Source organism: Bacillus massiliigorillae (genome assembly GCF_000380245.2).
GTDB classification, from domain to species: Bacteria; Bacillota; Bacilli; order Bacillales; family DSM-1321; genus Bacillus_AD; species Bacillus_AD massiliigorillae.
This window is the reverse complement of the sequence record NZ_HG428741.1, coordinates 2,643,363-2,758,705: the sequence shown is the minus strand read 5'-3', so window position 1 is coordinate 2,758,705 and position 115,343 is coordinate 2,643,363. Positions and strand designations below refer to the sequence as shown.

The following is a 115,343-nucleotide window of genomic DNA, read 5'->3' as shown; positions in this document are numbered from 1 at the left end:
GTAACTGTATTAAATAAATTGAATAGTAGAAGTTATTTTACTAAAAATGTACAACAAAATATTGAAGCGATTATGGAAACACCAATGGAGAGTGAGGGAAATCAAAAGGCATATAACCATGTTGGAATGAAGGGTGGATCATTTGCCAGCGTATTGAATATGGCAATCTATGTAGAAGATAAAGAAAACAATAAGACAGAGCTAGCTGTTTTCTTTAATGGATTGGAATCAAAAGAATTTAATAAGCTAAGTAAACATATGAATGATTTTTTTGTAAAAGTAGTGAATGAGCCTGAATTTCGTGACAGAGTAGAGGCGTTGAAAGAATAAGTAAAGGTTCTAAATGATAAAAAGGTCGAATGAAATGTAATGTGATATTACTTTTCATTCGACCTTTTTGAAGTTATAAGAAAGGTAAATTACACCCAGCCAAAAGCTCTAACAATTGTAGCTACTAAGAAGGTTACGCCAAGTGCGATACTTGTAGGAATGATGAAGGACATGAACGTCCATTTTGCACTCTTCGTTTCCTTCCAAATATTTAGCAATGTTGTTCCGCAAGGATAATGCAATAGTGAGAATAACATCATGTTAAGAGCAGTTAACCAAGTCCAATTGTTTTCAAGTAGAATGCCTTTAAGCTTTGACATTTCTTCGACCTCTGTTAATGATCCTGTTGATAAATAAGCCATCAATAGTACGGGTATAACGATTTCATTAGCAGGTAAACCGATAATAAATGCAGCTAATATATATCCATCTAAACCTAATAGTTTTCCAAATGGATCTAGAAATTGTACGAAGTGCATTAATATACTCGTATCACCAACGTTGATATTAGCAAGTATCCAAGTTAGTACAGCGGCTGGTGCTGCAACGAAAACTGCTCTTTTTAATACAAGTAATGTTTTATCAATGCTTGCACGTAAAATGGTATCGAAGTATTTTGGACGACGGTATGGAGGTAATTCCAATGTATAGTGAGTAGGTACCCCTTTTAAAGCTGTTTTTGAAAGAATCCACGAAACAGTTAAAGTAACAGCAACCCCTATTAATACAAATCCAATTAAAATCCCAGATGTAACAAATGTAGCTGTAATGCCTGTAAAGCTTGCAGCCATAAATAAAGAAGCTAATAAAATTAATGTCGGCCAGCGTCCGTTACAAGGAATAAAGTTATTTGTTAATATGGCTAACATTCGCTCGCGAGGAGATTCAATGATACGAGTACTCATAATCGCGGCAGCATTACATCCAAATCCCATTGCCATTGTTAGTGATTGTTTACCATGTGCACCGGCTCCTTTAAATAAGCGGTCCATATTAAACGCAACACGTGGTAAGTATCCGTAGTTTTCTAATAGTGCAAACATCGGGAAGAAGATGGCCATTGGTGGAAGCATAACACTAACGACCCAACCGGTTCCACGGAATAGACCAAGAACTAATACGCCGTGAAGCCACTCAGGTGCATTGATCATAGTAAAAAACTGTGTTAAATAACCTTCTATCCAATTAAAGAAATCTGCAAGCATAGAAGATGGAACATTTGCTCCTGCAATTGTAAGCCACAAAATGGTACCAAGCATAATAAACATGATTGGAAAGCCCCAAAGCTTCGAAGTTAGTACTTTATCGATTTTTTCAGTTTTAAAATCTCGTTCACTTGTGGCACTAATGGCAGCACGTGAAATACGGTGAGATTGCTTATATATACTGCCGACAATATTTTCTCGAATATTGTCGGGTGCCATTTTGTTAGCTTGTTCAGCTAACTGTCTTATATTATCTAATTTTCTCATAATATGACTCTCTCTTTCACGTGGAGATGATTATTCTCCTTCTCAACAAGTTTATCTGTAAGAGATTGTAAGAGTTTAGTATCTCCATCTAATAAGCGTAAGGCAATCCAACGCGTTGGATATTGATCTCCAAATAAATCTTTAATGCTCGGTTCAAGTTCTTTAATTTTTGTTTCAACCTCTTCTGAATAGGGAACAACAAGAGGGCGAACAGAAATTTTTCCTAAAACCATTTGTTGAATGGTACTTAATAAAGAATCTATTCCGATTTTATTTCTTGCTGACATCGTTACAACTGGAATACCAAGCTGGGTAGATAATATCTTCGCATTAACAGTTATCCCTTTCTTAGTCGCTTCATCAATTAAATTAACGCACAGTATAACGGATGAAGTCATTTCTAATACTTGAAGAGCTAAATTAAGATTACGCTCCAGACTCGTTGCATCTACTACAACTAGTGTAACGTCTGGCTTTTCAAAAATAATAAAATCTCGTGCAACTTCTTCATCTGTTGAATTGGAATACAGTGAATACGTACCGGGTAAATCAATAATTTCATACGTATCGGATTCATACGTGAATAATCCAATTGCCTGCTCAACAGTCTTTCCAGGCCAGTTCCCTGTATGTTGATTCATGCCTGTAAGGGCATTAAATAATGTACTTTTTCCGGTATTAGGATTGCCAGCTAAAGCAATTCTGTACTTGTTATTACTCATCTTGCATCACCTTTTCACCCAAAATATGTGAAGATTCGTCTTTACGTAGCGCTATGGTGGTACCACTTACACGAAACGCAGTTGGATCACCAAGAGGGCTTGCTTGAATCATTTCTATAATAAAACCTGGTACAAAACCTAAATCTAATAATCTTCTACGCATTGGACCGTCTATTTGTAATGTAGTTATCATCATTTTCTCGCCAGGAGATAATTCAGATAGTGAAATAGTAGTAGACAAATTTGGACATCTCCTTCATTTTTTCGTGCCTATAAAAATGTTTCCTGAGGGCAACTTTAAGATTATTATATAGCATTTTTTAAAAAATGTAACTATTATATAAAAATTTTAATTATTTCATGCACTTTAGAGGAAATAGAAGGCACGTATATTTTTCTAGAATTGTATTTAAAGTAATGTTTTTCCAATTTGTATGCAGTGTAAAGTTGAAATAGATGCTTGTATTTAATATATTTAAACACTTTGACCCTTTATCGCGCCGCAAAACTAATGTAATAACATAGTTAACACAGAAAAAGATTTCCATTTTTTGTGAAGGTGAATCCCATTTTTTATCGAAATATATATACTGTGAAGCTATATTTGTAAAAGAAAGGAGAAAGATGGATGTAAGGAAGTGACGACAGCATCAGTTTATATTCAAAAAGACATAGATTTAATTACTCAAATAATCCTGTATACATCGAATATAAATGGGTCACTGCGAATAATTCTGTAATAGGGCTTGTGTAATAAAAGCCTAATAGTAAATAAGGATAAGGGGGACAAAAATGTGAAAAAAACTAGGTGGTCAGTGATTTCAATCTTTTTAGTACTACTGTTAGTCATGACAGGTTGTAGTACAACAACTGGCTCAGACAAACCAAAAGAGAAAGAAAAAGAGGGCCAAGTAGCGAAAGGTCCAAAAGTATTAAACTTAAACAATTCAACTGAACCAGGGTCCTTGCATCCAGCTATTGCACAAGGAACACATGATTCATGGGTTTTAGAGCATATTTTTGAAGGGCTAACGAGAAAAAATCCTGAGGGAGAAATTGTTCCTGGAGTAGCAGAAAAATGGGATATTAGTCCAGATGGTAAGACGTATACATTTACAATTAAAGATGGTATGAAATGGTCAAATGGAGATCCACTTACAGCACATGATTTTGAATATGCATGGAAATATGCGTTAAGCCCTGAAGCGGCTGGAACATATGCTTATCAATTCTACTACATTGTTGGTGCAAAAGAGTATAATGAGAAAAAAGGAACAGCCGATCAAGTTGGTATTAAAGCATTAGATGATAAAACATTAGAAGTTAAATTAACAGCCCCTACAGCATTCTTCCTGGATTTAACCACATTCTACACATACTACCCAATTAATCAAAAAGTACAAGAAGCCAATCCAAAATGGGCAAATGAAGCTAGTAGCTTCGTTTCAAATGGTGCCTTTAAATTAACAGAATGGAAGCATAAAGAAAGCATTAAAATCGAAAAAAATGAAAACTATCATGAAGCGGATAAAATTAAGTTGGATGTTGTGAATTTTGCTATGCTTGATGATGCCAATACTGTTTGGCAAATGTATCAAAATAACGAAGTTGATCTTGTTTACCCACTTCCAACTGATGTTCAAGGTCAACTATTAAAGAGCGGGGATAAGGAATTTCAAAATGGACCGCAATTGGCAGTGTATTATTATAACTTCAACAATAAAAAGAAACCGTTTAATAATGTGAAAGTACGTAAAGCGTTGGCAATGGCAATCGATCGTAAAGTAATTACTGAAAATGTGGTGCAAGGTGGTCAACCACCAGCCTATGGAATTATTCCTCCTGGTATTCCTGATGTGGAAGGAGATTTCCAAGATAATAGTGGTAATTTATTTAAAGAAGATATAGATGAAGCGAAGAAATTATTGCAAGAAGGATTGAAAGAAGAGGGAATGGATAAAATGCCTTCATTCTCGATTTTATTTAATACAGATGAGGGACATAAAAAGGTAGCAGAAGCAGTGCAAGAAATGTGGCGTAAAAATTTAGGTGTTGACGTAACACTTGAAAGTGTAGAGTTCCAAGTGAAGCTGGATCGTGAAAAGGCTGGCGATTTCACCGTTTCTCGTGCTGGTTGGGTTGGAGATTATGTAGATCCAATGACATTCTCGGATCTTTGGTTAACAGGTGGAGCGTATAATGATGCGAAATGGTCAAATTTGGAATATGACAAGCTGATAAATTCCGCAAAAGTGAATAATGATAATAAACAAAGAAGTGAACAATTGCATAAAGCCGAGCAAATTATGATAGAAGAAATGCCGGTTATGCCAATTTACTTCTATACAAGACCATTCGTAGTGAAAGAGAAAGTAACGGGTGTGTATTTACCGATTAATAGATTCCCTCAGTTTATGTATGCTGATATTAAGTGATTTCTTGAAAAGAAAATAAGGAAAATGTGAGGTATGCTTATTCGTTGAGCATACCCCATTTTCTAGGTGAGATAGGTAGTGTAAATAGTATGGGTTAGGCAATCCCCCACTATAAGTTCATGACTTATTTAATAGTAAAGATAAGTGAATGGGGTGCTGAATAATGTTGAAATTTGTGTTGCATCGATTCATGTGGGCTATCATTACACTTTGGGCAACTGTCACCATTACATTTATTATCATGCATAATATTCCGGGAGACCCTTTTGCTCGTGAAGGAACAATGCCAGCAGCAGTATATGAGAATTTACGAAGCTATTACAACTTAGATAAACCAGAAATTGTACAATACTTTTTATATTTAAAACAGCTACTTCAATTTGATTTCGGACCATCATTGAAGTCCCAAACGATAACTGTAAATGACTATATCGAAAACGGTGTTCCTATCTCTTTTCATTTAGGAGCGCAATCTATGCTTATTGCCATTTTCTTTGGATTAATATTAGGAGTTATTGCAGCTCTTAATCGTAATCATTGGCCTGATTATTTTTCCATGATTGTTGCGATTATTGGTATTTCTGTACCAAGCTTTATTTTAGCAACATTATTTATTAATTTCATAGCAGTTGAATGGAAGCTGTTGCCTGTTGCTACGTGGGCGACTTGGAAGCACACTATACTTCCTTCAATGGCACTTGCAATGATGCCACTAGCATATATAGCCAGACTAATGCGTACAAGTATGATTGAAGTGATGAATCAAGACTATATATTAACTGCAAAAGCTAAAGGTTTAAAACGGAGTGCAGTTGTCATTAAGCATGCGGTACGAAATGCTTTATTACCAGTTGTGAGTGTATTAGGAATATTAACAGCTAATTTAGTAACAGGAAGCTTTATTGTAGAGAGTATTTTCGGCATACCTGGAATGGGCGACATGTTTGTAAAAGGGATTTTTAATAGGGATTATCCTGTTATTTTAGGTTGTACAGTTTTTTATAGCGCAGTTCTTATTCTATTTATTTTTCTCGTCGATATTGCATATACCTTGATTGATCCAAGAATCAAAGTGACGGGAGGTAAGAGTAAGTAATGACAAATAAAATAGAATTTCACGAAGATCTCTTTTTGCCAGCAGAAGATAATAAAGTAGAAGTAGAAAAAATTGCTCGTCCTTCTCTTTCCTATTGGCGTGATGTTTGGAGACGATTGCGAGCGAATAAGTTAGCGATGCTAGGGTTATTCCTCATTATTGTTCTCATCATTATGGCTATTGTAGGTCCTCACCTCAATAACTACACGTATTATGAGCAAGATTATACGAAAAAGAATCTGCGGCCAAATGCTGAGCACTGGTTTGGAACAGATTCAGCAGGAAGAGATTTATTTACGAGAGCATGGTACGGTGCTCGTGTTTCATTGTTTATCGGAATTATGGCTGCGCTAATTGATTTAATGATAGGTGTTATTTATGGTGGATTAGCTGGATTAAAAGGTGGGCGTGTCGATAACATTATGATGCGAATTGCAGAAGTACTTTATTCAATTCCATATTTGTTAATGGTCATTCTCATAATGGTTGTTCTAAAACCAGGTATTTTACCAATTATCATTGCTTTAACAATAACAGGCTGGGTACAAATGTCACGGCTAGTACGAGGACAAGTGTTACAACTAAAAGAATTTGAGTTTGTTCATGCAGCAGAGGCAGCCGGAGCGAAAACGAGCTGGACGTTGCGTAAGCATTTAATTCCAAATTCTATGGGACCTATTATTGTAAACATGACATTAACAGTTCCAACAGCTATATTTGCTGAAGCGACATTAAGTTTTCTTGGGCTTGGCATTCAGCCACCACACGCGAGCTGGGGGTCATTGGCGAGCGACGCACTAGGAAGTATTTTAATAGGGAATTTCTATCAATTAGGAATTCCAGCACTATTAATCTCATTAACAATGTTTGCTTTCAATGTACTTGGTGACGGATTACAAGATGCATTAGATCCTAAATTACGTGATTAGTAGAGGGGGGACAACAAATGGATACTTTACTAGAGGTGAAGGATTTACGAATTGACTTCCGCACGTATGGAGGAGAGGTGCATGCTGTTCGTAGTGTTAACTTCGAAGTTCGGGCGGGAGAAACATTGGGAATAGTGGGTGAGTCTGGTTGTGGTAAAAGTGTAACAGCGAAAGCAATTATGAAGCTTTTAGCAACGCCGCCTGCAACGTATAGAAGTGGTTCAATTCGTTTTCTTGGGAAAGACCTTGTGCAAATGAAAGAGAGAGAAATGGAGAAAATCCGTGGTAATGATGTCTCTATGATTTTTCAAGACCCCATGACTTCATTGAATCCAACGTCTCGTGTTGGCTTTCAAATTATTGAATCGCTACTTAAGCATCAGCGCTTATCTCGTAACGAAGCACATCAAAAAGCGTTAGAGATGTTAAAACTAGTTGGTATTCCTCAACCAGAGAAAAGGATGAATCAATATCCACATGAATTTTCTGGAGGGATGCGTCAGCGAGCGATGATTGCAATGGCACTTGTTTGTAATCCGAAATTAATTATTGCAGATGAACCAACGACAGCTCTAGATGTTACGATTCAAGCACAAATTTTAGAATTAATGAAAGATATTCAAAGTAAATCAAACACGGCTATTATTCTTATTACCCACGATCTTGGGGTGGTTGCAGAGATGTGTGATCGTGTTGTTGTTATGTATGCTGGTAAGGTTGTGGAGACAGGGTCAGTTGTTGATATTTTTCAAAAGCCGAAACATCCATATACGAAAGGTTTATTGAAATCAGTACCACGATTTGATATGGATCGTAATGTAGCATTGTCACCGATTATTGGGTCACCACCAGATTTATTTTCCCCTCCAAAAGGTTGTTCTTTCTATGCACGTTGTGATTATGCAATGAAAATATGTAAAGAGTATGATCCAGAGCTAGAAAAGGTAGGGAATAATCAGACGTCAGCTTGTTGGTTAAATCATCCGATGGCTAATGCTCGCAATAATAAAACACCACAAAATATATAGAGGAGGTATTTCCATGGGTTTGACTACAAATCAAATCTTGCAGAATCAAAGTTCGACTAAAGATACTCCTCTTTTACAGGTGAAGGATTTACGTAAGTATTTTTCAGTCGGTAAACAACAATTAAAAGCTGTAGATGGTTTGAATTTTGATATATATAAAGGGGAAACAGTTGGCTTAGTAGGTGAATCGGGTTGTGGTAAATCAACAGCTGGCCGTACTATCATTCGATTATATGAGCCAACAGAGGGAGAAGTTCTGTTTGAAGGAAAGAATATTTATAAACATACTCCTCGTGAAATGTCTGAGTTGCGAAAAAATATTCAACTCATTTTTCAAGATCCTTATGCTTCTTTGAATCCACGTATGACAATTGAGGAAGTCGTTTCTGAACCTTTGGTAATTCATGGTGTGGTGAAGGGAGTTGCAAAGCGAAAACGTGTGGAGGAGCTAGTGGAGCTAGTAGGCTTAAGTACAGATCATCTCAACCGCTTTCCGCATGAATTTAGTGGAGGACAACGTCAACGGGTTGGGATAGCACGTGCATTAGCATTAAACCCGAAATTTATTGTATGTGATGAACCAATTTCAGCGTTAGATGTGTCTATTCAAGCGCAGGTAGTGAATTTATTGAAATCTTTACAAAAAGAAATGGGATTAACGTATTTGTTTGTCGCACATGATTTGTCGATGGTTAAGTATATTTCTAATCGCATTCTTGTGATGTATTTAGGAAAAATGATGGAGTTAGCTGATAGTGAAACATTATGTAATCAGCCCCTACATCCATATACGCAAGCGTTGTTATCGGCTGTTCCGATTCCAGACCCTACACTGAAAAGAGAACGTATCATTTTAAAAGGTGATGTGCCAAGTCCAATTAATCCACCAAGTGGTTGTGTGTTTCGTACACGCTGTCCTAAGGCGATGGATATATGTGCATCCGTTGTTCCAGAGTGGGTTGAACAAAAGTCAGGACACTTTGTAGCATGTCATTTATATTAGCTTAAAAATAGTGCACTTCATGTTACGTACTAATGCTGGGGTGCACTTTTCATTTGGTGAAAATTATATGTAAAATTAAGGCATGTTCTGATTGAATTGTCATAAAATAACTTAATGTCACAACACTATTACAATGTTACAATAGTAATGAAAATTTTGAAAAGGAGTGGCGAAATGAATCAGTTTCAAATGAATCTAGAAAAGTATGCTGAGCTGGCTGTTAAGGTTGGGGTAAATATCCAAAAAGGGCAAACGCTTGTTATTAATACAATGCTTGATGGGGCGGAGCTAGTAAGGGTTATTACGAAGAAAGCGTATGATGCGGGTGCTCATAATGTAATTGTAAACTTTAGCGATGATACAATTAATCGACTGAAGTTTGAGTATGCTGATGATGAAGTGTTTAAAGTATATCCTAAACACCGTGCAAACGAACAAAACGAACTAGCTGAACAAGGCGCTGCTTACCTTTCTGTTATTTCATCTTCACCAGATTTACTTAAGGGTATCAATCCAGAGCGTATTGCTAATAATCAAAAAACTTCAGGACAAGCACTTAGTAAATTTCGTTCTTACATACAAAGCGATAAGATTGCATGGAGTATTGTAGCTGTACCATCTCAAGCTTGGGCAAACATGGTATTCCCTGATGCACCAGAAGAAGAGCGAGTAGCATTACTATGGGATGCAATCTTTAAAGCAACACGAATTGATCAAGAAGATCCAGTTGCTGCTTGGCAACAACATAATGAAAATCTGCATACAAAAGTGGATTATTTAAATCAAAAGCATTATAAAAAACTACATTACAAAGCACCAGGTACTGATTTAACAATTGAGCTTCCAGAGAAGCATGTATGGTGTGGAGCAGGTAGTGTTAGTGAAGCAGGTATTGACTTTATGGCTAACATGCCAACAGAAGAAGTGTTTTCAATGCCGTTGAAAACAGGTGTTAATGGTGTTGTTTCAAGTACAAAACCATTGAGCTATGGTGGAAATATTATTGATAAGTTTACGATTACTTTTGAAAATGGTCGAATTATAGATGCAAAAGCTGAAGTAGGCGAAGAAATATTGAAGCATTTAATTGAAACAGATGAAGGATCGCATTATTTAGGAGAAGTCGCGTTAGTACCACATCATTCTCCAATTTCTGAATCAAATATTCTATACTATAATACTTTATTCGATGAAAACGCATCTAATCATTTAGCAATTGGTAGCGCTTATGCATTCAATTTAGAGGGTGGAAAAACAATGTCTCGCGAAGAATTAAATGATAATGGTGCTAACGAAAGTATTACACATGTGGATTTCATGATTGGTTCAGATCAAATGGATATCGATGGAATCACAAGTGAAGGAGTTGCAGAACCAATCTTCCGTAATGGAAATTGGGCATTTTAACCTTAATTTATCTTGTTTTGTGTGAATTGGATGACAATTTATGACTCGTGAAGTAAAATGAGTAAAGAAATCCAAACTTCATACTATTTCTTAATAAGTGCCTAAACATATAGGGTAATAGGGAAACTGGTGAGAATCCAGTACAGCCCCCGCTACTGTAAGCATTAAGATAATCATGCAAAGATAGCCACTGATTAATTTCGGGAAGGTTGCATGGTCAGGATGCGAAGTCAGGAAACCTGCTTTTTAAGAATTTTATTGTTTTTTCGAAGAGATATTGTATGATTCTGTGAGTAACATCTTTAGAAAAAACTAGACCAACTTATATTTCGGAGGGAAATATAGGTCAAGAAATATCATGATTATGTTGATGCCTTGGCCTTTATGGTCAAGGTATTTTTGTTTTTTCTTAAAAATAGGGAGGATGTAGAAATGGGTAATCAAGAGCAAACATCAGGTAAGATTTTGGTTTACACGGGAAATGGAAAAGGGAAGACTACAGCGGCATTTGGATTAGCTGCACGAGCGTTAGGTAGAGATAAGAAGGTTGTTATTTTACAATTTATTAAATCTCCAGAACGTACATATGGTGAACAAATTTCATTAGAAAAATTAGGCGCAGAAGTAGCTCAATTAGGTATCGGATTTACATGGCTGAAAACACCTGAGGAGCATCGTGTATCTTTGAAAAAAGCTTGGGCAACAGCGAAAGAAAAGCTTCTAAGTGGTGACTACGATGTTGTGATTTTCGATGAGCTGAACAATGCGTTAAGTATTGATTCATTCCCAATTGATGATGTACTACCTTTAGCAGATGTAGTAGATACTTTGAAGAAGAAGCCTGTTGCTACTCATGTTGTGATTACAGGTCGAGATGCGAAGCCAGAGATTAAAGAACTTGCTGATTTGGTTTCCATCATTGAAGAAGAAAAGCATTACTACCAAGATGGTGTAGATGCTATTTATGGTATTGAATATTAATTCGTAAGTGTAACTATTTAATAGTTTTTACTTAATAAAACAAGCAGATAAGATGGAGGAACAATCATGGTTAAAAGATTTACCAAAAGTATTAGTTTATTAGCGTTATTATTGTTATTAACGTTTAGCGCACTAACAGGTTGTGGCACATCAGATGAGCCGAAGAAAGAAGAGACGAAAACAGAACAAGGAGATGCGAAACAAGGAGCATTTCCAGTAACGATTAAAGATAGCACAGGTAAAGATATAACGATTGAAAAGAAACCTGAAAAAATTGTTTCGTTATTACCAAGTATTACAGAAAATCTATTTGCACTAGGTTTAGATAAAGAAATTGTTGGTGTATCTGATTACGATAATTATCCAGAAGCAGCTACAAAGAAAGAAAAAGTTGGTTCACAAGATATGAATCTTGAGAAAATTTTAGCGCTTAAGCCGGACGTAGCATTCCTACAAGAATATCATGTACAAAACCATGCTAATGCGGTTAAGCAATTAGAAGATGCAGGTATTACAGTTGTTGTACCTGATGGAACACAAGCATCTTTTGAAGACGCATATGATGTTATGCAGCTACTTGCTAAAGCAACAGGTAAGGAAAAAGAAGCGGATAAAATCATTGCTGATATGAAAGAAAAAGTAGCAGCAATTAAAGAACAAGCGAAAAACGTAAAAGAAAAGAAAAAGGTTTATGTAGAAGTTTCACCTGCACCTGATATTTTTACAACAGGAAAAAATACATTCATGAATGAAATGATTGAAATGATTGGTGCTGAAAACGTGGCAGCGAACCTAGATGGATGGGTAAAATTAAGCGAAGAAGAAGCAGTTAAATTTAACCCAGATGTGATTATTACAACATATGGTTATTATGTTGATAAACCGGCTGAGCAAGTGTTAAATCGTAAAGGTTGGGCAGAAGTAAACGCTGTGAAGAATAAACAAGTGTTTGATGTGGACAGCGATTCAACAACTAGACCAGGTCCTCGTTTAGTAGACGGAGTTGAAGAACTTGCAAAAACTATTTACCCAGATGTTTTCAAATAAAAAAATTATTTGGTTAACAGTATTCACGCTTTTATTCGTTGTAGGGTCAATGATAGCGGGTGTATTTGTTGGGGCGGTTTCTATAACCGTCCCTGACATTTTTAAAATCATTGCAGGTAAGATACTTGGAATGTCTTTTTATGATGGTGAGAAAACAACCGAATTAATAATTTGGGAAATTCGTTTTTCTAGGGTTGTTTTAGCATTTCTAGTTGGTGCCTCATTATCTCTTGCTGGTGCAGCATTTCAAGGATTGTTACGCAATACACTTGCGGATCCATATACGATTGGTGTGTCGTCTGGAGCTACTCTTGGTGCGGTATTAGTATTATTTTTTCAAATTCCAGCTACGTTTATTGCGGGGTATACACAACCGATTATTGCTATTTTATTTGGATTAGGAACACTTATTATCGTTCTTATTATCACGAACTTTGCTTCAGGTAAACTTTCCAATGAAACCATCATTCTTGCTGGGATTATTTTATCGTCATTCATGGGTGCAATTGTATCTTTATTAATTGCATTAACACCACGAGAGGATATCAGCAATATTCTTTATTGGACAATGGGCAGTGTCGCAATGAGAGGTTGGGGGCATGTACAATTAATTTTACCGTTTTTTATCATTGGGGCAGCTATCATACTGATTCACTATCGTGAACTTAATAATATGGCATTAGGTGAGCAATCTGCACAATTCTCAGGCATGGATGTGAAAAGTAAGAAGAAACTAATCTTAATCGGTGCTTCTATATTAACAGGTGCGGCGGTTGCGGTATCAGGTGCGATTGGATTTGTTGGTCTTGTGATTCCACATTTAGTCCGTTTGCTAACAGGTGCAAACCATCGTTATGTATTGCCCTTTTCTTTACTGATTGGAGGGGCTTACTTAGTGTTGGCTGATTTACTCGCAAGAACAATCATAGCACCAACAGAGTTACCTATTGGTGTTGTAACAGCGCTTATCGGAACGCCGATATTTACTATTTTACTTGTTAAGCAACGATTTAAGAAAAGGAATGCTTAAACTAAGTGGAGGCTTTTAGAAATGATTACTGTAAAGAATGTTACAGGTGGATATAATGCTTCAACTGCGATTGTTCATAATCTTTCTTTTTCTGTTAAGAAAGGTCATTTTTTTGCGTTATTAGGACCGAATGGAAGTGGGAAAACAACCATTATACGATTGATTATGGGGGCACTATCGTTGCATAGTGGTGACATTATAATAGATGGTCGTGACGTGAGGGAATATAAACCGAGAGAATTAGCACAAAAAGTAGCGGTAATGACGCAAGAAAATGAAATAGGATTAGATTTTACAGTGCAGGAGATTGTGAGTCTTGGACGTTATCCGTATCAGAAATCCATTTTCTTTAAAGAAAATACAGCTAAAGACCATGAGATTGTTGAACAAGTAATGAAACAAACTCAAGTGTGGTCATTTAAAGACAGGCCTTATAATGCGTTAAGTGGTGGTGAGAAGCAGCGTGTCTTATTGGCGAAGGCGTTGGCTCAAGAGCCGGATTTATTGCTACTAGATGAACCGACGAATCACTTAGATGTGCGGCATACAATGGAACTACTGGACTTATTAAAAAAGCTTCAGTTGCAAACGAATTTAACCATTATTGCCATTCTTCATGATTTGAATTTAACTTCTTTATATGCAGATGGAATTGGTCTATTATGCGGTGGTGAATTATATGGTACGTATAATGGGTTGTTAGAAGAAAATGCGAAGGACTTCAGTGAAGTATATGAGGTAGATATGCAATTCCATTCACATCCTGATGTAGCGAAGAACCAAATCTTCGTTTCTCCGTCTTTTTTATTTGAATCAAAGGAAGAGGTTTTAACAAATTTTCTATCAGTGAAGGAAGCAGAACATCATATGGAGTTGCTGTTTGCTAAACCTTTAAGAACCATTTCTGTTGGAACAAATGGCAAAGGAATCACATGGGAAGATGGCTTTTATATTGCAAAAAACAAAGAGAGCGGGCCGACTAAACAAAGTATGCATTTCTTTGGGGATGCGGTCGTTTTTGCTTATAATTCTGAAAAGAATTGTTGTGAAAAATGGGTTGATTCAAAACAAATAAATAACGCCTGGTCTGCTTTATTAATTCTTACAACATATAAACACTCCTACCAGCTTGGTGTCATTACAGCCACTTACTTTGATGATAAGGAGCTAATGAATGTTGCTATGCAATTAACAGCGATAAAAACAGAATTGCAACTTAAAGCAGAAGCTCATTCTTATAGTCATGAACCACTGTCGCTCTTAACTGTAAGTTCATATGGTCAAGCAGAGTCTCAAAGAAAGAATGATGTCCAAAGTGCGACAAAGGAAATTATCCAACTGCTTCAACATGCTTGGAAGAGCCTTTATTATGATAGTGACAATCAAAAACAAAACGAAGTATATCGAATAATGAAGTAAAAGGTGTCAAGATTAATTGACACCTTTTGTTTGTAACTGCTGCAGCGTCTGTACATGATGATTGTTGCTTTCTAGTACTTCATCAATAAGCTTCTTATTCTCTTCGCTAATATCTCCTTTAATATTCTTTCCAGCTATGTGTACGGCATAATGTTGTTCTGCTTTAATCGCTTCCTCAATAATGTTTGCATTAGTTTTTGGGCTTGTAAATGAGCTGATAAAGTCAATCATAGAGCCCATGATACCTTCATCTGTTACGGGTGTTCCGTTTAAGTTTTGAATTCGTTCAGCAATTCGCATTGCGCTGAATTTATGCTCCTGCTGTATCTTTTGTAATACTTTCTTACTGTCGAGATCTTGGCAGTGTTTAATATAATGCTCATATGCATGAATTCCCATATATAAACCTTTGAGAAAATCATTTAATTCTTTAATATCATCATTTTTCATTTAGTTCACCTCAATAGTAGTTTCTCTGATTGAACATGGTCTATACTTGAAAATTGTCAGATGATAGAAGGTATTAGCATGGATTTCCATGACAAATTTTGTTACAATGTATTGGAATTGCTCGGGAATAATAAATTTATTAAGTTTTCGTAGCTTTGTGCCACACGAATAATAGACAAAGAAAAAGGGGAAAAGGAAATAATGACTAAATTTGTAAGAACATTAGTGATGGTTGTTTTCGTTGGTTTAGTTTCATTTGGTATAACCAAAGAAACAGAAGCTGTGCAGAATAATTATGTTCAGGCTATTCGAACAACTGCCGTTTATGATGTTGTTGACGGAAAGGAACTGCAAATAGGCACTATTAATGCCAAGCAACAATTTGTGTTAAGTCGTTCTGATGCTAATCGTTTTTATATAAAATACGGCAATAATAATGCTTACTTTGATAAGAGAAATGGACAAGTTGGGAAGAAGACGACAAATTTTGTGCAGGCAAATGTAATGGCTGCGACAAATGATGTAGTTGTTACAAAAGCAAAGACGCCAGTATATGATCGAACAGTTGGTTCAAAGCAAGTGCTAGCAGTAATAAATATCAATATACGTTATCCGGTTATTGGAAAGGTAAAAGACTGGTATCAAGTAAATGTAGGTAATCGAATAGGGTATATAAGTGCGCAAGCGGTAACAGAAGATAAGGGTATACCTGTCCTAATGTACCATCATATGTTGCCTAATCCAGAACTTACACCTTTTAGTAAGAACTCAATGGTTATTAAAGTTTCCACATTCCAAGAACAAATGAAATATTTAAAAGCGAATGGATGGAGAACGATAACACTTCAAGAGTTGGATCGTTACTTATATAATGAACAGAATTTAACAGGTAGGGTAGTAGCCATTACGTTTGATGATGGTAATACCTCAACTGTTAAATATGCATATCCTATTTTGAAAGCAAATAATCAAAAAGCAACTCAATTTATCATTGGAGACCGAGTGAGAGCGCAAGCAAAACCGTGGGATGAAATGACTTTTTCATATGTAGGATATAAAGAAATGAGAGAATCAAAAGATGTTTATGATTTTCAATCGCATACATTCGGACTTCATTTACGAGATCCTATTACATCTCAACCATACTTAATTAAGAAAAACTATGATGAGATTTTAAATGATACATTAAGAGGTAAGGAGCATATTGGAGCGTTTGATGGTAATCCAAATAGAATCCAATATTTGGCATATCCTTGGGGGCAATTTGATCAAGAAGCAGTGAGTGCTATAAGTGAAGCAGGTATTCGCATGGCATTTACAACTAATACTGGGAATGTAAAATTAGGTGATGATCGTTATGAATTAAATCGCCAAGGTATTGCTCCAAGTCATAGTATGACTGATTTTATAAATAAACTTAATGGTACATACAAGGGACGGAATATAGTGGAGTAAGAATGAAAGCAAAAAACCAGCATGCTTAGAGGGATGCTGGTTTTTTGCTCTTATTTAATTTTATAAACCATTCAGGGTAATCAGTAACGATTCCATCTGGATTGATAGCTAATGCTTTCTTCATTTGCTGTTCATTGCGTATTGTCCAAATAAAACAATGGGCATTTTGATTATGAATAGTATTGAGAAGTTGTGAGCTACTATTTGTAATCCTTGGATTGATGTATGAAGCATAGGAAGCATGATCTTCTACCTGTTTCTTAGTAATCCCGTTCATTTGTTGTTTAATTAATACACCGACTGGTATATTTGGCAGCAATTGATGAAATACTTTGATGAACTCACTATTAAAGCTTTGAATAATAATGTGTTCATGAGGTTTTTTTCGTAAAAAATCTACTAATAGCATAGCTACTTTGTCAATATCAAAAATATGCTTTACTTCTATAAGCATCTGCACTTTACTATTATATTGCTCGAACATTTCCGTGAATGCTGGTATTCTCTCACCTGCAAAAGAAGGATGCTTCCATGAACCTGCATCTAATTGTTTTAATTCCTCTATTGTAAACTCTCTTACTAGACCTTTCCCATTTGTAGTGCGGTCTACAGTCTCATCGTGTATGACAGCGAATTGATTATCTTTCGTTAGTTGTATATCAAATTCAAGCATATCGGCTTGTAAATCCAGCGCAGCTTGAAAGGCGCTATGGGTATTCTCAGGATAGCTTCCCGCTGCACCTCTATGGGCAATAATCAACGGTTTTTTTTGATCAATAGTTGTATTGCTACGTTTGCCTTTTTGAAGCATGTAGAAACAACATATAAGAATGGAGACTATAACTAAAATACATAAGATGATGAGCATGCTTTTTCCTCCGATACATATTTATTAATACCCGCTACTTTTTCCTTACTTTTATATATAACAAATGTGAAGGGAGGTGAAAAGCATGGCGATTGAAACATTGGTTTCAAAACAATTACGCTTAACTTTTCAAACAGGGATTGATGGAGAAGGAAAACCAATTCTTGCGAGAAAAACGTTTTCCAACATCGATCCAACTGCTACGGCAGAACAACTTCTTGTATCTGCAAAAGCAATTGCTAGTCTTCAGATTCATCCTACCTATGCTATTGAACAACAAGAGTTACAAAGTATAGAAGAATAAAAAGAGATAGAAAGAGAGGAAAGGAGGAAGTAAGATGAGTAAAACATTAGAGATGGTTTTCACAATGGATAATAGCAAGTCTACGACTATATCTATCGATCAGCCGAAGGAGCCAGTTGATATTGATACTGTGAAAGCAGTGATGGATACATTAATTGCACAAGCCATTTTTTCGTCTTCTGCCAGTAAATTTGTTGCTAAGAAAGCAGTACGTGTTGTGGATCGAACTATCCAAGAGTATAGCATTTAAGTAAGTAGCATAATCAGTGGTGATAAATGTTGTTTATTACCACTGATTAATATTGAAAGGAGGAAGTGAAAGTGGAAAATATGATTCCTTTCATTAGTGATGTTGGCTTTCCAATTGTTGTAACACTTTATTTATTGTACCGAATTGAAACAAAATTAAATGTGCTAATTGAAACAATCCAAAGCCTCCCTCAACGAATGAAAGAGGAAAGTACATTTCAAATTTAAGGTGAATAAAATGATAGCTGACTCTTTTTTGGTTACACTAAATGTGTAATCATAGACATGAGTCAGCTTTTTTGGCATGACAAAAGACGCTACTATAGAGTAGCGTCTAAATAAACGTAAGTGAAAGTTTAAATTAAAGTTTTACTACGTTCTTAGCTTGTGGTCCACGGCTGCCATCTTCGATTTCGAACTCTACTTCTTGACCTTCATCAAGAGTTTTGTAGCCTTCGCCTTGGATTGCAGAAAAGTGAACGAATACATCGTTTCCGCCTGGTACTTCGATGAAGCCAAAACCTTTTTCGCCATTAAACCATTTTACTTTACCTGTTACTGTCATACGATAAATCCTCCTAAAAGTTAAACAAAAATTAACATGCTACTTTATTACTTCCCAGTTGAGATAATAAAATTCACACATTATCAAACAACAAACGTTTCCCTTTTGGCGCTTGATAATACGCAAATTTTTAATCCTACTGATAAGATATATTATACATGAATATATCTTAAATAACAAGTTCAATAGTGAAAAATATCAGAAACTTAAAAAGATAGCTAATCCTTCACCAATCCCATTAGTGAAGGATATGAAACCGATTTTATACCGATAGAATTTTCTCGTAACAATCGACAATATTTTCCTTTACTTTACCTTTGTCATAGAAAGAATATCCTACTCGTTCCCAGAAGTTTTTCGCTATTATATTTTTTTCTAAAATCGCTAGACGTAGCTTAGGGGTACTATCGGTCTTAATAACCTCTTCAAAGGCAGTATATGCCATTAATCCGTAGCCAAAACCGTGATAGTCATTATGAATCATAAATAAACCAATCCAAGTTGTTTGATCTTTGGGATTTATTAGCAAGTAATCAATCACACCAATATATGTATCATCAGCCTTTATGAAAACGCTTGTACTTCTATCATTTTGAAGCTCCTCTTTCACTTGTTCATCTGAGCGATTAGGGCTGCCATTTTCTAATATATTGTAATCATGATTCGAATTTAGTATTTCTTTAGCAATATATAATGTTTCTTCTGTAATTGGCTCAAAAGTAATCATTCTGTTTGCTCCTGTTCAGTATATATTTCGACTTTTATTGTACCTGATTATATAGGCAAAAGTAATTAAATTTCGATGGAAATCAAATCTACTATGAGTTATTTTGCTTATAAAAGTTAATATTCTTAATTCTATTTGCTAGCTATATTTTATATTGATATAATTTTTATATTCCAAATTCATGAAAAATGAGTAGCTAAAAATAGGAGACTAAATATGATATCAACAATCATTTTATGTAAGCGACCTAATTTTGAGAAATCACCGACACCAGCAAATTTTTTATGTAGTGCTATTGTGATATTTAAAGAAGAATTACCGATTACACATGGTTATTGTGAAATTTTTAAAAATAATGAAGATATCTATATTCATTCAAAAGGTTGGAGTATACCCCAAGAAAGCCTTATTAGAACGATTCAAATGTATGTCAGAAATAAACTAAATGATATTGAAGCAGGAAATATCAGCACTGCAGATAAGGCTCGTACGAAAGCGGAGCGTTATCTTATAAAGCAAGGAAGATCTTTTGCAACTGATTTAGATATGGACAATTTACCAAAAGAAATACAAGAATGTGTGGAGGATTATCCTCCAGAAATGAAGGCGGAAATACTAAGTCTTGACCAAGAGATACAAAATATTACAGACCGAGTTAATGCGGCTTGGAAGAAATAAATGGCCAAATAAAACATATACGAAGCATATTAAAAGCGTAAAGAGGCGTCCTGAAAGTGATTGAAAAGCACTTTGGGACGCCTCTTTTTTAAAAGGAGAAGAATATATAAAATTTTGTTTGGCCTCTAAGCCTACTGCCACATGGCTCCTATTTGATTAGAAGTAAAAACAAGTAGTAAATTCTAAATCAAAATGGATAGGTGACGTTTTTTCTTATTGTCTAGCTCCAGCACATACGGAGCTAAGAAGGGTGCTTACGATTTTCTTATCCAATCAGCATGCCTGCAATTGCCGCACTTAAGCATGAAGCGAGAGCACCTGCAATGACGGATTTGACTCCCATTTTTGCAATATCTGTTCTTCTGCTAGGTGCTAATTTTCCCAATCCACCTAAAAGAATTCCCAATGACGAAACATTGGCAAATCCACATAATGCGAAGCTAATAACCGCCACGGTTTTTGGAGATAAATTTGGAATTTCTGGCGCAAAGGCAGAATAGGCTACAAATTCATTTAAAATTAATTTCTGTCCAATAAAGTTCCCCGCAACAAGTGCTTCATTCCAAGGAACACCAATGATAAAGGAAAGCGGAGCGAATATATATCCTAAAATTAGTTCTAAAGAAAGTTGATCAAAACCGAATATGCCTCCAATTAAACTTAATATTCCGTTAAGTAAAGCAATTAAAGCAATGAAAGCAAGAAGCATAGCGCCAATATTTAAAGCTAGTTGTAATCCAACCGAAGCACCGTTAGCTGCAGCATCTATTACGTTAGCTGATTCATCATCTTTATGCATTTGAAAATCTTCGTTTTCATTACTTTCCTCCGTTTCAGGATAGATAATTTTTGCTAATACTAATCCCGCTGGTGCAGACATTAAACTTGCCGCTAATAGGTATTCAAGAGGTACACCAAGAAGTGAATATCCTATTAGAACGCTACCAGCAACGGAAGCTAGTCCACAAACCATAACGGCAAATAGCTCCGACATAGTCATTCCTGGTAAATATGGTTTAACAACTAATGGTGCTTCTGTTTGTCCAACGAAAATGTTGGCTGTTGCTGAGAAAGTTTCGGCTTTTCTCGTCCCCAATAGTTTTGCTAGACCGCCACCAATGTATTTAATAATAAATTGCATAATACCTAAGTAATATAACACTGAAATCAAACTGGAGAAGAAAATTACAACTGTCAACACATTGAATGCAAAGACAAAGGAAATATTTGATTCAGGAGTGTATATTCCTCCAAATAAGAATGATATTCCTTCGTTTGCATAAGTAATAATAGCATTAACAACATCTGTAAGCTTTTGAAGGGCTGCGCGCCCTAATGGCCATTTAAGTACGATAAAAGCAAATGATATTTGAATAGCTAATCCAACTAATACTGTCCGAAAATTAATTCTTTTTTTGTTATTTGACATAAGAAAAGCAATGCCAAGAACAGCGAGTAATCCAATTAGTCCCCATAAATAGTTCATGATAACACCTCAATATATTTTCTTTTTGTTAAAGAAAGGGAAGATTGACTACAAGTAGTTTGAACGAAAGTGTTGAAATTATTCTCATATGCTCATGGGGAAGAAATTAAATTATTGTTAGAGTAAGAGGTATACTAGAAAATAAATGAAAATTTCGAGAAGAAATTGTTTTCTGTATGGAAATTTCATATCCTAAAAAGATAGCCAACGATATTGAAACTATGTTATATTCGATTAGTTAAAGCTATGAAACGGCTAGATTTTTTTATAGATAAGGATGTAGAAAATGAACTCATCACTTCAAAAGGAAGTCCAATCAAGAAAAACGTTCGCCATCATTTCCCACCCGGATGCTGGTAAAACGACTATTACAGAAAAACTATTATTGTTCGGTGGCGCTATTCGTGATGCTGGAACAGTTAAAGCACGTAAAACAGGTAAATATGCAACATCTGACTGGATGGAAATCGAGAAGCAAAGAGGAATCTCGGTTACTTCTTCTGTTATGCAATTTGAATATAAAGACTGTAAAGTAAACATTGTTGATACACCTGGTCACCAAGACTTTAGTGAAGATACGTATCGTACATTAACTGCAGTTGATAGTGCAGTCATGGTTGTCGATGCGGCTAAAGGTATCGAGGATCAAACAATGAAGCTATTCAAAGTTTGTCGTATGAGGGGTATTCCAATCTTTACATTTATTAATAAGATGGACCGACAAGGTAAAGAGCCTTTAGAGCTTCTAGCTGAATTGGAAGAAGTACTAGGAATTGAATCTTACCCAATGAATTGGCCGATTGGTATGGGTAAAGACTTTGAAGGTATTTATGATCGTTACAATAATCGTATTGAGCTTTTCAAAACGGAAAGTGATGATCGATATTTACCATTAAATGAAGACGGTGAAATAGAAAATAATCACCCGTTGAAGGATTCACCTCTATATGAACAAACTTTAGACGAGATTCTATTATTAAATGAAGCGGGTAACGAATATAGTGTTGATCGAATCTCTCAAGGTGAATTGACACCTGTATTCTTTGGTAGTGCATTAACAACTTTTGGTGTGCAAACTTTCTTGGATGCATTCTTAGATTTTGCACCATCACCACAACCAAGAATGTCTTCTGCAGGAGAAATTGATCCAAGTAGCGAAGATTTCTCAGGATTTATTTTCAAAATCCAAGCCAATATGAATCCAAAGCATAGAGATCGTATTGCCTTCTTACGTATTTGTTCAGGTAAATTCGAAAGAGGTATGAATGTTAATTTAAGTCGTACGGGTAAAAGTATTAACTTGTCTTCATCGACACAATTTATGGCGGATGAGCGTGCAACAGTAAATTCAGCGGTAGGTGGCGACATTATCGGCTTATATGATACAGGTAATTATCAAATCGGTGATACGATTACTACTAGCCGTGAGATGTTCCAATTTGAGAAGCTACCACAGTTCACGCCAGAAATCTTTATGAAAGTATCGGCGAAAAACGTATTGAAACAAAAGCACTTCCATAAAGGTATTAATCAATTAGTACAGGAAGGTGCCATTCAATTATTTAAAACGGTAACGATGGAAGAATACTTATTAGGAGCTGTAGGACAACTACAATTCGAAGTATTTGAAAACCGTATGAAGAATGAATATAACACGGATGTTATCATGGAGCGTGTTGGAAACAAGATGGCACGTTGGGTGGAAGGCAACGTTGTAGATGAGAAGCTTAACAGTTCTCGTAGTATTTTAGTTAAAGATCGCTATGACCAATATGCGTTCCTTTTCGAGAATGAATTTGCACTTCGTTGGTTCCAAGATAAGAACCCTGATGTGAAGCTTTATAATCCAATGGATGGTAAAGACGCTTAATTAACTAAATTTAAAAGAAGTTTTTCTACAGCTTAAGGCTGTTTGAAAGGCTTCTTTTTTTATGGTGAGTTGAAGATTGTGATATAGTATTTTCTGCTTGTTGCGTTAGTATATTAAAGTGTTAGTAAGTTGAAATAATTTTATTAATATATTTTTTTCTTGACAAAAGCACAATATTTTCGTAAATTATACATATACTTTAGTGCTAAAAAGCGTTTAAGTAAAAAAGAATATCTGTTAGCAGATTCAGTAGTTTTGTTTGAAGCAGCAAGAAGAGATCGGATGGATGGTGAGAATCCGAGCTGAAAACAAGAACGAATTACAACTGCCTTGAAATGACAGATGAGCAATGAGTGGGTAAGCATCGTCTTGCCAAGTAGGGTGGTACCGCGAAGCATCTTCGTCCCTATGTGGAGAAGGGCTTTTTTGTGTTTTATAAATGCTTTTTCTCCTATATACAACATGGTTAAGCAGTTCTAAGTTAGGGAGGAGATTTATTTTATGTTACAATCGGCAAAATTAAAGCTGCCTGTATGGGAAGCAGCAACTGTTATGGTTATTATTCTAGCCGTGTTAAGCTACGGTATTATTGTTTTAGGCGTTCAACCCCATTTACCAATGATTTTTGCAATGGTTCTTTTAATGGTTTACGGTATGATAAAGAAAGTAGCTATTTCAGATATTGAAAGAGGAATTATTACAGGTGCTTCATCAGGGCTTGGGGCGGTATACATCTTTTTCTTTATCGGAATGTTAATTAGTAGTTGGATGGCGAGTGGAACAATTCCTACATTAATGTTCTATGGTTTTGAATTATTTTCAGATATGCCATTATATTTTTCGGTATTTGTTGTTTGTTCAATTGTTGGTATTTGTATTGGTAGTGCCTTTACGACTTCAGCGACAATTGGTGTAGCATTTCTTGGAATGGCTTCTGCGATGGATGCATCACTTGCTATTACAGCAGGAGCAATTGTTTCAGGAGCATTTCTAGGTGATAAAATGTCTCCACTGTCTGATACGACTAATTTAGCATCAGAAACTGTTGGTGTTCCAATCTTTGAGCATATTAAGAATATGATGTGGACAACAGTGCCAGGATTTATTATTACAGCGATTATTTTCTTTGTAATTTCACCAGGTAAGGGTGGAAGTACAGAAGAAATCACGACTTTTTTAGCTGCGTTACAAGAACATAGCTATATTAGTTTAGTAGCATTAATTCCGTTTGTTATTGTATGTATACTAGCGATGTTCAGAGTTTCGGCAATTCCTACTCTTTCAGCAGGAATTGTAAGTAGTGTCGTAATTGCTTTCATTTCTGATAGTTCACTAACATTCTCAAAAATGGCGAATATTTTATTCTCAGGTTTTGTTATGGACAGTAATGTAGAGCAGTTAAATTCGGTTTTATCAAGAGGCGGAATCGAGAGCATGATGTTTTCCGTTTCATTAGTCTTATTGGCATTAGGTATGGGTGGATTGCTATTTTTACTAGGAATTATTCCTTCTTTATTACGTTCGATTGAGAAAGTATTAACGAATGCATTTCGTTTAATTATGGCAACGGCTTGTACAGCAATTGGGATTAATTTCTTTGTTGGAGAGCAATACTTGTCGATTCTATTAACTGGTAAAACGTATGAAAATCAATATGAAAAGCTAGGTTATAATAAAAAGACTTTATCTAGAGCTTTAGAGGATACTGGAACAGTTATTAATCCGTTAGTACCGTGGGGAGTTTCAGGGGTATTTATTGCGGGGGTATTAGGTGTACCAACAATGGAGTATGCACCATTTGCCTTCTTCTGTTTATTATGTCCACTGCTAACGATTTTCAGTGGATTAACGCAAATCGGATTAGCGAAGCATAAGCATACAGAAGTAAGTAATACAATACAATAGGTACAACCAATACATCTCAATACAGGAAATGGAGGAATGGTATGTTTATTATTCGATTCTTAATAAGCGGGCTTGCATTACTTGGGATTGATTATGTGCTTGAGGGAATATACATTGATAATTATGGAACAGCTTTAATCGCCATCTTCATTATTGGTATACTGAATATATTTGTGAAGCCAATTTTGCATTTATTATCATTGCCAATTACGTTATTAACGTTTGGGTTATTCTCATTTATTATTAATGCCGCTATATTCTTCCTTGCTTCTCAATTTATTAGCGGTTTCACTGTTTCATCGTTTTGGGGTGCTTTACTCGGAAGTATTCTTCTTAGCTTAGTGCAAAGTGCGCTTCGAGGAAAAGACGATTGAAATCTTATAGGAAACATAATAAAAAGGTCAGCAGACATATAATTGTTTGCTGACCTTTGTTGTATTCAACAATTGTGTCAGTTATAGTTGATTTATGGAGTATTTTCTGAAAAAAATGATTGAGAAAGAGGATTAGTGTATGAAACTTAGTGCGTTTTCCATTAGAAGACCGATTTTCACACTAGTTACAATGATTTTTGTTTTAGTATTGGGGACAGTGTCACTTTTAAATATACCTTTAAAGCTAATTCCTGATATTAATCCTCCGGTTGCGGTTGTTGTAACTACATATGAAGGAGCAAGTCCAACTGAAGTTTCGGAAAAAGTCTCACGGCCATTAGAAGCGAATCTTTCGACTTTACCTGGCTTGAAGAATATAACATCTACTTCTCAGGAAGGTGCGAATTTAACATTATTAGAGTTTTCTTGGACAACGAAACTAGATGAAGTAGAGAATGATGTTCTGCAACGTCTGGAAAGCGTTAGACTACCAGATGGAGTAGAGAAACCTAGATTCATGAAGTTTGATCCATCTCAGTTTCCGATTATTCAGCTTACTTTAAGTTCAGATACAAATCCAGAAGCACTTCGAGAGTTGGCAGATGAATTAAAGCTTCAGTTATTGAAAGTTAATGGAGTAGCTAATGTCAATTTATCTGGTACGCTAGTGAAACAGGTTTCTATTGAATTAGATGAAGATAAATTAAAAACATATAAGCTCGCTCAAAGTGATGTTGTACGTGTTATTTCGGCTAATAATGTCAGTATGCCTGGTGAAAAGGTCTTAACTAAAGGTAAATACTTAACGACTAGAATTATGAGTAGCCTACAATCTGTCGATGATATAAAAAAGCTAACGCTTGCAATAAATCCGATTAATGGTTCTAAGATTACAGTCGATGATGTTAGTAAAGTGGCAATAGTCAGCCAAAATGATCAAACTATCACTAGGACAAATAATGTTCCATCTGTTCTGCTTAGCGTCATGCAGCAATCAGATGCAAATACAGCTTCAGTATCAGAAGAGTTTCAAAAAGAACTACATACGATTTTAAAACAGGATCAATATAAAGATATTAAAAGTGATATTTTATTTGATCAAGGTGATTACATATCTTTAGCTATTGGAAACATTTCATCATCGCTTGTCATTGGTGGCGTTTTAGCGATGCTTATTTTAATTATGTTTCTGCGTAGTTTGAAAAGCCCAATTATTATCGGGATAGCTATCCCTTACTCTGTTATCGTCACATTTGTATTGATGTATTTCTCAAACTTTACATTAAATATTATGACGTTAGGTGGATTAGCACTCGGAATTGGGATGTTAGTTGATAACTCCATCGTTGTGATTGAGAACATATACCGTCATTTATCGATGGGCAAAGATCCTAAAGTTGCTGCTCAAGAAGGTGCGAAAGAGGTAGGGGGAGCGATTACAGCTTCTACTCTTACAACAGTTGTTGTGTTCTTACCAGTAGCATTTATTTCGGGAATTATTGGCGATTTATTTTTAGAGTTTGCTCTAACGATATCCTTTAGTTTATTTGCTTCTTTATACGTAGCTTTATCGATAGTACCGATGATGGCGAGTAGATGGTTAAAGGCGCCACCTACAAATATCGAGAAGAAGCGAAAAGCATCACGGTCAATGATGCTGCTAAAGGGGAGTGTGGAGTGGTCATTGCAACATCGTTTTATCGTCTTGCTCATCACGTTTGTTTTACTAGTTGCAGGTGGCTTGGGTCTTACTACTGTAGGCACACAGTTTTTACCGAATACTGATGAAGAGTATTTCTCTATGCGTGTTGAATTAGAGAATGGTACAGCAATTTCTGAAACAGAAAAAGTTGTAGCAAGTTTAGAGAAAGAGTTAAAGAAGGTAGAAGATGTAGATGTATATGTCAGCTATATTGGTTCAACACAAGAAGGTTCATTCCGAGGAAATGCGGATAGCAATCGAGCTGAAATATATGTGAAATTAGTTGACTTAGACAAACGAGATCAATCTGTATTTCGTATAGTAGATGATATGAAGAAGGATATGGAGCAAGTTGCTAAGAAAACAAATCCAACTGCAGAAGTATCATTTGTACAGCAGTCTACACATGGCTCTGCACCAAATACATTAACATTTAGCTTGCGTGATACAGACAAGAATCGTTTAGATGAAGGCGTGCGTAATCTTCAAAAACAATTAAAAACATTAAAAGATGTTTCAGAAGTAGAAACGAACTTGAGTGATAAAGTAGAAGAGGTTCAGGTTGTTATTAATCGAGAAAAAGCATTACAGCATGGATTTGTTCCAGCACAAATCGCTTCTATAACAAATGATGTAACAAGGGGAGCTTTTGCAACACAAATTGTAAATTCAAAAGGTGATGTACAATCGGTACTTGTTCAATATGACCAAAATGTTGTTGAAAATATTGAAAGCCTAAGAAATTTAGCTATCAAAAAAACAGATGGAACTTTCATAGCATTAAAAGATGTAGCGAATTTCTATTTAGGTGAAAGCCCGGTAAAAATTCAACGTATTAATAATCAAGATGCTGTTCAATTCACTGTTAAATATAAATCAAATGCAACGCTTGGAGATGTTACAGAACAAGTAGAAAAAGCCGTTAAAGATGTTAACTTAGCTAAGCAAACAGAACTTGTCTATAGCGGTGATAAAGAATTATTAGATACTGCTACGAATCAAATGGGCTTAGCGTTTATTTTGGCGATAATCTTTATCTATTTGGTAATGGCAGCACAGTTTGAGTCGTTGAAATATCCATTTGTTATCATGTTTAGTGTACCGTTATTTATTATAGGGGTAGCCATCGCATTAACAACAACAAGAACTCCAATTGGCATAACGGCTATTATTGGTATCATTGTGTTAGCAGGAATTGTTGTCAACAATGCGATTGTTATAGTTGATTACATTAATCAGCGAAAGCAGCAGGGATTGTCTTCATATGAAGCGATTGTGTCTTCTGTGCTTGATAGAGCTAGACCAATATTAATGACTTCTTTAACGACAATTCTTGGTCTTGTACCAATTGCTTTAGGCATTGGTGAAGGTACGGAATTGAATCAACCGATGGGGATAACGGTTATAGGAGGCTTGATTAGTAGTACATTCTTAACGTTATTTGTTATTCCGATAATATATAGCTTCTTTGATAAACAAACAAGAAAAAAAGCGAGATTCAATAGACAGTTAAAAATAAATGATGAACGAGATAATGTTGACGTTGAAATAGAAAAAGAAAAGCTTCGTGAATTACGAGAGCTGGTTAAAAGCGTTCATCATGATAATAATTAAGCTAAAAAAGAAAATGAGAGAGCAGGTGGGAATATGACTAAGACGAAGGAGCACTGGGATGTATACTCACCTTCGACTGGCGAGCATATTTATACAATGAATGAAACAGATGTAACAGAAGTTGATTCATTCGTTGCTAAATCTAAACAAGCATTTCAAACATGGAGTCGCATGGATTTTTCTAAGAGATTGAGCTATTTTGCGAATTTACGTAATGTAATATTGCAAGAACTTGATCAAACAACGGATGTGATTGCGAAAGACGCTGGTAAAGTACAAATGGATGCGCTCGTTGCTGATATTATGCCAGTCCTAGATTTTCTGAAATTTTTAGAGAGTAGTGCGGAAGCTATTTTACGAAGGCAAAAAGTAAAAACACCAATTGTCTTTATCGGAAAGAAATCGTATGTGGAATATATGCCGAGGGGAATCGTTCTTGTGATTTCCCCTTGGAATTATCCTTTTCAACTATCAATGATACCGATTTTAAGCGCTTTGGTTTCAGGCAATACGGTCATTGCTAAACCATCTGAAATAACACCTTATGTAGGTAAATACATGGAAGAGCTATTTGAACGAGCTGGTTTTCCAGAAGGTGTGGTGCAATTTGCTCATGGAGGCAAAGAGTTAGGAGGAGCACTCGTTGCTTCGAAGCCAGATTATATTTTCTTTACTGGCTCTGTCGCTACAGGGAAAATCATTGCAAAGCAAGCAGCTGAGCATCTTATTCCAGTAACGTTAGAGTTAGGTGGTAAAGATCCAATGATTGTTTGTCGTGATGCTAATATTGAACGTGCAGCTAAAGGTGCAGTTTGGGGAGCATTTACGAATAGTGGTCAAGTATGCATGAGTGTGGAAAGGCTATATGTAGATGAAACCATTTATGAACCGTTTATTTCAGCAGTAAAGAAAGAAGTAGCTGCATTAACACAAGGGGCATCGAAAGAACATGATGTTGGAAGTATGACGTTCCACACACAAGTTCAAATTGTTAAAAACCATGTGAATGATGCGCTTGTAAAAGGAGCGGTTCTTGAAACAGGGAAGAATCCTACCGATTGGGATGAAGATTCGATGTTCTTACAACCGATGGTCTTATCTTCGATTACGAATGATATGAAAATCGTTTCAGAAGAGACTTTTGGTCCAATTATGCCAATTATTCCATTTAAGGATGAACAAGAAGCAATTTACTTAGCTAATAAAAGCGAGTATGGCTTAAATGCAAGTGTATGGTCAAATGATATACAGAGAGCAAATCAAATAGCTTCACAACTTGTTTCTGGAGCGGTAATAATCAATGATGTCATTATCTCTGTAGCAAATCATCATTTACCTTTCGGAGGAGCAAAACAAAGTGGTGTTGGTAGATATCATGGTGAACAGGGTTTACGTATGTTCTGCCATGAAAAAGCGATAATGCAGGATGCAGGGAAGAAGAGTAATGAAATTCAATGGTATCCTTATAATGGGAAATTCGATGATTTTAAAAATATGATCGAAGCTTTTTATGGAAATCAACGAAAATGGGTTCGTTTCCTAAAAAGTTACTTAAACCTTTTAAAGAAAAGTAAGTAAAAATTAGTAATCTAGTTTAATATTTCTTTATTAAAGTGTTGCAAAACATTTTATGATGAAATATAATGATATTACAAATTAATACAGTGTTCCTTTTCAAAGGGGAGTAGCGTTAGGGTTCGCCCTAAAACAAAGTCGTCAATTCGTAGAAATTTTTTTCTTCCGGCTTTGTTGGCATTAATTTTTACTTTATGCTCAGCAAGACCTTTGCCGTTGTACTTTTTTATAAGTGCAGGCAAGGGTCTTTTTTGTTTGCTAAAAATCCAATTTTTGGATTGGTGCAAAAAAGACAAAAGAAGAACACTAACTATTGGAGGTTGAATAATTAATGGAAGCAACGATTTTATTAGAGTATGGCTGGGTTCTTCTTGTTTTAATCGGACTTGAAGGTTTATTAGCCGCCGATAACGCTGTTGTACTAGCGGTAATGGTAAAGCATTTACCACCTGAAGAAAGAAGAAAAGCATTATTTTATGGACTTTTAGGAGCGTTTGTATTTCGAATCGGAAGTTTGTTCTTAATCTCATATCTAGTTAATATATGGCAGGTTCAAGCAATCGGTGCAGCTTACTTATTATTTATAGCAGCTCATCATATTTATAAGAAATATGCGCATAAAGATGAATTGTATGAACCACAGAAGCAAGGTAAAGGTTCAGGTTTCTGGATGACTGTAGTAAAAGTAGAACTTGCAGATATTGCATTTGCGATTGATTCGATGTTAGCAGCGATTGTACTTGCTAAAACACTTCCAGCGACAGGTTGGTTCACTGTAGGTGACATTGATGGTGGTCAATTCATCGTGATGTTCTTAGGCGGATTTATCGGAGTCGTAATTATGCGATTTGCGGCACACTTGTTTGTAGATATTTTACAAAAACGACCAAGCCTAGAAACAGCAGCTTTCTATATCGTAGGTTGGGTAGGGGTGAAGTTAGCTGTAATTGCTTTAGCTCATCCATCAGTAGGCGTTCTACCTCATCATTTCCCTGAGTCATTTGGGTGGAAGGTTACATTCTGGGCAGTTTTATTAGGAATTGTCGCAATTGGATTTTTCACTTCACGAGAGAAGAAGACAAATCAGGAACAAAAAGGTATCTCATAACTAATAATTGAAAAAGCCTCTGTTGAAACAAATTCAACAGAGGCTTTTTTACTTTTGTTTTTAAGAATGTATGGAGCGTTTCATAAAGGATAATGTCTCAGTAATTCCTTGAGAGTAAGGGGTAGCTGGAAGCTTACCGATATTTTCTTCATACTTTTTTCCATCTAAAACGACAGGTCTTTCGAATAAATAGTAAAGCTCAACAGCTTCTTTTAGTTGCGCATCAAATAATCCGATGAATCTTAGCATATTTTTATTTACGGTTCCTACTTTTTTTGAATAGTTCGTTTGTGATTTAGCGATTGCTATGATTTCTTCTCCTGTAATGGTGCCAGCACCAGGTATATTCCAATGCTGATTATAGTTGTCTTCATTTATAGCTATTTCTAAAAGTGCTTTTGCACCATCTGGAGTATAAATGAATTCTCTGGCAATCTTTTGGTCGCCAAGGTATCTAGCCATTTTATTTTGAATTATCAGATCGAAAGTATAATGAAGAAGCGTACTAATAGCATTTGGACCATAGAAGTCAGGAAAGTGAGCGATGATGTAAGGAACATTAGAAAGATGTAACATGTTTGCGAGTTGAAGTCTAATTTTCCCTTTTTTCGTGTGAGGTTGCATAAGTGTCTCTTCGGATACTATATTATTATTGCTTTCTCCATACGCGTAAATATTATCAACAAGAATGATTTTCGCATTATTTTTTGTAGCGGCAGTAATAACATTTCCAAAAATGATTGGAAGATCTTTTTCCCATTTAGAATAGGAAATATTTACTGTTAAAAAGAAATGTGTGCAATCTTTTGTTTCTTGTATTAAAGAAGCTAAGTCAAAAACATCTATACTTGCTTTTATTATATCTTGCGATGGAAAGTATGCTTGTAGTTTTTCAAGATTACGGGCTGCAGCTACCGTTTTGATTTTTCGTGCTCTCAATTCTTCTACAAGAGCATAACCCATTCCACCACTTGCACCTAAAACAACAGCTTTCATTATTCATCTCTCCTCATTATTAACCGATGGTCAATTAAACGGTGAAAAAAATTAAACTAAACTAAACTAAACCTCTCGTAATAAAAGCCACGTGAGCCTTTGCAAAAGTTTCAATATCATTGTATGTTACATCTGACTTTAAATAGTGTGTAATAAATCCCTGTAATGAAAGAAATAAGGAAAATACCGAATGAACATTAGCATGCTTCGGGGAAAGTTCCCAAACAGCTTTGGCAAAATGATTATAGCTTTCATTGGCAGCATTTTTTATTCCTTCCAGCTCAACTTCTTGAATTAGAAACATCATTTCATAATGACTTTTATACGTAAAGGAAAAATGGATAAAGCACATGCAAACGGTTTGTAATTGCTCATAAGATGTCTCATAAGATTGATTCATCGCTTCTTTTAGAAATCCATCAAGCATTGCAAAATCTTGGTCAACCAATGCGTAGAATAATTCAGCTTTATTCTTAAAATGATAATAGATTGAGCCATGACTATATCCTAGGACGTTTGCTATTTGGCGCATGGACACTTTTCGATAGCCTTGTTCTTGAAAAAGTGTTCTAGCAGCTTTCATTATTGTATCTTTTGTTAGTTCGTTGTCTACAGCTTTTCTAGCAGTAATAAAGCAACATCCTTTCTAATTAATTAACCATTGTTCAATTAAACAATACCTTATAATTCCAAAAATGTAAATAATCATTTTTGGTTAGAATAAATAGAGAGGCTGTCCAAAGACAGCCTCTCGAAGCCAAAATATGAAGTTGTCTTATTTACTACCGCTTAATTGAGATTGAGCTTGTTGTACTAGACGTTTTGTAATCTCTCCACCAACTGATCCATTAGCACGAGATGAAGTATCTGAACCTAAAGTAACACCAAATTCTTGTGCTATTTCATATTTATATTGATTTAACATTTGTTCAACACCAGGAACTAATAATTTGTTGCTGCTTGACATACCATTCACTCCTTTATTTGTTTTACAGAGTTCCCTCTGTAAGCTTAGTATGATTCTTTCGATGTTTTATATGTTGCTGCTTTAATGGAAATCGTTCCTTTAAATGCGTGTAACGAAAAATTATAGTAATTGCTACATTAGCAGCTTTAAATTTAAGAAAGTTTGGAAATAGTAAGGGAAAGTAGGTGAGAAGTGTGGATTTAGCGAATGGCAAAACGTATTGGAATCATACATTCAATGGATATGTATACCCAAAGTTAGAGGAGAATATAGAATGTGATGTATTAATTATTGGAAGTGGTTCATCGGGTGCTCATTGTGCTTATTTCTTAAGCGAAACGAATTTATCAGTAGTATTAGTTGATAAAAGAGATATTTGTTGTGGTAGTACGAGAGCGAATACAGGGTTATTACAATATTGTAATGATAAGACCTTAACGTCTACAATACATTCATTTGGTGAAGAGGCGGCAGTGCGACACTATTCATTATGTGTACAAGCGTTACAAACGTTAAAGAATCAAGTAGTTCCGAATCTGTCAAATCAATCTGATTTTATAAGTCGCCGGAGTCTATATTTTGCTTCAACTGAAAATGATGTTCCTATGCTTGAAGAGGAGTTTACTACCTTAAAAAAGTATGGATTTCCAGCAGAATATTGGACAAGAGAACGTATTCAATCACATTTTGGTTTTTCAAAAGCAGCTTCCATTATTACTGATGGTGATGCAGAGTTAAATCCGTTTAAGCATGCACAAAGCCTCATTCACTATGCTCATAATCATGGTGTGAGAGTGTATGAGCATTCCAAAATTATTCGAAAAGATCATAGTGCTGATAAAAATATGCTTTATGTAGAGAATGGCAGCAGTATTACAGCGGAATATGTCATATATGCAACAGGATATGAATCACAGGAAGAAGTGTTGGACCCTAATGGTGTTATTGTGAGTTCTTATGCAATTGCAACAAACCCTATTAGAGAGATAGCTAATTGGTACGAGAACATGATGATTTGGGAGACAGCAAGGCCATACATATATGCAAGGCAAACGATTGATCATCGAATTATTATAGGTGGATTAGATGAAACAACTACACGTGTAGAGAAACGAGATTCGATGATTATTCATAAAAGAGATCAACTGCTAAAGCAATTATGTGAGCTTTTTCCAGAATTGGAGGGTAAAGTAAAAGCGGATTATTATTGGGGTGCTTTCTTTGGCGAAACGCATGACGGTTTACCGACTATTGGAATATACAATGATTATCCAAATAGCTTCTTTCTACGAGGGTTTGGAGGGAATGGAACAGTATATAGTATTATTTTATCACAAATTATACGAGATCTTATTCTTACTGGAAGTCATAAAGATGCGTATCTTTATATGAAGGAAAGACCAACTAAAAGGTAATGAAGAATTTTAAAAGTTATTGTATATGCATGGACAAAATCTACTGAAACCGACTACAATAAGAGGGTTGTTTAAAAAACATTGGATTTTGTTGAAAGGATTTCATTCATGCAGAAATTGAATAAGGATCTATTAAACAAGTTAACCCCTGCACAACTAATTGTTGTTTATTATTTCCTCGCTGTAACGGTTTCTACAATTTTGTTGAAATTACCTGTTGCTTTAAAGCCTGGTGTTGAATTATCAGTTGTTGATGCATTGTTTGTGGCGGCAAGTGCTGTTAGTGTAACAGGGCTTACTACAATTGATATTTCGCAAACATTTAGTGTAACTGGTGATTTTATTTTAATGTTTGTATTACAGTTTGGCGGAATTGGTATTATGACTCTCGGAACATTTATGTGGCTTCTTTTTAAAAAGAAGATAGGCTTTAAGGAAAGACGTCTCATTATGACCGACCAAAACCTTTATTCTCTGTCAGGACTTGTACAATTATTACGACAAGTGTTATATCTGATTATTATAATTGAAGTCATAGGCGCTCTTGTTCTCGGTGTATACTTATTAAAGTTTTATTCCAATCCTTTTGAAGCACTGTTTCATGGAGCATTTATGTCAGTAAGTGCGACAACAAATGGTGGCTTTGATATAACTGGGGCATCGTTAATACCGTATGCTAATGATTATTTCGTGCAATTTATTAATATAATCTTAATTATATTAGGTGCTATTGGTTTTCCTGTTTTAGTCGAAGTAAAGAATTTTCTTTTTAATAAAAGCTCGGCTAAGTTTCAATTTACATTGTTTGCAAAGTTAACTTCTGTAACATTCTTCGCTTTGATTATATTTGGAACTTTTATGATTATCCTACTAGAATTTAATCATTTTTTTCAGGGGAAAAGTTGGCATGAAAGCTTTTTTTATGCTTTCTTTCAGTCAGTCTCGACTCGAAGTGGTGGATTGTCTACTATGGATGTTAGTCAGTTCTCAGAACCGACGTTGCTTTTATTAAGTGGTTTAATGTTTATTGGTGCATCGCCAAGCTCAGTTGGTGGTGGTATTCGAACGACTACATTAGCCCTAAATGTCTTGTTCTTGTACCATTTTGCCCGTGGGAATAAACGTATAAAAGTCTTTAAAAGAGAGATTAGTGAAATAGATATTCGTAAGGCTATTGTTGTGTCGTTAACAGGTTTCTCGATTTGTGTAGGTGCTGTATTTACATTATCAATTACAGAGTCTTTTACATTAACAGAGATACTATTTGAAGTGTGTTCAGCATTCGGAACGACAGGGCTTTCGATGGGGATTACACCAGATCTATCTACATTCGGTAAGTTTGTTTTGATTGTATGTATGTTCATTGGACGAGTAGGTATTGTTACATTTATCTTTATGATTGGTGGAAAAGAAAAGCAGGTGAAATATCGTTATCCAGAAGAGCGTATTATTATTGGGTAATATCAAAATATATGAATTGAAAAATCAGCTGTTAGCTTACTACAGCTGATTTTTTGTGGTTTCTTAACAAAAAAATAACATTAAAACAATAAAATAAACAAAAAGAACAAAGTAAAAACATATTAAAACAAAGTAATTATGTTAAAATAAGTTTGTAATTAAGTGAATAAAGAAAAAACATAATAACAGTTAGTAGGAGGCATAAAGATAATGCAAAATTGCTCAACAAACAATGTACAAGCAATTATTTTTGACTGGGCTGGAACTACGGTAGACTATGGATGTTTTTCTCCTCTACACGTATTTATCGAAATTTTTAAGCAAAAGGGAATTGAAGTAACGCATGAAGAAGCGAGGAAACCAATGGGAACGGCAAAATGGTCCCATATAAATGAAATGTGTCAGATGGAGCGAATTGCAAACGTATGGAAAGAGAAGTTTGGTAAGTTTCCTGATAAAAATGATGTCGATGAACTATATAGTCAGTTTGAGCCGATGCTATTTGCTACTCTACCTCAATACTGCAAGCTAGTTCCAGGTCTCTTACCTTTAATAGAAGAGTTGAAAGCATTAAATATAGCAATAGGTTCAACGACAGGATATACAGCAGAAATGATGGAGATCGTTACAAAGGAAGCGGAAAAGCAAGGGTATACACCTGATTCATTAGTAACACCTAATGAAGTGCCAGCTGGTCGACCTTATCCATGGATGATCTATAAAAATGCCATGAATCTAGGAATATATCCTTTACGTACAATCGTTAAAGTAGGGGATACAATCAGTGACATTGAAGAAGGGGTTAATGCTGGGGTATGGACGATTGGTGTAATTAAAGGGAGTAATGAATTAGGAATGACAGAAGAAGAAGTGAATGCTTGTCCTAATGATGTACTTCAAGAAAAAATGGAAATCGTATCAAAACGTTTCAAAGATGCTGGAGCGCACTATGTAATAGATGAAATCAGTAATTTAATAGATATTATTCCAATTATTAATCAGCGTTTAACACAATCAACTAACTAATTATTAAAGAGGGGTACAATAAAATGACTAGACGTAGAGATGAAAATAATCCGTATTTATTATTAACACCAGGACCTCTATCAACATCGAGTTCTGTGAAACAAGTGATGATGAAAGATTGGTGTACTTGGGATGTTGATTATAATAATCTTGTTCAAGATATTAGAAGCAAGCTCGTTCAGCTAGCAACTTCAACTAGTAATCAATATTCAGCTGTTTTAATGCAAGGTAGCGGCACATTTACAGTAGAATCAGTTATAGGTAGTGTAATACCAAAAGAGGGTAAACTAGTTGTTTTAGTTAATGGAGTATATGGTGCTCGGATTGCTCAAATTGCACAAATGCTACATATTGATGTAACGGTTATTGATAGTGGTGAGACATCGCAACCGAACTTAACTGAGTTAGAGAAGGTGCTACAAGAAGATTTACATATTACGCATGTAGCAGTTGTTCATTGTGAAACCACAACAGGTATGTTGAATCCAATCGAAGCGATTGGAGAAATCGTGAATAAATATGAAAAGACTTACATTGTAGATGCGATGAGTAGCTTTGGTGGCATCCCGATTGATGTGGAAGCTATTGGTATTGATTATTTAATTAGTAGCGCTAATAAGTGTATTCAAGGGGTACCAGGCTTTGGTTTTGTTATCGCCAAAATCGATGAGTTGAAGCAATGTAAAGGATACGCTCGTTCATTATCTCTTGATTTATACGATCAATGGGAAACGATGGAGAAGCATAATGGTAAATGGCGATTTACTTCTCCTACACATACAGTACGAGCTTTCTATCAAGCACTGCTAGAACTTGAAGCAGAGGGTGGAGTATTGCAAAGATATGAGCGTTTTAGCAATAGTCAACGTAAACTAGTTGAAGGAATGAGAGAGTTAGGCTATGAAACACTTTTAGAAGCTGATTTACAGTCACCAATTATTACATCATTTCATTACCTGAAGGAAGGAAACTTTTCTTTCCGAGAGTTATATCAATCATTAAAAGAAAAGGGATATGTGATTTATCCTGGAAAAGTTACCAACTTTGATACATTCCGTATTGGAAATATTGGTGAGGTTAATAAAGAGGATATTGAAAGTTTAGTGAAAGCAATTAAAGAATGTACGCAAGTAGTGTGTGAGTGCTAATGATAATAGATTTATGAAGAAGAGCGAGTGAATGAGCTAACATATTCACTCGTTTTTTAAAAAAAGAATAAGAGTGTACATAATTTTGAGTGGTGTCTAACTTTTACACCTGCCTTGCTCGGCCTACGACCGAGCAGGGTCCTTTTTGATTAGAAGTAAGGAGAAGAAGTAAACCCTATAATAAAAAGGGCCCGGTGACGGTTTTCTTATTATAGGGTTTGTTTGATAGTATAGGGGGTGTTTTATACTTTCTAGACAGAAACATTATAGAACTATAGTAGCCTTAAAGGCAGTATCAAAGAAATCATGCAAAGAATAGTAGCTAAAGAGTGTGTGTAGATGTCTGATATTGGTGAAGAATGGTAAAGAAGAATTCTTGAAATCCTAGATGTTGTAGTGAAAGTAAAAGTGTCTGATTTAGCTGTAACAGAAACAGTTCGCAGCTAAATTGAAAAGTTGGATAATGAAGAGAAGTTAAAAAGGATACGGTGAAAGTTCCTTTTAATAAGAGTGAGCCTTCCACTTTTGAAAGAGGAGTCATTCGTGGAAACGAACGAATAGGGAAGGAAGCCTGCAATTAATGATCAAGATATTAATGTCATAGAGAATAGTAGTAAGACGAACGGTGCAGTAAATGTAGAATTAGTTGGTATAACGTGATACAGCTTTAACTATTCTTATAGACAATACTTTTATTATGCCAAGTGAGTTATGATATGACATAAAAAGGCTGAACAGGTAAGAATTAATCTGTTTCAGCCTTTTTGTTTATATTGTATAAAGGGAACACCATTATATTACTTTCTTTTCTTGGTATGATTCACTTTCTACTTGATTATTGTTTTTGATTAAGTATATACAAACTAAAGCCAAGCTAGCGATGAAGATTACGTAAATAGCTACTGGAGTCCAGCTGTTGAACTCATTAACTAACGCGATAGATATCAGTGGTGCCGTACCTCCAAATATAGCAGCTCCTAGTTGATAGCCTATGGATATGCCTGTGTAACGAATATTAGCATTAAACAATTCTGAGAAGAGAGTACCTAATACGGCTGTAATCATAGACCATAGTGTATAGCCAATGAACGTGGCTATTGTTAGCCATAATACAGACTTTAATTGAACCATATAAAAATATGGAAAAGCAAATAGAATCATTCCAGCTGCTCCTATAATAAAAACTGGCTTGCGTCCAATTCGATCAGACAGACTACCGAATAAAGGAATCAAGAAAGTCGAAGCGAAAGTACCTACTGTAATAGCTGTAAGAACCGATGTTTGATTCATTCCTAAGTTCTTAGTGGCATATGTAATAATAAACGTAGAAAAAATATAGAAAGGTGCTGATTCAACAGCTTTGGCACCTGTAGCAAGTAATACTTCTTTTCGTTGATGAATAAACGTTTCGACAATCGGTAATTTAACGACATTTCCTTGTTTTTTCGCTTCTTCGAACTCTGGTGTTTCTTCTAATCCAGTTCGAATCCAAAGTCCGAGTAACACAAGAACAATGCTTAATACGAATGGAACACGCCAGCCCCATGTAATGAAGTCTGAGTGAGGTAATAAACTCATAAGTGAGATTGATAAAGTTCCGAGTAATAGTCCGATTGAACAGCCCATCATAGGGATACTACCACCAAATCCTTTATTAGAATCATCTGAGTATTCGACAGCTAGTAGAACAGCGCCACCCCATTCACCACCAACAGCAAATCCTTGAATAAGACGAAGTGTGACAAGAAGAACAGGGGCCCATATGCCGATAGTATTGTAATCTGGAAGCAGCCCAATAAGTGCCGTTGATCCACCCATAAGAACAAGTGTTAAAATAAGCGACTTCTTTCTACCAATTTTATCGCCAATATGACTGAATACAATTCCACCGAGTGGTCTAAAGAAGTATGGAATTCCAAAAGAAGCTAATGCAATTAATGTTCCCATAAAAGGATCGAATGTAGGGAAAAATAATTCATTGAATACAAGCGCGGCAACTGTTCCATAAAGTAAATAATCATAATATTCAATTGAGCTACCTATTACACTTGCAAGTAATGCTTTGCGTCTTGTTCGTTTCGTAATCTGCATATTTATGCTCCTTTTCATACTTGAATTGAAAGATATTTTCTAAGTTCGTGAAAAGTATAGCATCAAAAAATATGTAGTTTATTTGGTTCACGTAAAGATGTTATTAAGAATAAAGGGAATATTCTTCATATTTTTTTAACAAAAGTCGCAAAATCCAATTAAATCAAAGTGAAACCAATTTACAAACCAATATAATAGAAATGAATAGTAGCGTGTAGGGAGCTGAGAGGGAGACCGATTTGATATGGAAGGAGATAGTGGAGAAGGGTAATATATTAATAAATTAAAAAACAGCTAGGGCATGTCGATGCCCTAGCTGTTTAACATGGTAAATTACCAGCCCCAAACCATTACGAAGATTGATCCAAGAATTGTAACTAAACCAACAAATACTGCATATGCAATATTGATATAAAGATCTTTTCTATCATCAGATTCACCAATATGCATGAATAGGAATAATTGTAAACTTGCTTGAATTATAGCAGTTACAAGTAGTATTGCCATCTCAGCTCCGAATGAAAGGTCGAGTGTTACGACTGAGAAAGCGGCAGCTGTTAAAATGAGTGAAGACAAGAAGCCGATTACATGGGCTTTAGGAAATAACTTTGCCATTTTACATCAGTCCTTTCAGGTAAATAAAGCTGAAGATGAAGATCCAAACTACATCTAGGAAATGCCAGTATAGTGAGAAGATAAATGCTTTGTTAGCTGTAGCAGCATTTATTCCACGTTTAGCAAATTGAATCATAATAGCGATACCCCAGAATAAACCAAATGTTACGTGGCCTCCGTGAGTACCAAGTGTTGTTAATAATGTAGATGTGAATCCACTCGTTTGTAGAGCAGCACCTTCATGTACATAATGGAAGAACTCATAAATCTCGTAAGCAACGAATCCTGCACCAAGAGCTAGAGTAATACCAAACATTGTCATCATTGCTTTTTTCATGCCCAAACGCATTGCATGAATTGCAATACCGATTGTAAAACTACTAGTTAAAAGCATAATTGTTTCAGCTAGTACGCCGCCAATAGCGAAAATATCGTTTCCAGTAGGCCCGCTTCCAGTACGATTTTCCATAATGAAATAGACCGTAAATAGGGTAGCGAAAAGTACAATTTCCGCGCCTAGAAAAATCCAAAATCCGTAAATCTTTAATCGATTTTCTTCGGTACTATATTCTAGAGGTAGAGAGTGATCTACTTTCATTACTTATCACCTCGCATAAGTTTGCTTTCGATTTCCTCGATTTCTTTAACTTTGATGTGGTATCCATGATCCTTGCTGAATGAGCGAGCAAATAAGGAGACAGGAATTCCGATAGCAAAGACAAGCGCTAACTGCCACCAACCAAAGACTAAACAAAATGCCGATGCCATAAAGAACATAGCCATTACGAAAGGTACAAAGCTGTTGCTTGGCATATGGATTTCTTGATATGGTCCATCTGCATAAAGCTTATGTTTACCTTTCTTGTGATCCCACCAAGCTTCAACACTTTTTACTGTTGGTGTTTTAGCAAAGTTGTAGTAAGGTACTGGGAAGCTTGTGCTCCACTCAAGTGTTCTTGCATTCCAAGGATCTGCTTTTGTTAAGCGTGGCTCGTAACGGACACTCCAGTAGATACCATAAACTAGAACAAGGAAACCAACTGTTAATCCTAGCGCACCAACGAAAGATAGTAATTGTAAAGGACCGTATCCAGTTGCCTCAGAATACGTGCTCATACGACGTGTTGCACCATTTAATCCTAAGAAGAATAATGGTAAGAATGTTACGTTGAAGAAAATTGCGATTAACCAGAATGCAATTTTTCCAAGCTTTTCGTTCAGTTTGAATCCGAACAATAATGGCCACCAGTAATACATACCAGCTAATACAGCGAATACTGTACCAGGAATAAGTACATAGTGGAAGTGAGCTACTAAGAATAGCGTATTATGATATTGATAATCCGCACTTGCCATAGCTAATGCAACCCCAGTTATTCCTCCAAGAGTGAAAATTGGAATGAACGCTAGAGTATATAACATAGGTGTTGTAATCTCAATCTTACCTTTATACATCGTTCCTAACCAGTTAAAGATTTTTACCCCGGTAGGTACAGCAATTAACATTGTTGTAATTGAGAAGAATGAGTTAGCCAGTGCTCCTTGACCCATTGTATAGAAATGGTGAACCCATACAGTGAATGATAAAAGAGAAATGGCAACCATACTAAATACCATTGATTTGTAACCGTAAAGCTGTTTTCTAGAGAATGTAGAAATAACTTCACTGAATATTCCGAAGGCAGGTAGGATAACGATATATACCTCAGGATGTCCCCATACCCAGAATAGGTTGGCCCATAGCATATCCATACCGCCGTCAGACATTGTAAAGAATTGAGAACCGAATAAACGGTCAAACAACATCATAGCAAGAGCAACTGTTAACACAGGGAATGCGAAGATGATAATGATACATGTAATTAAGATAGACCATGTAAACATTGGCATTTTCATTAGTGTCATACCAGGAGCACGCATTTTCATAATAGTAGTGATAAAGTTAATACCCGTTATCAATGTCCCAAGACCTGATAACTGTAGGGATAAACTATAATAGTTCGTTCCTACTGTTGGGCTGAATTGCTCACTTGCCAGAGGGAAATAAGATGTCCAACCAGCATCAGGTGAACCACCGAAAATAAATGAAACATTTAATAGAATACATCCGGCAACGAATAACCAGAAACTTACTGCATTTAAATATGGAAACGCAACATCACGAGCTCCAATTTGTAATGGAACAACGATGTTAATTAATCCAATTACGAATGGCATCGCCATGAAAAGAATCATAACCAAGCCGTGCGTTGTGAAAATTTCATTATAATGCTGTGCATCTAATAATCCATTTTCAGGAATTGCAGTTTGCGCTCTCATCATAATTGCATCTACTCCACCACGGAATAGCATGATTAGAGCAACTAAAATGTACATAATACCGATTTTTTTATGATCAACCGTTGTAAGCCATTCATCTTTTAACCAGCGCCATTTCTTAAAATATGTGAGGCCAGCTACAACTGCTATACCACCAAGAACGATACTAATCGTTGCTGCTATAATAAATGGATCACCGTGTAAAAAAAGAAAATAATCTTCCCATTTCACATTCACAATGAGTAGCTCCTTTCTCAAAAGCTGTATTTTTACAGTTCTTATTAATTAAATTTTATTTTTCGTGCTGTGAGTGATCTTCATTACCAGCATCACCAGGCATATTCATATCTTCATCATCACCATCACCATGATTGTGGCCAGCATTACGTCCTTCAGGAGGAGGGCTAAAATCTAAGTGAGTTGAAGAATAAGATTGTCTACCAACAAAATCAGTATCTAACAGTTTATCAAATTTCTTCTCTGTTAATTTGGGTTCATTGGCTTTAACATCTTTTACCCATTGATCGAAATCTTGTGATGACATTGATAATGCTTCGAAAGTCATCTTCTCGAAACCACGACCTGTAAAGCTTGAGTTTTTACCTTCCATTGACATTGGTATATCTGCAACATAAGTAACTTTTGTAACCATGTCACTCATACCATATTTTTGACCACCAAGTTGAGGAATCCATAAACTTGAGATTGGTCCGAAAGAGTAAATACGGAATTCAACTGGACGTTTAACTGGTAAGTTTACATAGTTTACGGTTTCAATACCTTGTTCAGGATAACTGAAATGCCATTTCCAATCAGATGATGAAGCGTAAATTACAAGTGGTTTTTGATCTTCATAACCTTCTGGAACTCCTTCATGACTATAAGTTGTTTTAACAGTAATAACAGATAAGATTATTACAATAATGATTGGAATAGCTGTCCAAACAATTTCCAATACTGTACTACCTTCCATTTCAGGTGGCTCGTAATCTTTTGGTAGTTTTGAAGCTCTGTACTTAATTAACATAAAGGCGAATAATGCACAGACAATCGCTAATATTGCAAATAGGATTATCGCTGAAGTGTTGATTGTTTTAGCCAACATTTCGGAAACTGGACCATTAGGTCTAAATACCACTGCTCTCTCACAACCAGACAATACAATAGTTGAGAAGAGAAATGAAGTGATGAGTGCTAATTTCGTTTTCATGTTTGTACCCCTTTCTTAAGTAGTTAATAGATTATAAGTTTGTTAAAAATAAGATGATATAGCAGTATGACAAGATTTTAACCCGCCAAATCAACTACCAAAATCTCACCTTATTTGTAACTATCTAGGTATAGCGTTTCAATGTTCACATACCCTGCTCTTTATAATAATTATTGTATTCGAAAAATACAAACAAAAAAGCCTTGTGTCATTTTTGTGAAGTCTGTAATTGGTTCTATTGGTAAATAATGTAACCAATATTTCTATGTTATTAACGGATTTTTTTGAATGTTAATTATTTTGATATAATATTTAATTTTAAAGGAAAAAACTAAAATTATCAAAAGATGCGTCTGGATTTATATTAATAAATTGAAAAAAAGACCGTCAAAGTATAGTTGACGGTCTTTTTTTACAAAATTCCTGTGAATAATTTACTACCTTTTCCAGAAGGGGGGAAATATGCTAGTAAAACTTCGTTGCTGTTGGATGTACTTTTGTCTAATTTTTGAACGGGGCTCGAAATTTTTTCAAGTATCGTATGTTTGAACAAATCTTTTTGATTTAATTTTAGGGCAGTAAACTCTTCTCCAAGAAGAGTAGGATTATCTAAAATCACCTGATATAGTCGTGCTCGATCTTCTTTATTAAGTGTTGGCTCCCACCAAGGTTTTCTCGGTTTATATTTGGAATGTAGAAAGTAATCATATTTCATCAAGTCTTTGATATGACTAGTTTCTCCTATGGATGATTGCTCCAAAAATAATTCCAAACGTTTAAATAAATCCTCTAGTTGATGACCAATTTTAGACCAACCTTTTTCTTCCCAGAAGGTACCGAATTGTTGGAAGAAATCAAATGGTGTTGGGAAAATCTCATCTGTTAAATAAGTAACGGTTTGGTCCATACGGTGATCGTTCCAATATTTCTCAAGTACATCTTCAACTTGTTTAATTTTAATGATTTCATCAAATGTTAAAACATTGTTAGCGACGATTTCATATGGAGCATAGTTACTATACACATAACCATATTGCTCACTTCTAATGCGTAGTCCGGTACCACGAAGCATTTTAAGAAAACCTAATTGTAGTTCTTCAGGCTCTAACGCAAATACATCGTTGAAAGTTTTTTTGAAGGAATCATAGTTTTCTTCAGGAAGACCAGCAATTAAGTCAAGATGTTGATCTATTTTGCCACCTTCTTTTACCATCGTGACAGTTCGAGTTAATTTCTCAAAATTTTGTTTTCTCATAACAAGCTCATTCGTATAATCATTCGTTGATTGTACCCCAATTTCAAAGCGGAAAAGTCCAGCAGGAGCATTGTCGTTCAAAAATTGAATAACTTCTGGACGCATGATATCGGCGGTAATTTCGAATTGAAATACTGTGCCTGGTAAGTGCTCATCAATTAAAAATTGAAACATGTCCATAGCATAGCGACGGCTAATATTAAATGTACGATCAACGAATTTAATCGTTTTAGCACCATTATTCAATAAGTATCGAATATCTTCTTTAATTTCTTCTCTATCGAAGTAACGCACACCTACTTCTATAGACGATAAACAAAACTGACAACTAAATGGACAACCACGACTTGTTTCCATATAAACGACACGTTTCCCTAATTCACTGCGATCTTCCTCAAAGTGATAAGGTGACGGAATGTTTTTTAAGTTCAACTTATCTTTTTGCAGCCTAATGACTTGTTTGTCATTTTCTTTATAGGCAATGCCATAAATGTTTTCAATTGCCTCTTGACCATCTATATAGTCAAGCAACTGTTTAAACGTTGTTTCACCTTCTCCAAGAACGAAATAATCGACATCTGGAAGGCGCTCTAGCCAGTCTTCAATATCGTAGGTAACTTCTGGACCTCCAAATACAATAATGAGTTCAGGATTGATTTTCTTTAGCATATGGACGACTTTAATTGTTTCTTCAATATTCCAAATATAACAACTGAATCCAATAACATCAGGCTTTCTAGAGTGAAGGTCAGTAACAATGTTAATGACTGGATCTTTAATTGTATATTCAGCGAGTTCAATAGTGTACTCAGGTTCGGCATAAGCTTTTAAGTAACGAATCGATAAACTAGTGTGAATATATTTTGCGTTTAATGTAGCGGCAATTACTTTCATGTTTGAAAAGATTACCCCTTTCTTATTCTTGTATGAATGTATTTTATCATAAGTATAGACAGTTCTTTAGAAAGTGATAGCTCGATTATTGAGTAGTGAAGTAATACTTTAAACTTTATAAGGAAACAAACTAGCAATAAGTAGTGTTTAGTATGTGTTTATTGTAAGAAATTGAGTATAGATTCATGAAGAGAAATGTAAAAGTGAGTTATATAGATGAGGAGAAAACGACTAATTTATTCTTTTTTAGAAATATGAAATTTCTTTGAACACAACAAATAAGCTAGAAAAGTAGTTTTTGAATAGGTAAATACTCTCGAATTTCTTGATATTATCGGTTATTTATAGGTAAATACACCTCGATTGGAAAATTGTGTATTATATCATGTTATTTAATTTTGTAAAGAACAAGGAATATTATGTGAATGAAAACCTAATAAGGTAACAATATTTTATCCTATTAATAACCAATTGAGTAATTTACATCCAAATACTTAAATAGGATAATGAATCATGAAGGAGTGATAATAAGTGTCGAATGTTGGAATTGTATCGAAAATATATGGAGAATCTTATCAACAATTTGGAAAAGAAATACTATTAACTCAAATGCGCTTTCCGACATTAGAGGCTATTTTTGAAGTTGATTCAGAAGTGCAAAGGAAGCTTGATCCTGGTCGAAGGTTGCAAATCAGAGAGTTTATTCTTCAAGCTCTTGAGTCGGATTTTGAGTTTATTTTTTCAACATTTGTCTTTTCGTCAAGAGGGGCTATAAAACAAAATAAAGAGGGTGAATGGGAGCTAGTACCCGGTAGTAAGCTATATATAATCGATGGACAGCACAGGTGTTCGGCTTTGAAGTCAGCTATGAATCATTTAGTAGCTCGCAAGGAAACATTTGAAGAATTAGGTCAATTTGAAAAAGCGAAACAACAACAAATACTTATTGATAAATTAAAAGAATACCCTGTACCAATGCAAATTTATTTGAATTTAGATACACAAAACGAACGCTTACTTTTTACAGATTTAAATACAGAAAGAAGAGAATCTCATAACGGTTTAATTATGCAATATGACTATCGAGATAAGTATGCAGAAATAACGCGAAACATAGCTAGTAATGTAGATGATTTATTTGAAATAGAGCAAAAATTATCTAGAGTTTCGTCTAATAGTGCAGCACTCACTTCATTGGCTATAATGAAAAAATGCATAGTAGCTTTGTTTGAAGGTATATTAACAGTCAAAAAAGGTAAGCCGAGTTCTATGTATATTTCAATAGAAGATATGGAGAATTGTGGTGTGCAATTCTTCTCCATGTGGAAGAAAATCTTTCCTAAAAAGATGGAAAATCGTAAAAAATATGTTTCAGGTTTAACTGGTATTCAAATCTCTTTAGCTTATACCGTGTTTTTACTAAGGAAAGATTATGGGCTCCCATATAATGAGGCAATTGATCAATTAATTCTACTGAAAGCTGAGTGTAACTGGTCACATGTTAATCCTTGCTTTGAGCATATATTTGATGCACAAACTAAGAAGGTTAAGTATCACTCAGATACACTTAACATAAAGAGAACTGCTAAAAACTTTTTGAAGATCATAGTAGAGAAAGGAAACTTCTCAAATGATTATTAATAATATCTTTTCCAAACAACAACGATTAATTTATTTGTCGATTAATGACATTATGACATTCTCTGAAGAAGGAAAGCTTGTTCTACGAAACACAAATCAGGCGCGCGTGAAGCGAATTAAGGATTATATGTTAGAGAATGCGATTAGCCAGAGTATATACTTTCCTCCTCTAGTAGCTGCAGTATGTAATCAAGATATTATTCGAGAGCAGCCAATTTGTTTAAATATTATAGATGGTTCTCATCGATTAAAAGCGATTATCCAGTTAAGGGATTATATTCAGAGAGCCATTAATAATGAAAGCACAGCTATGATCAAAAATGGCTATAAATTATTAAATATATTTACTGAAACTAGTATTGCTATTCAATTAATTGGGGAGCTTTCAACAGACGAAGCAAATCAACTTTATATCGACTTAAATATAAAAGGGAAGAAAGTATCTCTGTCAAAACGAATTTCATATGATTCACGTAGTTTACTGAATCGAATTACAAACAATATTTTAGCGAATAATCAACTCCTACAGATTGCTGGAGTTGAGATGGAGAAACGATCAATGATACGACCAGCAAATAAAAAGCTTCTATCATTATCACAATTAAGACAACTAGTTAATATTTTTATATGTAAAAAATTGTTATATAATAAACAAGAGATTGATACAGAATTAATACTAGAAGAAGAAGAGTATGTTCAACTAGTAAATAGTTGGTTTGGTGAATTGTTTGCTTTGTGTCCACCAGAAACAATCGGAAATGATCTTTGCTCCATCTTCTCGAATTTTCAAATGCTTTTAGGGATAGCTCTATATGTAAATAAAAATCAATGGGGGCAATCTTTCGAAAATAGAAAACAGAATATTGCGAACAAAATGAAAGCGCTTAACCATATCGAATGGAGCCGTGATAATCCACGATGGCAACAATTTAAAGGTACGAGAAGAGGGAAGCAACAACTATATTATATTGATTCAAAAAAAGGTACATTATTGGAAATAGTAGCGTGGTTGGAAGCCGAAGGGAGGTGAGAGTAATGTGAATTGTACAAAGTAAAACCCATAAGCAAGTCTTGAGAGGACTCGGTGCTTATGGGTATAGCTGAGATGGATATACCAACTCATAAGTTAGTATACCCTCTTTTTTCTATAATTTGAAACATTTGAATTACTGAAGGAGTGTATCGAATCATGGAAGTACGAAAGAGTTATTGTATTAACCAAAACACCATTGCGATTACACCATTTTTTAGTGAACATGGAGAGCTATTTAGCAGAGTACTGGAAGGAAATAATATTTTTATTGTTCAACAAAAGCCGCTACTTATTATTCAAGAATCATTGTTACAATTTGGCGGCGAGTATAAAGGGGCTGTTAAAGCTGCTAAGTATCATCTTGGAGAGCGTTATATGGTACCTATAAAGATTAGCGGATTACATCATATCTATTTCCTATCAGATCAATCGCCGAAAAATCACTATTGTATATGGATAGCTTTACATCATATAGAAGGTTTTGAAAAAGAAAGCCTACAACGAACTCGTGTTTATTTAAGCTGCGGGCATGTAATCATTGTTTCAATGAGGAAGAAACAGTTCTGTGATAAATTAAATCTGGCTAGACAATATAAAGCGATGGTTGAAGAACCATTTTATAGCTTATTTAAGCAACTAGATGGTTATATGATTATCAAGGAACTAGACGAGCTAAATTATACAATTAAGAAAAAAGAATAGAACGTAAAAAGTAATGTCATCTGAAAGATTACAATTCAATTGGCATTGCTTTTTTGTTGTGCTTAAAATTACTATTATATTCCTGTTTTTATTTTACAGTGCATCTGTTATATAGAATTATATCCTTTTAAATACATGTTATTTCACAAAAATTTCTATCTGTTCCAGTAAAAAAGTAAGTAATTATAAAAAATAATACAGCTAATAATTAGTATTTCTCATAAAATAGAAAGGGAAACTTTTTTTGCTTTTTGGTATTTATTTCTAAAGAATGATTATATAAGGCTTTGTTTCATGATGGAGCTTATTTATAAATAAAAGTACTATTTCACAATTTTCTTTAATAGAGAATAGGTGTGAAACGAATAGATTAAGGAGGGGTTAAATGTCTTTATTACCACAAAAAAATCAACTTGGTTTTTTTGAAATTCGCTTAGAATCAATTGGAGGCTTAGGTGCAAATCTTGCGGGGAAAATGTTAGCTGAAGCTGGCGTACTTGGCTTAGGTTTGAATGGTTGTAATTTCTCATCATACGGTTCAGAGAAGAAGGGTTCGCCAGTAAAAGGATTTATTCGTTTTTGTGACCCTGATGTGGAAATTCGAGATCATAGCCCAATTGAAGAACCTCATGTGATTGGTGTATTTCATGAGGCTTTATATAAGATGGTAGACGTCGTGAAAGGTTTGCAACCTAATGGTGTAGTTCTAGTTAATTCAGTGCGAGATTTTGAAAATGTCAAACATGATTTAGGGATGAAATCAGGTACCTTAGCCATTGTGGATGCGTTAGGAATTGCGGTTGAAGAAAAAACAAAGGTAAATACAGCAATGCTTGGAGCACTATTTAGAATATGTGATTTTTTAGATCCAGATGCAATGCGAGCTGTTATTAGAAAAACATTTGAGAAGAAATATCCTCATTTAGTTGAACCGAATATTAAGACATTTAATAGAGGGTATGAGGAAGTTACTTTTAAAGTGTTTAAGGAAGAGGATTCAGATAATGAACCTTTGTTCAATCAATCACAACCTGTGTTAGGTTACGATTCACAAAGTATTGGTGGCACCATAATTGCTCAAGGAAATAGTATTCTTAAAGATGTAAGTGGTTCCAGACAAGGATTCCTTCCAGCGTATGATCCTAATACATGCATACATTGTGCAGCGTGTGATAATGTGTGCCCGGATTTTTGTTTCGTATGGGAAGAAGGAGAAGACAAGCGTGGACGAAAGAATATGTTCTTAAAAGGAATCGATTATCAGTATTGTAAAGGTTGCTTAAAATGTGTGGAAGCATGTCCAACAACGTCATTAAGTGAAATGCGTGAAGAATTGAACTACGCACAAGATCATACAGTTAAGCAAAATCATCCTTATATTACTGGAGGTGTAAAATCATAATGACAATTCAAGAGAATACGATTACGGAATCTCAAGCTACAACATTTGAATCTGGTAATGAAATGGCAGCTCTTGCGGCGGCACAAATCAATTATCATCTTATGGGATACTTTCCTATTACACCTTCAACAGAAATAGCACAATTATTAGATGCGATGAAAGCTAGAGGGCAGCATGATATTGAGTTAATTGCAGCGGATGGAGAGCATGGGTCTGCTGGGATTTGTTACGGAGCAGCTGTAACGGGCGCTCGGGTGTTTAATGCAACAAGTGCCAATGGTTTGATGTATATGCTAGAGCAATTACCTGTTCAAGCAGGTACAAGATTTCCGATGGTTATGAATTTAGTTACGCGTTCGATTAGTGGTCCATTAGATATTCGTGGTGATCATTCGGATTTATATTTTGCTTTAAATACGGGGTGGGTTATTTTAACTGCAAGTACACCTCAAGCCGTCTATGATATGAATATTATGGCACTCAAAATAGCTGAGCATTCAAAAGTGCGTTTACCTGTTATTGTCGCATATGATGGCTTCTTTACTTCCCATCAGAAGCGTAAAGTGCAATATTTTAAAGATCGTGAAGTGGTTCAACAATTTGTCGGAGAATGTCCGACAGACTATCATTTCGTTCGAGATCCAAAGAAACCAGTTACAATAGGTGCGCATATGAATGGTGATGATTTAATTAATAATCACTATCAACAATCAAATGCTATGTATGAAGCCTATGATGTATATAAAGAAGTAACTAAAGAGTATGCTGCTATCTCTGGTCGTAACTATGATGTGTTAAATTCATATCAAATGGATGATGCAGAAGTTGCATTGTTCTTGTTAAATTCAGCAGGTGAAACAGCAAAGGATGCAGTAGATGCTTTAAGAAAACAAGGAATTAAAGCAGGTGTTTTAGGAACGAATATGATTCGTCCGTTTCCTGCAGAAGAAATACGTAAGGCTCTCAAGAATGTGAAAGTTCTTTTAGTAGGTGAACGTGCAGATTCATACGGAGCACATGGTCCTAATTTAACTCATGAAATTAAATCAGCGCTACAAGAGGATTCAGAAAATGAAACGCTTGTATTAAGTCGAGTATTTGGATTGGGTGGCAAAGATTTTTATACGGAGGATGCGTTGGCGTTTTTTGATTTGACTTTGCAAGTTCAAGAACAAGGACATCATGTCCCTACTTTTGATTATTATGGGGTTAATCCAGGACGCAAGGAAGATGCGTTACAACCAATCATTGAACCGATGCATGGTGATGCTTATAAAACAGGCTTGGTTAAGGTTGAGCAACAAGAAGATGGGAAGTTAAAGGTTAAAATTCCACCTTTACGAGCTTTAACGACAAAGCCAAAAAGATTAGCTTCTGGTCATGGTGCTTGTCCAGGTTGTGGGATTTTTTCTGGACTTGAGTTGTTCTTTAAGGGGATAGAAGGCGATGTTGTTGTGCTTTTCCAAACAGGATGTGCCTATGTTGTATCGACGGCCTATCCACATTCCTCCCATAAACAAACAATGATTCATAATTTATTTCAAAACGGTCCAGCGACGTTATCAGGAACAGCTGAAGCCTTTTTTGAATTAAAACGTCGTGGCGAAATCGAAGTAGCTGATGATGTAACATTCGTCATGATAACAGGCGATGGCGGTATGGATATCGGAATGGGGTCAGCTATTGGAACGGCATTACGTAATCATAAAGTAATCATGTTGGAGTATGACAATGAGGGCTATATGAATACTGGATCACAAATGAGTTATTCGACTCCTTTTGGTCATATGACAAGTACGACAAGCATAGGTAAAACACAGCAAGGGAAGGCATTCCATCATAAAGATACGCCTCAAATCATGGCTGCAACGAATATTCCTTATGTATTTACAGGATCGGAAGCATTTCCACAAGATTTAATTAAGAAAGCAGCAAAAGCGCAATGGTATGCTCAAAATGTAGGAACGGTATATGGGAAAATTCTTATTACATGTCCACTAAATTGGAAATCAGAAGATCGTTATGGAAATACGATAATGGAAGCTGCAGTAAATTCATGTTTCTTCCCACTTTATGAAGTGGAACAAGGTGAAACAACAATCACTTATAACCCAGAGACAAGGAAGAAACGTATTCCATTAGAAGATTGGCTTCGATATATGGGAAAATCAAAGCATTTGCTACGAGAGGAAAATAAACAAATGCTTGAGGAATTTAAAGAAGAAGTGGATAAGAGATGGAGTAAATTGTTAGTTAAGCATGAAACACCATTTCTTTAATACAGAAGCACAATTATAGTGTCATGTAGAAGAGATTGTCCGGAAGTTGAATTTCGGACAATCTCTTTTTTTATGAAAATCTTAGTTTTTATATAGGAAATGATTACCGGTTTGTAGAATATTATTTTGATTATAGTATTTCAAAGTTGATAATAGGGAGGAGAGAAGCTGGTGCAAATTAGGGAAAATCAAGAGGAACGGGATAGTATTCCTTATGAGACTTTTTTTCATCAATCACGAGATGCCTTGATTATTACTAATGAACATTTAGAAGTAGTCAAAATAAATAAACAAGCATTAAAGATATTGCAAACAAGTAGGGAGGCTTGTATAGGAAATTCAATTCGGTGTTTCATAAATTTAGTTCCTGACGAAGTATTACAATATCAAATGGCAATATTAAAAAATAAAGGGCATTATAATGATGAATGGTTAGTAAATGATGAGCTAGGTATTAAAACTCATATTGAGTTTGAGGCACATCATGAGGGGGACTATTATTTCTTTGTATTAAGAGATATAACCTCTTATAAAAAAAATGAAAATGATTTGTTAATTGCAACTAATTTGTTTCAAGATGTATTTACGAAGGTTACAGATGGGATATTACTATTTGATATTCAAGGTCAATTGATTGATGTAAATGGAGCCTTTTTATCAATCGTAGGTTTACATAAGGAACAATTGATTGGAAAAGTATTTCATGAAATGCTCTCAAGTCAGTCTCAAAGAAAATGGCTAGAAGATTGGGAAATCGTATTGGAGCAAGGTAATGTAGAAAATACAGTAGAGCTACAGATTAATGAGCAAACGTTTTTCTTTGACTTTAGTATGTATCAAAACATCTATAACCAGCAATTAATAAGCGTATTCAAGGATGTCACAGAAAAGAAACTAATAGAGTTACAGTTGAAAGAAAGTAAGGAAATATTTTCATATATTTTTGAGCAAGCGATAGATGCTATTGTATTGGTAGATGGTGAAGGCTTTATTTTAGAAGCTAATGAGGTAGCTTGTGATATTTTTGAACTTCCAAAAGAAACATTAGTGGGTTCGGAGATCAATGATTTTATCATGAAGAAAGATAAGAAATTTCATGAAGTTTCATCTCGTTTTTTACAAACAGGAGAAATAAGAGAAGAATTATTCTATTTGATGCCGAATGGACAAAGAAAGCTCTTGGAATTTACCGCAAAGAAAATGGATGGTACGAATAAAAGTATTACTATTTTTCGAAATGTCAGTGAAAGATATGAAATGGAAGTAAAGCTAAGAAAAAGTGAAAAGCAATTTCGGAAAATATTTGATGGAATGTCAGATGGATTAATTTTATGGAAGGCTAATCAGATATTTGACGTTAACGAAGTAGGCTCGAAAATTCTTAAGCTATCGAAAAAAAGAATTAAATCGATGTCTGTAGATGAGTTACTTAGCTATATTTCGCAAATAGACAATGGCTTGGACAGGATGAGGCAGAAGCTTGAAAAACAAAATAATGTAGAAGAGGTTCTTTCTTTTACAGATTTTGATGGTAAAACGATGCATCTTGAGATTTCGACGAAGAAAAACTTAGTATCAGGTTTGCATTTAACTGTGTTTAAAGTAGTAACGGAAAAGCTAGAATTACAAGAGCAATTACGAAAGTCCGATACACTATCGGTTGTTGGGGAATTAGCAGCAGGAATTGCGCATGAAATTCGAAATCCGATGACGGCTTTAAAAGGATTTATCCAATTACTCCAAAGTAGCGTCCAAGAGGATTTCTCTAATTATTTCGATATTATAACTTCGGAATTGAAAAGAATTGATTTAATTATTACTGAATTCCTTATATTAGCTAAACCACAAGCCGTTCAATATGAAGAACAGGATATTAATATCATTGTGGAAGAAACAATTACCTTATTAAGTGCAGAGTCAATATTATATAATATCGTTTTTGTAAAGCAATTATATGAAAATCCATTATTATTGTACTGTGAATCGAATCAATTAAAACAAGTGTTTATTAATATTATAAAAAATGCAATTGAGTCTATGGGAAGTGGTGGTTATATCACTATTTCAACGACCTTACATAATGAAAAAATGGTTAAGATTAGCATTTCTGATGAGGGATGTGGGATTCCTGAAGAAAAAGTAAAAAAATTGGGAGAACCGTTTTATACGACAAAGGATCGGGGAACAGGTCTTGGGCTAATGGTTAGTTATAAAATTATTGAAGAGCATAAGGGGTGGATTGAGGTAGAAAGTATAGTTAATAAGGGAACAGTATTTTCTATTTTCTTACCCTATCATATTGATTTCGAAGAATGGATATAACCGAAATTAGTGTAGATGGTTAAAATATGAAATACTTGTAAAAAATACAAGAAATTAAAGTGAGGAAGGAAAACTGACGATGGTAAATCTTTGTCAGTTTTCTTTATGAAAAAAATAAACAATGCTGTCGAATTTACAGAAAAATGACATTGAAAAAATAGGTTATTATATAATATTTTGTCTATATTTGCGAATGTGTTTACATTTTTTGAAGAGTTTGTAATAATTCAAAAATAGAAGAAAGAATATTGATTTGGAGAGGGAGTTACAAAGAAGATGAAAGAAGAATCATTAAATCGATTGTTTTTTGAAATTCAAGACGTGAGAGAGGAGATGATATACGTTGCTAATGTATTTGGTTATACTCACGAAAGAACGATACGCATTAGCCAAGAATTAGATCAATTAATAAATGAATATCAAAAGCATTTATCAAAGCCAAAAAGAAAAACGTATGTTTATTCTAAAGTGCCAGCAAAATATCGAAAAGTATTGGAAAAAACACTACAGTTGCAATTTATCAATCTTCTTTTCATATTGCCAAATTTATAGTTAATATGTAGTGGTAATTAAGGCCTTCTTAATTAGAAGTATTAAATGTAATAAAGCGGTTTACGACATACGATAAATAATCTCGAATACAGCAAAAGGCTGTTGTCAAAGGAGCATTATCTGGTAGCGTGAAACAGCCTTCTAGACTCCTATTAATAAAATCATAACAAGTAATCCTATAATAAATGAGTGTGTAGCAGCACGTTCATTACCATCTCCATGACTTTCAGGTATTAGTTCTTTATAAATAATAAAAAGCATTGCTCCAGCAGCAAAGGCTAGCCCATAAGGAACAAGATTCTCTAAATAAGAAGTTAAATAGAAGCCAAGTAGGGCAGTTACAATCTCAATTGAACCTGTTAGGGTAGCGATAATAAATGCTCTTGTTTTTGAGATTTGCTGATTTAAAAGAAAAAGTGCAACAAGAAAGCCTTCAGGAGCATTTTGTAAACCGATAGCAAAGGCAATTAAATCCCCCGTATCACTTTTAGAAGAGGCATAGCTTACACCTACAGATAAACCTTCGGGGATATTATGTAATGTAATGGCTGAAATGATAAGAAGGGCTTTCTCATCAAACTGGATGTTTTTTGATGTGTGGCCTAAATCCATATGCGGTATACTTTGTTCTAGCGCCGTTAAAGTAACGACGCCAAAGTATATGCCAATACATAATGGGATATATCCACCTTGAGATAGTGCTTCAGGGATTAATCCTAACATAGAAGCTGCCATCATTATCCCGGCAGTAAAAGCTAGTAAAATATCTTTAAAGCGATGTGTTAGTGAATTAGAAACAAACAATATAATCAGTGCACCAAGCCCTGTGGACATAGCAGATAATATACTTCCAATTAACACAGTACTCATTAAATATCTCCGTTCTTAGATTCATTATAATGGCTGTAGTGTTGAGTCAATCATACTGAATAGCTTGTATACATTAGTGTATTTCATTTGTAAGAAATTATGTTACTTCAAAAGAAATTTAAATCATTCTTAAATATTCCTATAAAAAAATTACATCTAATTAGTTTTTGTTCGCAAAGATTGATCAGAAGGTAATAAAAAGCTTAAGCATCCTAATAGTGGTAGAAATCCCATCAATTGAATTGTTGCAACAAGTCCCATATTATCCGCCATACTTCCAATTACAATGGAGCCAATAGCCCCCATTCCGAATGCTAATCCTACGGTTAAACCAGCCATTGTGCCAACTTTACCAGGTACAAGCTCTTGGGCGTAAACAACCGTTACAGAGAAGCTCGACATTAAAATAAAGCCAATTATCAGCAATAGTAATAAGGCAATATAAGAAGGTACAAAAGGTAAAATAGCGGTTAAAGGAGCTGAGGCAAGCATAGATATAACAATAATTGTCTTTTTACCAAATCGGTCTGCTAGTGGGCCGCCAAAAAATGTACCACAAGCTCCTGCAAGTAGAAATACAAATATAAAAATTTGTGCTCGTCCTGCAGAGAAATCGTATTGCTTCATCATGTAAAAAGCAAAAAAATTGGTCATTGCTGATATGTACCAAGAGCGTGCAAAGATTAAGAATAAAATGATGCCTAAAGCTGTCCAGACTCTTGAAGAAAGTTTTTTAGAGTCACCAGCTTTTTTCTTTGCTTTAGGGAATAATTTAATTTGTTTTGCATACCAACGAGCGATATAGAATAATAACAGACTTGCTAGTAATGCTAGTGGAGCGAAAGTAAGTCCAGCAATTTGTCCAATTGGTAATAATATTAATGCAGTAATAAGTGGAGCAAGTGCTTGACCGCCATTACCACCAACTTGATAGATGGATTGTGCAAGTCCCTTCTTAGATCCAGCTGCCATATGTACTACTCTAGAACCTTCTGGATGAAAGATTGCAGAGCCTATTCCTATTAAAATAACAGATACGATAATCATATTATAAGATGGAGCAGTGGCGAGTAGTATCATTCCAATCATTGTACTTAACATAGCTATAGGAAGTGCATAAGGCATTGGTCTACTATCCGTATACCAGCCAACAATAGGCTGCATAACTGAAGAAACCATGTTCAAAGAGAAGGCAATTAAGCCAAGTTGTGTATATGATAACAGTAATTCTTTTTCTAAGATTGGGAACATGGCAGGCACAACGGCTTGAAGGGTATCATTTAATAAATGGCAAAAACCCATGATAAATAAAAATTTATAAGCTGTTTGATTCGCTTGTTTAGATATTGTATTTGGTTGTATGTTACTAATGGAACTACCCATAGTCTCATCCTCCTCGTTAATAATGATATGACCGTAAAGGAGCAACAAATTGATTAGATTGTCTATTTCTTAGAATCCACTATAGGTAAAACAATCGTAATTGTAGTTCCGATATGTCGTTTGCTATTAATAGTAATGGTTCCGTTAAAGTTTGTAATAATTCTTTTACAAACATAAAGTCCTAAACCCGTTCCATAGTTTTTAGTCGTATAAAAGGGTTCAAAAATTTTCTTTAATGTGCTTTTTGACATTCCTTTTCCATTATCTTCAATAGTAAGAATAGCGTTAGCTTGCTCCTTAGCAACAGAGATAGCAACTTGATCACCAGGGCTAGAAGCTTCAAAGCTGTTTTTAGTAATATTAAGAATTACTTGTTTGATTTGATCCTTCAAACAACAAACAAATAGATCTTCTTCCGTATTGTTAACGTAAAGAATCGTAGAATGGTTATTAGATTCTACTTGTAATATGGGTTGAATTTCGGCTACGACAGCTTTTAAATCAACAATTTCAAGTGGATGAGCACTTGGTTTCCCTAGTACAAGAAATTCATTAACAATTTCATTAATTCGTGTTATTTCTTGTTGAATAACTGAGAAATACATTTGGTCTTGATTATTTTGATACTTTTCACTTAATAGCTGTACTAATCCTTTTATACCTGTTAATGGGTTTTTGATTTCATGAGCAGTAGTAGCTGCTAGAGTACCTAACATTTTTAATTTTTGACTTTCGTGTATCTTTTTTTGTCTAATCGCATCACGCTGTAATAACATAAACTGAATCACGAAAAATATGATATGCGTTACAATAAGGAAGACAATAGTAAATTGCAAGATTGTATTTGAATCAATGTTAATTTCCTGTTGTGGATGATTTATATGTAACTTCCACGGTAAATCCTCAAACGGCATTGATTGTTGATAATCTCCAACCTTTAAATCATCATTGATTGTGAATATTTTATTGTCAAATTGGTCGGTTATCTTTACTGCTATTTGTGGAGTTAACAGTTCAAGGACGCTCTGTATATATTCGAGCTTTAATTGAACAAGTAGAAAACTAGAAATAGCATTATTCTCATCTAGTACTGGATTACAAACGGTTATAAGTTTTTTATAGCCATCTTCTTTTACAACGGTTACTTGTGCTTGCTTAAGTTTAGCACAGGATTTTATATAACTATCTCTTACTTCTATTCCGTTGTAATCATCTTTCGTGCCTGTTACTACAACCCCCTTTGCATTGACGAGATAAAGATCCCCATATCTCTTATCGGTTTTTTTTGTTTTGAGCAATAAACTTTTCATATCCTCCTTTTTATTCACAAAATCTAAAGAAACAATAGATAATACATCAAGACTTTTAACTGTTTCTTTTATTAATGTTTGAATATACTGTTGCTGTAGCTCACCTAATTTGAGTGTATCTTGTTGTAATTCTAATTTTTCTTGATTCTCTAAGTATTGTTTGAATAATAAAACTGCTAATATAGTTGGAATAATAATGATGGCTGTATATAGAAATATGTTTTTCCGTATTATATTCATGTTGACACTCTTTCTATTAGAAGATATCTAGCTATATATATTTATAATAATGAAAAAATTTGCAATGTATGAACTTGGTAATTTTCTGCATATACCATTATAACAAACAGATCCTTTTTCCCCTATTAGATAAACTTATACACATCGATATTTAGTGAGAGTCTGTTTCCTGAGGAATTCTTATTTTAGCTTGTCTATTTTCTTTGCCCACTTCATACAATGTAGTAAGGAGGGGCTTGGCATGCGTTCTAAGTTATCAGGTGCTTGGCAAATTGCCGCTGTTTATGTAGGAACAGTAGTAGGAGCGGGTTTTGCAACCGGAAGAGAAATTATTGAGTTTTTCACGAAATATGGATTTATAGGGTTCCTATCTATTTTATTAGCTGGCTATTTATTTATAGTATTAGGTACTAAAATTATGTTACTCTCTGTATCTATAAATGCTAAAACATATGAAGAAGTAAACAATCATTTGTTTGGTAAGAGATGGAGCCCTTTTATTAATATTTTATTTTTTGTTATGTTGTTCGGTGTAACAGCTGTAATGTTATCTGGAGCAGGTGCAGTGTTTGAAGAGCAGGTAGGGGTGCCTAAAATGATAGGGGTAGCGATTACGGCAATTGTAGCGTTAATCGTATTACATAATGGAATTAAAGGTTTAGTTGTTGTGAATATGTTGGTTGTCCCTTCTATGATTATGTTCAGTGTGTTACTATTTGTTCAAGTAATAGGAACGCCAGGTTATTTTCAAGATTTTGTATATATATCTAATGAGATTAATTATTTAAAGAGTATTATATCCCCTTTTTTGTATAGTGCGTTTAATTTAGCGCTTGCTCAGGCCGTACTTGTTCCTGTTGCATATGAAATAAAGAATCCTTCAATAATACGAAGTGGGGGAGTGTTAGGTGGAATTTGCTTAACACTTATTTTATTAACAAGTCATCTATCATTAATTACACTTCCTAATATTTTAGAATATGATATTCCAAGTGCGGAGTTAATGAAGAGTGTAGCGACTCCTTTTTATTGGGTATTTATCTTTGTTATTTATGGTGAAATATTCAGTTCGTTAGTAGGGAATATATTTGGCTTGGAAAAGCAGTTGCAAAAATACATTAATGTGAAAAGCATGTCAATATTTTTGGCATTATTACTAGCAGCATATTTAGTGAGTCTCATACAATATCGAACATTATTATCCGTTTTATATCCGCTATTTGGATATGTAAGTTTAGTGTTTTTACTATTATTGTTTCGGAGTAAAGAATAGCTATTTTGAATGGCAAAGGTTTAAGTTATCTTTTCGATGAGTAAGTAATTGAAAAAGGCTTCCCAAAAGCGATTATAACGCTTTTGGGAAGCCTTTTAATATATAATTTGGCGTGTGTCCAACATTTTGGGGTCACTATCTGCCGATTATTCATTATTACTGCTTTACAATTGTTTTTGCCATTTCAACCATTGGAATACGGTAGTCTTCATTTTCAGTTGTGAAGATGGTTAGTTTCATAGGTTGCTTGGCATCTTGAATTAGATAAATTGTAACGCGATCCTGACCATTACTAGCCTCATATATTTTAGCATTTGGAATTTGCAGTGCTGATTCTGTTGGACTAGTTATAGTACTATTTGTGTCTCCTAATTCAGTTGGAATATTCTCCTCATACACAGCCCAATTCGGATTTTCTTGTAATAATTCTATTCTCATAGAAATATGTTCTGCATTTTTTAAGTATAACATATCTTTACCTGGCTCTTCACCTGTAAGCTCGTATTCAGGAAGAAGATACATCTTATACCCTTGATTTTCACTTGTTGATAATTTTGCACTTTCTTCTTTTGTCTGACCTTGTAATTGATATTTCATCATTTTTTCAGTAGTATTTTCAACTTTTTGATTATTTTCAGTTAAATTCTTTTCATTTTCTACTGTAGTGTTTGTATCAGAATTTGAAGTTGTCTCCTTTTCAGATGGAGTATTGTTAGTTTCCTTGCTTACATCGTTTTCTGGCTCTTTATTAGAAGTCGTTTGATCATCAGTCTTTGGTTTTGTTTCATTAGTAGTAGTAACATCGCTCGACGGCTTTGATTCCTTACCTTCATCGCTTGCAGAGTCATTACCACATCCAGCTACAAGTAGAAGACCCATTAGGGAAATTACTAAAGGTAGTTTTTTCATGTTCATTCCTCCAAATATAGTAAACTTCATATCTATCATACCAAGTATTTTGTGTCTCTTGTAACATTACTTGAGTAAAAATTATGAAAACTAAAATTGATTATGTAATATAACAATCAGTTCTATTCAATCTATAGAACTGATTGTTGTATTTTGCAATTGATTATGATTATCTAAATGGGAATATAACCAGTAATAAAAAATCAAAAATTAAGTGAGAAATTATAACTAGCGATAAACTTCTCTTCCATTGGTACAATACTGCCCAAATGAATCCAGCTGTTAATCCAGCAAGTATTAATGCGATATTTTGAGAATAAATCATAGGTAGTGCATACAAAACAGTCGCAATGATAATCGTTGATTTTCCTTGAAAATACTCATTAATTCTTTTCTGTACAAAGCCTCTCCAAAAGATTTCTTCTCCTGGAATAATAACCAGGAATAGCACAATAAAATGCCATATAAGTGAAGGGCTATAATGCTTATATAATCGTGAAATATCTTTAGTTAGAGATGAAATATCTAACCATTGAATAATGGTATTTCCAAGTGCAAATATCGCATATATTAAAACGCCTGAAAGGACTCCGTATAAAATACTCTCTTTAATTGAAGATTGGATGTCTTTATTTTTCTCTGAAGTAATAGCTATACTGACACAGAATAGAATACTAGCTGTGTATAAATACCAAAATACGGCTGTTGTATTATGATACGTTATATATATAAGTATATGTGCGCTGATTAACCCAAGAATTAATCTACCATCCTTGGCACATGATTTCATGTATTGATTTTCCCTCCTAGTTAGTTGAAGTGCAATATAATAGTTGTTATTTTATTTTATTAATAACCATATTACAATACAATATAACAAAATGAGGGCATGTAAACGAAAAAACTGTGTATAATTCAAGGCTAAATGTAAAAGAGAGCCGGATATTGCGACTCTCTTTCAAGTTTCACCAATGATAAAATGCAAACGTTTACTTTTATCAACTAGTTAAATTAATAATTTTGTAATTCTTATGATTTACTACTGTTTTTTGTTCAAGTTCAAGATCACGATAATTCTCCATATATGTTAAGTCAACAATTACGGAATTTTCGTTTACCTTTTCTACAATCCCTTGTAATCCACCTTTGAATTCAATTAAGTTCCCTATTTGTGCTATTTTCATCATAATCACACCTTTAGCATTCTATTTTTTCTTTGTAATTAGAACAGTTTGCTCGTATGAATTTCCATGACTTAAAGAATATAAATTTTTGAGTGAAATCAAATATTTAAAAATATACTTAACAGTTTGCACTATTTTGCATAAAACGTAAAGTGTTTTTTGAATATTCTTTTCAAATTAATGTAAAAACAAGCGATTGCCAAGCTAGTAAGAAAAAATAAGCTGGTAATAGTTCTCAATGTGAAAATTTTTTATCTATGGGTAAAAAGTAATTTTCATTTTTGGGAAATATGATTATTGTTTTATGCTATCATCTATCTTAAAATAGATTTAATTGACATAATAAGGATGAAGGAGGGGGCCAATGAGACTATCTATCTTTAAGAAACTTGTTATGATGTGTAGTATGTTGTTAATTATTCCTGGACTTATTATCGGCGCAATCGGTTATTCAATTTCTAAACAAGAATTAAATAACTTAGCTAAAACCAGCTTGAAAAATGATGTTAATTTCGCCATGAAAATGATAGCGCTTTCTAATAAAAAAGTAGAAAATGGAGAATTAACATTAGAAGAAGCTCAAGAACAAGTGAAACAGCAACTTCTGGGAGCAAATGATAATGAAGGTAAAAGACCTATTACAAAAGACATAGATATTGGTGAGTATGGATATATGTATGTTCTTGATGCTAAAGGTAATTTGTTAATGCATCCGGTAAGAGAAGGGGATAATTTATATGACGAACGATCAAAAGACGGAGTTTTTTTTATTCGTGATGTTATAAAGAAAGCAGATTTACAGAATGGAGGGTATACACTCTATGATTGGGCTCTTCCAACAGATCCCAATAAGCTAGCAACAAAAATCACATATTCAAAGAAAGATCCTCATTGGAATTGGGTAGTTGCATCAGGCTCCTACTTAAGTGACTTCAATAGCGGTGCTAATAAAATATTAACCATGTTAAGTATTACAATTGGTTGTACTATAGTTATTGGTGCCATCTTCATAATTCTTTTCTCTCGACATCTTGGTATACCCCTTAGAAAAATCGCAAACGCAGTTAAACGTATAGCGGAGGGTAATTTAACTGTTACTAACATAAATGTGAAAAACAATGATGAAGTCGGAACTTTATCAGAAAATTACACAGTTATGGTAGATAATCTTAGAAATCTTGTAATGGATATAAATCATTCATCCCATCAAGTTGCTTCTTCGGCCCAACAATTAAGTTCCAGTTGTGAGTTTACAAGTCAGGCAGCTGAAGATATTACAACTTCTATGCTTCAAGTAGCTGCTGGAACAGAAGATCAGTCTCAGCAAATCGATGAAGTATTAACAGAAACTGTACAAATATCTAAACGTGTTGACTTAATAAGCGAAGGCGTGGAAAAACTTGATCTCGCAGCGTCAGAATCTTCAAAAACTATTGAAGAAGGCTATGCATTAATTAATAGTGGCATACTTCATATGAATACAATTGCTCAAAATACGGAGAATATGGTGAAAATCGCTACTTTATTGCAAGATAACTCAGAAAAAGTCGGGAAGATTCTTATTTTTATACGGGCAATTGCTGATCAAACAAATTTATTGGCCTTAAATGCATCAATAGAAGCGGCAAGAGCAGGTGAGCATGGAAAAGGATTTGCTATTGTTGCGAATGAGGTGAAAAAATTAGCAGAGCAATCAGCGAACGCTTCTGGAAATATCGGTGAATTGATTGAATTAATTCAAGAAGAAACAAAACAAGCTGTTATAACATTAGGAACAGGGAAAGAATCGGTTTGGGAAGGGAAACGTGTTATTGACCAAGCTGGTGATGCTTTTCAGGATATTTCAAAGTCAATCGCAGATATTTCACGGCAATCAAGAGGGATTGCTACTTCCATGGTAGAGATTAAACGAATAATGTCTGCTCTAGTTAGCTCGGCAGAAGAAATCGCGACCATTTCTAATTCATCACAGCAATATACGCAAAACGTTGCGTCGTCAGCAGAAGAACAGACCGCTTCTATTCAAGAAATAACAGCATCCGCAGAAAACTTAGAAAGACTGGCAGACTATTTACAACAAAAGGTTCAGATGTTTAAATTAAAATAATGTAGTAATTATAATTAATAAAAATAAGGATCCTATATGATAGGGTCCTTATTTTTCCTACAGATTTTTTGCTATAGAAAGGGATGCAAACATGAACAAAGAGCAAGCAGAAGAGCTATTAGAGAAATTAAAACTAGGTGAAATATCTGAGTTTACAGTATCAAAAGAAGATTTTCTTACTTTTCGAGAGCAACTTGTAAAGCGCTCTGATTTTAAACATTTTCGTGGGAATGCCAAGCATGGAGGAGTAACAACCTATACTTATTTAGAAGAAGCCAGAAGCTAATTAGATGTATGGGGTTGTTTCTTTAACTTTTTTAATGCATCACGTCTCCATGATTTCACTGCACATGTGTTAACAGAATAACGTCTTGCAATTTCATTTAATGTTTCATGATCAATAAATGTATGAATAACCCAACGTTTTTGATTGAGTGTTAAGCCATTGCAGTAGTGCAAAATAGATTCTTTCTCTAAATAGGTATCATATTGTAGAGTATTAAAAAAATGAGGTTCAACAATTGGGAGTTGATTAATAACTTCCCATTTGTTTTCCAATCTTAATTCATTTAATATTCGCCCTTTAATAACAGAATAGGCGAAAGTAGTAAATGCTGCTGATTTTCCATCGAACTTTAGACTCGCTTCCCAAAGTGCTTGTAAACCAATGTTGTAATAATATTCATATTCTTTATAAATCTTTAAAGAATGAATGATTTTATAAATGAGACGATTATGCTGAGAAACTAACTTGTCAAAAGAATTCATAAATTTTTCTTTCTGAAAAATGCATTTTCCTTGTATTCCTAGGTAGCTTAAATATATATGAATCATCGAATATGTATCAAAAGTAGAAAAATAATAATTCGATTCACTATGAGAAGTTTCTTGCTACATGATGGAGTAAAAAAGAAATAATACTGTAGAAAATCTTTAAATGAATCAAAAATTATATGAATACTTCAATAAGGGAGAGAGACTTTTGCAAGAATATAATCATTATCGAATAAGTCCAAATACAATGGCTTTAGTTCCTGCAAGGCATCCATACTATAAAAGTATTGTTTTTGACCTAGAAGGTACATATTTAAGTATACAAACTCTTGATATGATGTTTACGGAATTAGGGCTACATGTAGATAAATCGATTAAGATTGTAAATGAGTCCTCTTATTTGATAAAAGAGGATGCAGATATCTATGCTTTTTCAACTAAAACGAAAGGTGAGCCAGATTGTATGTGGATTTTTCCTAAGCATGTTAAATCATTGAGGGAACAAACCTTTCCGCGTCTTACTTTTAAAAATGGTGAACGTTTAAAAATTAATTGTACAAAAGAACAATATATTCGTTGGTATAAAGATTTCATTTGTATAATGAAATTAGAAGTATAATCATATTTTTCTAGTTTTTTCTTTAGACAATTTTACCTATCGGAAATAAAGCGCTTTCTTGTATTAATTTCTAAAAAAAAATATTGTATCATAGCGTTTGTAATGCTATGATTTTTTAGGAAATGAGGTCTGTAGTCTGACTTTTGATATTTATGTAATTTAGATTCGAAAGGTTTTTTGTGAAACGACACTGTTTTTAACATAGATAATAAATTTATGGGTAACATTAAACAGAGGAAATTCATAAAAAGACTAAAGCTCATTAAAACAAGAATTTTTTATTAAAGGAGTTTGAATAAATATGTTACAACAAACATTTAAAGTAATCGCTGATACGGGAATCCATGCACGTCCTGCTACTTTACTAGTTCAAGCAGCTGGTAAATTTGATTCTGATATCAACCTTGAATACAAAGAAAAGAAAGTTAACCTTAAATCAATCATGGGCGTTATGAGCTTAGGTATTGGTCAAGGAGCTGAAATCACTATCAGTGCTGAAGGTTCTGATGAGCAAGATGCAATTAATGCATTAACAGAAACTTTGAAAAAAGAAGGATTAGCTGAATAATGACGACAATGTTGAATGGTATCGCTGCTTCAAACGGTATTGCGATTGCTAAAGCATATCGTTTAATTGAACCTGATCTAACTGTTAATAAAAAAGAAATTGCAAATGTTTCTGAAGAGGTGAGCCGCTTTCAAGCTGCTGTACATACTTCAAAAACAGAATTAGAAGCTATTAGAGAACATGCTAACAAAGAACTTGGAGCTGATAAGGCTGCTATCTTTGATGCACATCTATTAGTTCTAAGCGATCCTGAATTATTAGGACCAATCGAAGGTAGAATTGAGAGTGACTCTGTAAATGCAGAATTAGCTCTTAAAGAAACAGCTGACATGTTTGTTTCTATGTTTGAATCAATGGATAATGAATACATGAAAGAAAGAGCTGCTGACATTCGTGACGTAACGAAACGTGTTCTTTCACATCTTCTTGGTGTTCAAATTCCTAACCCAAGCATGGTAACAGAAGAAGTAATTGTCGTAGCTGAGGATTTAACTCCATCTGATACTGCTCAGTTGAACCGTACTTATGTGAAGGCTTTCACAACTGATATTGGTGGAAGAACATCACATTCTGCTATTATGGCACGTTCTTTAGAAATCCCTGCTGTAGTAGGTACTAAAGAAGCTACAACTACTATCCAAAACGGAGATATCATCATTGTTGATGGATTAAGTGGACAAGTTCACATCAATCCAACTGAGGAACTGATTGCTGAATATAAGCAAAAAGCCGAAGCTTATGAGCAACAAAAAGCAGAGTGGGCTAAGCTTGTAAATGAGAAAACGGTTTCTAAAGATGGTCACCAAGTTGAATTAGTAGCTAATATCGGTACACCAAAAGATATTAAGGGTGTTGTTGAAAACGGTGGCGAAGGTGTCGGTCTATACCGTACAGAATTCTTATACATGGGTCGCGATAACTTCCCTACGGAAGAAGAGCAATTCGAAGCGTATAAAGCTGTATTAGAAGGTATGACAGATGGTAAGCCAGTTGTTGTTCGGACACTTGATATCGGTGGAGATAAAGAGCTGCCATACTTAAGTTTACCTCACGAAATGAATCCATTCCTTGGATATCGTGCAATCCGTCTTTGTCTAGATCGACAAGACATGTTCCGTACGCAACTTCGTGCATTATTACGTGCAAGTTCATACGGTAACCTAAAAATCATGTTCCCTATGATTGCTACACTTGATGAGTTCCGTCAAGCGAAAGCAGTGCTTTTAGAAGAAAAAGCGAAGCTACAAGCTGAAGGCGTGACTGTTAGTGAAACAATCGAAGTAGGTATCATGGTTGAAATTCCATCAACTGCTGTAATGGCAGACTTGTTTGCTACAGAAGTTGATTTCTTCTCAATTGGAACAAATGATTTAATTCAATACACGATGGCTGCAGATCGTATGAATGAAAGAATTTCGTACCTGTACCAACCATATAACCCTGCTATTTTACGTCTTGTTAAAAACGTAATTGATGCAGCACACAAAGAAGGCAAATGGGCTGGAATGTGTGGAGAGATGGCTGGCGATGAAATCGCTATCCCATTACTTCTTGGTTTAGGATTAGATGAGTTCTCAATGAGTGCAACATCAATTCTTAAAGCACGTTCTCAAATTAAAAACCTGTCTAAAGCAGACATGGAAAAATTAGCAGAACAAGCATTACAAATGAAAACAAATGACGAAGTATTAGAAGCAGTTAAAGCTGCAGTAGAAGCTAAGTAATTTGTATAGATGAAAGAGGCTGTCTGGAAAGTGACTTTTAATAACTTTTCGGACAGCCTCTTTTCGTTTACTTCTTGTATATAAAGGGTATTGAATATATATAGACAGTAGTCTTTAATATGGTTTGAATCGTTCTTTTTTTCAAAACAATTCTTATGTGATACTCTTATCATATTAAGATTTTATGTTTTGAAAATGGATAAGGGGATGAAGAGATGGGAAGATTAGATAATAAAGTAGCTGTTATTACTGGTGCTGGTGCCGGTCTTGGGAAAGCGATTACAATGTTATATGCAAAAGAAGGTGCAAAAGTTGTAATTGCGGATATGAATATGGAAGCAGCTGAAGAAACTGCAAAAGAAATTATTGATAAAGGTGGACAGGCTATTGCTGTAAAAACGAATGTAACAGAAGAAGAAGATATTCAAACTATGTATAATACAGCCTTAGAAAAATTCGGTACAGTAGATATTCTTGTGAATAATGCTGGTATTGGTGATAATATGTATGCAGCTGCTAATGTTCCTGATGATGTATGGGATCGTGTTATTGCAATTAATACAACTGGAGCTATGCGTGCAATGAGAAAAGCACTACAAATCTTTGAAGAGAAGAAATCTGGGGTAATTGTAAATATGGCTTCTCTATCAGGTGTTCAAGGTGGTCGTGGTGGCTTAACGTATACCGCATCTAAATATGCAGTGGTTGGTATGACTAAGAACGTGGCAGCGCACTATAACAATTTAGGCATTCGTTGTAATGCAATTGCGCCATCTGCTGTTCCTACTAATCTATCGAAAGCTATGACACAGCCAGATCCATTCGGTATGGAACGTGCTGTAGCGGGTCTGAATCTGATGCCTCGTTCTGGAACAACTGAAGAGATTGCGAATATTGCTCTATTCTTAGGTTCTGATGAATCATCATTTGTCAATGGTGTAGTTGTTACTGCTGATGCTGGTTGGTCTGCATATTAATAAAGTGTTCTTTAATCGGTGAGGTACTCTCACCGATTTTTTATCGTTGAAAAATTCGAATATGTTATACTAAGTACAAATATGAAGCTTATTATGAAAAAAAGAGGTGGCATGATGGGGAAAGTAACAAAAGAAATGGTTATCGGTTTTATTGGCACAGGTGTTATGGGAAGAAGTATGGCACTAAACATTATGAACGCAGGTTATAAATTAGCTGTATACACACGCACAAAAGAAAAAGCCCAAGAGTTATTAGATAAGGGAGCGAACTGGGTAGAATCACCGAAAGAACTAGCTAGTCAAGCGGATGTTATTATTACCATTGTAGGCTATCCTCATGATGTAGAAGAGATTTATTTAGGTGAAGAAGGCCTCATTCCAAATGGTCGACCAGGTACGTATTTAATTGATATGACAACATCAAAACCTTCTTTAGCGAAAAAGATTTACATAGAAGCAAATAAAAAAGATATGAAAGCATTAGATGCACCAGTTTCAGGCGGTGATATTGGTGCGAAAGAGGCTCGTTTAGCGATTATGGTTGGTGGAGAGGAAGAGGCATTCAACGATGTGAAACCAGTTCTTGAAGCGATGGGCACCAATATCGTATTACAAGGTCCAGCTGGTAGTGGTCAACATACAAAAATGTGTAATCAAATTGTGATCGCATCTAATATGATTGGTGTTTGTGAAGCAATTGTTTATGCTGAGAAAGCGGGTTTACAACCGGATCGTGTGCTACAAAGTATTTCTACAGGAGCAGCGGCAAGTTGGAGTTTATCTAACTTAGCTCCACGTATTTTAGAAGATGATTATTCACCAGGCTTCTTTGTTAAACACTTTATTAAAGATATGCAGATTGCACTTGAGGAAGCGGAAGCGATGGATATGGAAACGCCAGGCTTATCTTTAAGTAAACGTATGTATGAAGAAATAGAGAAAAAAGGCGAAGAAAATAGCGGTACACAAGCATTGCGTAAGTATTGGGATAAATAAAGAGTAACGACCTTTTCTCGGTTTGCCATGGAGAAAAGGTCGTTTTTTTAGCCTACATTTCACCTCATATATTTTTTCAGAAGTGCATAAGTATTTGGAGAAGAAAGGAGGAAGGGAACTATGGGCATATTCGATGACCTTAAAGACCAATTTCTAGAATTGCCAGATGGCTATTATGTAGTAAGAGTAGAAGGTTATTCACGAGATAAGACGATTCATGGTGTGCGACCATTAAAATGGCAGCTGAAGCTTATGAATGAGGAAAGCGGTCAGCTGCCAACTAAATTTAGCCATATTGAGAATAATGCTGGTTTTCATATATTGTTACGAGAACTTAAAGAGTTAGGTATTAGTAAACCTCAAAATGCTAATGAACTTGAAGAAGTTTTGAATACCTTAATCGGTTGTTTACTTGAAGTTCATGTGACGACAACCAATAAAGAAGAAGGCTATCGCGATGTGAAATTCGTTCGGAAATTGTTTTAAGAACGATGGTTTGTTAGAAATGTTTCAATTCGATTTAAACCTTCTGTTAATCTTTCCATTGAATACGCATATGAAATGCGGAAGAATCCTTCTCCCTCGGCAGAAAATGCACTCCCAGGAACAACCGCTACATTATTTTTTTGCACAAGTTGAAGTGCAAAATCAAAGGATGATGTAAATCCATCCGGCATTTTAATTAGAAAATAAAATGCTCCATCAGGTTTCACAACATCGAGTCCCATCTTTTGTAACCTATCATAGACATAATCACGACGCTTCTTATATTCTTCTTTCATAGCCATTGGGTCGTTCTTTCCAACAGTTAGAGCGCTAATAGCAGCCATTTGCGATATAGAAGAAGCACAAGTTACATTGTATTGGTGAACTTTCAAAATTTGCTCGCATAGAGCTTGTGGAGCGTATAAAAAGCCGATGCGCCATCCTGTCATAGAGTGTGACTTAGATAACCCATTAATGATAATTGTTTGTTCTCTCAAAAAAGTTGCAATACTTGTATGTTCTTCATCAAAAACAAGCTCGCTATAGATTTCATCGGCAAGGACGATAATATTTTTACCTTTTAAGAGCTGGGAGATTTCTTTCAGCTCTTCACTTGTTAAAGTAACACCTGTTGGGTTAGATGGATATGGTAAAATAATGCAACGTGTTTGTTCAGTAATGTAAGGCTCAATTAATTGAGCTGTCAATTTAAAACCGTTCTCCGTTACATCAATATAGACTGGTTTTGCACCACAAAGCTTAATGATTGGTTCATATCCTGGATAAACAGGTCCAGGTAGAATAACTTCACAGTCCTCTGCAAGAATAGTCCGTAGTGAAACGTCTATTGCTTCACTAGCCCCCGTTGTGACAATTACCTCATTGTCAGGATTATAAGTTAATTGGTATTTCTCTTTCATATAATCGCTGCATGCACGGCGTAATTCGATATAACCTGCATTATGCGTATATACAGTGTAGTCCTCATCAATTGCTTTTTTAGCAGCTTCTTTAATATGTAATGGAGTTGGAAAATCGGGTTGTCCAATCGTTAGAGAAATTGCATCTTTATATGGTGCAACAAGATTGGAGAATTTTCGTATCCCTGAAATTTCGATGTCTTTTACGCGTTGATTAATGATATCCAACATACTTACCCCCTTTAATAATATGTTTAGTGTACCATCTTTTTTTGATTTGTTCATAAGTGAGTTCATGAAATAAGGATGGAATGGGAAAATATAAGAGAAATAGAACTTAAATAATAATTAAATATTTCTATTTTTATTAATAATGATTATTTTAAGGAAGCAGTAAATTCGTTGCTATAATAACTAATGATGTATGACATTACAGGAGGCTTTAATCATTGACACAAAATCAATCTAACAACCAAGAATCAGTCACTTACGCTTCTTTTGGAAGACGCTTAGCTGCATATTTAATTGATGGTATGATATTAAGTGCGATTATTTCTACTTTAGCTGCATTGGGAATACTATCGCTCATAGGAGTGAATCTAGATTTATCTCAACTTCAAGATCCCTCTTATTCACTTGCAAACAACAAAGGATATTTATTTGCTACATTTATAGTGGGAACTCTGTATTACACGCTTCTTCAATCTTCAAAATGGCAAGCAACCATTGGTAAGAAATTATTAGGAGTAAAAGTAGTTACTTTAGAAGGAGATCGTATTAGCTTCTTTAGAGCAATAATTCGTCACCTGGTGATGTTTTCTATCTCTAGCTTATTTTATTTTGGTTTCATTATGGCGCTATTTACGAAAAGAAAGCAAACTTTACATGATTTATTAGCAAAAACACTGGTTATTAAAGAGACTAAATAATCTCGGTGATTTATTAAACCGCAAAGAAGCTGTTCAAAAGATTTTCCTTTTGATCAGCTTCTTTTTTATATGGTCAATATTTTTTAATAGTACTGTACATATTAACAACATATATTGTGTAAGAAATGGAAGGTTGTAGTGGAGTTATATGTATAAGAAATTAATTATTTGGTTTGGTGTATTAGTGCTTGTCTATTTTTTAATAACAGTAGTCTTTCTTTTTTCTTTTGACAAAGAAGTGAGTAAAGAATACATTTCATCTCATTCATTGAGTCGCTTCTATTCTGATACGATTGGTCCTGATCGTGCTGTTTTGGTGGATCTACCTAGGGAGAGCTCGATCGTTAGGGTGAACATGATTGAACATGCTAAAAAGTCGATAGATATTTCATACTATTCCATGGAGTCTGGACAGGTAACATCTACTTTCTGGGCACTTTTATTTGAAGCGGCTGATCGAGGAGTACGAGTAAGAATCATTTTAGATGGCGTTGCCAATGGAGTAAAGACAAAGCAAAAAGAAATTATGTATGCAATAAAAAATCATCCCAATATTGAATTAAAGTTTTATGAGGTACCTAATGTAGTAAAACCATGGACTTTAAATAACAGGCTACATGATAAATATATTATTGTTGATCAATCTATTGCAGCAATAGGAGGTAGGAATATAGGTGATCGTTTTATGGCTCCTAATGGTTACAAGGGGGAAATAACTTATGACCGTGATGTAGTAATTTTCAATAACAAGAATGAAAATAGTGTTATCCATGATTTGTCACAGTATTTTAAGCAGATTTATGATAGCCCTTATTCAGTAGATTCATTAAATAAACTGTCACTACAAGAAAAGAAGCAGGCAGTTGGAAAAACTAAACAACTACAAGCACTTTTAGAAAAAGAGCGTAACAGAAAGGAAAATATCTTTAATAAAACTATCGACTGGCAGGCAGAAACTTTACCAACTAACAAAATTACCCTGATTCATAATCCAATCAATCGTTTTAATAAAGAGCCTTGGGTTTGGTTTGAAATCAATCGGGTTATTTACTCTGCGAAAAAATCTGTGTTTATTCAAAGTCCTTACATTGTTCCTGCTAAAAAGATGATGAATGGCTTTTTTCCTAATGTTGCAAAACAGGGTGTGGATATAACTGTATTAACGAACTCTAGAGGATCAACACCTAATTATCCAGCTTTTTCGGTATATTTGAATGAGCGTGATAAAATAGTAGATTCTGGGGCTGCGGTGTATGAATATCAAGGTGAGCATTCCATTCATACAAAAGCTTATAGTATTGATGATGATTTGAGCCTTCTAGGTTCTTTTAATATGGATCCAAGAAGTGCTTTTCTAAGTACGGAAACCATGATGGTTATTCATAGCAAACAAGTGCATAAGCAACTGGAAAGTATTACAGATGTGTATTTACAAAAAAGCTTGCTTATTGGTGAAGATTATGAATATATGATGGATGCGAATAGTATAGAGGAAAGAAGCTCAAGCCGAATGAAAAATATATTACTGTATGTTGTTGGTTTTTTTGGAAGGTTTGTCTCGTTTTTATTATAATAGTGAGTTAATTATTTTAAGATTTTATTTTTTTAGAAAATATAGTAACTATCAATGTGAAAAATGGTAAAATATATAAAAGTGTATTTTGAAAAGGAAGAAGCAGATGCTATATTTTGAGCAAGTATTATTTTTATTTTTCATAATTATTGGTCCAATCATTTTTTATCAATTTTATTGTGATGATGAAGAGTATTTTCCATCACATTGGAAACCGCAATATATATTTTTCGCTCTTATGTGTTGTTCTTCTTCTTTACTTATGCATTTTTCTGTGTTTCAAGTGCTAGACTTCCCTGTTAGTTTTTTTTCTTTAGTCGTATTGTATACGTTTCTTTATGGAAATAAGAAGTTAGGCTTATTTTTATTACTTTATATAACTGGCTATGATTTTATTATAAATGATCGTGATAATTTTATTTTTTATTTAGCTACAGCTTGGGTTTTTATTATACCTATAGTTATTAAAGCTGATTGGCAAGCTTATTCGAAACGAAATAAAATCAGGTATTCTTTTTTTATTAGTGCATCCGTTTGCTTTGGCTATTTAATCATGTTTTGGTTGGCTGCTATTAGTAATAATGATGTGCACGTAGGGGATATTTCACTTTCAATGATTCTGTTCGTTTTTATTTGTTATGTAAGTATATTTTTTTTCATGGTCTATCTAACAGAATTTTTAATTGAAAATAGACGACTTAAGCTAATGGCTCAAGAATCAGAGAAATTATTAATTGTAAGTGAACTTGCAGCTAGTGTTGCACATGAAGTAAGAAATCCACTTACAGTTGTTAAGGGATTTGTTAAACTCGTTGAACCCGAGGTCAATGATACTAGTAAAGAGTATCTTAGACTAGTACTTTCAGAGTTAGATCGAACAGAAGCTATTATTACGGACTATCTAAATCTAGCAAAGAAGAATAAAAGATTAGATAGTGTTTTTTCAATTTCTGATATGTTAGAAACGGTTTATTCAGTCATGAGTATATATACAGGTATAAAGGGAATCGATTTAACGCTGAAGAAAGAAGAGGAATTATATATATTTGGTGATATCGGTAAAATGAAGCAAGTTTGTTATAATATCATCAAAAATGGAGTAGAAGCCATTTCACACTCAAATGGAAAAATTTCTCTACAATGTTATTGTAAAGCTGACGAGGTAGTTATTGAAATTCAAGATAATGGTATAGGGATGGAGAAGCATGAAATGTTGAGAGTGGGAGAAGCGTTCTATACTAGCAAAGAGACGGGTACTGGACTTGGGATTATGATTACGAAAGCGATAGTTGAAGAACATAATGGAATTATTCGTTTTGAGAGTGAAAAAGGAATTGGTACAAAAGTCACGATGACTCTCAAAAGATGTGAATGTGAATAATTTTTAAAAATGGGTGAAAAATTAAAAATTTCGCTAAAGTATTACACTGAATGAACGATATGTAATACATAATATAGATAACCGTTTTATCGGGAAGGGCGAGAAGATATGGACAATAAAAAAGGAATTTTATTGGAAAGTGGTACAAATGAGCTAGAAATCGTAGGGTTTGGAATAGGTAATAATAAATTTGGTATTAATGTTATTAAAGTCAAAGAAATTATTAATCCAGTGCCAGTAACCATTGTTCCGCAAGCGCATAAAAATGTGGAAGGAATTATTGAGCTTAGAGGGGAAGTATTGCCAGTAGTAAATGTGGCAACAGCGCTAGGGTTTCCTCCATCAGAAAATGAGAAACAAGATAAGTTTATTGTTGCCGAGTTTAACCAACAGAAAGTGGTCTTTCACGTACACAGTGTTACACAAATTCACCGTATTTCTTGGGGGCAAATTGAAAAGCCTTCTGAGATGTATCAAGGAATTGAGAGCCAAATTATTGGTGTTATTAAATTAAATTCTGAAATGATTTTATTGCTTGATTTTGAAAAAATTGTTGTTGAAATTAATCCGGATTCAGGAATTAATGTACAGCAGGTAAAGAAGCTTGGGAAGAGAGAGCGCTCTGATAAAAGGATAGTTGCTGTTGAAGATTCACCGTTGTTGCGTAAACTGCTTCACGATACACTATCGGAAGCTGGTTTCCAATATATTGAATTTTTCGAGAATGGTCAAGATGCGCTCAATTATTTAGAAGGACTTATCAAGGAAGGGAAAAATATTGCCGACCATGTTCAAATAGTAGTAACAGATATTGAAATGCCGCAAATGGATGGCCATCATTTAACGAAAAGAATTAAAACACATAAAGAGCTAAGTAAGTTGCCTGTTATTATCTTTTCATCTCTAATCACAAATGATTTAAGACATAAGGGACAAATGGTTGGAGCTGATGCGCAAGTTAGTAAACCAGAAATAACAGAACTGATTTCTCTCATTGATAAATACCTACTCTAAAATAAAAGCTTTTTACTAAGTGTCAGATGAAAGTAAAAAGTCAATGTTGCATATGAGAATTGGAACTATGTGGATCAGTGATCTTTCACCATTACTTCTTTGAACTCTCCTATCTTAGACAATGAAGGTTAGCTGCACAAATATGGGGAGTTGGATGAAGAAATGAAACCACCAAACTTGATTATTCAAGCAAAGCAATTTGCAGAAAAGGCGCACAGCGGTCAGACTAGGAAATTAAATAATGAACCATTTATGAATCATCCTAATCATGTAGCGGATACCTTAATTGAGGCGGGTTTTAGTGATGTGGTGGTAGCTGCTGGATACTTACATGATGTTGTAGAAGATACAGTTGTACCGCTTCAGGAAATTGAGCAGAAATTTGGTCTTGAAGTGTGTAGACTTGTTAATGGCAATACGGAAAATCGGAATTATTCTTGGGAAAAGAGAAAGTTACAAACCATCGAAAATGCAAGAGTTGGTTCATTAGAAGTGAAGGCATTGATTGCTGCCGATAAATTTGATAATTTAACAAATGTGATGCACTATTATAAGGTTATGGGGGAGTCAGTGTGGTCTGTATTTGTTAGAGGCAAAAAAGATCAATATTGGTATTACTCAGAAGTGGCCAAAGCGTTATTTATGAATATTGATGAGTTAGATATACCTCTTTTTTTCTATGAATATAAACGTTTAGTTGAGAAACTACATGAAATCCTTGAATCTGATATGGAAGACGCTAAATAGGTAGACAAAGTGAAACTTTAATTGGTGGGGGGCGTTCATCCTCTACCGATTATTAGTTGAACCAATCGGGCTCTTACTGGTGCTTGATCTCTTACTTACACGCTACGTGTTGTATCTGTCATGTTGAAGAGGGAGTCTTAGCACTAGGTTGAACGGGATAAAAATATAAAAGCGATCTTATTCTCTTTAGAAGGGAATGAGATCGCTTTTATTCTTTTATTTTAAATAAAATCATATTAGTACAGTAATTAATAGAGATCTTTTCCAAGAAAAGAAGAAGTAAAAATATTAGAAGATATTTTCCGTTTAGGTTTCGCATAGGTATGTCCAAAAGGTTTAACATTCTCTTTCTTAGATTCGCTTTCGCGAGCTCCGACATAATTATAAATAATTGCTTTAGCTCTAGATAAAGACATCTGAGTTTTAGGATTTCGTTTGTCTGGAATTCTGTTTCCTAAATGAGGTAAGGTTTTAATATCTTCTTTAGATGGAGGTAAATGAAATATATAATCTCCACATTCAATAATAACATCAGACTGTTGTTGTGCGTTTCTTGGATTGTCAGAGAAATGTAATCCAAGCTTCGTTGCTTTACCCTCTTTAAGCATTTTATTGATAGCCGATTGCTTTAAATCATATAATAATTTAGGCTTAGGAGCGGCTTTAGCATGTTTATTGATAATAAAAATTGCTTGTGGTAGTTCCTGTACGGATTGGTGTTTTGTTTTGTTTTGGTCCATTTTGCAACTCCTTTCTATGTACAGAATTTTCATAAGTCATTATAACATTTTGCTACATTAAAGTGATAGAAACATCAAAATATTCTTCTTTTTTTAAGAATTGCTTCATAGTTTTTTCTTAATTGAGGAGAAAGATGAAACTGAGGTTGTATATGTATATATTATACTCTTTGTTTATTTTTACAAACAGCAAAAGCTGCCTTTCATGAAATTGGCAGCTTTTGTATGTTGGTGACATGATTTTTTCAACATTTCACATTGTCCAATCTTACACCTATCTTATGGCTCCTTGTTAATTAGAAGAAATACTAGGCAGTTTATCTTTTAATTAAAAAGGATGGATGTTGCCTATTTATTTTGTAATTATGTTTATATTCTCTGTGATTCCACCGTGAATTGGTGTGAAAGATTGAGGAGATTGATTGAATGACGTCATTTGATATGGCATTGGTGGCGGGTATGCTGGTGGAGGTCCCATAGGTCCCATAGGTCCCATAGGTCCCATAGGTCCCATAGGTCCCATAGGTGCTACGGGGTAAGGTGGATATACTGGATAAGGTGGTGGGCAACAAGGTTTGTTAAATAATGCTGGCCCAATAGCAAGTCCTCCAAGTCCTCCAAGAGCAAGTCCTGCTACAAAGGGAAAAAGTAGTGGAAAGAATCGTTGATCTTCTGGGTTTATATCATAAAAATCATGGTCATTACGAAACTCACTGTTGTTATAAATGAACCCATTAGAATATATAATGGGAGATATTTCATATGGATTATAAGCCGAATAGTACATTACTATGCCTCCGTTTCTTTTTTTCTATATATTGTATGGATACAATATGAAATTGAGCCTGTACACGGCAGAAGCAAAGTGAATATTATAAATGGTAGAAAGGATAGAATATGGATAATGAAGGTGTATTTACTAACATTAATAGTATTCTCTCCTATTTTATTTATTGGCTTATATTGTATTTCAGAAAAAATAGAAATATAATGATGATAACTATTAGGAAAAAATTGTATGGGGGAAAATGTACGGTATTAGTAGTTTCGCATTATATTTAGGGTGTGATAATAGTGGGTAATAATGTGATTCAATTTAAGCATAGCAATGATATTGATTATTTTATTTTAATGCAGGGTAAAAATCTATTTGATAGAGCGTTTAAAAGAATTACAGATTCTCTAGTAATTATCCAAGTAGAGGAAGAGAATCGTTTTCGTTATGTTTACGCTAATAAGTATGCGCTTGAGTCACTTTGTCTGACAGAACATTCGTTAGGGAAATTAATTGAAGATGTTCATGATGAAGGCATGACGATAGCGATGAAACGTGAATTAAAACGTTTAATGGAAGATGAAACGGAAGAAATGACTAGATTTGCTTTTGATGGAATAAATACAAAAGACAGTGTGTTTGAAGTTATATTATTACCTGTGAAAAATGAAGAAGAACTTATTCTTTATTTTGTGGGGTGGATTAAGAAAGCTGATGATAATCAAATGCTAGACAGAAGTGAACAGAAGTTGTTACAAGATATTATGATTCAGTATGCCAAAAGTAAAGAACTAATTCATTTTATGCTACATCATGATTTATTGACGGGCTTGTATAATCGAAAAGCCTTATTCAACAATATGGATATGGAATTAGAGAAAGCAAGAAGTGATGATTATGAAATAGCTATTCTTTATATAGATTTAGATCGTTTTAAATTGTTTAATGAATCAATGGGGTATTTTATGGGCGATCAGCTGTTAAGAAATGTTGGTGACAGATTATTATCTATTGAGGATTCTAATTATTCCGTCTACAGAATTAGTGGAGATAATTATGTCATTATTTTACCACGTTTAAACCGTGATGCTGCTGCTCTTTTTGCTACAAAAGTATATGCGAGTTTTGATGAACCTTTTGTAATAAATCAGCAAGATTATTTTATCACTCCGAGTATAGGGATTTCCATTTATCCGTTGGACGGTTTAGATAGTGAGACGTTAATTAGAAAGGCAGATGGCGCATTATATCAAGTAAAGGCAAGTGGTGGAGGGCATTTTCAATTTTATAGCAATGCACTACACGAACATCTTCCAAATGTGTTTAAGATGGAAGCGAAGTTGAGGAGAGCATTGGAACGGAATGAATTATCAATCTATTTTCAACCACAAATAGATTTGCAAACAGGGAAAATTACTAGCTTCGAAGCTTTACTACGTTGGCATAATCCAGCCCTTGGATTTGTTTCTCCTGCAGAATTCATTCCTATAGCAGAAGATACTGGGCTTATCATTCCTATTGGTGAATGGGTTATAGAAGAAGTATGTAGAGTGATTAAATTGTGGACAGAAAAAGGATATGAGCCTGTGAAGGTTGCTGTGAATTTATCACCGAAGCAGTTTTTGCAGCCTACCCTACAGGATGTCATCCAATCATTACTTACGAAATATAATATTGCTCCATCATTATTAGAAATTGAAATAACAGAAGGTGCAATGCAAGATACATCAGAAGCATTAAAGATGTTAAATAAATTAAAGTGGTTAGGTGTGTCTATTTCAGTAGATGATTTTGGAACAGGATATTCCTCTTTAAGTTATTTAAAGCAGTTTCCGCTAGATACATTGAAAATTGATCGCTCTTTTGTGAGTGAAGTTTTATCTGATCATAAAGATGCTGCTATAATAACGACAATTATATATTTAGCGCATAGCTTAGGGTTAGAAGTGATAGCTGAAGGTGTCGAAACAGAAGCACAAGCGGAGTTTTTACGAAGTGTAAAATGTGAGAAGGCACAAGGTTTTTACTATAGTAAACCACTGCCAATTAGCGAAATTGAAGAAAGATATTTTATGAATCAAATTTAAGAAGGAGGCGTCCCAGTAGTGATTTTCTATCACTGTCAGGACGCCTCTTAACGCTTTTAAGGTGCTTCGTACTTGCTTACATTTAATAGGTGAAATAGTTAAGTTACCTGAAAAGGTTAATTTTTTGCTTGTAATGTGAAGATTGTGATTTCTGGTCTAGTAAAAAAACGAAGTGGCATTCTAGTCGTACCTAAGCCCTTATTTACATATAATTTCATATTCCCAAGGTTGTACATTCCTTCATAGTATTTCTTCGCAAATGGTGGGGTAATGAGAGCGCCGTAAAAAGGGATTTTTACTTGCCCGCCGTGACTATGTCCACTTAGTTGAAGGGAAACATTTTCATTCTTTGCTCTGTCTGCAAAATCCGGTGCGTGGGAGAGCAGAATGGAGTAGGCGTCTTTTGGAATATTATTCAGTGTGTTTTCCCAATTGGGTCTCCCTAACATGGCATCATCAATTCCTGAAATATATATAGATTGTTTCAAGCTGTTTGTAATAATAGTGTTAGCGTTTTGTAATACCATAAAGCCACTGTCTTCCATCGTTTGCTTATATAAATCTGAGCCATATCCTCCATGATCATGATTGCCGAATATACAAAACTTCCCGAATGGTGCATGAAGTTTCTGTAATATAGGAATGATTTTAGTTGGAGAATCATAATGATTCGGCTTGTCCATTAGATCTCCGGTAAATACAATAAGATCAGGCTGAATTTTGTTTATTAATTGTACTGTTTTTTCAAGGTTGTTTAATTGATATTGAAAGCCTAAGTGTGTGTCACTAAATTGTACGATAGTAGTGCCTGAGAATCCGTTTGGAATATATTCATCAGAAATGGTATGATTAGTAATATCAATCCAATAGGGTTCGATGTATTCAGCGTAATAGCGACTACCAACTCCAATGCCAGAAATAGAGAGAATAGTCGCGATACTTCTCTTTAAAAAAGTTCTACGGTTAAATTTTTTTTCCATCTTATTTCAAACCTATCTTTTATGATGAGTTATTCTCATAATATGTTTTTTATATTAAAGTTGAGAACATAATGTTTTAAAAATATAGAAGAAATGAACGTAAAGTGTTTTTTAGAGTATATCATTTTTTATTTACATAAAAGGAATGAAAAAATTTCTTATTGCATATTAGTGGGGGTCCTTTATGATTATACATCCTATGATCATCACTTTTTTTATATTACTAATTGTTACTTCATTGTTTATTCAAAGTAAATATAGACCTGATTTAATCGCGGTTGGATCTTTATTAACGCTAACGATATTAGGAATTCTTACTCCTGAAGAGGCGTTGGCAGGATTTTCAAATTCCGTTGTTATAATGATAGCAGGTTTATTTGTTGTGGGAGCTGGTATTTTTGATTCAGGCTTGGCAAAGAATATCGGAAATTCTTTGTTGAGATTAGGAGGCAATAGTGAGCGTAAATTACTGTTTATCATTATCGTAACTGTTGGATTATTTAGTGCTGTGTTAAGTAATACAGGTACTGTGGCAGTTCTGCTGCCTGTCATTATGAGTATCGCGTTAGAACTGCGTAAAAGTCCTTCACGCTTTCTGTTACCATTAACCTTTGCAAGTAGCTTAGGAGGCTTATTGACGATTATTGGTACACCTCCGAATTTAGTTGTGAGTGATGCACTAGTAAAAGGTGGATATGAGAAGCTCGGTTTTTTTGATATTACTGGGATAGGAATTATAGCATTAACAGCAGGGTTAGTATTCATGATGACAATAGGGAGGAAGCTACTACCGAATCATGAAGCAACACCATCATCTAATGGAAAGAGTCTTTCAAGTGGGGAGTTAGCTGGCTTATATAAAGTGTATGATCAATTGCACTTTGTATATGTTCCAGAAACATCTGATATTGTTGGTGAAAGATTGGCAGATTTGAAATTACCTTTAAATTTCGAAATAACTGTAATTGAGATTGAACGTAGAATAAAAGAGAAGTTATCGATTAAGCAGTCGAAGCAAGCTATTGTTGCAAGAGCGAATGAAATTGTTCATCCGCATGATTTATTACTGGTTTTCGGTGGTATATCAGAAGTAGAACGATTCGTTAGGCAATATGAATTAGAACAAAAATCATTTGACTTGGTTGATATTAAAGCGCATTTTCTTGGTAAATCCTATGGGATGACTGAAATATTAATTGCTCCTCATTCTAGCATGGAAGATCAGACAATTGTTGATATACATTTTAGAGAAAAATATTCTTGTAATGTTTTGGCAATTAATCGTAAGGGAGAATATATCCATACCGATTTCATGAAGGAGAAATTAAAGCTTGGAGATGCGTTACTCATTCATGGTAAATGGGAAAATATCGAAATGTTATCGCAGGATAAGCATGATGTGGTTATACTTGGAACGATTTCTGAAGAAGCAAATGTTGCATATGCAAGTGGAAAGGCGCCAATTGCGGCGGCTATTTTAGCCTTTATGCTTGTATTAATGACCTTTGAAGTGATATCACCGGTTATCAGCGTTTTGCTCTCGGCGTTTTTAATGATTGCAACAGGGTGTATCCGTTCTATTGAGGTAGCTTATAAAAAAATTCAATGGGAATCTGTTATTTTGATTGCGGCTATGTTACCTCTCGCTACTGCGCTTGAGAAAACAGGTGGGGTGCAATTTATTAGTAATGGTATGCTTGATATTTTTGGTGATTTTGGTTCTTATGGAGTATTAATTGGTCTATATATTATTACGACGTTACTTTCACAATTTATAAGCAATACAGCGACAGCGGTTATTTTAGCACCGATAGCTATTACAACGGCTACAGGAATGGCTATTAGTCCATATCCGTTACTTGTAGGTGTAGCTGTTGCTGCAAGTATGTCATTTTCAACACCAGTTGCCTCTCCAACTAATGCTCTTGTTATGACAGCAGGAGGTTATAAATTTAATGACTTTATTCGAGTTGGAGTACCATTACAAATATTTGTTGGGATATTTGTCTTGATAGCTATTCCGCTGTTCTTTCCTTTTTAAAAATGAATGAAATAAATCAATAAAAAGGTTGTCTTGTTAGCACTACATTTAATCATGCCTTCTACTCTGAAGGTATAACTCAGATGATAAAACTCATGAGAAGGAAAGAGAACATAAAAGGTGTCCAATAGTGGTTATCAATCACTATTGGACACCTTTTTTTAAAAGATCAAGAAAGTATATAATTTTTTGGGGGTGTCTAACCTTACACCTGCTATGCTCGGAAATAAGCCAACCTGTTTTGAAAACCAAGTGCAGGTTTTCAAGAACAGCTCATCTTATTTCTGCCGCATAGCTCTTTTTTGATTGGGAGTAAATCAAGGAGCATAAACATCAATCAAAAAAGACCGGTGACGGTTTTTCTTATAGGTAAAACTAAATATTATTTTCTATTGCCTAACCTTATATAACTTTATAAAGAATCTGGCAAGAAATAAATACACATTTCGATTGCGTCAGAGCAGGCTTCTAAAGTTGCAATCGTTCGTGGGTTTGGATTTGTATATATAACAGGGTAATCTCTTTCATCAAGTTCTATTTTCGGATAGAAGGCCAGCTTTTCTTCTTCGAGAGAGAATTCAGCCTCAATACCTGATTTATTACCTCTTGCATCTAAACGAATCCAACGTTGTAGCGAATGGATATAAACGGCGTTTAATGCATGGATACAGTAGCCTTTTTCGGGCGTATCAAAGGTCATAAGGCGTTGATAGCAGAAGCCTGTTGGTATTCCTTCAGAACGCAATAATGCGGCTAATAGAGTTGTCTTTGCATAACAAATCCCGGTGTCATATTGGATAACATCAGATGCCTTTCTTGTCACTTTACGGTTTTGGATGTCCCAAGAATGTGATATACGATCTCTTACGTAAAGAAAAGCGGCTTGGATTTTTTCTGTCTCACTCTGTTCTTCGTTAAATATTTGTGCTGTTATAGCGCGGATTAAATAATGGGAGTAGTCGATTAAATCGGTTTCTTGTAAATAGTCTTGTAAATTGGCTGATTCGGGTTCCAGTTTCATATTTTAACAGCATCCTTTTTTATGAAAATTTTGTATGTGAGTGTGTTTAAAATCATGATGCTCAATAAGTTTGTTGCGATTATTTTGGTGGTTTTATTTAAATTTTCTTATTAATTAAAATAATATTATTTTACTCTATTTATATGTAATAAATAAAGTGAAAAGAATGATGGCGTAAAATTATAACACATAGTTTATTTTAGGACCTTTAACTTAGTGCGTTTAACTTCAACCTGTTTTACAATAATGGTATAATTTAGCTATCATGAATATGTTCGGAGGGTACAACATGGATGCAATGGAAGTGTTGACAAATCTTGAACATCTACAACCATTTTTTCAACCTATTTTTAGTGCAGATGATCATGTCGTGATCGGGTATGAGATTTTAGGAAGATATGTAAGTGATTCAGGTGTAGAAAGTTTAGGATCTTTTTTTCAAGATGAATCAGTACCGGAAGAGTATAGGGTAGAAGTGGATAATTATATACTTAGACTTGCACTTGAGAAGATAATGGATAATGATGATGAAAGTCTCATATTTATTAATCGAGATCCGAATCTATTAATGCTTGACCACGGTGCGGGATTCTTAGAAATTGTTAAAGAATATGTAAGTGAAGAGAATATGACTCGAATTGTTATTGAGCTTTCAGAGAAGAAGTTTGATGGTGATATGGAAAGTTTGCATCATTTATTGTCATATTATAAGACATATGGCATTAAGGTGGCGATCGATCATTTAGGCGCAGATAGTCATTTAGATCGTATTTCAACGCTGTCTCCTCATATCTTGAAAGTCAATTTAGAACAGCTTAATCAGGGTTGGGATACGCACAAAGATGTAATTACTTCAATTGGTGTCTTAGCTCGAAGAATAGGTGCTATACTCTTATTTGAAAGCATTGAAACGGTATATCAGCTACAATTTGCATGGCGTAATAGTGGTAGATATTATCAAGGGTTTTACTTATCTGAGCCAAATGCTACTTTCATAGAAAGGGAGCAATTGAAAGAGCGTTTTAGAAAAGAATGTCATAGTTTTATATTGGCTGAGAAAAGAAGCTTGGAGCAAAGATTTACTAAAAAGAAACAATTGCAAGAAGAAATTCGGTTAATTGTTCAGAAAACAAAAATATCTGGTGCAGATATCGAACAGCTAAAAGCCTTAGCAAGTTCGTTAGAAGCATTTTCGTTTCGATTATATGTTTGCGATGAGGATGGTTTTCAAACGTCCCCAAACATTTTAAAGAAGCACGGAGAATGGATGATACAGGAAGAATATCAAAATAAGAACTGGAGTTGGAGACCGTATTTCTTAAAAACAATTATCAAAATGAGAAACGATCAAAAGGGTGAACTATCTGACTCATACAGTGATATTGAAACCGGTGAAACAACGAGGACATTCTCAATTCCATTAAACGAGAGTGAATATTTATTTGTAGATTTATCCTATGATTACTTATATGAACATGATGTGTTCTAAAAGAAAATTGAAGTAGCTTAATAAAAAAGAGATTGCCTAAAAATACTTTTGGCAATCTCTTTTTTGTTTAAATCGATAACAGTTTCTCTATTCGTTCTTGGTCAAATCCAATGAGTACTTCATCTCCAATAACAATAACTGGTGTTGAATAAGCATCGTACTTAATCATCATTTCTTTCTTCGCTTTACTGTCACGTGCAATATTTTTCTCTTCAAAAGGAATACCATGATTCTTTAAATAAAGTTTTGTAAATTCACATGGTGGACAATTTGGTTGTGTATAAACTGTAACTGCTTGCATAATTTCCTCCAAAAAAGTTCTAAAAGAAGTATTATAGCATATGAAGTAGAATTCTTATTGTATTACTCCTTTTTGTAATGAATCGATGACTCCCATTGAAGATACTTTGGCGTCTAGTTCTAATATTTCATATACAGGATGATTATCTGGAATATGATAAGCCGATAAATGTTTTCTAAAGCGATTCATCAATAAGTCACTTGCAAGCTTCATTCGTTCTTCAGAATCAGTTACTTCATCCATCGCTATTTTGCCACATTCGATGAAAATAGGTAGCCATTGACGTAACTGTTTAAATACTTCTGTAGGGTTATTACTATGTCCGTAGTGACCGAAATATATATAGTCAGGATTAAGACTTTCAAATAATGCAATCGATTGCTCCATAGCAATAGGGTTGAATTGGCTCGGAGAAGTAGAAGGTAGGAACAATTGTGTTGAACTGTTGTCTAGTTCACGATATTGAATGCCAGCAGTGTCACCAGTGAAAATGCCATTTGTTAAAGAATCATGGATGGCAATATGATGATTGGCGTGTCCAGGTGAATCATAGAAAGTCAGTGTGCGATTTTCTAAAATTAATTGATCACCATGTTGTGCAATTTTGATACGGTCTTTCGGAATAGGTACAATTGGATTAAATAATTCATCGAAATCGTCGCCGTAAACAGCGCGTGCTCCAGCAATTAGTCTGCTTGGATCTTCAAGATGTCTTGCTCCTTTAGGATGAACAATTATATCAGCGTTTGGACATTTTTCAAGAAGTAGCCCAGCTCCACCAGCATGATCTAAATGAATATGAGTAACAATAATATGATCAATATCATGTAAAGCGATATTCATTTCTTCTAGCCCTTTTAATATGTACGGGATGGAGGGGCTGGCAGATGTTTCAATGATTGTCACCTTATTTCCTTTCATAATATAACAACCAGTTCTTTTTTCACGTTGTAAGTCGTGACAATCAATACAATAAATAGTACTATTAATTTGTTCAACTAATGTCAAAATATTACCCTCCTATATGCGATAATACTATTATTGTAAAAGTAAATGATTATAATGTAAATAATGATTAAAAATTCAGAATTTACTTAAGCGTAGCGAGTGGATAATATTTTATGTTATAGTGAAAACTACCGGAAAGAATTCTGCTACATATTGAAAGGAGATGCACTATGTCCCAACTACAAGGCATCATTACAAGACTGAATAATTTACAAGAACAAGCAAAGGAAACAGAAACTTCACAACGCTTTTTTGAAATAGATGGTGTTAAAAAATGCCAAGTAACATACTATAATAAAACAGCAATGTTTGAATTAGAAGTATATGATGAAAAGGGAAAATCATCTAAGTATCAATTCGATAACATCGATATGATTACTATTGAGATTTTCGATTTATTACAAGCGTAAGAGTCCGTAATGGGCTCTTTTTTTATTTCGATTTCAATCTTTCGGTAATATGGGTATGGTATAATACGTTTAATAAAGTCGTAAGGGTGGTAATGTGTTTGCAAACACTCATTTTAGTTGTCATGTTATTTATTGTTTTGTTAATGCTTGCTGAATTAATGACTACGAAAAAGGAGCTTATTGCGATTCGAAAGCTTTTGCAGGACAAAAAGAATAAGAATTAAACATTAAAATTCCCCCATCAATCAGAACATTACTCGACAAATATGTTAAAATAAGTAAGAAGATAATATTCTTTATGATAAAGTAGGGATTGAAATTATGTTAACAAGTAATAATATAGAACTGCTTTCTTCACCGATTGAACCATACGTTATATCTGCCGAAAGAGTTGCTCATGTTCAAATTGCAAACAATTTGGAGCATTGTTTATTAGTTTTAACGAAAAGTGGATATACAGCTATTCCTGTATTAGATCCATATTTTAAATTATATGGGTTAATTAGTTCGCCTTTAATTCTTGATGCAATACTGGGTTTAGAGAGAATTGAGTTTGAAAAGTTAGAAGAGATGATAGTTAGCGATGTTATGAATGTTGATATTCCGAGACTGCGTATGCAAGATACTTTACAGCGTGGTTTTGAATTATTAATTGATCATCCATTTGTTTGTGTAGAAGATGAAGCAGGGATTTTTGAAGGAATCTTAACACGAAGAGCAATATTAAAAAGCATCTATAACAAGGTTGTAGAGTAACAAGTTGCCGGCTTATAAAGAGAAATCTTGAAGCCGGCTTTTTAATGCTGATTTATTGAAAAAGTTGGACACATAATGACACAATTAAAGCGATGGTTATGAAGTGAAGAAGTTTCTTTAGTATGTTCATAGAGATTTTGGGAGCAAGCCTAATTGCGACGATAGAGCCAGATAATGAGCCAATTGCATAGAATATACCAACTGTCCAAATAAAGTTACCGCTTATAGCATATTGTGTAAAGGCAAAGAAACAGCTAATAAATGTTTGGAATCGAGAATACGCTACTGCTTCCATAAAGGAAGCGCCTGACAATAGGAATGTATACATTAAGAGGGTTACTTGGCCAGGACCAAACATCCCGTCATATATGCTAATCAGAAAAAGGATGGGTAAAATCTTTTTTGGTAATACCCAGTTTGAATTAGCTTCGAATGAAGGCTTTTTCACGAGTGCTAGTAAAAAGGCTCCACTTAACAAAATAATAGCAATGGATGTCATTATTCGCTCAGAAATATGATTAGTGATTAGGCCGCCAATCATACCACCGCCAGCTGCGAATGGGATGAGGAAGAGTGCTTGTTTCCAAACAATTTTCTTTTGTCTTAATAGTTGATAAAAGCTTGAAAAAGAACTAATTGTATTTGCAAACTTCGCCGTTGCAATGACACTATGAATCGGTAGCTGAAAGAACAAGAGTGCTGGCATGCCGATTAAGCCACCTCCACCTGCTAATGTTCCAACAAGTGCTACCGTAAATCCTAGTAATATTAATAAAATTTCTGTCATAAGCCTCAACTCCTCACTTCATAAGAATAAAACCATTTTGGTATAATTGAAATATCATTAAAGTAATGAAGAGATATAAGAAATAGTTATGAAGAGGTACATAGGATGAATTTTTCCGAATATCAATTGTTGTCGGTTTTAGCACAAGAAATGAATATGCGTAAAGCAGCGGAGCGCTTATTCGTATCACAGCCTGCCTTATCGCAACGATTACAATCTATTGAGAAAGCATGGCAAACGCAAATTTTTATTCGTTCACAAAAGGGATTAACGTTAACACCCGCTGGAGAAGAAGTTGTAAAGCTTGCTAATAGTGTGTTAGAAAAAGAAGAAAAAGTGCGTGAAGAAATTCAAGCGATGAATAATAAGGTTTACGGCACGTTAAAGATTGCTTGCGCCACGATTGTAGGGCATAATTGGCTTCCGAAAGTATTAAAGAGCTATGTAAATAAGTATCCACATGCACAAATTTCATTAATAACTGGTTGGAGCAGTGAAATTCTTAAAGCGCTTCATGATGATACTGTGCATATTGGCATTATTAGAGGAACACCTGATTGGAAGGGCGTCAGACATCATTTGTTTAAGGATCAACTATATTTAGTTGATACAGAGATGAATAAGTTAGAGCAGGTACTAGAAACAAATCGTCCATTTATTCAATTTAAGAGTGATTCGAATTATTATCAAGAAATACAAGAATGGTGGCATCGTCACTATCAAAGTACGCCAAAGCGAACTATCGTTGTGGATCAAATCGAAACATGTAAACAAATGGCTTTAAATGGAATTGGGTATGCGATTCTACCCGCTATTACAATTCAAAATGATGAAAATAATATTTATAAAATACCATTATTAGATGAATCAAATGTAAAACTTGAGCGTGATACATGGCTTCTAGGCTATGAAAAAGCATTTCAATTACAGCAGGTACAAGCATTTGTAGAAGTAGTCCAAGATTATATTAAACAATCCAATAATTGAATTAATTGTCAGAATAGTAAGGTTTAACTTGTCTTATATGGTACTTGTTTGATAAAGTATAGATTAGTTTATTTTTCAGTTGTAATAGGGAGGAAATCATAATGAAAATGTTAGACGCACATGAGATTATTTCGTACATCGGGAATGCAAAAAAATCTACACCAGTTAAAGTGTATATTAAAGGTGATTTAGAAGACATTAACTTTGGTGAAACTGCAAAAGCCTTCATTACTGGCAACACAGGGGTAGTCTTTGGGGAATGGTCAGAAATTAATGAAGCGATTGCTGCTAATAAAGATAAAATTGAAGACTATGTAATTGAAAATGATCGTAGAAATTCAGCGATTCCAATGTTAGATTTGAAAGACATTAAAGCACGTATTGAGCCAGGTGCAATTATTCGTGACCAAGTTGAAATTGGAGATAACGCTGTAATTATGATGGGTGCTTCTATTAATATTGGTGCTGTAATTGGTGCAGGTACAATGATTGATATGAATGCAATCTTAGGTGGCAGAGCAACTGTAGGAGAAAGATGTCACATTGGTGCAGGTGCGGTTCTTGCAGGTGTTATCGAGCCACCATCAGCACAACCAGTTATTATTGAAGATGATGTTTTAATTGGTGCGAACGCGGTAGTTCTTGAAGGAGTTAAAGTTGGTAAAGGTTCTGTAATCGCTGCAGGAGCAATTGTAACTCAAGATATTCCAGCTTTCTCTGTAGCAGTTGGAGCTCCAGCTCGTGTAATTAAACAAATCGATGATAAAACAAAATCAAAAACTGAAATTATGCAAGAGTTACGTCAACTATAATCTTGCTATAAGGAGTGACCAACATGTAGACGTTATTGTCTGTATGGATGGTCACTTTTTTTAAAAGAAAATGAAGTGAGGAGGAACTGAACTTGAGTACATCATCAAAATTCGTTGAAATTAGACGAACATTACATAAAATGCCGGAATTAGGGTTTCGAGAATTTAAGACACAAGCATTTTTATTGCAATATTTAGATCAATTACCCTCGGACAGATTAGAAATAGAAACATGGGAAACTGGTATATTTGTTAGAGTGAAAGGTTTGGATGCTACTAAAACAATTGGTTATCGTGCTGATATTGATGGATTACCAATTGTTGAGGAGACAGAGCTTACTTTTGCTTCAGAGCATGAGGGGCATATGCATGCATGTGGTCATGATTTTCATATGAGTATTGGGTTAGGCGTGCTCACACATCTAGTACATCATCCGATTCGTGATCATGTGCTATTTGTTTTTCAGCCTGCAGAGGAAGGACCGGGTGGAGCACTTCCAATGATACAATCCGAACAGATGAAGCGTTGGAAGCCGGACATGATGATTGCTCTTCATATAGCTCCTGAATATCCTGTTGGTACAATCGCCATTAAGCCTGGTTTACTATTTGCCAATACGTCGGAATTATTTATTGATTTAAAGGGAAAAGGTGGACATGCAGCTTATCCACATAATACGAATGACATGGTTGTAGCAGCTTGTCAATTAGTCAATCAACTACAAACAATCGTTGCAAGAAATGTTGATCCATTAGATTCTGCTGTTATCACAGTAGGAAAAATTACTGGGGGAACTGTACAAAATGTCATTGCTGAAAATGCCCGCTTAGAGGGCACAATTCGTACTTTGTCAGCAGAGAGTATGAAGAAGGTCAAATCACGCATTGAAGCGCTTGTAGAGGGGCTTAAAACGGGCTTTGAATGTGAAGCTGTCATTGATTATGGAGCAATGTATTATCAAGTTTTTAACGAAGAGCAATTAACGAGGGAATTTATGCAATATGCAAAAGATCAAACAGACATCAATGTATTTGAGTGTAAAGAAGCGATGACAGGTGAAGACTTTGGTTACATGTTGAAAGAAATACCAGGATTCATGTTTTGGCTTGGTGTTGACTCAGAATATGGTCTTCATCATGCTAAGTTAAACCCAAATGAAAATGCCATTCCGAAAGCTATAGATTTGCTAACTTCTTATATTGAGTGGAAGGGAAATCAGTAAGGAGCGAATAGCCCTGAGGCATGCATCTAAATTGATACATTAATCACTTTAGATGCATGCCTTTTACACGTTATTTGCGTTAACAGGGAGTTAGATTTTATATTAATTTCAGCTGAAATGCGTATTGTTTTCTTAGGATTCTGAAAAGTGCTAGAATTAAATTTGGACATAGTTGTGAGTGATTCGACAGTAATTTTTAAAAAATTTGTAATTGATATTATTTTATAGTAATTTCAGATAATTATTTGACTTTTATTATCTAAATACGTATAATTATTGTTGGAATATGTTTCTAATTGAGAATTATTTATCCTATTTCTCAATTAATATAAACAATTTATTTTTTGGAGGGATTATCTATGCCAGAACGTATGGTAGGTAAACAAGCGCCACGCTTTGAAATGGACGCAGTTTTAGCAAATAAAGAATTTGGAAAAGTTAGCTTAGAAGAAAACATGAAAAATGATAAATGGACTGTTTTATTCTTCTATCCAATGGACTTCACATTTGTATGTCCAACAGAAATTACTGCTATGTCTGATCGTTATGATGAATTCCAAGATCTTGATGCTGAAGTAATTGGTGTTTCTACTGATACTATTCATACTCACTTAGCTTGGATTAACACAGATCGTAATGATAATGGTCTTGGTCAATTAAAATATCCATTAGCTGCAGATACAAATCATACTATCTCTCGCGAATATGGTGTATTAATTGAAGAAGAAGGTATCGCTCTTCGTGGACTATACATAATCAATCCAGAAGGTGAATTACAATATTCTGTAATTAACCACAATAATATTGGACGTAGTGTAGATGAAACTCTACGTGTGCTTCAAGCTCTTCAAACTGGTGGTCTTTGCCCAGTAAACTGGAAACCAGGTCAAAAAACACTTTAATTTTTATAATAAAAGAGGTTGTCCTAAGTCCCATCTTTGGACAACCTCTTTTTCATATATGTCATATTGAAGTATAGTCTATATAAGGAGTGGAAATGATGAAATTACGTGCTGAAATGCCCGAGTTAACAGGAGCAACTGCTTGGTTAAATGGGGAAGTAACGAAGGAACAACTTATTGGTGAAAAACCTACATTGATTCATTTCTGGTCAATCTCTTGTCATTTATGTAAAGAAGCAATGCCTAACGTAAATGTATTTAGAGATCAATATAAAGATCGTCTAAACGTAATAGCGGTACATATGCCACGTTCTGAAAAGGATTTAGATTTGGATGAAATTAAGGCGGTTGCAGCTGAACATGATATAACTCAGCCAATTTTCATAGATAGTGATTTGAAGTTAAATGAATCATTTGAAAATCAATACGTACCTGCGTATTATGTGTTTGATAAAACAGGTGTTCTTCGTCATTTTCAAGCGGGTGGTAGTGGAATGAAAATGCTTGAAAAGCGTGTGAATCGTGTCTTGGATGAATCTGCTCAAAGTGAGTAACGTAATAACAGTTTCCTCTTTGAAGGGAAGCTGTTATTACGTTACTGGAATTTTAGTAAGATAGATAATGGTTTCAAGACATTCTATGTGATAGAATATGAGCATGTTTAAAGTATTACTATCATGGAGGAATATACCGTGAAGAAAGAATTTGCAGTAATAGGATTAGGCCGCTTTGGCGGAAGTATATGTCGTGAACTTGTAAAGCAAGGAATGGAAGTATTAGCTATTGATAATGATGAAGATCGTGTCAATGAGTTTGCTTCAATTGCTTCTCACGCTGTGATAGGAGATACAACTGACGAATCAGTATTGAAGAGTTTAGGTATTCGTAATTTCGACCATGTAATTGTTGCTATTGGTGATAATATACAAGCTAGCATATTAACAACCTTGATGCTTAAAGAGCTAGGTGTCAGAGATATTACAGTAAAAGCTACAAATGATTATCATGAGAAAGTTTTAAGTAAAATAGGTGCTGATCATGTTGTGCATCCTGAAAGAGATATGGGTAGAAGAATCGCACATAAAGTAGCATCAAATAATGTTCTTGATTATTTAGAGCTCTCTGATGAGCATTCTATTGTTGAGATTGTGGCAAGTAAGAAGATAGATGGAAAGAGCTTAATTGATTTAGATATTCGAGCGAGATATGGGATCAATATTGTTGCATTTAAAAGGGGAAGTGAGATTATTGTTTCTCCATCAGCAACTGAAACGATTCAAGTAGGCGATATTTTAATTGTAATCGGTGCTGATCAAGATATTTCACGTTTTGAAAAGAAAGTAGTCGATCATAGTTAAGAGTTAAACAAGGCTGTTCAAGAAGTAATTAGTAAATTGCTGTTTGAACAGCCTTGTTGTGTCTTCTTAGTTTTATATCAATCCTGTGTAAATAATTCATTGAAAATAAAAGGGCGTCCAAAAAGTGATTGAAAATCACTTTTTGGACGCCTCTTTTTAATGGGTTTTGTTTAATTACCTTTATTGCTATCCACTTCCATGATAATTGGAAGAATCATTGGACGACGTTTTGTTTTTTCGTAAAGGAATGGAGCTAATGTATCTGTAATTTCATTTTTAATTTCAGACCATTGACTTGTTCTTCTTTCCATTACTTTGTTCAAGTGCTTTTTGATTAAGCTTTGAGCGTCATTGATTAAATCGCCTGATTCACGCATATATACGAATCCACGTGAAATAATGTCTGGACCAGCAGAAATTTTGAATTCTTTCATGTTGATGCTGACAACAACAACGACTAAACCTTCTTCAGAAAGAATACGACGATCGCGAAGTACGATGTTTCCAATATCTCCTACACCATTACCGTCAATGTAAACAGATCCAGCTTGAATCTTTCCTGCTACTTGAGCGGTATTATTGCTTAATGCTAAAACTTCACCATTATCCATTAAGAAGCAATTAGACTCAGGTACGCCACAATCTATTGCATGTTGTGCATGTAGTTTTTGCATACGGAATTCTCCATGGATTGGCATAAAGAATTTTGGTCTCATTAGGCGTATCATTAGCTTTTGCTCTTCTTGACCACCGTGACCTGATGTATGAATATCACTTACAGCGCCGTGAATAACATCTGCGCCTGCTTTGAAAAGCATATTAATTGTACGTGAAACGCTAATTGTATTACCTGGAATTGGTGATGAAGAGAAAACAACCGTATCTCCAGGAATGATTTGAATTTGACGATGTGTACCATTAGCGATTCTTGATAGAGCCGCCATTGGTTCTCCTTGGCTTCCTGTACAAAGAATCGTTACTCTATTAGCTGGAAGACGGTTAATTTGTTGAGGCTCAACAAAAGTATCCTTTGGACAATGAATATAACCTAACTCTTGACCGATTTCGATTGCAGCTTCCATACTTCTTCCGAAAACAGCGATTTTTCGACCGTTTTCAACTGCAGCTTCAACAACTTGCTGTAAACGGTGAATATTTGATGCGAACGTTGCGAAAATTACGCGACCTTCAACTTTTCGGAAGATATCATGAATACTTTCGCCTACACGTCTTTCACTCATTGTGAAATGAGGAACTTCACTGTTTGTACTGTCAGATAGTAAACAAAGAACGCCTTCTTTTCCGATTTCAGCCATCTTTGTTAAGTTTGCCGGTTCACCTACAGGTGTGAAATCGAATTTGAAGTCACCAGTGTGGACAATTTGTCCAGGTGGTGTTTTTACGACAATACCGTAAGAATCCGGAATACTATGTGTTGTTCTGAAAAACGTAACGGACGTTTTTCTGAATTTAATTACATCATCTTCTTGAATTTCAATTAGTTTTGTTTGTCGTAATAATCCGTGTTCTTCAAGTTTATTTTTGATTAATCCTAGTGCTAATTTACCACCGTAAACTGGGATGTTAATTTGTTTTAAAAGATAAGGGATTCCGCCAATGTGATCTTCGTGTCCATGTGTTACGAATAATCCTTTAATTTTATCTTCGTTTTTCACTAAGTAGGAATAATCAGGAATTACATAATCGATGCCGAGTAATTCATCTTCAGGGAATTTAATTCCGGCATCGATTAGAATAATTTCATCTTGAAATTGAACTGCGTACGTATTTTTACCAATTTCCCCAAGACCGCCTAGTGCGAAAACGGCAGTTTGGTCATTTTTTACAAATTTCATATGTTATAGCTCCAATACTTTAAAATCTTCATGTAGTTCCTCGTATTCTAAATAAGCTTCTTCTACAAGGGTTACGAATTCAATGTTATATGGTTGACTTTTTAATTTATTACGTACGTCACGTACAGACGCCGCTTTCACATAGATGGTTTTGGTTTTTTCGCGTACTGGCACCTCAGCCGCATTTTCTTGATAGTAAACTTTGTAAATCATAATAAAATCGCTCCTTAATACTTTGTTTGCTTACTTCATTATATATAAAAACAGCATTATTTTCATGTATTACAACATGATGCTAATATAATCACTCATTAATTTCGTGTACAAAAATAGTGTTTAAAACGTATCTACTTGCTAACCGTACACAGTGAACTACTTATGACATTTTTATTTAAACCTCATCATACCTGACTAGGGAACACAAAACAATTTTCTAATAGGTTCTTTTTTTACATAGATGTATGTATTGTTAGTAAATATATAAAAAAGAAGTTGTTGTTCTTTTTGTATTAGAGAAAAAAAGAATATATGTAAATTCAATCATAACCGACTGGAGGACACAAAACAATTTCCAATCAGCATCTTTTCATAAAAATTGTTGTCATAAAGTATTTTAGAAAACTTTACATGAAAGAACAAGCCCTTCGCGGGTGTAGAAGGGCTACTAATAAAAAAACTTATGCGATTGTTTTCTTTCTAAGTAATTCTTTCCAACGTTTTAGCAGTTTTTTCCGCAGCTTTTTAAGCATAGGAGATCACTCCCTTACTTTTATTCTAAACGATAGAAATATAAAGTAAATATAGGTTCGTACTATATTTGATTTTTTCTTTTAATTTTTAATGTTTTGTTTGAATATATGTATATAATTTTCATGAGATAATAAAAAATTTTTTAGACAGTTTATGTGCAATGAATTGTATTAATAATACTTGTATTTTTGTATAAATGATTGTGAAAATAATAACAATATTACCTTGACTTTGTTTTAGGCAAGTTATTTAATAAAAGGAATTGATAATTCAAAAGAAATGTAGGGATTAGTATGAAGAAAATCGTATTCTTTGATATAGATGGAACTTTATTGGATTTTGATAAGAATTTACCAGAATCTACAAAGAAAGCAATTAAACAACTTCAAGATAACGGTGTTTATGTGGCAATTGCTACAGGACGCTCACCGTTTATGTTTGAAAAGCTACGAGAAGAGCTCGATATTTCTTCTTATGTAAGTTTTAATGGACAATATGTCGTATTTGAGAATGAACTTATCTATAGCAACCCAATTAACAAAGAAGCATTACATAGATTATCTGAGCAAGCAAAAGAGAGAGAAGTTCCTTTAGTTTACATGGACGAGCAAACGATGAAAGGAACAGTTGAGTATTCAAAAAATGTCGAGATTTCATTTGCGACATTTACATTACCTCATCCAGAATTTGATGAGCATTATTTTAAAGAAAATGATATTTATCAAACATTACTATATTGTTCTGAAGAAGATGAGAAGTACTATCTTGAAAACAATCAAGATGTTCGCTTTATTCGTTGGCATCCAGTTTGTATGGATGTTGTTCCAGGAGGCGGTTCTAAGGCTGTAGGTATTCAGCATTTTATCGAACGAGCTGGTTTTGAAATGAAAAATGTATATGCGTTTGGAGATGGTTTGAATGATATTGAAATGATTCAAACCGTAGGAACGGGGATAGTAATGGGGAATGCGGAAGAAGAATTAAAACCACATGCAGATTTATTAACTACCTCTGTAGATGATGATGGTATTTATAATGCTTTAGTAAAATTAGGTTTGATTGAATAAAAAGGTTTCTACATTATTGAAAAAAAGAAGCGTGCTGAATAATTTCAGCACGCTTCTTTTTATTTTGTAATTTCAATAGCTCCAGGAATTGGTGCTAATGGATCTTCATTATTGATATGGTCATAAAACATAATTCCATTTATATGGTCAATTTCATGTTGAAAACAAATAGCAGGAAGACCTTTTAAGCGAAGTTTTATATTTTCACCTTCTATTGTTGTTCCTGTAACTGTAATTCTTGAATATCGTGGAACGTATCCCGGAACAGGACGATCAACAGATAAACAACCTTCTCCACTTGATAAATAGGCTTTCTCTACAGAGTGGCTAATAATTTTAGGGTTAAATAATCCGTAGCTATACAAAGTACCTTTATCATCAGTTAAATGTACAGCAATAATTCTTTTTGAAACATTAATTTGTGGTGCTGCTAACCCAATACCAGGACGTAAGCCGTATTGAGCTGAAATCTCTGGGTCTTGACTATTAATAAGATATTCAAGCATTTTTTTTGCGATGGCCACATCTTCTTCGCTAGCAGGTAATATAACTTCTTTAGCTACTTCTCGTAAAACAGGATGTCCCTCTAATACTATATCTTTCATTGTAATCACTTTTTGTCCCACCTCTACCTTTATGTAAAAACTCAATAATAATCTGTGTGTATCAATCAAATATTACCCTAACTTTTTAATGATGTAAATCAAACCTGATTGAAAGAAATAAAATTGGGTTGAAACTAGTATATGCTTCTGTCTTCTTTTAATTGTTGTAAAAAATACTCATGAATAATTATTAAAATGTAAAAAAATTCTTATGTAATAAAAACTATATCGGAATAATAGATAGAGGTTATTGATCAAATGTTCACATATTTTTCGATTATTACAGTTGTGTGTTAATGAAAGAAAGGAATGTAAGCATTTTCAAAGGTTTGAGGTGTGTTTTCACAAAAAAAATATTTTTTATAGTACAGATGCATTTAATATTATATAACAGAGCCGGTAAATTATATTTAATAAATAAAATGATTGACCTAGAAAAAATAAAAAATAAAAGAGAATATAATGTATTGACGAGGTTATAGGTTGTGATGTACACTTTGAACAAGAAAACAGTATTGTTACATTGTTATTGTGTTTTTCACTGATACAGTATAAAATGTAATCAATAAATAACCAAAAAATGTTTAAAGTTTAGGAAGTTGGTATTACTTAACATTGACTTAACTTTAAGAAGAATATGTGTTTTCTTGGTTTGAAAATAGGATATATAAATAATAATTACCTTTTAAATAGAAGAAAGGATTGGTGGCAGAATGGCTGCGAAAAAAGCAAAGACTTTAGTTGATGTGAATAAACAATTCGACGCGATAGAAGCAGAATTTAAAACGATTCAAATTTTGAACGAAGAGGGGGAAGTTGTTAACGCAGATTTAATGCCAGATCTTACAGATGAGCAATTAAAAGAGTTAATGACAAGAATGGTTTATACACGAGTATTAGATCAACGTTCAATCTCATTAAACCGCCAAGGTCGTTTAGGATTCTATGCTCCAACTGCTGGACAAGAAGCTTCACAACTCGGTTCTCAATTTGCATTAGAAAAGGAAGACTTTATCTTACCGGGTTATCGTGATGTTCCTCAAATTGTTTGGCACGGCTTACCGTTATATCAAGCATTCCTATTCTCTCGTGGACATTATGTAGGAAACCGAATTCCGGAAGGTGTAAATGTAATTTCACCACAAATTATCATCGGTGCTCAATACATTCAATGTACGGGTGTAGCACTTGGGATGAAGAAGAATGGAGCAGAATCTGTCGCTATTACATATACAGGTGATGGCGGATCTTCACAAGGGGATTTCTATGAAGGTATTAACTTCGCAGGTGCATACAAGGCTCCGGCAATTTTCGTAGTACAAAATAACCGCTATGCAATTTCTACTCCAGTAGAAAAACAATCTGCAGCAAGAACGATTGCTCAGAAAGCAGCGGCTGCAGGTATTCCGGGGGTACAAGTAGACGGAATGGACGTATTAGCTGTATACGCAGCAGTTCGTGAAGCTCGTGAGCGTGCAGTTAAAGGTGAAGGTCCAACATTAATCGAAACATTAACTTACCGTTATGGTCCACATACAATGGCTGGTGATGATCCAACTCGCTACCGTACTAGTGAAACAGATAGTGAATGGGAAAAGAAAGATCCATTAGTTCGTTTCCGTAAATATCTTGAAGCGAAAGGTCTATGGACTGAAGCTGATGAAGAAGCAGTGATTGAAAGAGCGAAAGAAGAAATTAAAGAAGCGATCAAACAAGCTGATGCAACTCCAAAACAAAAAGTGACAGACTTAATGGAAATAATGTATGAAGAAATGCCTTCAAACTTAAAAGAACAGTACGAAATCTATAAAGAAAAGGAGTCGAAGTAAACAATGGCTCAAATGACAATGATTCAAGCAATTACAGATGCATTACGCGTTGAAATGAAAAATGATGAAAAAATCCTTGTATTCGGTGAGGATGTGGGTAAAAACGGTGGTGTATTCCGTGCGACAGAAGGCTTACAAGCTGAGTTCGGTGAAGACCGTGTATTTGATACTCCACTTGCAGAATCAGGTATTGGAGGTTTAGCAATCGGTTTAGGTCTACAAGGCTTTCGTCCGGTTCCTGAAATCCAATTCTTTGGATTTGTATATGAAGTAATTGATAGTATTAGTGGTCAAATGGCTCGTATGCGTTTCCGTTCAGGTGGAAGATATCATTCTCCTGTAACAATTCGTTCTCCATTCGGGGGTGGTGTTCACACACCAGAAATGCACGCGGATAGCTTAGAAGGCTTAATGGCACAACAACCAGGTGTAAAAGTTGTTATTCCTTCAACTCCTTATGATGCTAAAGGTTTATTAATTTCATCAATCCGTGATAATGACCCAGTTATTTTCTTAGAGCATATGAAATTATACCGTTCTTTCCGTCAAGAGGTACCTGAAGGTGAATACACAATTCCACTAGGTAAAGCTGATGTAAAACGTGAAGGTACTGACGTAACACTTATTGCGTACGGTGCAATGGTACATGAATGTTTAAAAGCGGCTGAAGAATTAGAAAAAGCAGGCAAATCAGCAGAGGTGATTGACCTTCGTACTGTTAGCCCGCTAGATATCGAAACAATTATTGGCTCAGTTGAAAAAACTGGACGTGCAGTAGTTGTACAAGAAGCTCAAAAATCAGCAGGTATTGCAGCTAATGTAGTAGCTGAAATCAATGATCGCGCTATTTTAAGCTTAGAAGCTCCTGTTTTACGTGTAACAGCAGCAGATACGATTTTCCCATTCTCTCAAGCAGAAACAGTTTGGTTGCCAAACCACAAGGATATTCTAGAAACAGCTAATAAAGTATTAAGCTTCTAATTAGAAGCTCTTTAAATTGTTAAGTTATAGAACAGTAAATAGATAATAGTATATGCAGTTGAACCTTCTCACTATTGATGAAGGTTCAACTGATTAATAGGAGGACGATTTGGATGTCTTTTAAATTTAAATTACCTGATATTGGTGAAGGTATTCATGAAGGTGAAATCGTTAAGTGGTTCATTAAACCAGGCGATAAAGTAGAAGAAGATGATGTGCTTTGTGAAGTACAAAATGATAAAGCGGTAGTAGAGATTCCTTCGCCAGTTGCTGGAACGGTTGAAGAAGTATTAGTAGCTGAAGGAACGGTTGCGGTTGTTGGTGATGTACTAGTAACTTTTGATGCACCTGGATATGAAGATCTTTCATTTAAAGGGGACGATCATGAGGAAGAGGCTCCTCAAGCAGAAGCAGTAGTGGAAGAAGTGAAAGAGGAGGCTGTACAAGCATCTTCTAATAAACGTGTTATCGCTATGCCTTCTGTTAGAAAATTCGCTCGCGAAAAAGGTGTAAATATTGCACTTGTTACAGGTACGGGGGATAATGGACGTGTAATGAAACAAGATGTAGAAGCGTTCTTAAATGGTGGAGCTAAAGAAGAAGCTAAAACAACAGAAACGGCTACTCAAGTAGAAGAAAATGTTGTTGAAACACAAGAAGAGAAAGTTAAGCAACCTGTTGCACCAGTTGTGCTTGAAGGTGAGTTCCCAGAAACTCGCGAAAAAATGAGCGCCATCCGTAAGGCTATCGCTAAAGCTATGGTAAACTCTAAAAGTACAGCTCCGCATGTTACATTAATGGATGAAATCGACGTTACTAAATTAGTAGCGCATCGTAAAAAATTCAAAGACGTTGCAGCGGAAAAAGGTATCAAATTAACGTTCTTACCTTATGTAGTTAAAGCATTAACGAGTGCGTTACGTGAATATCCAATTCTAAATACTTCTGTAGATGATGCAAGCAGTGAAATCGTTCACAAACATTACTATAACATTGGTATTGCAGCTGATACTGAAAAAGGCTTGTTAGTACCTGTTGTGAAAAATGCTGATCGTAAATCTGTATTTTCTATTTCAAATGAAATTAATGAGTTGGCTGGTAAAGCCCGTGAAGGTAAATTAGCTCCAAATGAAATGAAGGGTGCTTCTTGCACAATTACGAACATTGGTAGCGCGGGTGGACAATGGTTTACTCCTGTTATTAATCATCCTGAAGTCGCAATTCTTGGAATTGGTAGAATTGCGGAAAAAGCGATTGTACGCGATGGTGAAATCGTTGCTGCTCCAGTATTAGCACTTTCACTAAGCTTCGATCACCGCATTATTGATGGAGCAACAGCTCAAAATGCTTTAAACCACATTAAACGTTTATTGAACGATCCAGAATTACTATTAATGGAGGCGTAAAAAGATGGTAGTAGGAGATTTCCCAATTGAAACAGATACTCTTGTCGTTGGAGCAGGCCCTGGTGGCTATGTAGCAGCAATTCGTGCAGCTCAATTAGGACAAAAAGTAACAGTAGTAGAAAAAGGTACGGTTGGTGGCGTATGTCTAAATGTTGGTTGTATTCCATCGAAAGCATTAATTTCAGCAGGTCACCGTTATGATCATGCGAAAAATTCAGTTGATATGGGTATTACAGCTGAAAATGTAAAAGTTGATTTTTCAAAAGTACAAGAATTCAAAAACTCTGTTGTTAAGAAATTAACTGGTGGAGTAGCTTCATTATTAAAAGGAAATAAAATTGATACAGTTTATGGTGAAGCATATTTCGTTGACGAGAACACTGTACGTGTAATGGATGAAAATTCAGCACAAACATATAAGTTTAAAAATGTAATCATTGCTACAGGTTCAACACCTATTGAAATTCCAGGTTTCAAATATAGTAAACGTGTAATTGATTCAACAGGTGCGTTGAATTTAGCGGAACTACCAAAATCAATTGTTGTAATTGGTGGTGGAGTTATTGGTACAGAGTTAGGTGGAGCGTATGCTAACTTTGGTACTGAAATCACAATTCTTGAGGGTGGTCCTGAAATTATCCCAGGTTTTGAGAAGCAAATGACAACACTTGTAAAACGCAACTTAACTAAAAAAGGCGCTACAATTGTAACGAATGCTTTAGCTAAAGGTGTAGAAGAATTAGAAGATAAAGTAATTGTTACGTATGAAGCTAATGGTAAAGAAGAAAAGATTGAAGCAGATTATGTATTAGTTACGGTTGGTAGAAAACCAAACACACGTGAAATTGGTTTAGAGGAAATCGGAGTTAAGCTAACTGATCGTGGATTAATTGAAACTGATAAACAGTGTAGAACAAGTGTAGGTAATATCTTTGCAATTGGAGACATCGTATCTGGTCCTCAACTTGCTCATAAAGCTTCTTATGAAGGTAAAATTGCAGCAGAAGTTATTGCTGGACATGCATCTGAAATTGACTATTTAGGTATTCCAGCTGTAGTCTTCTCAGAACCAGAATTAGCTTCAGTTGGTTACTCAGAAAAACAAGCTAAAGATGAAGGTCTTGATTTTATTGCTGCTAAATTCCCATTCGCAGCAAATGGTCGTGCTCTTTCATTAAATGAAGCAGAAGGATTCATGAAGATTATTACTAGAAAAGAAGATGGCTTAGTAATTGGTGCTCAAATCGCAGGACCAGGTGCTTCTGATATGATTTCTGAATTAGGTTTAGCTATCGAAGCTGGTATGACTGCTGAAGATATCGCTATGACAATTCACGCTCACCCAACATTAGGTGAAATCACAATGGAAGCTGCTGAAGTTGCTTTAGGAAACCCAATCCACATTGTAAAATAATATATTAATAACGAGTTGAACATTCGTTATTAGAAATAGAAAAGAGCCTCGTATGGTTAATGACTGTATGGGGCTCTTTTTTATGTATCAAAACATGATCAGAATACAATATCTGAAGTTTAATAAGTCATGTTTGTACAAGTTATAATCATTTCGTTTTAGCATATAATTTATTTTAGGACAATCTATATATAGCAGGGAAACGAATAATTGATGTTGTAAAGGGCGGAGATGAGAATGTGAAGGGCTATGCCGTGTTTCTTATACAATGGATGGTGTGGAGTGGCTTTACATTAGCTGAATGGCTTTCTGGTCATGATCGAATCATTTATAAAGCGTTTATGTTTTTAATTTTTTTACAAGTGGCGATTTATATAAGTCAAGTTGTTTTACATTCCAAAGTAAAAACAAGTTTCATTACTTTTCTTAGTCTATTGACGTACGGTATGATTCACTTTTTATTACAACAATTTGTTACTTTTATATAAATGTATGTAAAGGTAAAATAAGGTGGCTTAAAAGGCGTTGGTTAATATCGCACATTTAAGTAGCAAAAATATGTATGAAGCATTTAAAACGCGTAAAGAGGCATCCTGAAAGTAAGTGGAAATCACTTTCAGGATGCCTCTTAATTATAAGCTGCTTAATAAGTATCTGATTTTGGTAATGTCCAACTTTACGCTTGCTCATGCTGAAGTCGTTGGTAATATGTTTTGAAAACAAGGATGAGTTTTCGAGTGAAATAGCCCCTGCATGGCTCTTTTTTCATTGAAAGAGACGAGTTCAGCAAAAAAGGATAAGTGACGTTTGTTCTTACTTTCTAGGGTAGTGATAGATAATTCTTTTATTAAATAAATGCAATTCGCCTTTTAGCTTCTTTGAAAGGAATTTACAAAATTCATTCGCTTTTGCTTTATCTCCAAATGTTGATACTTCAGGTAATGTTACTTGAATATATGTTTGTATTCGGTTGGTATCTGCCTCTTTTATTGATTCTTGATCTATACCTATCATAATGATGTTATATCGCTCGTTATTAGAAGATAGATAGAACCATCGATTATTTCCTTCAGGTGTTTCTTTAATCTGGTATGGAAAAGCAAAATCACTGTAGTTCCAATCAACTTGTTCTCCTGTTTTTGTGGTGATTTCTTTGTAATACAACAATAGATTCTTCACTTCATCAATTGTTATAGTTTGTTGGGTAGAAGCGGGAGTTAGTTTAATATAGGCGTTCACGTTCGTGGACATAGATAACCTTCCTCTCTTCTTTTGAAATAAGCTTTTATCGTTATGTATATAATAACATTTGTAAATATTTGAAAAAAGTGTAAAAATCAGAAAAAACACTTTACATAAAATGTAAAAAGATGTTATTATTATTCCTATATCCTTGAAAAGGAGGAAGAGAAATGGAACTATTCGATAAGCTTTATGATGAGTATGAGAATGCAAAAGTACGTTTTATTGGATTCACTACTAATGATACTCGCTATGATTTTGGTATTGTTTATACAAACATGTTCTTTGGGAAGCCTTTAGTCATATGCATGCAGACGAGTCGTTCAACCCTCCTAGAGCAAAAAGATTTGGAGGATCTAGATCATTTGCAATCCGTATTTAAAATATCTACTAAAGAACAGGCGATGGATTTAGCGGAGTTCTTTAGAGAGCAGATACCTGAGGTACCTTTTCAAGCAGAATATGAATAACTTCTTCGTGTTTTATAAATAAATAAGATGTAAAACAAGCGTAATGGTATATACCATTACGCTTGTTTTTATGATATGAGATATATTAAATTCTGGTTTTTGTAATGTTACATACAATTTAGGCTTGATTTTTCAAATGTGTTATATTATTATATATTTAAGAAAGTTAAGCGGTTACATTCAAATAAAGGGGTTTAAGATATGGGAACTATTATTTGTCAATCATGCGAAAACACAATTGAATCTTTTGAAGATGAAAAAGTAAGTGTTCTGTATTCTAAATGTGATTGCTGCAAGAATAAATAAACTAGATAAATAGAAACATACTTATTTTTCACAGATTTATGGGGATGCGGAATTTTATAATACAAAGAAAAAAGGATGAGTTAAGTGTTAAGCTAACTCATCCTTTTTTCTGCTTATATTTATTGAACGGTATAGCACTTTTATAAAAATATAGTAAAATGGTAGTGAATAATTATTGATTTTCATATTCCTTCGAGTATCAATGTGCTCTTATGATATTGTTGAATAGATGAAATTTAATTTTTCTAAATTTGATTCTATGATACTATTACTTCCAAAGCAATATTCAATCTATACGAATTAATAATGGGGGTTTTTTAATGAAATGGGAAACGAGAGTAACTCAATTACTGGGCATTAAATATCCAATTATTCAAGGTGGACTAGCTCATTTAGCTTATTCAGAACTAGCATCGGCTGTTTCAAATGCTGGTGGACTTGGTCAAGTAACAGCTATGAGTTTAGAAAGCCCTGAGGCTTTGAAAGAAGAAATGAGGAAAGTCAAAAAATTAACAGATCAACCATTCGGGGTTAATTTTGCTATTGGTCAACATAATAAAAGATTTGAAAGTTTTGTAGAAGCAGCGTTGGAAGAGGATATGCAAGTAGCTACTATTACAGGTGGCAATCCAAAGGCGGTTATCGATTTGTTAGAAGGTACTAATGTTAAGAAGTTAGTACTTGTTGCTGCGAAACGACAGGCTGTGAAAGCGGAAGAGCTGGGTGCAGATGCTGTTATGGTCGTTGGACAGGAAGGTGGAGGACATCTAGGTAGAGATGATGTCGGTACAATGGTGTTGGTTCCACAAGTTGTAGATGTTGTTTCGATTCCTGTTATAGCTTCAGGTGGAATTGGAGATGCTAGAGGCTTAATGGCTGCGTTAAGCTTAGGAGCTGAAGGTGTAGAAATGGGAACACGCTTCATTGCTACGAAAGAGTGTGTACATGCTCATGAAAGCTATAAGCGAGCTTTAGTAGAAGGATCTGAAACAGATACAGTGATTATTAAACGGTCGCTTGGAGCTCCAGCGCGTGCGCTTGCTAATACATGGACAGATCGAATACTTCACTTAGAGAAAGAAAATATAGGATATGAAGGTTTAAAAGATTTTATAAGTGGTCAAACAAATATGAAGTACATACACAAAGGCGAAGTTGATAATGGATATGCATGGGCTGGACAGGTATTAGGAATGATAAAGGATATCCCGTCCGTGGAAACATTATTATCATCAATGATTTCAGAAGCAGAAGAGATAAGAAGAAAGTGGCAACAATAGTTAAAAAACAGAAAGAGTGATTTATGATGGAATACCAATATCCAATTGATATTGATTGGTCAACTGAAGAAATAGTAGATGTCATTGCTTTTTTTGAAGCGGTGGAACACGTTTATGAAAACGGCTTAAATCGAGATGACTTTATGACAAAGTATCGTCGATTTAAAGAGATTGTCCCGAGTATTGCTGGCGAGAAGAAAATCGATAAAGAGTTTGAAGAAGTTAGTGGATATTCAACGTATCGTGCTGTACAAGCGGCTAAAAAAGCGGAGGCAGGCGCTAAAATTAAGCTGTAAAAAATTCAATACAGAGTTGTCATTTCTTTCTAATATGAAATTATGACAACTCTGTATTTTTTATTGTCGTAAAGATTTTTTACGTTGTTTTTTTAAAAACCCTTTATGTAAAAATTTAATACAATAAGTATGACGATAATGATTGAAGTGATAAGGATTTCTTTTTTAAGTGTATGGATCGCTCTTTTTTGACGGGTTTTTTGTTTATATTTTAGTTGAATGTGTTTCTTCTTCTTATCATCTATTTTCATATAATTACCTCAACATATTTTGTGTAAATTTTACAATTATTTCTAAGAAAATTCAACGTAAGGTTCATTTTTTTGTTTTTTATAACAGTATATTATAAACAAAAGGCAATGTGATTTAGTAAGGAAATCACATTGCTTTTCTGTTATGTAAAGGGTGAAATACAAACGGTTGCACGATAAGTTTACCCTTTGGACATAGGTTTAATCTAATTTGTACAAGGGTATTAATTTAGTAAAGACATCGTGAATCGTTTGTAAAAGTTCTTTGCCCGTCATTTTAACAGCATCTTCGCGAGGGATTTCGATTCCACAAAGCAATTCAGCTTTTTTGACGGTTTGAAGTCTTTCAAACATTTTGTGTAAATCTTGTTCTGAAAGGTCTTGATGCGGTGTGCTAATCGGTTTCATATGATCAACAGCCCAAACAAAGTTATTAGGTATCATTTCTCGAATTTCGGAAATGTTTTCTTGTAATCTCTCGCCAATTATAGCCTTTGAAGGAGCTTCATAGATTACGGCATACCAAATGAAGAGATGTGTTTCCCATAAGCCTATTTGGAAGTGGGGTAACATTTTATAACCTCTTTTATTGGCTGCGAAGGCAACCCATGTATCATTTGGTGGGTTAATTGTTCTTCTAGCATGCTTGGCAACATGAGCGAACATTTCATCACCTACAAGAATAGATAACTCTTGTGAGAAGTGCTCACCTAAATATGTAAGTTTTGGGCGAATGCGCTCTTGTAGAGCTTCCATTCGTGGTTCTAAACCATCTATTTTAAAAACATTAAAGTCAGCAGCAGTAAAGCCTTGAAATGTCATAATGGACCTCCTTAATAACGTAATAGACTATATTTTATCACAGCTTTTAGCGGAACTAAACTGATGTGTCGTTTTCATAGGTGTTTACCTATTTTTGGTTGCATAACAAGAATGCTCACATAAACTAGTAAAAATATACGTTTCTTAATTAGTCGAAAGGGGTGTACGTATATGAAACGAGTTATGAATTCTGTGATAAAAACAAAGCAAATCGAAAATCGCCGTATTGGGATATTACGTATGGAGTTAGATTATGAATTAGCGACACTTCACGATGCTATTAGAAACAATGATGATGATGTAAAAAAAGAATGCTTACAAAAATTAGAAAAAATCCGTAAAGAATTAATCAAACTAGGTGAGTTTCAATAGATTGAATGTAGAACTTACTAATTATAAATACGGGCTCATGTAAGTTGAGAGCTCGTTTTTTTATTAGCTTTAAATTAATTCATACAAATGTAAATCAGATATTTTCGGAGATTTGTCTTAGGCTTAACAAATTACTCTGTTTTTATCTATTTTGTTAATAATTTAAGTTCTAAAAGTATGTATTTTTCCTGCGATTTCATATAATAAATATATGTGTACGGGAAGGTCTTAGGGGAGGTGTTATAAATGAACTCAATTTGGACTGAAATAGAAGCGAATGCAAAACAATGGATGAAAGAAGCTGGCGAGAAAATCATGACTTCTTTTCAATCTAAACTACATATACAAGTGAAGTCTGATCGGACAGATTTAGTAACAAACATAGATAAAGAAGTAGAAGCGTTTTTTCTTCAAAAAATTAAAGAAGAGTATCCCTCTCATCAAATTCTGGGAGAAGAGGGAGCGGGTCACCATATTACAGATCGACAAGGAATTGTTTGGATTATTGATCCAATTGATGGTACGTTGAATTTTATCCATCAAAAGCGTAATTTTGCAATTTCAATAGGGATTTTTGAAGATGGTATTGGGAAACTTGGTATGATTTATGATGTTGTGCAGGATGAACTTTACCATGCTATTAAAGGTCAAGGAGCCTTTTTGAATGAACAACGTATTAATCCACTACAACATGTTAATCTGCAAGAAAGTATGATATCTATCAATGCTTCATGGCTTGTTCCTAATTCTCTTGTCCAAACTGAAAATGCGATTCAGTTAGTGGAAACTGTACGAGGGACTCGTTCTATTGGCTCAGCAGCTCTTGGAATTGTAAGTGTAGTGACTGGAAGAATGGACGCATACTTATCGATGCGATTGGCACCATGGGACATTGCAGGAGGGTTAATCTTGATTGAAGAGGTAGGAGCGCAAGCGTGTGATTTAGAGGGGAGACCAATTACTTTTCCGAAGTCCACCTCTTTTATTGTAGCTAGACCAGGTTTATCGGAAGAAATATTAGGGATTCTTAAGAAAAACCGTAATTCTTAATTGAGAATTACGGTTTTCGGATTGTCTAGTTCAGTACCTCAGCGCCAATCCATACGGAGCTGAGGTGCTGGAACTTTCTTGACTATATTTTCCCTGCTGTACGCAGTTTGGCTTTTGTTGAAAAGCCCATCCCCATGACTATAATTACTGCTAGTATGGAAAGAATAATACCTATAATGCTTCGATACGCAATACTAATCCCGACCCCTGCCATACTGCTAGTGGCTAAGAGGGCAAGTAATAAGAAAAGTAGTTTATATTTCATTATTTTCACCTCTTATTACAACATTGTACAGAAATTATTTGCTTTTTTCCACTATGAGTGTGATATAATATGACAGTTAATCTAAAAATTTAGGAGTGAAAATGCTTGGAACTTCGTAACGATATACGTAATATAGCAATTATAGCCCACGTTGACCACGGTAAAACAACGTTGGTTGACCAATTATTAAAACAATCTGGAACTTTCCGTGATAATGAGCATGTTGAAGAAAGAGCGATGGATTCTAACGATATCGAAAGAGAACGTGGAATTACAATCTTAGCTAAGAATACAGCTGTTCAATATAAAGATACGAAAATTAACATTCTAGATACACCAGGTCACGCTGACTTTGGTGGAGAAGTAGAACGTATTATGAAAATGGTTGATGGTGTAGTACTAGTAGTAGATGCTTATGAAGGATGTATGCCACAAACTCGTTTCGTACTAAAAAAAGCGTTAGAGCAAAAAATTACACCAATCGTTGTAGTTAACAAAATTGACCGTGACGCTGCAAGACCTGAAGAAGTAGTTGATGAAGTTATTGACTTATTCATCGAACTTGACGCTTCCGAAGATCAACTTGAATTCCCAGTTGTTTATGCATCTGGTATTAATGGAACGTCTTCACTAAGTCCAAATCCGGCTGATCAAGAAGAGAACATGGAATCTTTATTCGAATCAATCGTTGAGAATATTCCTGCACCTGTTGATAATAGTTCTGAACCGCTTCAATTCCAAATCGCCTTACTTGATTACAATGACTATGTAGGACGAATCGGAATTGGACGTGTGTTCCGTGGAACAATGCAAGTTGGTCAACAAGTTGCATTAATGAAGCTTGATGGCACAGTTAAGCAATTCCGTGTTACAAAAATCTTTGGTTTCTCAGGTTTAAAACGTGTTGAAATCAACGAAGCATATGCAGGAGACTTAGTTGCCGTATCTGGTATGGAAGACATCAACGTTGGTGAAACAGTATGTCCTGCTGATCATCAAGAAGCGCTTCCTGTACTTCGTATTGATGAGCCAACTCTTCAAATGACATTCTTAGTAAATAATTCACCATTCGCTGGACGTGAAGGTAAATGGGTAACGGCTCGTAAGATTGAAGAGCGTCTTCAATTACAATTACAAACTGACGTAAGTCTTCGTGTTGACCCAACTGATTCTCCTGATGCATGGATTATCTCAGGCCGTGGTGAGCTTCATTTATCAATCTTAATTGAGAACATGAGACGTGAAGGCTTCGAACTACAAGTTTCGAAACCAGAAGTAATTGTTCGTACGATTGATGGCGTACGTTGTGAGCCTGTAGAGCGCGTTCAAATCGATGTTCCAGAAGAGCACACTGGTGCAATCATGGAATCACTTGGAGCTCGTAAAGGCGAAATGCAAGACATGATTAACAATGGTAATGGACAAGTTCGTTTACAATTCTTAGTTCCAGCTCGTGGATTAATCGGATATTCTACAGAATTCTTAACGTTAACTCGTGGATTTGGTATCTTAAATCATACATTTGATAGCTACCAACCAATGGCTACTGGTCAAGTTGGTGGACGTCGCCAGGGCGTACTTGTATCAATGGAAAACGGTAAAGCAACTCAATATGGTATTATGGGTGTTGAAGACCGTGGTGTAATCTTTGTTGAGCCAGGTGCTGAAGTTTATGAAGGTATGATTGTTGGGGAACATAACCGCGAAAACGATCTTACTGTTAACATAGTAAAAGCAAAACAAATGACTAACATGCGTTCTGCTAACAAAGACCAAACAACAACAATGAAGAAAGCTCGTATCATGTCACTTGAAGAATCATTAGAATACTTAAATGATGATGAGTACTGTGAAGTAACTCCTGAAAGCATTCGTTTACGTAAAAAGATTCTTGATAAAGGTGAGCGTGAAAGAGTGGCTAAAAAGAAAAAATTCGCAGAAGCTTAATTAATAATAACTTTTCTATTATTGATTTATAGAAAAAACATATGAAGACATAAGTTAGCTCTTTAAAAAGATTCCTCGGAACTTTCGAAAGGAGCGGCTTATGCTCCAAATATGATGTGTTTATTTTTTTTAGACTGAATTTTTTAAATATTTAGTAAAATAATTTGTTCATATGCTATTTAAGAACAATATAGGGGGAGAAGAGCGATGGATATTACCGAGCGTCTAACGTTTTTTGCATCTTTGTTCGAAGTAGATAAAAATCCTGAAACGGGTATGTGGTATCTCTACATTACTATACTAGTATTATGTGCAT

Annotated in this window: 112 protein-coding genes and 1 riboswitch (2 of these 113 cut by a window edge); of the genes, 73 read left to right on the top strand and 39 right to left on the bottom strand. The window is 34.7% G+C overall.

The window, feature by feature from the left end; all coding sequences use genetic code 11:
• Nucleotides 1-330, top strand: partial view of a serine hydrolase gene (locus tag TX86_RS12770; protein ID WP_052343655.1) — the final stretch only. Its footprint begins 795 nt before the window's first position; 330 of the gene's 1,125 nt are visible here — the last part of the coding sequence; its start codon lies off the left edge, out of view; its stop codon occupies nucleotides 328-330.
• A gap of 89 nt (nucleotides 331-419) precedes the next feature.
• On the opposite strand, the gene TX86_RS12765 is transcribed toward TX86_RS12770, so the two are convergent.
• The 3 genes from TX86_RS12765 to TX86_RS12755 are packed head-to-tail and all read right to left on the bottom strand — an operon-like array spanning nucleotide 420 to nucleotide 2,765.
• On the bottom strand, nucleotides 420-1,802 hold the full coding sequence (locus tag TX86_RS12765) for a nucleoside recognition domain-containing protein (RefSeq protein WP_042349178.1): 1,383 nt from the start codon (nucleotides 1,800-1,802) through the stop codon (nucleotides 420-422).
• Nucleotides 1,799-2,524, bottom strand: a complete 726-nt coding sequence (locus TX86_RS12760; protein ID WP_042349177.1) for a FeoB small GTPase domain-containing protein — start codon at nucleotides 2,522-2,524, stop codon at nucleotides 1,799-1,801. Before TX86_RS12760 ends, TX86_RS12765 begins: the two co-directional genes overlap by 4 nt.
• On the bottom strand, nucleotides 2,517-2,765 hold the full coding sequence (locus tag TX86_RS12755) for a FeoA family protein (RefSeq protein WP_081707650.1): 249 nt from the start codon (nucleotides 2,763-2,765) through the stop codon (nucleotides 2,517-2,519). The genes TX86_RS12760 and TX86_RS12755 overlap by 8 nt, the downstream gene beginning before the upstream one ends.
• A gap of 553 nt (nucleotides 2,766-3,318) precedes the next feature.
• On the opposite strand from TX86_RS12755, the gene TX86_RS12750 reads away from it, so the two are divergent.
• The 10 genes from TX86_RS12750 (at nucleotide 3,319) to TX86_RS12705 (ending at nucleotide 14,899) form a co-directional block, all read left to right on the top strand.
• Entirely contained in the window at nucleotides 3,319-4,959 is a 1,641-nt protein-coding gene (locus TX86_RS12750; RefSeq protein ID WP_042349176.1) for a peptide ABC transporter substrate-binding protein, read from the top strand.
• A gap of 163 nt (nucleotides 4,960-5,122) precedes the next feature.
• Complete coding sequence (locus TX86_RS12745) at nucleotides 5,123-6,055, top strand: ABC transporter permease (protein ID WP_042349175.1); 933 nt, start codon at nucleotides 5,123-5,125, stop codon at nucleotides 6,053-6,055.
• Entirely contained in the window at nucleotides 6,055-6,984 is a 930-nt protein-coding gene (locus TX86_RS12740; protein ID WP_042349174.1) for an ABC transporter permease, read from the top strand. Before TX86_RS12745 ends, TX86_RS12740 begins: the two co-directional genes overlap by 1 nt.
• 17 nt (nucleotides 6,985-7,001) lie before the next feature.
• Nucleotides 7,002-8,012 carry an ABC transporter ATP-binding protein gene (locus TX86_RS12735; RefSeq protein ID WP_042349173.1) on the top strand — a complete coding sequence of 337 codons (1,011 nt, stop codon included), beginning with the start codon at nucleotides 7,002-7,004 and terminating at the stop codon, nucleotides 8,010-8,012.
• Nucleotides 8,013-8,025: 13 nt separating this feature from the next.
• Nucleotides 8,026-9,015: an ABC transporter ATP-binding protein gene (locus TX86_RS12730; protein ID WP_042349172.1), complete on the top strand. Its 990-nt coding sequence runs from the start codon at nucleotides 8,026-8,028 to the stop codon at nucleotides 9,013-9,015.
• 174 nt (nucleotides 9,016-9,189) lie between these two features.
• Nucleotides 9,190-10,422: an aminopeptidase gene (locus tag TX86_RS12725; RefSeq protein ID WP_042349171.1), complete on the top strand. Its 1,233-nt coding sequence runs from the start codon at nucleotides 9,190-9,192 to the stop codon at nucleotides 10,420-10,422.
• A gap of 78 nt (nucleotides 10,423-10,500) precedes the next feature.
• Nucleotides 10,501-10,683: riboswitch (cobalamin riboswitch) on the top strand.
• 171 nt (nucleotides 10,684-10,854) lie between these two features.
• A complete protein-coding gene (locus TX86_RS12720) occupies nucleotides 10,855-11,403 on the top strand; it encodes a cob(I)yrinic acid a,c-diamide adenosyltransferase (protein WP_042349170.1) in 549 nt (182 codons plus the stop codon).
• Between the two features lie 66 nt (nucleotides 11,404-11,469).
• Nucleotides 11,470-12,450 (top strand): ABC transporter substrate-binding protein, encoded by a 981-nt coding sequence (locus TX86_RS12715; protein WP_042349169.1) that lies wholly within the window; start codon nucleotides 11,470-11,472, stop codon nucleotides 12,448-12,450.
• Entirely contained in the window at nucleotides 12,416-13,480 is a 1,065-nt protein-coding gene (locus TX86_RS12710; protein ID WP_230203615.1) for a FecCD family ABC transporter permease, read from the top strand. The genes TX86_RS12715 and TX86_RS12710 overlap by 35 nt, the downstream gene beginning before the upstream one ends.
• Before the next feature lie 21 nt (nucleotides 13,481-13,501).
• The gene (locus TX86_RS12705; RefSeq protein ID WP_052343654.1) at nucleotides 13,502-14,899 is read left to right on the top strand and encodes an ABC transporter ATP-binding protein; all 1,398 of its coding nucleotides are present in this window, start codon (nucleotides 13,502-13,504) and stop codon (nucleotides 14,897-14,899) included.
• A 12-nt stretch (nucleotides 14,900-14,911) separates the two neighbouring features.
• Here TX86_RS12705 and TX86_RS12700 read toward each other — a convergent pair whose 3' ends face one another.
• Complete coding sequence (locus TX86_RS12700) at nucleotides 14,912-15,349, bottom strand: DUF2383 domain-containing protein (RefSeq protein ID WP_042349167.1); 438 nt, start codon at nucleotides 15,347-15,349, stop codon at nucleotides 14,912-14,914.
• 201 nt (nucleotides 15,350-15,550) lie between these two features.
• On the opposite strand from TX86_RS12700, the gene TX86_RS12695 reads away from it, so the two are divergent.
• Nucleotides 15,551-16,804, top strand: coding sequence for a polysaccharide deacetylase family protein (locus TX86_RS12695; RefSeq protein ID WP_042349166.1), 1,254 nt, complete (start codon nucleotides 15,551-15,553; stop codon nucleotides 16,802-16,804).
• A 25-nt stretch (nucleotides 16,805-16,829) separates the two neighbouring features.
• Here the strand turns inward: TX86_RS12695 and TX86_RS12690 are convergent, their stop codons facing one another.
• The gene (locus TX86_RS12690; protein ID WP_052343653.1) at nucleotides 16,830-17,672 is read right to left on the bottom strand and encodes a glycerophosphodiester phosphodiesterase; all 843 of its coding nucleotides are present in this window, start codon (nucleotides 17,670-17,672) and stop codon (nucleotides 16,830-16,832) included.
• Nucleotides 17,673-17,757: 85 nt separating this feature from the next.
• Between TX86_RS12690 and TX86_RS12685 the strand changes: the two genes are divergently transcribed.
• The 3 genes from TX86_RS12685 to TX86_RS12675 all read left to right on the top strand — a co-directional run bounded on the left by TX86_RS12685 (nucleotide 17,758) and on the right by TX86_RS12675 (nucleotide 18,453).
• The gene (locus TX86_RS12685) at nucleotides 17,758-17,976 is read left to right on the top strand and encodes a DUF1659 domain-containing protein (protein WP_042349165.1); all 219 of its coding nucleotides are present in this window, start codon (nucleotides 17,758-17,760) and stop codon (nucleotides 17,974-17,976) included.
• 34 nt (nucleotides 17,977-18,010) lie between these two features.
• Complete coding sequence (locus TX86_RS12680) at nucleotides 18,011-18,226, top strand: DUF2922 domain-containing protein (RefSeq protein WP_042349164.1); 216 nt, start codon at nucleotides 18,011-18,013, stop codon at nucleotides 18,224-18,226.
• Nucleotides 18,227-18,297: 71 nt separating this feature from the next.
• Nucleotides 18,298-18,453, top strand: a complete 156-nt coding sequence (locus tag TX86_RS12675; RefSeq protein WP_042349163.1) for a YvrJ family protein — start codon at nucleotides 18,298-18,300, stop codon at nucleotides 18,451-18,453.
• Between the two features lie 133 nt (nucleotides 18,454-18,586).
• On the opposite strand, the gene TX86_RS12670 is transcribed toward TX86_RS12675, so the two are convergent.
• Complete coding sequence (locus TX86_RS12670) at nucleotides 18,587-18,790, bottom strand: cold-shock protein (RefSeq protein WP_042349162.1); 204 nt, start codon at nucleotides 18,788-18,790, stop codon at nucleotides 18,587-18,589.
• A 262-nt stretch (nucleotides 18,791-19,052) separates the two neighbouring features.
• Nucleotides 19,053-19,517, bottom strand: a complete 465-nt coding sequence (locus tag TX86_RS12665) for a GNAT family N-acetyltransferase (RefSeq protein WP_042349161.1) — start codon at nucleotides 19,515-19,517, stop codon at nucleotides 19,053-19,055.
• A gap of 216 nt (nucleotides 19,518-19,733) precedes the next feature.
• Between TX86_RS12665 and TX86_RS12660 the strand changes: the two genes are divergently transcribed.
• Complete coding sequence (locus TX86_RS12660) at nucleotides 19,734-20,195, top strand: hypothetical protein (protein ID WP_042349160.1); 462 nt, start codon at nucleotides 19,734-19,736, stop codon at nucleotides 20,193-20,195.
• 265 nt (nucleotides 20,196-20,460) lie between these two features.
• Here the strand turns inward: TX86_RS12660 and TX86_RS12655 are convergent, their stop codons facing one another.
• Entirely contained in the window at nucleotides 20,461-21,681 is a 1,221-nt protein-coding gene (locus TX86_RS12655; RefSeq protein WP_042349159.1) for a NupC/NupG family nucleoside CNT transporter, read from the bottom strand.
• A 286-nt stretch (nucleotides 21,682-21,967) separates the two neighbouring features.
• Between TX86_RS12655 and TX86_RS12650 the strand changes: the two genes are divergently transcribed.
• The 6 genes from TX86_RS12650 to TX86_RS12620 all read left to right on the top strand — a co-directional run bounded on the left by TX86_RS12650 (nucleotide 21,968) and on the right by TX86_RS12620 (nucleotide 31,829).
• Nucleotides 21,968-23,551, top strand: a complete 1,584-nt coding sequence (locus TX86_RS12650; RefSeq protein WP_042349157.1) for a peptide chain release factor 3 — start codon at nucleotides 21,968-21,970, stop codon at nucleotides 23,549-23,551.
• Nucleotides 23,552-24,052: 501 nt separating this feature from the next.
• A complete protein-coding gene (gene nhaC, locus TX86_RS12645) occupies nucleotides 24,053-25,456 on the top strand; it encodes a Na+/H+ antiporter NhaC (protein WP_042349155.1) in 1,404 nt (467 codons plus the stop codon).
• A gap of 41 nt (nucleotides 25,457-25,497) precedes the next feature.
• A complete protein-coding gene (locus TX86_RS12640; protein WP_042349154.1) occupies nucleotides 25,498-25,830 on the top strand; it encodes a phage holin family protein in 333 nt (110 codons plus the stop codon).
• A 139-nt stretch (nucleotides 25,831-25,969) separates the two neighbouring features.
• On the top strand, nucleotides 25,970-29,146 hold the full coding sequence (locus tag TX86_RS12635) for an efflux RND transporter permease subunit (protein ID WP_081707649.1): 3,177 nt from the start codon (nucleotides 25,970-25,972) through the stop codon (nucleotides 29,144-29,146).
• A 33-nt stretch (nucleotides 29,147-29,179) separates the two neighbouring features.
• Nucleotides 29,180-30,724 (top strand): aldehyde dehydrogenase family protein, encoded by a 1,545-nt coding sequence (locus tag TX86_RS12630; RefSeq protein WP_042349153.1) that lies wholly within the window; start codon nucleotides 29,180-29,182, stop codon nucleotides 30,722-30,724.
• 328 nt (nucleotides 30,725-31,052) lie between these two features.
• A complete protein-coding gene (locus TX86_RS12620; protein ID WP_042349151.1) occupies nucleotides 31,053-31,829 on the top strand; it encodes a TerC family protein in 777 nt (258 codons plus the stop codon).
• 60 nt (nucleotides 31,830-31,889) lie between these two features.
• On the opposite strand, the gene TX86_RS12615 is transcribed toward TX86_RS12620, so the two are convergent.
• The 3 genes from TX86_RS12615 to TX86_RS12605 form a co-directional block, all read right to left on the bottom strand.
• On the bottom strand, nucleotides 31,890-32,825 hold the full coding sequence (locus TX86_RS12615; protein ID WP_336469857.1) for an NAD-dependent epimerase/dehydratase family protein: 936 nt from the start codon (nucleotides 32,823-32,825) through the stop codon (nucleotides 31,890-31,892).
• Nucleotides 32,826-32,886: 61 nt separating this feature from the next.
• Complete coding sequence (locus tag TX86_RS12610) at nucleotides 32,887-33,456, bottom strand: TetR/AcrR family transcriptional regulator (RefSeq protein ID WP_042349149.1); 570 nt, start codon at nucleotides 33,454-33,456, stop codon at nucleotides 32,887-32,889.
• A gap of 144 nt (nucleotides 33,457-33,600) precedes the next feature.
• On the bottom strand, nucleotides 33,601-33,792 hold the full coding sequence (locus tag TX86_RS12605) for an alpha/beta-type small acid-soluble spore protein (protein ID WP_042349148.1): 192 nt from the start codon (nucleotides 33,790-33,792) through the stop codon (nucleotides 33,601-33,603).
• Between the two features lie 194 nt (nucleotides 33,793-33,986).
• Here TX86_RS12605 and TX86_RS12600 point away from each other — a divergent pair, with 194 nt between their 5' ends.
• The 4 genes from TX86_RS12600 (at nucleotide 33,987) to phnW (ending at nucleotide 38,842) form a co-directional block, all read left to right on the top strand.
• A complete protein-coding gene (locus tag TX86_RS12600; protein ID WP_042349147.1) occupies nucleotides 33,987-35,207 on the top strand; it encodes an NAD(P)/FAD-dependent oxidoreductase in 1,221 nt (406 codons plus the stop codon).
• A 108-nt stretch (nucleotides 35,208-35,315) separates the two neighbouring features.
• Complete coding sequence (locus tag TX86_RS12595; protein ID WP_042350449.1) at nucleotides 35,316-36,668, top strand: TrkH family potassium uptake protein; 1,353 nt, start codon at nucleotides 35,316-35,318, stop codon at nucleotides 36,666-36,668.
• A gap of 210 nt (nucleotides 36,669-36,878) precedes the next feature.
• Complete coding sequence (gene phnX / locus TX86_RS12590; protein WP_042349146.1) at nucleotides 36,879-37,694, top strand: phosphonoacetaldehyde hydrolase; 816 nt, start codon at nucleotides 36,879-36,881, stop codon at nucleotides 37,692-37,694.
• A 23-nt stretch (nucleotides 37,695-37,717) separates the two neighbouring features.
• A complete protein-coding gene (gene phnW, locus TX86_RS12585; protein WP_042349145.1) occupies nucleotides 37,718-38,842 on the top strand; it encodes a 2-aminoethylphosphonate--pyruvate transaminase in 1,125 nt (374 codons plus the stop codon).
• Between the two features lie 792 nt (nucleotides 38,843-39,634).
• On the opposite strand, the gene TX86_RS12580 is transcribed toward phnW, so the two are convergent.
• The 6 genes from TX86_RS12580 to TX86_RS12555 all read right to left on the bottom strand — a co-directional run bounded on the left by TX86_RS12580 (nucleotide 39,635) and on the right by TX86_RS12555 (nucleotide 47,226).
• Nucleotides 39,635-40,933 (bottom strand): MFS transporter, encoded by a 1,299-nt coding sequence (locus tag TX86_RS12580; RefSeq protein WP_195892892.1) that lies wholly within the window; start codon nucleotides 40,931-40,933, stop codon nucleotides 39,635-39,637.
• A gap of 333 nt (nucleotides 40,934-41,266) precedes the next feature.
• Nucleotides 41,267-41,548 (bottom strand): cytochrome aa3 quinol oxidase subunit IV, encoded by a 282-nt coding sequence (gene qoxD / locus TX86_RS12575; RefSeq protein WP_042349143.1) that lies wholly within the window; start codon nucleotides 41,546-41,548, stop codon nucleotides 41,267-41,269.
• 1 nt (nucleotide 41,549) lies between these two features.
• A complete protein-coding gene (locus TX86_RS12570) occupies nucleotides 41,550-42,146 on the bottom strand; it encodes a cytochrome c oxidase subunit 3 (protein WP_042349142.1) in 597 nt (198 codons plus the stop codon).
• Nucleotides 42,146-44,104 (bottom strand): cytochrome aa3 quinol oxidase subunit I, encoded by a 1,959-nt coding sequence (gene qoxB / locus TX86_RS12565; protein ID WP_439096764.1) that lies wholly within the window; start codon nucleotides 44,102-44,104, stop codon nucleotides 42,146-42,148. The genes TX86_RS12570 and qoxB overlap by 1 nt, the downstream gene beginning before the upstream one ends.
• Before the next feature lie 55 nt (nucleotides 44,105-44,159).
• Nucleotides 44,160-45,077: a cytochrome aa3 quinol oxidase subunit II gene (gene qoxA, locus TX86_RS12560; protein WP_042349141.1), complete on the bottom strand. Its 918-nt coding sequence runs from the start codon at nucleotides 45,075-45,077 to the stop codon at nucleotides 44,160-44,162.
• Between the two features lie 412 nt (nucleotides 45,078-45,489).
• On the bottom strand, nucleotides 45,490-47,226 hold the full coding sequence (locus TX86_RS12555; protein ID WP_042349140.1) for a B12-binding domain-containing radical SAM protein: 1,737 nt from the start codon (nucleotides 47,224-47,226) through the stop codon (nucleotides 45,490-45,492).
• Nucleotides 47,227-47,757: 531 nt separating this feature from the next.
• On the opposite strand from TX86_RS12555, the gene TX86_RS12550 reads away from it, so the two are divergent.
• The 7 genes from TX86_RS12550 (at nucleotide 47,758) to TX86_RS12520 (ending at nucleotide 57,157) form a co-directional block, all read left to right on the top strand.
• On the top strand, nucleotides 47,758-48,867 hold the full coding sequence (locus tag TX86_RS12550) for a DNA sulfur modification protein DndB (RefSeq protein ID WP_042349139.1): 1,110 nt from the start codon (nucleotides 47,758-47,760) through the stop codon (nucleotides 48,865-48,867).
• Nucleotides 48,857-49,897 carry a DNA sulfur modification protein DndB gene (locus TX86_RS12545; protein ID WP_042349138.1) on the top strand — a complete coding sequence of 347 codons (1,041 nt, stop codon included), beginning with the start codon at nucleotides 48,857-48,859 and terminating at the stop codon, nucleotides 49,895-49,897. Before TX86_RS12550 ends, TX86_RS12545 begins: the two co-directional genes overlap by 11 nt.
• A 159-nt stretch (nucleotides 49,898-50,056) precedes the next feature.
• Nucleotides 50,057-50,602: a competence protein ComK gene (locus tag TX86_RS12540; protein ID WP_042349137.1), complete on the top strand. Its 546-nt coding sequence runs from the start codon at nucleotides 50,057-50,059 to the stop codon at nucleotides 50,600-50,602.
• Between the two features lie 385 nt (nucleotides 50,603-50,987).
• Nucleotides 50,988-52,004 carry a 2-oxoacid:acceptor oxidoreductase family protein gene (locus tag TX86_RS12535; RefSeq protein WP_042349136.1) on the top strand — a complete coding sequence of 339 codons (1,017 nt, stop codon included), beginning with the start codon at nucleotides 50,988-50,990 and terminating at the stop codon, nucleotides 52,002-52,004.
• Nucleotides 52,004-54,283 (top strand): thiamine pyrophosphate-dependent enzyme, encoded by a 2,280-nt coding sequence (locus TX86_RS12530; RefSeq protein ID WP_042349135.1) that lies wholly within the window; start codon nucleotides 52,004-52,006, stop codon nucleotides 54,281-54,283. The genes TX86_RS12535 and TX86_RS12530 overlap by 1 nt, the downstream gene beginning before the upstream one ends.
• A 171-nt stretch (nucleotides 54,284-54,454) precedes the next feature.
• Nucleotides 54,455-56,605, top strand: a complete 2,151-nt coding sequence (locus TX86_RS12525) for a PAS domain-containing sensor histidine kinase (RefSeq protein ID WP_052343652.1) — start codon at nucleotides 54,455-54,457, stop codon at nucleotides 56,603-56,605.
• A gap of 276 nt (nucleotides 56,606-56,881) precedes the next feature.
• Nucleotides 56,882-57,157 carry an aspartyl-phosphate phosphatase Spo0E family protein gene (locus TX86_RS12520; protein WP_042349133.1) on the top strand — a complete coding sequence of 92 codons (276 nt, stop codon included), beginning with the start codon at nucleotides 56,882-56,884 and terminating at the stop codon, nucleotides 57,155-57,157.
• A 141-nt stretch (nucleotides 57,158-57,298) separates the two neighbouring features.
• Here the strand turns inward: TX86_RS12520 and TX86_RS12515 are convergent, their stop codons facing one another.
• The 3 genes from TX86_RS12515 to TX86_RS12505 all read right to left on the bottom strand — a co-directional run bounded on the left by TX86_RS12515 (nucleotide 57,299) and on the right by TX86_RS12505 (nucleotide 60,960).
• On the bottom strand, nucleotides 57,299-58,027 hold the full coding sequence (locus tag TX86_RS12515) for a ZIP family metal transporter (protein WP_042349132.1): 729 nt from the start codon (nucleotides 58,025-58,027) through the stop codon (nucleotides 57,299-57,301).
• Nucleotides 58,028-58,183: 156 nt separating this feature from the next.
• Nucleotides 58,184-59,410, bottom strand: coding sequence for an MFS transporter (locus tag TX86_RS12510; protein ID WP_042349131.1), 1,227 nt, complete (start codon nucleotides 59,408-59,410; stop codon nucleotides 58,184-58,186).
• A 62-nt stretch (nucleotides 59,411-59,472) separates the two neighbouring features.
• Nucleotides 59,473-60,960, bottom strand: coding sequence for an ATP-binding protein (locus TX86_RS12505; RefSeq protein ID WP_042349130.1), 1,488 nt, complete (start codon nucleotides 60,958-60,960; stop codon nucleotides 59,473-59,475).
• A gap of 241 nt (nucleotides 60,961-61,201) precedes the next feature.
• On the opposite strand from TX86_RS12505, the gene TX86_RS12500 reads away from it, so the two are divergent.
• On the top strand, nucleotides 61,202-62,233 hold the full coding sequence (locus TX86_RS12500) for a YkvI family membrane protein (RefSeq protein WP_042349129.1): 1,032 nt from the start codon (nucleotides 61,202-61,204) through the stop codon (nucleotides 62,231-62,233).
• Nucleotides 62,234-62,389: 156 nt separating this feature from the next.
• Here TX86_RS12500 and TX86_RS25785 read toward each other — a convergent pair whose 3' ends face one another.
• The 3 genes from TX86_RS25785 to TX86_RS12485 all read right to left on the bottom strand — a co-directional run bounded on the left by TX86_RS25785 (nucleotide 62,390) and on the right by TX86_RS12485 (nucleotide 64,326).
• Complete coding sequence (locus TX86_RS25785) at nucleotides 62,390-63,142, bottom strand: DUF8580 domain-containing lipoprotein (RefSeq protein ID WP_052343651.1); 753 nt, start codon at nucleotides 63,140-63,142, stop codon at nucleotides 62,390-62,392.
• 169 nt (nucleotides 63,143-63,311) lie between these two features.
• Nucleotides 63,312-63,932 (bottom strand): CPBP family intramembrane glutamic endopeptidase, encoded by a 621-nt coding sequence (locus TX86_RS12490; RefSeq protein WP_042349128.1) that lies wholly within the window; start codon nucleotides 63,930-63,932, stop codon nucleotides 63,312-63,314.
• A 208-nt stretch (nucleotides 63,933-64,140) separates the two neighbouring features.
• The gene (locus TX86_RS12485) at nucleotides 64,141-64,326 is read right to left on the bottom strand and encodes a YkvS family protein (protein WP_042349127.1); all 186 of its coding nucleotides are present in this window, start codon (nucleotides 64,324-64,326) and stop codon (nucleotides 64,141-64,143) included.
• 364 nt (nucleotides 64,327-64,690) lie between these two features.
• Between TX86_RS12485 and TX86_RS12480 the strand changes: the two genes are divergently transcribed.
• Nucleotides 64,691-66,433 (top strand): methyl-accepting chemotaxis protein, encoded by a 1,743-nt coding sequence (locus tag TX86_RS12480; protein ID WP_042349126.1) that lies wholly within the window; start codon nucleotides 64,691-64,693, stop codon nucleotides 66,431-66,433.
• A gap of 91 nt (nucleotides 66,434-66,524) precedes the next feature.
• Nucleotides 66,525-66,719: a protein YkzS gene (gene ykzS, locus TX86_RS12475; RefSeq protein WP_042349125.1), complete on the top strand. Its 195-nt coding sequence runs from the start codon at nucleotides 66,525-66,527 to the stop codon at nucleotides 66,717-66,719.
• Here ykzS and TX86_RS12470 read toward each other — a convergent pair.
• The gene (locus TX86_RS12470; protein ID WP_042349124.1) at nucleotides 66,716-67,201 is read right to left on the bottom strand and encodes a sigma-70 family RNA polymerase sigma factor; all 486 of its coding nucleotides are present in this window, start codon (nucleotides 67,199-67,201) and stop codon (nucleotides 66,716-66,718) included. The genes ykzS and TX86_RS12470 overlap by 4 nt on opposite strands.
• A 214-nt stretch (nucleotides 67,202-67,415) precedes the next feature.
• On the opposite strand from TX86_RS12470, the gene TX86_RS12465 reads away from it, so the two are divergent.
• The 6 genes from TX86_RS12465 (at nucleotide 67,416) to TX86_RS12440 (ending at nucleotide 72,577) form a co-directional block, all read left to right on the top strand.
• On the top strand, nucleotides 67,416-67,826 hold the full coding sequence (locus TX86_RS12465; protein WP_042349123.1) for a competence protein ComK: 411 nt from the start codon (nucleotides 67,416-67,418) through the stop codon (nucleotides 67,824-67,826).
• A 301-nt stretch (nucleotides 67,827-68,127) separates the two neighbouring features.
• Nucleotides 68,128-68,394: a phosphocarrier protein HPr gene (locus TX86_RS12460; RefSeq protein WP_042349122.1), complete on the top strand. Its 267-nt coding sequence runs from the start codon at nucleotides 68,128-68,130 to the stop codon at nucleotides 68,392-68,394.
• On the top strand, nucleotides 68,394-70,118 hold the full coding sequence (gene ptsP, locus TX86_RS12455) for a phosphoenolpyruvate--protein phosphotransferase (protein WP_042349121.1): 1,725 nt from the start codon (nucleotides 68,394-68,396) through the stop codon (nucleotides 70,116-70,118). The genes TX86_RS12460 and ptsP overlap by 1 nt, the downstream gene beginning before the upstream one ends.
• A gap of 215 nt (nucleotides 70,119-70,333) precedes the next feature.
• Nucleotides 70,334-71,095 (top strand): glucose 1-dehydrogenase, encoded by a 762-nt coding sequence (locus TX86_RS12450; protein ID WP_042349120.1) that lies wholly within the window; start codon nucleotides 70,334-70,336, stop codon nucleotides 71,093-71,095.
• Nucleotides 71,096-71,188: 93 nt separating this feature from the next.
• Nucleotides 71,189-72,091 carry an NAD(P)-dependent oxidoreductase gene (locus TX86_RS12445; protein ID WP_230203614.1) on the top strand — a complete coding sequence of 301 codons (903 nt, stop codon included), beginning with the start codon at nucleotides 71,189-71,191 and terminating at the stop codon, nucleotides 72,089-72,091.
• 120 nt (nucleotides 72,092-72,211) lie between these two features.
• Nucleotides 72,212-72,577 (top strand): hypothetical protein, encoded by a 366-nt coding sequence (locus TX86_RS12440; protein WP_042349118.1) that lies wholly within the window; start codon nucleotides 72,212-72,214, stop codon nucleotides 72,575-72,577.
• Here TX86_RS12440 and TX86_RS12435 read toward each other — a convergent pair.
• Nucleotides 72,574-73,728 (bottom strand): aminotransferase A, encoded by a 1,155-nt coding sequence (locus TX86_RS12435; RefSeq protein WP_042349117.1) that lies wholly within the window; start codon nucleotides 73,726-73,728, stop codon nucleotides 72,574-72,576. The two genes, TX86_RS12440 and TX86_RS12435, sit on opposite strands and share 4 nt — an antisense overlap.
• A gap of 218 nt (nucleotides 73,729-73,946) precedes the next feature.
• Here TX86_RS12435 and TX86_RS12430 point away from each other — a divergent pair, with 218 nt between their 5' ends.
• The 5 genes from TX86_RS12430 to TX86_RS12410 all read left to right on the top strand — a co-directional run bounded on the left by TX86_RS12430 (nucleotide 73,947) and on the right by TX86_RS12410 (nucleotide 79,141).
• The gene (locus tag TX86_RS12430) at nucleotides 73,947-74,426 is read left to right on the top strand and encodes an RDD family protein (RefSeq protein ID WP_042349116.1); all 480 of its coding nucleotides are present in this window, start codon (nucleotides 73,947-73,949) and stop codon (nucleotides 74,424-74,426) included.
• 148 nt (nucleotides 74,427-74,574) lie between these two features.
• Nucleotides 74,575-75,999 (top strand): phospholipase D-like domain-containing protein, encoded by a 1,425-nt coding sequence (locus TX86_RS12425; RefSeq protein ID WP_052343650.1) that lies wholly within the window; start codon nucleotides 74,575-74,577, stop codon nucleotides 75,997-75,999.
• Nucleotides 76,000-76,105: 106 nt separating this feature from the next.
• A complete protein-coding gene (locus TX86_RS12420) occupies nucleotides 76,106-77,380 on the top strand; it encodes an ATP-binding protein (RefSeq protein WP_042349115.1) in 1,275 nt (424 codons plus the stop codon).
• Between the two features lie 108 nt (nucleotides 77,381-77,488).
• Complete coding sequence (locus tag TX86_RS12415) at nucleotides 77,489-78,394, top strand: chemotaxis protein (RefSeq protein WP_042349114.1); 906 nt, start codon at nucleotides 77,489-77,491, stop codon at nucleotides 78,392-78,394.
• Between the two features lie 162 nt (nucleotides 78,395-78,556).
• Nucleotides 78,557-79,141: an HD domain-containing protein gene (locus tag TX86_RS12410; RefSeq protein WP_042349113.1), complete on the top strand. Its 585-nt coding sequence runs from the start codon at nucleotides 78,557-78,559 to the stop codon at nucleotides 79,139-79,141.
• 248 nt (nucleotides 79,142-79,389) lie between these two features.
• Here the strand turns inward: TX86_RS12410 and TX86_RS12405 are convergent, their stop codons facing one another.
• Together TX86_RS12405 and TX86_RS12400 are read right to left on the bottom strand one after the other, a co-directional pair.
• A complete protein-coding gene (locus tag TX86_RS12405) occupies nucleotides 79,390-79,881 on the bottom strand; it encodes a YkyB family protein (RefSeq protein WP_042349112.1) in 492 nt (163 codons plus the stop codon).
• 352 nt (nucleotides 79,882-80,233) lie between these two features.
• Nucleotides 80,234-80,668: a hypothetical protein gene (locus TX86_RS12400; RefSeq protein WP_042349110.1), complete on the bottom strand. Its 435-nt coding sequence runs from the start codon at nucleotides 80,666-80,668 to the stop codon at nucleotides 80,234-80,236.
• A 287-nt stretch (nucleotides 80,669-80,955) separates the two neighbouring features.
• Here TX86_RS12400 and TX86_RS12395 point away from each other — a divergent pair, with 287 nt between their 5' ends.
• The gene (locus TX86_RS12395) at nucleotides 80,956-82,743 is read left to right on the top strand and encodes a putative bifunctional diguanylate cyclase/phosphodiesterase (protein ID WP_052343649.1); all 1,788 of its coding nucleotides are present in this window, start codon (nucleotides 80,956-80,958) and stop codon (nucleotides 82,741-82,743) included.
• A 116-nt stretch (nucleotides 82,744-82,859) separates the two neighbouring features.
• Here the strand turns inward: TX86_RS12395 and TX86_RS12390 are convergent, their stop codons facing one another.
• Nucleotides 82,860-83,723, bottom strand: a complete 864-nt coding sequence (locus TX86_RS12390) for a metallophosphoesterase (RefSeq protein ID WP_042349109.1) — start codon at nucleotides 83,721-83,723, stop codon at nucleotides 82,860-82,862.
• Nucleotides 83,724-83,907: 184 nt separating this feature from the next.
• On the opposite strand from TX86_RS12390, the gene TX86_RS12385 reads away from it, so the two are divergent.
• Nucleotides 83,908-85,764 (top strand): SLC13 family permease, encoded by a 1,857-nt coding sequence (locus TX86_RS12385; RefSeq protein WP_042349108.1) that lies wholly within the window; start codon nucleotides 83,908-83,910, stop codon nucleotides 85,762-85,764.
• A gap of 412 nt (nucleotides 85,765-86,176) precedes the next feature.
• On the opposite strand, the gene TX86_RS12380 is transcribed toward TX86_RS12385, so the two are convergent.
• On the bottom strand, nucleotides 86,177-86,785 hold the full coding sequence (locus tag TX86_RS12380; protein ID WP_042349107.1) for a transglutaminase-like domain-containing protein: 609 nt from the start codon (nucleotides 86,783-86,785) through the stop codon (nucleotides 86,177-86,179).
• Between the two features lie 289 nt (nucleotides 86,786-87,074).
• On the opposite strand from TX86_RS12380, the gene TX86_RS12375 reads away from it, so the two are divergent.
• On the top strand, nucleotides 87,075-88,274 hold the full coding sequence (locus TX86_RS12375; protein ID WP_042349106.1) for an EAL domain-containing protein: 1,200 nt from the start codon (nucleotides 87,075-87,077) through the stop codon (nucleotides 88,272-88,274).
• 67 nt (nucleotides 88,275-88,341) lie between these two features.
• Here the strand turns inward: TX86_RS12375 and TX86_RS12370 are convergent, their stop codons facing one another.
• Together TX86_RS12370 and TX86_RS12365 are read right to left on the bottom strand one after the other, a co-directional pair.
• Nucleotides 88,342-88,575: a glutaredoxin family protein gene (locus TX86_RS12370; RefSeq protein ID WP_042349105.1), complete on the bottom strand. Its 234-nt coding sequence runs from the start codon at nucleotides 88,573-88,575 to the stop codon at nucleotides 88,342-88,344.
• A 54-nt stretch (nucleotides 88,576-88,629) separates the two neighbouring features.
• Nucleotides 88,630-89,583 carry an MBL fold metallo-hydrolase gene (locus TX86_RS12365; protein WP_154663105.1) on the bottom strand — a complete coding sequence of 318 codons (954 nt, stop codon included), beginning with the start codon at nucleotides 89,581-89,583 and terminating at the stop codon, nucleotides 88,630-88,632.
• 170 nt (nucleotides 89,584-89,753) lie between these two features.
• Here TX86_RS12365 and TX86_RS12360 point away from each other — a divergent pair, with 170 nt between their 5' ends.
• The 3 genes from TX86_RS12360 (at nucleotide 89,754) to cbpB (ending at nucleotide 90,749) form a co-directional block, all read left to right on the top strand.
• Nucleotides 89,754-89,993: a YkuJ family protein gene (locus TX86_RS12360; protein ID WP_042349103.1), complete on the top strand. Its 240-nt coding sequence runs from the start codon at nucleotides 89,754-89,756 to the stop codon at nucleotides 89,991-89,993.
• A 98-nt stretch (nucleotides 89,994-90,091) separates the two neighbouring features.
• Nucleotides 90,092-90,217, top strand: a complete 126-nt coding sequence (locus TX86_RS27460; protein ID WP_268258251.1) for a hypothetical protein — start codon at nucleotides 90,092-90,094, stop codon at nucleotides 90,215-90,217.
• Nucleotides 90,218-90,314: 97 nt separating this feature from the next.
• Nucleotides 90,315-90,749, top strand: coding sequence for a cyclic-di-AMP-binding protein CbpB (gene cbpB, locus TX86_RS12355; protein WP_042349102.1), 435 nt, complete (start codon nucleotides 90,315-90,317; stop codon nucleotides 90,747-90,749).
• A gap of 52 nt (nucleotides 90,750-90,801) precedes the next feature.
• Here the strand turns inward: cbpB and TX86_RS12350 are convergent, their stop codons facing one another.
• Nucleotides 90,802-91,536, bottom strand: coding sequence for a sulfite exporter TauE/SafE family protein (locus tag TX86_RS12350; protein ID WP_042349101.1), 735 nt, complete (start codon nucleotides 91,534-91,536; stop codon nucleotides 90,802-90,804).
• A 105-nt stretch (nucleotides 91,537-91,641) separates the two neighbouring features.
• Between TX86_RS12350 and ccpC the strand changes: the two genes are divergently transcribed.
• The 6 genes from ccpC (at nucleotide 91,642) to TX86_RS12320 (ending at nucleotide 96,818) form a co-directional block, all read left to right on the top strand.
• The gene (ccpC, locus tag TX86_RS12345) at nucleotides 91,642-92,523 is read left to right on the top strand and encodes a transcriptional regulator CcpC (RefSeq protein ID WP_042349100.1); all 882 of its coding nucleotides are present in this window, start codon (nucleotides 91,642-91,644) and stop codon (nucleotides 92,521-92,523) included.
• A 101-nt stretch (nucleotides 92,524-92,624) separates the two neighbouring features.
• The gene (gene dapD / locus TX86_RS12340; RefSeq protein WP_042349099.1) at nucleotides 92,625-93,335 is read left to right on the top strand and encodes a 2,3,4,5-tetrahydropyridine-2,6-dicarboxylate N-acetyltransferase; all 711 of its coding nucleotides are present in this window, start codon (nucleotides 92,625-92,627) and stop codon (nucleotides 93,333-93,335) included.
• Between the two features lie 92 nt (nucleotides 93,336-93,427).
• Nucleotides 93,428-94,558 carry an N-acetyldiaminopimelate deacetylase gene (locus TX86_RS12335; RefSeq protein ID WP_042349098.1) on the top strand — a complete coding sequence of 377 codons (1,131 nt, stop codon included), beginning with the start codon at nucleotides 93,428-93,430 and terminating at the stop codon, nucleotides 94,556-94,558.
• Between the two features lie 359 nt (nucleotides 94,559-94,917).
• Nucleotides 94,918-95,460 (top strand): peroxiredoxin, encoded by a 543-nt coding sequence (locus TX86_RS12330; protein WP_042349097.1) that lies wholly within the window; start codon nucleotides 94,918-94,920, stop codon nucleotides 95,458-95,460.
• 98 nt (nucleotides 95,461-95,558) lie between these two features.
• Entirely contained in the window at nucleotides 95,559-96,014 is a 456-nt protein-coding gene (locus TX86_RS12325; RefSeq protein ID WP_042349096.1) for a redoxin domain-containing protein, read from the top strand.
• Nucleotides 96,015-96,152: 138 nt separating this feature from the next.
• Entirely contained in the window at nucleotides 96,153-96,818 is a 666-nt protein-coding gene (locus TX86_RS12320; RefSeq protein WP_042349095.1) for a potassium channel family protein, read from the top strand.
• 170 nt (nucleotides 96,819-96,988) lie between these two features.
• Here the strand turns inward: TX86_RS12320 and rnjA are convergent, their stop codons facing one another.
• Together rnjA and TX86_RS12310 are read right to left on the bottom strand one after the other, a co-directional pair.
• A complete protein-coding gene (rnjA, locus tag TX86_RS12315; RefSeq protein WP_042349094.1) occupies nucleotides 96,989-98,674 on the bottom strand; it encodes a ribonuclease J1 in 1,686 nt (561 codons plus the stop codon).
• A gap of 3 nt (nucleotides 98,675-98,677) precedes the next feature.
• A complete protein-coding gene (locus TX86_RS12310) occupies nucleotides 98,678-98,887 on the bottom strand; it encodes an RNA polymerase epsilon subunit (protein WP_042349093.1) in 210 nt (69 codons plus the stop codon).
• Nucleotides 98,888-99,717: 830 nt separating this feature from the next.
• Between TX86_RS12310 and TX86_RS12305 the strand changes: the two genes are divergently transcribed.
• Nucleotides 99,718-100,491: a Cof-type HAD-IIB family hydrolase gene (locus TX86_RS12305; protein WP_042349092.1), complete on the top strand. Its 774-nt coding sequence runs from the start codon at nucleotides 99,718-99,720 to the stop codon at nucleotides 100,489-100,491.
• A 59-nt stretch (nucleotides 100,492-100,550) separates the two neighbouring features.
• Here TX86_RS12305 and def read toward each other — a convergent pair whose 3' ends face one another.
• On the bottom strand, nucleotides 100,551-101,105 hold the full coding sequence (gene def / locus TX86_RS12300; RefSeq protein ID WP_042349091.1) for a peptide deformylase: 555 nt from the start codon (nucleotides 101,103-101,105) through the stop codon (nucleotides 100,551-100,553).
• Nucleotides 101,106-101,809: 704 nt separating this feature from the next.
• Between def and pdhA the strand changes: the two genes are divergently transcribed.
• From pdhA to TX86_RS12275, 5 genes are all read left to right on the top strand, one after another.
• A complete protein-coding gene (pdhA, locus tag TX86_RS12295; protein ID WP_042349090.1) occupies nucleotides 101,810-102,925 on the top strand; it encodes a pyruvate dehydrogenase (acetyl-transferring) E1 component subunit alpha in 1,116 nt (371 codons plus the stop codon).
• 3 nt (nucleotides 102,926-102,928) lie between these two features.
• Nucleotides 102,929-103,906 carry an alpha-ketoacid dehydrogenase subunit beta gene (locus tag TX86_RS12290; RefSeq protein ID WP_042349089.1) on the top strand — a complete coding sequence of 326 codons (978 nt, stop codon included), beginning with the start codon at nucleotides 102,929-102,931 and terminating at the stop codon, nucleotides 103,904-103,906.
• 113 nt (nucleotides 103,907-104,019) lie between these two features.
• Nucleotides 104,020-105,312 (top strand): dihydrolipoamide acetyltransferase family protein, encoded by a 1,293-nt coding sequence (locus TX86_RS12285; protein WP_042349088.1) that lies wholly within the window; start codon nucleotides 104,020-104,022, stop codon nucleotides 105,310-105,312.
• 4 nt (nucleotides 105,313-105,316) lie between these two features.
• On the top strand, nucleotides 105,317-106,726 hold the full coding sequence (gene lpdA / locus TX86_RS12280) for a dihydrolipoyl dehydrogenase (RefSeq protein ID WP_042349087.1): 1,410 nt from the start codon (nucleotides 105,317-105,319) through the stop codon (nucleotides 106,724-106,726).
• Nucleotides 106,727-106,965: 239 nt separating this feature from the next.
• The gene (locus TX86_RS12275) at nucleotides 106,966-107,214 is read left to right on the top strand and encodes a hypothetical protein (protein ID WP_042349086.1); all 249 of its coding nucleotides are present in this window, start codon (nucleotides 106,966-106,968) and stop codon (nucleotides 107,212-107,214) included.
• Nucleotides 107,215-107,539: 325 nt separating this feature from the next.
• Here TX86_RS12275 and TX86_RS12270 read toward each other — a convergent pair whose 3' ends face one another.
• Nucleotides 107,540-107,977: a DUF1885 family protein gene (locus TX86_RS12270; protein WP_042349085.1), complete on the bottom strand. Its 438-nt coding sequence runs from the start codon at nucleotides 107,975-107,977 to the stop codon at nucleotides 107,540-107,542.
• 161 nt (nucleotides 107,978-108,138) lie between these two features.
• On the opposite strand from TX86_RS12270, the gene TX86_RS12265 reads away from it, so the two are divergent.
• The 4 genes from TX86_RS12265 (at nucleotide 108,139) to TX86_RS12255 (ending at nucleotide 110,320) form a co-directional block, all read left to right on the top strand.
• Entirely contained in the window at nucleotides 108,139-108,438 is a 300-nt protein-coding gene (locus tag TX86_RS12265) for a DUF3055 domain-containing protein (RefSeq protein WP_042349084.1), read from the top strand.
• Between the two features lie 201 nt (nucleotides 108,439-108,639).
• A complete protein-coding gene (locus TX86_RS26300) occupies nucleotides 108,640-108,744 on the top strand; it encodes a GapA-binding peptide SR1P (protein ID WP_081707644.1) in 105 nt (34 codons plus the stop codon).
• A gap of 320 nt (nucleotides 108,745-109,064) precedes the next feature.
• A complete protein-coding gene (locus TX86_RS12260) occupies nucleotides 109,065-110,024 on the top strand; it encodes an NAD(P)H-dependent flavin oxidoreductase (protein WP_042349083.1) in 960 nt (319 codons plus the stop codon).
• Nucleotides 110,025-110,050: 26 nt separating this feature from the next.
• A complete protein-coding gene (locus TX86_RS12255; RefSeq protein ID WP_042349082.1) occupies nucleotides 110,051-110,320 on the top strand; it encodes a UPF0223 family protein in 270 nt (89 codons plus the stop codon).
• Between the two features lie 92 nt (nucleotides 110,321-110,412).
• Here TX86_RS12255 and ynzI read toward each other — a convergent pair whose 3' ends face one another.
• Both ynzI and TX86_RS12250 read right to left on the bottom strand, forming a co-directional pair.
• A complete protein-coding gene (ynzI, locus tag TX86_RS27905) occupies nucleotides 110,413-110,571 on the bottom strand; it encodes a small membrane protein YnzI (RefSeq protein WP_500676231.1) in 159 nt (52 codons plus the stop codon).
• 201 nt (nucleotides 110,572-110,772) lie between these two features.
• Nucleotides 110,773-111,393: a YktB family protein gene (locus TX86_RS12250; protein WP_042349081.1), complete on the bottom strand. Its 621-nt coding sequence runs from the start codon at nucleotides 111,391-111,393 to the stop codon at nucleotides 110,773-110,775.
• 171 nt (nucleotides 111,394-111,564) lie between these two features.
• Here TX86_RS12250 and TX86_RS12245 point away from each other — a divergent pair, with 171 nt between their 5' ends.
• Nucleotides 111,565-111,765 (top strand): YkzI domain-containing protein, encoded by a 201-nt coding sequence (locus TX86_RS12245; RefSeq protein WP_042349080.1) that lies wholly within the window; start codon nucleotides 111,565-111,567, stop codon nucleotides 111,763-111,765.
• Nucleotides 111,766-112,011: 246 nt separating this feature from the next.
• Entirely contained in the window at nucleotides 112,012-112,815 is an 804-nt protein-coding gene (locus TX86_RS12240) for an inositol monophosphatase family protein (RefSeq protein ID WP_042349079.1), read from the top strand.
• 82 nt (nucleotides 112,816-112,897) lie between these two features.
• On the opposite strand, the gene TX86_RS12235 is transcribed toward TX86_RS12240, so the two are convergent.
• Complete coding sequence (locus TX86_RS12235) at nucleotides 112,898-113,080, bottom strand: DUF5325 family protein (RefSeq protein WP_042349078.1); 183 nt, start codon at nucleotides 113,078-113,080, stop codon at nucleotides 112,898-112,900.
• Nucleotides 113,081-113,185: 105 nt separating this feature from the next.
• Here TX86_RS12235 and typA point away from each other — a divergent pair, with 105 nt between their 5' ends.
• Both typA and TX86_RS12225 read left to right on the top strand, forming a co-directional pair.
• A complete protein-coding gene (typA, locus tag TX86_RS12230) occupies nucleotides 113,186-115,027 on the top strand; it encodes a translational GTPase TypA (RefSeq protein ID WP_042349077.1) in 1,842 nt (613 codons plus the stop codon).
• Nucleotides 115,028-115,234: 207 nt separating this feature from the next.
• A protein-coding gene (locus tag TX86_RS12225) for a YlaH-like family protein (protein WP_042349076.1) crosses the window boundary here: on the top strand, nucleotides 115,235-115,343 show its 5' end (the start). The gene runs 200 nt beyond the window's last position; the window shows 109 of its 309 coding nt (coding positions 1-109); its start codon is at nucleotides 115,235-115,237; the stop codon falls past the right edge of the window.

Bases quoted from the DNA above. Each gene is read 5' to 3' on its own strand.
- TX86_RS12765 (WP_042349178.1), bottom strand. From the start codon at position 1,802: ATGAGAAAATTAGATAATATAAGACAGTTAGCTGAACAAGCTAACAAA.
- TX86_RS12760 (WP_042349177.1), bottom strand. From the start codon at position 2,524: ATGAGTAATAACAAGTACAGAATTGCTTTAGCTGGCAATCCTAATACC.
- TX86_RS12745 (WP_042349175.1), top strand. From the start codon at position 5,123: ATGTTGAAATTTGTGTTGCATCGATTCATGTGGGCTATCATTACACTT.
- TX86_RS12740 (WP_042349174.1), top strand. From the start codon at position 6,055: ATGACAAATAAAATAGAATTTCACGAAGATCTCTTTTTGCCAGCAGAA.
- TX86_RS12735 (WP_042349173.1), top strand. From the start codon at position 7,002: ATGGATACTTTACTAGAGGTGAAGGATTTACGAATTGACTTCCGCACG.
- TX86_RS12730 (WP_042349172.1), top strand. From the start codon at position 8,026: ATGGGTTTGACTACAAATCAAATCTTGCAGAATCAAAGTTCGACTAAA.
- TX86_RS12725 (WP_042349171.1), top strand. From the start codon at position 9,190: ATGAATCAGTTTCAAATGAATCTAGAAAAGTATGCTGAGCTGGCTGTT.
- TX86_RS12720 (WP_042349170.1), top strand. From the start codon at position 10,855: ATGGGTAATCAAGAGCAAACATCAGGTAAGATTTTGGTTTACACGGGA.
- TX86_RS12715 (WP_042349169.1), top strand. From the start codon at position 11,470: ATGGTTAAAAGATTTACCAAAAGTATTAGTTTATTAGCGTTATTATTG.
- TX86_RS12705 (WP_052343654.1), top strand. From the start codon at position 13,502: ATGATTACTGTAAAGAATGTTACAGGTGGATATAATGCTTCAACTGCG.
- TX86_RS12700 (WP_042349167.1), bottom strand. From the start codon at position 15,349: ATGAAAAATGATGATATTAAAGAATTAAATGATTTTCTCAAAGGTTTA.
- TX86_RS12695 (WP_042349166.1), top strand. From the start codon at position 15,551: ATGACTAAATTTGTAAGAACATTAGTGATGGTTGTTTTCGTTGGTTTA.
- TX86_RS12690 (WP_052343653.1), bottom strand. From the start codon at position 17,672: ATGCTCATCATCTTATGTATTTTAGTTATAGTCTCCATTCTTATATGT.
- TX86_RS12685 (WP_042349165.1), top strand. From the start codon at position 17,758: ATGGCGATTGAAACATTGGTTTCAAAACAATTACGCTTAACTTTTCAA.
- TX86_RS12680 (WP_042349164.1), top strand. From the start codon at position 18,011: ATGAGTAAAACATTAGAGATGGTTTTCACAATGGATAATAGCAAGTCT.
- TX86_RS12670 (WP_042349162.1), bottom strand. From the start codon at position 18,790: ATGACAGTAACAGGTAAAGTAAAATGGTTTAATGGCGAAAAAGGTTTT.
- TX86_RS12665 (WP_042349161.1), bottom strand. From the start codon at position 19,517: ATGATTACTTTTGAGCCAATTACAGAAGAAACATTATATATTGCTAAA.
- TX86_RS12660 (WP_042349160.1), top strand. From the start codon at position 19,734: ATGATATCAACAATCATTTTATGTAAGCGACCTAATTTTGAGAAATCA.
- TX86_RS12655 (WP_042349159.1), bottom strand. From the start codon at position 21,681: ATGAACTATTTATGGGGACTAATTGGATTACTCGCTGTTCTTGGCATT.
- TX86_RS12650 (WP_042349157.1), top strand. From the start codon at position 21,968: ATGAACTCATCACTTCAAAAGGAAGTCCAATCAAGAAAAACGTTCGCC.
- nhaC (WP_042349155.1), top strand. From the start codon at position 24,053: ATGTTACAATCGGCAAAATTAAAGCTGCCTGTATGGGAAGCAGCAACT.
- TX86_RS12640 (WP_042349154.1), top strand. From the start codon at position 25,498: ATGTTTATTATTCGATTCTTAATAAGCGGGCTTGCATTACTTGGGATT.
- TX86_RS12635 (WP_081707649.1), top strand. From the start codon at position 25,970: ATGAAACTTAGTGCGTTTTCCATTAGAAGACCGATTTTCACACTAGTT.
- TX86_RS12630 (WP_042349153.1), top strand. From the start codon at position 29,180: ATGACTAAGACGAAGGAGCACTGGGATGTATACTCACCTTCGACTGGC.
- TX86_RS12620 (WP_042349151.1), top strand. From the start codon at position 31,053: ATGGAAGCAACGATTTTATTAGAGTATGGCTGGGTTCTTCTTGTTTTA.
- TX86_RS12615 (WP_336469857.1), bottom strand. From the start codon at position 32,825: ATGAAAGCTGTTGTTTTAGGTGCAAGTGGTGGAATGGGTTATGCTCTT.
- TX86_RS12605 (WP_042349148.1), bottom strand. From the start codon at position 33,792: ATGTCAAGCAGCAACAAATTATTAGTTCCTGGTGTTGAACAAATGTTA.
- TX86_RS12595 (WP_042350449.1), top strand. From the start codon at position 35,316: ATGCAGAAATTGAATAAGGATCTATTAAACAAGTTAACCCCTGCACAA.
- phnX (WP_042349146.1), top strand. From the start codon at position 36,879: ATGCAAAATTGCTCAACAAACAATGTACAAGCAATTATTTTTGACTGG.
- phnW (WP_042349145.1), top strand. From the start codon at position 37,718: ATGACTAGACGTAGAGATGAAAATAATCCGTATTTATTATTAACACCA.
- TX86_RS12580 (WP_195892892.1), bottom strand. From the start codon at position 40,933: ATGCAGATTACGAAACGAACAAGACGCAAAGCATTACTTGCAAGTGTA.
- qoxD (WP_042349143.1), bottom strand. From the start codon at position 41,548: ATGGCAAAGTTATTTCCTAAAGCCCATGTAATCGGCTTCTTGTCTTCA.
- TX86_RS12570 (WP_042349142.1), bottom strand. From the start codon at position 42,146: ATGAAAGTAGATCACTCTCTACCTCTAGAATATAGTACCGAAGAAAAT.
- qoxA (WP_042349141.1), bottom strand. From the start codon at position 45,077: ATGAAAACGAAATTAGCACTCATCACTTCATTTCTCTTCTCAACTATT.
- TX86_RS12555 (WP_042349140.1), bottom strand. From the start codon at position 47,226: ATGAAAGTAATTGCCGCTACATTAAACGCAAAATATATTCACACTAGT.
- TX86_RS12545 (WP_042349138.1), top strand. From the start codon at position 48,857: ATGATTATTAATAATATCTTTTCCAAACAACAACGATTAATTTATTTG.
- TX86_RS12540 (WP_042349137.1), top strand. From the start codon at position 50,057: ATGGAAGTACGAAAGAGTTATTGTATTAACCAAAACACCATTGCGATT.
- TX86_RS12535 (WP_042349136.1), top strand. From the start codon at position 50,988: ATGTCTTTATTACCACAAAAAAATCAACTTGGTTTTTTTGAAATTCGC.
- TX86_RS12530 (WP_042349135.1), top strand. From the start codon at position 52,004: ATGACAATTCAAGAGAATACGATTACGGAATCTCAAGCTACAACATTT.
- TX86_RS12520 (WP_042349133.1), top strand. From the start codon at position 56,882: ATGAAAGAAGAATCATTAAATCGATTGTTTTTTGAAATTCAAGACGTG.
- TX86_RS12515 (WP_042349132.1), bottom strand. From the start codon at position 58,027: ATGAGTACTGTGTTAATTGGAAGTATATTATCTGCTATGTCCACAGGG.
- TX86_RS12510 (WP_042349131.1), bottom strand. From the start codon at position 59,410: ATGGGTAGTTCCATTAGTAACATACAACCAAATACAATATCTAAACAA.
- TX86_RS12505 (WP_042349130.1), bottom strand. From the start codon at position 60,960: ATGAATATAATACGGAAAAACATATTTCTATATACAGCCATCATTATT.
- TX86_RS12500 (WP_042349129.1), top strand. From the start codon at position 61,202: ATGCGTTCTAAGTTATCAGGTGCTTGGCAAATTGCCGCTGTTTATGTA.
- TX86_RS25785 (WP_052343651.1), bottom strand. From the start codon at position 63,142: ATGAAAAAACTACCTTTAGTAATTTCCCTAATGGGTCTTCTACTTGTA.
- TX86_RS12490 (WP_042349128.1), bottom strand. From the start codon at position 63,932: ATGAAATCATGTGCCAAGGATGGTAGATTAATTCTTGGGTTAATCAGC.
- TX86_RS12485 (WP_042349127.1), bottom strand. From the start codon at position 64,326: ATGAAAATAGCACAAATAGGGAACTTAATTGAATTCAAAGGTGGATTA.
- TX86_RS12480 (WP_042349126.1), top strand. From the start codon at position 64,691: ATGAGACTATCTATCTTTAAGAAACTTGTTATGATGTGTAGTATGTTG.
- ykzS (WP_042349125.1), top strand. From the start codon at position 66,525: ATGAACAAAGAGCAAGCAGAAGAGCTATTAGAGAAATTAAAACTAGGT.
- TX86_RS12470 (WP_042349124.1), bottom strand. From the start codon at position 67,201: ATGAATTCTTTTGACAAGTTAGTTTCTCAGCATAATCGTCTCATTTAT.
- TX86_RS12460 (WP_042349122.1), top strand. From the start codon at position 68,128: ATGTTACAACAAACATTTAAAGTAATCGCTGATACGGGAATCCATGCA.
- ptsP (WP_042349121.1), top strand. From the start codon at position 68,394: ATGACGACAATGTTGAATGGTATCGCTGCTTCAAACGGTATTGCGATT.
- TX86_RS12450 (WP_042349120.1), top strand. From the start codon at position 70,334: ATGGGAAGATTAGATAATAAAGTAGCTGTTATTACTGGTGCTGGTGCC.
- TX86_RS12445 (WP_230203614.1), top strand. From the start codon at position 71,189: ATGAAAAAAAGAGGTGGCATGATGGGGAAAGTAACAAAAGAAATGGTT.
- TX86_RS12440 (WP_042349118.1), top strand. From the start codon at position 72,212: ATGGGCATATTCGATGACCTTAAAGACCAATTTCTAGAATTGCCAGAT.
- TX86_RS12435 (WP_042349117.1), bottom strand. From the start codon at position 73,728: ATGTTGGATATCATTAATCAACGCGTAAAAGACATCGAAATTTCAGGG.
- TX86_RS12425 (WP_052343650.1), top strand. From the start codon at position 74,575: ATGTATAAGAAATTAATTATTTGGTTTGGTGTATTAGTGCTTGTCTAT.
- TX86_RS12420 (WP_042349115.1), top strand. From the start codon at position 76,106: ATGCTATATTTTGAGCAAGTATTATTTTTATTTTTCATAATTATTGGT.
- TX86_RS12415 (WP_042349114.1), top strand. From the start codon at position 77,489: ATGGACAATAAAAAAGGAATTTTATTGGAAAGTGGTACAAATGAGCTA.
- TX86_RS12410 (WP_042349113.1), top strand. From the start codon at position 78,557: ATGAAACCACCAAACTTGATTATTCAAGCAAAGCAATTTGCAGAAAAG.
- TX86_RS12405 (WP_042349112.1), bottom strand. From the start codon at position 79,881: ATGGACCAAAACAAAACAAAACACCAATCCGTACAGGAACTACCACAA.
- TX86_RS12400 (WP_042349110.1), bottom strand. From the start codon at position 80,668: ATGTACTATTCGGCTTATAATCCATATGAAATATCTCCCATTATATAT.
- TX86_RS12390 (WP_042349109.1), bottom strand. From the start codon at position 83,723: ATGGAAAAAAAATTTAACCGTAGAACTTTTTTAAAGAGAAGTATCGCG.
- TX86_RS12385 (WP_042349108.1), top strand. From the start codon at position 83,908: ATGATTATACATCCTATGATCATCACTTTTTTTATATTACTAATTGTT.
- TX86_RS12380 (WP_042349107.1), bottom strand. From the start codon at position 86,785: ATGAAACTGGAACCCGAATCAGCCAATTTACAAGACTATTTACAAGAA.
- TX86_RS12375 (WP_042349106.1), top strand. From the start codon at position 87,075: ATGGATGCAATGGAAGTGTTGACAAATCTTGAACATCTACAACCATTT.
- TX86_RS12370 (WP_042349105.1), bottom strand. From the start codon at position 88,575: ATGCAAGCAGTTACAGTTTATACACAACCAAATTGTCCACCATGTGAA.
- TX86_RS12360 (WP_042349103.1), top strand. From the start codon at position 89,754: ATGTCCCAACTACAAGGCATCATTACAAGACTGAATAATTTACAAGAA.
- cbpB (WP_042349102.1), top strand. From the start codon at position 90,315: ATGTTAACAAGTAATAATATAGAACTGCTTTCTTCACCGATTGAACCA.
- TX86_RS12350 (WP_042349101.1), bottom strand. From the start codon at position 91,536: ATGACAGAAATTTTATTAATATTACTAGGATTTACGGTAGCACTTGTT.
- ccpC (WP_042349100.1), top strand. From the start codon at position 91,642: ATGAATTTTTCCGAATATCAATTGTTGTCGGTTTTAGCACAAGAAATG.
- dapD (WP_042349099.1), top strand. From the start codon at position 92,625: ATGAAAATGTTAGACGCACATGAGATTATTTCGTACATCGGGAATGCA.
- TX86_RS12330 (WP_042349097.1), top strand. From the start codon at position 94,918: ATGCCAGAACGTATGGTAGGTAAACAAGCGCCACGCTTTGAAATGGAC.
- TX86_RS12325 (WP_042349096.1), top strand. From the start codon at position 95,559: ATGAAATTACGTGCTGAAATGCCCGAGTTAACAGGAGCAACTGCTTGG.
- rnjA (WP_042349094.1), bottom strand. From the start codon at position 98,674: ATGAAATTTGTAAAAAATGACCAAACTGCCGTTTTCGCACTAGGCGGT.
- TX86_RS12310 (WP_042349093.1), bottom strand. From the start codon at position 98,887: ATGATTTACAAAGTTTACTATCAAGAAAATGCGGCTGAGGTGCCAGTA.
- TX86_RS12305 (WP_042349092.1), top strand. From the start codon at position 99,718: ATGAAGAAAATCGTATTCTTTGATATAGATGGAACTTTATTGGATTTT.
- pdhA (WP_042349090.1), top strand. From the start codon at position 101,810: ATGGCTGCGAAAAAAGCAAAGACTTTAGTTGATGTGAATAAACAATTC.
- TX86_RS12290 (WP_042349089.1), top strand. From the start codon at position 102,929: ATGGCTCAAATGACAATGATTCAAGCAATTACAGATGCATTACGCGTT.
- TX86_RS12285 (WP_042349088.1), top strand. From the start codon at position 104,020: ATGTCTTTTAAATTTAAATTACCTGATATTGGTGAAGGTATTCATGAA.
- lpdA (WP_042349087.1), top strand. From the start codon at position 105,317: ATGGTAGTAGGAGATTTCCCAATTGAAACAGATACTCTTGTCGTTGGA.
- TX86_RS12270 (WP_042349085.1), bottom strand. From the start codon at position 107,977: ATGTCCACGAACGTGAACGCCTATATTAAACTAACTCCCGCTTCTACC.
- TX86_RS12265 (WP_042349084.1), top strand. From the start codon at position 108,139: ATGGAACTATTCGATAAGCTTTATGATGAGTATGAGAATGCAAAAGTA.
- TX86_RS26300 (WP_081707644.1), top strand. From the start codon at position 108,640: ATGGGAACTATTATTTGTCAATCATGCGAAAACACAATTGAATCTTTT.
- TX86_RS12260 (WP_042349083.1), top strand. From the start codon at position 109,065: ATGAAATGGGAAACGAGAGTAACTCAATTACTGGGCATTAAATATCCA.
- TX86_RS12255 (WP_042349082.1), top strand. From the start codon at position 110,051: ATGGAATACCAATATCCAATTGATATTGATTGGTCAACTGAAGAAATA.
- ynzI (WP_500676231.1), bottom strand. From the start codon at position 110,571: ATGAAAATAGATGATAAGAAGAAGAAACACATTCAACTAAAATATAAA.
- TX86_RS12250 (WP_042349081.1), bottom strand. From the start codon at position 111,393: ATGACATTTCAAGGCTTTACTGCTGCTGACTTTAATGTTTTTAAAATA.
- TX86_RS12245 (WP_042349080.1), top strand. From the start codon at position 111,565: ATGAAACGAGTTATGAATTCTGTGATAAAAACAAAGCAAATCGAAAAT.
- TX86_RS12240 (WP_042349079.1), top strand. From the start codon at position 112,012: ATGAACTCAATTTGGACTGAAATAGAAGCGAATGCAAAACAATGGATG.
- TX86_RS12235 (WP_042349078.1), bottom strand. From the start codon at position 113,080: ATGAAATATAAACTACTTTTCTTATTACTTGCCCTCTTAGCCACTAGC.